The 112,930-nt window shown below is 66.9% G+C and carries 99 protein-coding genes, 1 tRNA gene and 1 pseudogene (1 of these 101 only partly in view); 47 read left to right on the forward strand and 54 right to left on the reverse strand.

Features of this window, described 5'->3' with window-relative positions; all coding sequences use genetic code 11:
* Positions 1-133: 133 nt before the first annotated feature.
* The 4 genes from ACOZHM_RS04730 to bioB form a co-directional block, all read right to left on the reverse strand.
* Positions 134-916: an SDR family oxidoreductase gene (locus tag ACOZHM_RS04730; protein ID WP_421567839.1), complete on the reverse strand. Its 783-nt coding sequence runs from the start codon at positions 914-916 to the stop codon at positions 134-136.
* A 59-nt stretch (positions 917-975) separates the two neighbouring features.
* Positions 976-1,737 carry a pimeloyl-ACP methyl ester esterase BioH gene (gene bioH / locus ACOZHM_RS04735; RefSeq protein WP_421568109.1) on the reverse strand — a complete coding sequence of 254 codons (762 nt, stop codon included), beginning with the start codon at positions 1,735-1,737 and terminating at the stop codon, positions 976-978.
* A 22-nt stretch (positions 1,738-1,759) separates the two neighbouring features.
* The gene (gene bioF / locus ACOZHM_RS04740; protein ID WP_421567840.1) at positions 1,760-2,971 is read right to left on the reverse strand and encodes an 8-amino-7-oxononanoate synthase; all 1,212 of its coding nucleotides are present in this window, start codon (positions 2,969-2,971) and stop codon (positions 1,760-1,762) included.
* A 79-nt stretch (positions 2,972-3,050) separates the two neighbouring features.
* Positions 3,051-4,100, reverse strand: coding sequence for a biotin synthase BioB (bioB, locus tag ACOZHM_RS04745; protein WP_421567842.1), 1,050 nt, complete (start codon positions 4,098-4,100; stop codon positions 3,051-3,053).
* A 257-nt stretch (positions 4,101-4,357) separates the two neighbouring features.
* Here bioB and ACOZHM_RS04750 point away from each other — a divergent pair, with 257 nt between their 5' ends.
* The 5 genes from ACOZHM_RS04750 to ACOZHM_RS04770 all read left to right on the forward strand — a co-directional run bounded on the left by ACOZHM_RS04750 (position 4,358) and on the right by ACOZHM_RS04770 (position 8,118).
* The gene (locus tag ACOZHM_RS04750) at positions 4,358-4,840 is read left to right on the forward strand and encodes a helix-turn-helix transcriptional regulator (protein ID WP_421567843.1); all 483 of its coding nucleotides are present in this window, start codon (positions 4,358-4,360) and stop codon (positions 4,838-4,840) included.
* A 2-nt stretch (positions 4,841-4,842) separates the two neighbouring features.
* Positions 4,843-6,114, forward strand: coding sequence for a type II toxin-antitoxin system HipA family toxin (locus tag ACOZHM_RS04755; protein WP_421567844.1), 1,272 nt, complete (start codon positions 4,843-4,845; stop codon positions 6,112-6,114).
* 106 nt (positions 6,115-6,220) lie between these two features.
* The gene (locus tag ACOZHM_RS04760; protein WP_421567845.1) at positions 6,221-6,919 is read left to right on the forward strand and encodes a ComF family protein; all 699 of its coding nucleotides are present in this window, start codon (positions 6,221-6,223) and stop codon (positions 6,917-6,919) included.
* 69 nt (positions 6,920-6,988) lie between these two features.
* Positions 6,989-7,552, forward strand: a complete 564-nt coding sequence (locus ACOZHM_RS04765) for an HdeD family acid-resistance protein (protein ID WP_421567846.1) — start codon at positions 6,989-6,991, stop codon at positions 7,550-7,552.
* A gap of 68 nt (positions 7,553-7,620) precedes the next feature.
* Positions 7,621-8,118, forward strand: a complete 498-nt coding sequence (locus ACOZHM_RS04770; protein WP_421567848.1) for a SecDF P1 head subdomain-containing protein — start codon at positions 7,621-7,623, stop codon at positions 8,116-8,118.
* Positions 8,119-8,165: 47 nt separating this feature from the next.
* On the opposite strand, the gene ACOZHM_RS04775 is transcribed toward ACOZHM_RS04770, so the two are convergent.
* The 6 genes from ACOZHM_RS04775 to ACOZHM_RS04800 are packed head-to-tail and all read right to left on the reverse strand — an operon-like array spanning position 8,166 to position 15,410.
* The gene (locus tag ACOZHM_RS04775) at positions 8,166-9,974 is read right to left on the reverse strand and encodes an MFS transporter (protein ID WP_421567849.1); all 1,809 of its coding nucleotides are present in this window, start codon (positions 9,972-9,974) and stop codon (positions 8,166-8,168) included.
* A gap of 49 nt (positions 9,975-10,023) precedes the next feature.
* On the reverse strand, positions 10,024-11,139 hold the full coding sequence (gene nagA, locus ACOZHM_RS04780; protein WP_421567850.1) for an N-acetylglucosamine-6-phosphate deacetylase: 1,116 nt from the start codon (positions 11,137-11,139) through the stop codon (positions 10,024-10,026).
* On the reverse strand, positions 11,136-11,912 hold the full coding sequence (locus ACOZHM_RS04785; RefSeq protein WP_421567851.1) for a DeoR family transcriptional regulator: 777 nt from the start codon (positions 11,910-11,912) through the stop codon (positions 11,136-11,138). Before ACOZHM_RS04785 ends, nagA begins: the two co-directional genes overlap by 4 nt.
* A 33-nt stretch (positions 11,913-11,945) precedes the next feature.
* Positions 11,946-13,274: a D-tagatose-bisphosphate aldolase, class II, non-catalytic subunit gene (locus ACOZHM_RS04790; RefSeq protein WP_421567852.1), complete on the reverse strand. Its 1,329-nt coding sequence runs from the start codon at positions 13,272-13,274 to the stop codon at positions 11,946-11,948.
* 38 nt (positions 13,275-13,312) lie between these two features.
* A complete protein-coding gene (locus tag ACOZHM_RS04795; RefSeq protein ID WP_421567853.1) occupies positions 13,313-14,260 on the reverse strand; it encodes an ROK family protein in 948 nt (315 codons plus the stop codon).
* On the reverse strand, positions 14,253-15,410 hold the full coding sequence (locus tag ACOZHM_RS04800; RefSeq protein ID WP_421567855.1) for an SIS domain-containing protein: 1,158 nt from the start codon (positions 15,408-15,410) through the stop codon (positions 14,253-14,255). Before ACOZHM_RS04800 ends, ACOZHM_RS04795 begins: the two co-directional genes overlap by 8 nt.
* 322 nt (positions 15,411-15,732) lie before the next feature.
* On the opposite strand from ACOZHM_RS04800, the gene ACOZHM_RS04805 reads away from it, so the two are divergent.
* The 3 genes from ACOZHM_RS04805 (at position 15,733) to ACOZHM_RS04815 (ending at position 23,620) form a co-directional block, all read left to right on the forward strand.
* Positions 15,733-19,089 carry a TIM-barrel domain-containing protein gene (locus ACOZHM_RS04805; RefSeq protein ID WP_421567856.1) on the forward strand — a complete coding sequence of 1,119 codons (3,357 nt, stop codon included), beginning with the start codon at positions 15,733-15,735 and terminating at the stop codon, positions 19,087-19,089.
* Between the two features lie 132 nt (positions 19,090-19,221).
* Positions 19,222-22,212 carry a TonB-dependent receptor domain-containing protein gene (locus ACOZHM_RS04810; RefSeq protein WP_421567857.1) on the forward strand — a complete coding sequence of 997 codons (2,991 nt, stop codon included), beginning with the start codon at positions 19,222-19,224 and terminating at the stop codon, positions 22,210-22,212.
* A 52-nt stretch (positions 22,213-22,264) separates the two neighbouring features.
* Entirely contained in the window at positions 22,265-23,620 is a 1,356-nt protein-coding gene (locus tag ACOZHM_RS04815) for a Gfo/Idh/MocA family protein (RefSeq protein ID WP_421567858.1), read from the forward strand.
* 324 nt (positions 23,621-23,944) lie between these two features.
* Here ACOZHM_RS04815 and ACOZHM_RS04820 read toward each other — a convergent pair.
* Positions 23,945-24,021, reverse strand: a tRNA-Arg gene (locus ACOZHM_RS04820).
* A 162-nt stretch (positions 24,022-24,183) separates the two neighbouring features.
* On the opposite strand from ACOZHM_RS04820, the gene ubiA reads away from it, so the two are divergent.
* Together ubiA and ACOZHM_RS04830 are read left to right on the forward strand one after the other, a co-directional pair.
* Positions 24,184-25,077: a 4-hydroxybenzoate octaprenyltransferase gene (gene ubiA, locus ACOZHM_RS04825; protein WP_421567859.1), complete on the forward strand. Its 894-nt coding sequence runs from the start codon at positions 24,184-24,186 to the stop codon at positions 25,075-25,077.
* Between the two features lie 95 nt (positions 25,078-25,172).
* Entirely contained in the window at positions 25,173-26,564 is a 1,392-nt protein-coding gene (locus ACOZHM_RS04830; protein WP_421568110.1) for a short-chain fatty acid transporter, read from the forward strand.
* Between the two features lie 21 nt (positions 26,565-26,585).
* Here the strand turns inward: ACOZHM_RS04830 and ACOZHM_RS04835 are convergent, their stop codons facing one another.
* The 3 genes from ACOZHM_RS04835 to ACOZHM_RS04845 all read right to left on the reverse strand — a co-directional run bounded on the left by ACOZHM_RS04835 (position 26,586) and on the right by ACOZHM_RS04845 (position 31,789).
* The gene (locus ACOZHM_RS04835; protein ID WP_421567860.1) at positions 26,586-29,447 is read right to left on the reverse strand and encodes a type I restriction endonuclease; all 2,862 of its coding nucleotides are present in this window, start codon (positions 29,445-29,447) and stop codon (positions 26,586-26,588) included.
* Positions 29,448-29,675: 228 nt separating this feature from the next.
* Positions 29,676-31,193 (reverse strand): HsdM family class I SAM-dependent methyltransferase, encoded by a 1,518-nt coding sequence (locus ACOZHM_RS04840; RefSeq protein WP_421567861.1) that lies wholly within the window; start codon positions 31,191-31,193, stop codon positions 29,676-29,678.
* Between the two features lie 11 nt (positions 31,194-31,204).
* A complete protein-coding gene (locus ACOZHM_RS04845) occupies positions 31,205-31,789 on the reverse strand; it encodes a restriction endonuclease subunit S (protein ID WP_421567862.1) in 585 nt (194 codons plus the stop codon).
* A gap of 146 nt (positions 31,790-31,935) precedes the next feature.
* Between ACOZHM_RS04845 and ACOZHM_RS04850 the strand changes: the two genes are divergently transcribed.
* Together ACOZHM_RS04850 and ACOZHM_RS04855 are read left to right on the forward strand one after the other, a co-directional pair.
* Complete coding sequence (locus tag ACOZHM_RS04850) at positions 31,936-32,211, forward strand: helix-turn-helix domain-containing protein (protein ID WP_421567863.1); 276 nt, start codon at positions 31,936-31,938, stop codon at positions 32,209-32,211.
* 543 nt (positions 32,212-32,754) lie between these two features.
* Positions 32,755-32,892, forward strand: coding sequence for a hypothetical protein (locus ACOZHM_RS04855; RefSeq protein ID WP_421567865.1), 138 nt, complete (start codon positions 32,755-32,757; stop codon positions 32,890-32,892).
* A 48-nt stretch (positions 32,893-32,940) separates the two neighbouring features.
* Here ACOZHM_RS04855 and ACOZHM_RS04860 read toward each other — a convergent pair whose 3' ends face one another.
* Positions 32,941-34,263 carry a flavohemoglobin expression-modulating QEGLA motif protein gene (locus ACOZHM_RS04860; protein ID WP_421567866.1) on the reverse strand — a complete coding sequence of 441 codons (1,323 nt, stop codon included), beginning with the start codon at positions 34,261-34,263 and terminating at the stop codon, positions 32,941-32,943.
* A 120-nt stretch (positions 34,264-34,383) separates the two neighbouring features.
* A complete protein-coding gene (locus ACOZHM_RS04865) occupies positions 34,384-35,061 on the reverse strand; it encodes a VOC family protein (RefSeq protein ID WP_421567868.1) in 678 nt (225 codons plus the stop codon).
* 238 nt (positions 35,062-35,299) lie between these two features.
* Between ACOZHM_RS04865 and ACOZHM_RS04870 the strand changes: the two genes are divergently transcribed.
* From ACOZHM_RS04870 to yidA, 4 genes are all read left to right on the forward strand, one after another.
* Complete coding sequence (locus ACOZHM_RS04870; RefSeq protein ID WP_421567869.1) at positions 35,300-35,824, forward strand: hypothetical protein; 525 nt, start codon at positions 35,300-35,302, stop codon at positions 35,822-35,824.
* A gap of 52 nt (positions 35,825-35,876) precedes the next feature.
* Positions 35,877-36,437, forward strand: coding sequence for a hypothetical protein (locus ACOZHM_RS04875; protein WP_421567870.1), 561 nt, complete (start codon positions 35,877-35,879; stop codon positions 36,435-36,437).
* A gap of 136 nt (positions 36,438-36,573) precedes the next feature.
* A complete protein-coding gene (locus tag ACOZHM_RS04880; RefSeq protein WP_421567871.1) occupies positions 36,574-38,322 on the forward strand; it encodes a peptidoglycan-binding protein in 1,749 nt (582 codons plus the stop codon).
* A 211-nt stretch (positions 38,323-38,533) separates the two neighbouring features.
* Entirely contained in the window at positions 38,534-39,382 is an 849-nt protein-coding gene (gene yidA / locus ACOZHM_RS04885) for a sugar-phosphatase (protein ID WP_421568111.1), read from the forward strand.
* A gap of 135 nt (positions 39,383-39,517) precedes the next feature.
* On the opposite strand, the gene ACOZHM_RS04890 is transcribed toward yidA, so the two are convergent.
* Entirely contained in the window at positions 39,518-40,228 is a 711-nt protein-coding gene (locus ACOZHM_RS04890) for a basic secretory protein-like protein (protein WP_421567872.1), read from the reverse strand.
* Positions 40,229-40,465: 237 nt separating this feature from the next.
* On the opposite strand from ACOZHM_RS04890, the gene ACOZHM_RS04895 reads away from it, so the two are divergent.
* Complete coding sequence (locus ACOZHM_RS04895; protein ID WP_421567874.1) at positions 40,466-43,213, forward strand: TonB-dependent receptor plug domain-containing protein; 2,748 nt, start codon at positions 40,466-40,468, stop codon at positions 43,211-43,213.
* A gap of 127 nt (positions 43,214-43,340) precedes the next feature.
* Here ACOZHM_RS04895 and ACOZHM_RS04900 read toward each other — a convergent pair whose 3' ends face one another.
* The 5 genes from ACOZHM_RS04900 to ubiK all read right to left on the reverse strand — a co-directional run bounded on the left by ACOZHM_RS04900 (position 43,341) and on the right by ubiK (position 46,587).
* A complete protein-coding gene (locus ACOZHM_RS04900; protein ID WP_421567876.1) occupies positions 43,341-43,892 on the reverse strand; it encodes a hypothetical protein in 552 nt (183 codons plus the stop codon).
* A gap of 119 nt (positions 43,893-44,011) precedes the next feature.
* Positions 44,012-44,455, reverse strand: coding sequence for a DUF2442 domain-containing protein (locus ACOZHM_RS04905; protein ID WP_421567877.1), 444 nt, complete (start codon positions 44,453-44,455; stop codon positions 44,012-44,014).
* Positions 44,436-44,690 (reverse strand): DUF4160 domain-containing protein, encoded by a 255-nt coding sequence (locus ACOZHM_RS04910; protein WP_421567878.1) that lies wholly within the window; start codon positions 44,688-44,690, stop codon positions 44,436-44,438. Before ACOZHM_RS04910 ends, ACOZHM_RS04905 begins: the two co-directional genes overlap by 20 nt.
* 114 nt (positions 44,691-44,804) lie before the next feature.
* Positions 44,805-46,307, reverse strand: coding sequence for a YifB family Mg chelatase-like AAA ATPase (locus ACOZHM_RS04915; RefSeq protein WP_421567880.1), 1,503 nt, complete (start codon positions 46,305-46,307; stop codon positions 44,805-44,807).
* A gap of 10 nt (positions 46,308-46,317) precedes the next feature.
* On the reverse strand, positions 46,318-46,587 hold the full coding sequence (gene ubiK, locus ACOZHM_RS04920) for a ubiquinone biosynthesis accessory factor UbiK (RefSeq protein ID WP_421567881.1): 270 nt from the start codon (positions 46,585-46,587) through the stop codon (positions 46,318-46,320).
* A gap of 171 nt (positions 46,588-46,758) precedes the next feature.
* Between ubiK and ACOZHM_RS04925 the strand changes: the two genes are divergently transcribed.
* Positions 46,759-47,097, forward strand: coding sequence for a P-II family nitrogen regulator (locus ACOZHM_RS04925; RefSeq protein WP_068854331.1), 339 nt, complete (start codon positions 46,759-46,761; stop codon positions 47,095-47,097).
* Positions 47,098-47,121: 24 nt separating this feature from the next.
* Here ACOZHM_RS04925 and ACOZHM_RS04930 read toward each other — a convergent pair whose 3' ends face one another.
* Complete coding sequence (locus ACOZHM_RS04930; protein WP_421567883.1) at positions 47,122-47,772, reverse strand: RIO1 family regulatory kinase/ATPase; 651 nt, start codon at positions 47,770-47,772, stop codon at positions 47,122-47,124.
* A gap of 458 nt (positions 47,773-48,230) precedes the next feature.
* Here ACOZHM_RS04930 and ACOZHM_RS04935 point away from each other — a divergent pair, with 458 nt between their 5' ends.
* Positions 48,231-49,136: an aspartyl/asparaginyl beta-hydroxylase domain-containing protein gene (locus tag ACOZHM_RS04935; RefSeq protein WP_421567884.1), complete on the forward strand. Its 906-nt coding sequence runs from the start codon at positions 48,231-48,233 to the stop codon at positions 49,134-49,136.
* A 52-nt stretch (positions 49,137-49,188) separates the two neighbouring features.
* Here the strand turns inward: ACOZHM_RS04935 and speE are convergent, their stop codons facing one another.
* A complete protein-coding gene (speE, locus tag ACOZHM_RS04940; protein ID WP_421567885.1) occupies positions 49,189-50,043 on the reverse strand; it encodes a polyamine aminopropyltransferase in 855 nt (284 codons plus the stop codon).
* A 149-nt stretch (positions 50,044-50,192) separates the two neighbouring features.
* Between speE and speA the strand changes: the two genes are divergently transcribed.
* On the forward strand, positions 50,193-52,082 hold the full coding sequence (speA, locus tag ACOZHM_RS04945) for an arginine decarboxylase (RefSeq protein ID WP_421567887.1): 1,890 nt from the start codon (positions 50,193-50,195) through the stop codon (positions 52,080-52,082).
* Between the two features lie 40 nt (positions 52,083-52,122).
* Complete coding sequence (locus ACOZHM_RS04950) at positions 52,123-52,446, forward strand: DUF6122 family protein (RefSeq protein ID WP_421567889.1); 324 nt, start codon at positions 52,123-52,125, stop codon at positions 52,444-52,446.
* Positions 52,447-52,602: 156 nt separating this feature from the next.
* On the opposite strand, the gene ACOZHM_RS04955 is transcribed toward ACOZHM_RS04950, so the two are convergent.
* Genes ACOZHM_RS04955 through ACOZHM_RS04965 form a run of 3 tightly spaced genes read right to left on the reverse strand, consistent with a single transcriptional unit; the run spans position 52,603 to position 54,898 of the window.
* Complete coding sequence (locus tag ACOZHM_RS04955; protein WP_421567890.1) at positions 52,603-53,940, reverse strand: ATP-binding protein; 1,338 nt, start codon at positions 53,938-53,940, stop codon at positions 52,603-52,605.
* Positions 53,937-54,599 (reverse strand): response regulator transcription factor, encoded by a 663-nt coding sequence (locus tag ACOZHM_RS04960; RefSeq protein ID WP_421567892.1) that lies wholly within the window; start codon positions 54,597-54,599, stop codon positions 53,937-53,939. The genes ACOZHM_RS04955 and ACOZHM_RS04960 overlap by 4 nt, the downstream gene beginning before the upstream one ends.
* The gene (locus tag ACOZHM_RS04965; protein WP_421567893.1) at positions 54,599-54,898 is read right to left on the reverse strand and encodes a PepSY domain-containing protein; all 300 of its coding nucleotides are present in this window, start codon (positions 54,896-54,898) and stop codon (positions 54,599-54,601) included. The genes ACOZHM_RS04960 and ACOZHM_RS04965 overlap by 1 nt, the downstream gene beginning before the upstream one ends.
* A 138-nt stretch (positions 54,899-55,036) precedes the next feature.
* Here ACOZHM_RS04965 and ACOZHM_RS04970 point away from each other — a divergent pair, with 138 nt between their 5' ends.
* Positions 55,037-55,471, forward strand: a complete 435-nt coding sequence (locus ACOZHM_RS04970) for a PepSY domain-containing protein (protein ID WP_421567894.1) — start codon at positions 55,037-55,039, stop codon at positions 55,469-55,471.
* Between the two features lie 59 nt (positions 55,472-55,530).
* Here the strand turns inward: ACOZHM_RS04970 and ACOZHM_RS04975 are convergent, their stop codons facing one another.
* The 3 genes from ACOZHM_RS04975 to ACOZHM_RS04985 form a co-directional block, all read right to left on the reverse strand.
* Positions 55,531-56,028 (reverse strand): hypothetical protein, encoded by a 498-nt coding sequence (locus tag ACOZHM_RS04975; protein ID WP_421567895.1) that lies wholly within the window; start codon positions 56,026-56,028, stop codon positions 55,531-55,533.
* 122 nt (positions 56,029-56,150) lie between these two features.
* Positions 56,151-57,362 (reverse strand): NAD(P)/FAD-dependent oxidoreductase, encoded by a 1,212-nt coding sequence (locus ACOZHM_RS04980; RefSeq protein ID WP_421567897.1) that lies wholly within the window; start codon positions 57,360-57,362, stop codon positions 56,151-56,153.
* A 4-nt stretch (positions 57,363-57,366) separates the two neighbouring features.
* The gene (locus ACOZHM_RS04985; protein ID WP_421567899.1) at positions 57,367-57,861 is read right to left on the reverse strand and encodes a lipocalin family protein; all 495 of its coding nucleotides are present in this window, start codon (positions 57,859-57,861) and stop codon (positions 57,367-57,369) included.
* Between the two features lie 177 nt (positions 57,862-58,038).
* On the opposite strand from ACOZHM_RS04985, the gene ACOZHM_RS04990 reads away from it, so the two are divergent.
* Positions 58,039-58,287, forward strand: a complete 249-nt coding sequence (locus ACOZHM_RS04990; RefSeq protein ID WP_421567900.1) for a hypothetical protein — start codon at positions 58,039-58,041, stop codon at positions 58,285-58,287.
* A gap of 147 nt (positions 58,288-58,434) precedes the next feature.
* Entirely contained in the window at positions 58,435-60,807 is a 2,373-nt protein-coding gene (locus ACOZHM_RS04995; RefSeq protein WP_421568112.1) for a DUF3772 domain-containing protein, read from the forward strand.
* A 17-nt stretch (positions 60,808-60,824) separates the two neighbouring features.
* On the opposite strand, the gene ACOZHM_RS05000 is transcribed toward ACOZHM_RS04995, so the two are convergent.
* The 3 genes from ACOZHM_RS05000 to ACOZHM_RS05010 form a co-directional block, all read right to left on the reverse strand.
* Positions 60,825-66,806 carry a hypothetical protein gene (locus ACOZHM_RS05000; protein ID WP_421567901.1) on the reverse strand — a complete coding sequence of 1,994 codons (5,982 nt, stop codon included), beginning with the start codon at positions 66,804-66,806 and terminating at the stop codon, positions 60,825-60,827.
* Between the two features lie 417 nt (positions 66,807-67,223).
* Positions 67,224-69,326, reverse strand: a complete 2,103-nt coding sequence (locus ACOZHM_RS05005; RefSeq protein ID WP_421567902.1) for a phosphoglycerol transferase I — start codon at positions 69,324-69,326, stop codon at positions 67,224-67,226.
* 241 nt (positions 69,327-69,567) lie between these two features.
* Positions 69,568-71,208 carry an ABC1 kinase family protein gene (locus ACOZHM_RS05010; protein ID WP_421568114.1) on the reverse strand — a complete coding sequence of 547 codons (1,641 nt, stop codon included), beginning with the start codon at positions 71,206-71,208 and terminating at the stop codon, positions 69,568-69,570.
* A 179-nt stretch (positions 71,209-71,387) separates the two neighbouring features.
* On the opposite strand from ACOZHM_RS05010, the gene ACOZHM_RS05015 reads away from it, so the two are divergent.
* The gene (locus tag ACOZHM_RS05015) at positions 71,388-72,326 is read left to right on the forward strand and encodes a DUF808 domain-containing protein (RefSeq protein ID WP_421567904.1); all 939 of its coding nucleotides are present in this window, start codon (positions 71,388-71,390) and stop codon (positions 72,324-72,326) included.
* A 141-nt stretch (positions 72,327-72,467) separates the two neighbouring features.
* Here ACOZHM_RS05015 and ACOZHM_RS05020 read toward each other — a convergent pair whose 3' ends face one another.
* On the reverse strand, positions 72,468-74,015 hold the full coding sequence (locus ACOZHM_RS05020; RefSeq protein ID WP_421567905.1) for a GGDEF domain-containing protein: 1,548 nt from the start codon (positions 74,013-74,015) through the stop codon (positions 72,468-72,470).
* A gap of 139 nt (positions 74,016-74,154) precedes the next feature.
* On the opposite strand from ACOZHM_RS05020, the gene ACOZHM_RS05025 reads away from it, so the two are divergent.
* Positions 74,155-74,787 (forward strand): NAD-dependent dehydratase, encoded by a 633-nt coding sequence (locus ACOZHM_RS05025; protein ID WP_421567907.1) that lies wholly within the window; start codon positions 74,155-74,157, stop codon positions 74,785-74,787.
* Positions 74,788-75,149: 362 nt separating this feature from the next.
* Positions 75,150-75,623, forward strand: coding sequence for a hypothetical protein (locus ACOZHM_RS05030; protein ID WP_421567909.1), 474 nt, complete (start codon positions 75,150-75,152; stop codon positions 75,621-75,623).
* A 99-nt stretch (positions 75,624-75,722) separates the two neighbouring features.
* Here ACOZHM_RS05030 and ACOZHM_RS05035 read toward each other — a convergent pair whose 3' ends face one another.
* The 4 genes from ACOZHM_RS05035 to pdhA are packed head-to-tail and all read right to left on the reverse strand — an operon-like array spanning position 75,723 to position 79,614.
* Entirely contained in the window at positions 75,723-77,120 is a 1,398-nt protein-coding gene (locus ACOZHM_RS05035) for a dihydrolipoamide acetyltransferase family protein (protein ID WP_421567910.1), read from the reverse strand.
* Positions 77,117-77,470: an SH3 domain-containing protein gene (locus ACOZHM_RS05040; protein WP_421567911.1), complete on the reverse strand. Its 354-nt coding sequence runs from the start codon at positions 77,468-77,470 to the stop codon at positions 77,117-77,119. Before ACOZHM_RS05040 ends, ACOZHM_RS05035 begins: the two co-directional genes overlap by 4 nt.
* Before the next feature lies 1 nt (position 77,471).
* The gene (locus tag ACOZHM_RS05045; protein ID WP_421567913.1) at positions 77,472-78,539 is read right to left on the reverse strand and encodes an alpha-ketoacid dehydrogenase subunit beta; all 1,068 of its coding nucleotides are present in this window, start codon (positions 78,537-78,539) and stop codon (positions 77,472-77,474) included.
* A complete protein-coding gene (gene pdhA, locus ACOZHM_RS05050; protein WP_421567914.1) occupies positions 78,532-79,614 on the reverse strand; it encodes a pyruvate dehydrogenase (acetyl-transferring) E1 component subunit alpha in 1,083 nt (360 codons plus the stop codon). The genes ACOZHM_RS05045 and pdhA overlap by 8 nt, the downstream gene beginning before the upstream one ends.
* Before the next feature lie 334 nt (positions 79,615-79,948).
* On the opposite strand from pdhA, the gene ACOZHM_RS05055 reads away from it, so the two are divergent.
* From ACOZHM_RS05055 to ACOZHM_RS05070, 4 genes are all read left to right on the forward strand, one after another.
* Positions 79,949-80,827, forward strand: a complete 879-nt coding sequence (locus ACOZHM_RS05055; protein WP_421567915.1) for a tryptophan 2,3-dioxygenase — start codon at positions 79,949-79,951, stop codon at positions 80,825-80,827.
* A gap of 243 nt (positions 80,828-81,070) precedes the next feature.
* On the forward strand, positions 81,071-82,573 hold the full coding sequence (locus tag ACOZHM_RS05060) for a peptide MFS transporter (RefSeq protein ID WP_421567917.1): 1,503 nt from the start codon (positions 81,071-81,073) through the stop codon (positions 82,571-82,573).
* Between the two features lie 35 nt (positions 82,574-82,608).
* Complete coding sequence (locus tag ACOZHM_RS05065; RefSeq protein WP_421568115.1) at positions 82,609-83,187, forward strand: thioredoxin family protein; 579 nt, start codon at positions 82,609-82,611, stop codon at positions 83,185-83,187.
* 167 nt (positions 83,188-83,354) lie between these two features.
* Positions 83,355-84,494 carry a hypothetical protein gene (locus tag ACOZHM_RS05070; RefSeq protein ID WP_421567919.1) on the forward strand — a complete coding sequence of 380 codons (1,140 nt, stop codon included), beginning with the start codon at positions 83,355-83,357 and terminating at the stop codon, positions 84,492-84,494.
* A 3-nt stretch (positions 84,495-84,497) separates the two neighbouring features.
* Here ACOZHM_RS05070 and ACOZHM_RS05075 read toward each other — a convergent pair whose 3' ends face one another.
* Positions 84,498-84,989, reverse strand: coding sequence for a MarR family winged helix-turn-helix transcriptional regulator (locus ACOZHM_RS05075; RefSeq protein WP_421567920.1), 492 nt, complete (start codon positions 84,987-84,989; stop codon positions 84,498-84,500).
* 128 nt (positions 84,990-85,117) lie between these two features.
* On the opposite strand from ACOZHM_RS05075, the gene hppD reads away from it, so the two are divergent.
* Positions 85,118-86,233, forward strand: coding sequence for a 4-hydroxyphenylpyruvate dioxygenase (gene hppD / locus ACOZHM_RS05080; protein WP_421567922.1), 1,116 nt, complete (start codon positions 85,118-85,120; stop codon positions 86,231-86,233).
* A gap of 23 nt (positions 86,234-86,256) precedes the next feature.
* Positions 86,257-87,558 carry a homogentisate 1,2-dioxygenase gene (hmgA, locus tag ACOZHM_RS05085; RefSeq protein WP_421567924.1) on the forward strand — a complete coding sequence of 434 codons (1,302 nt, stop codon included), beginning with the start codon at positions 86,257-86,259 and terminating at the stop codon, positions 87,556-87,558.
* 5 nt (positions 87,559-87,563) lie between these two features.
* Here hmgA and ACOZHM_RS05090 read toward each other — a convergent pair whose 3' ends face one another.
* The 3 genes from ACOZHM_RS05090 to ACOZHM_RS05100 form a co-directional block, all read right to left on the reverse strand.
* Positions 87,564-87,818: a Txe/YoeB family addiction module toxin gene (locus ACOZHM_RS05090; RefSeq protein ID WP_421567925.1), complete on the reverse strand. Its 255-nt coding sequence runs from the start codon at positions 87,816-87,818 to the stop codon at positions 87,564-87,566.
* Positions 87,815-88,066, reverse strand: coding sequence for a type II toxin-antitoxin system Phd/YefM family antitoxin (locus ACOZHM_RS05095; RefSeq protein WP_421567926.1), 252 nt, complete (start codon positions 88,064-88,066; stop codon positions 87,815-87,817). The genes ACOZHM_RS05090 and ACOZHM_RS05095 overlap by 4 nt, the downstream gene beginning before the upstream one ends.
* 99 nt (positions 88,067-88,165) lie before the next feature.
* A complete protein-coding gene (locus ACOZHM_RS05100) occupies positions 88,166-88,699 on the reverse strand; it encodes a hypothetical protein (protein WP_421568116.1) in 534 nt (177 codons plus the stop codon).
* Positions 88,700-88,830: 131 nt separating this feature from the next.
* Here ACOZHM_RS05100 and ACOZHM_RS05105 point away from each other — a divergent pair, with 131 nt between their 5' ends.
* Both ACOZHM_RS05105 and ACOZHM_RS05110 read left to right on the forward strand, forming a co-directional pair.
* Positions 88,831-89,448 (forward strand): hypothetical protein, encoded by a 618-nt coding sequence (locus tag ACOZHM_RS05105; protein ID WP_421567927.1) that lies wholly within the window; start codon positions 88,831-88,833, stop codon positions 89,446-89,448.
* Between the two features lie 99 nt (positions 89,449-89,547).
* Positions 89,548-90,498 carry a sodium:calcium antiporter gene (locus ACOZHM_RS05110; protein ID WP_421567928.1) on the forward strand — a complete coding sequence of 317 codons (951 nt, stop codon included), beginning with the start codon at positions 89,548-89,550 and terminating at the stop codon, positions 90,496-90,498.
* 92 nt (positions 90,499-90,590) lie between these two features.
* On the opposite strand, the gene ACOZHM_RS05115 is transcribed toward ACOZHM_RS05110, so the two are convergent.
* The 8 genes from ACOZHM_RS05115 to ACOZHM_RS05150 form a co-directional block, all read right to left on the reverse strand.
* Positions 90,591-91,073, reverse strand: coding sequence for a Na+/H+ antiporter subunit G (locus ACOZHM_RS05115; RefSeq protein WP_421567930.1), 483 nt, complete (start codon positions 91,071-91,073; stop codon positions 90,591-90,593).
* Positions 91,070-91,354 carry a K+/H+ antiporter subunit F gene (locus tag ACOZHM_RS05120; protein WP_068854300.1) on the reverse strand — a complete coding sequence of 95 codons (285 nt, stop codon included), beginning with the start codon at positions 91,352-91,354 and terminating at the stop codon, positions 91,070-91,072. The genes ACOZHM_RS05115 and ACOZHM_RS05120 overlap by 4 nt, the downstream gene beginning before the upstream one ends.
* Positions 91,351-91,857 (reverse strand): Na+/H+ antiporter subunit E, encoded by a 507-nt coding sequence (locus ACOZHM_RS05125; protein ID WP_421567931.1) that lies wholly within the window; start codon positions 91,855-91,857, stop codon positions 91,351-91,353. Before ACOZHM_RS05125 ends, ACOZHM_RS05120 begins: the two co-directional genes overlap by 4 nt.
* Positions 91,854-93,389, reverse strand: coding sequence for a monovalent cation/H+ antiporter subunit D (locus ACOZHM_RS05130; RefSeq protein WP_421567932.1), 1,536 nt, complete (start codon positions 93,387-93,389; stop codon positions 91,854-91,856). Before ACOZHM_RS05130 ends, ACOZHM_RS05125 begins: the two co-directional genes overlap by 4 nt.
* Complete coding sequence (locus tag ACOZHM_RS05135; protein ID WP_421567933.1) at positions 93,386-93,781, reverse strand: Na+/H+ antiporter subunit C; 396 nt, start codon at positions 93,779-93,781, stop codon at positions 93,386-93,388. The genes ACOZHM_RS05130 and ACOZHM_RS05135 overlap by 4 nt, the downstream gene beginning before the upstream one ends.
* Positions 93,781-96,609: a monovalent cation/H+ antiporter subunit A gene (locus tag ACOZHM_RS05140; protein ID WP_421567934.1), complete on the reverse strand. Its 2,829-nt coding sequence runs from the start codon at positions 96,607-96,609 to the stop codon at positions 93,781-93,783. Before ACOZHM_RS05140 ends, ACOZHM_RS05135 begins: the two co-directional genes overlap by 1 nt.
* Positions 96,610-97,021: 412 nt before the next feature.
* Entirely contained in the window at positions 97,022-97,507 is a 486-nt protein-coding gene (locus tag ACOZHM_RS05145; RefSeq protein ID WP_421567935.1) for a DUF962 domain-containing protein, read from the reverse strand.
* A gap of 79 nt (positions 97,508-97,586) precedes the next feature.
* Positions 97,587-98,513, reverse strand: coding sequence for a phosphoribosylaminoimidazolesuccinocarboxamide synthase (locus ACOZHM_RS05150; RefSeq protein ID WP_421567936.1), 927 nt, complete (start codon positions 98,511-98,513; stop codon positions 97,587-97,589).
* A 144-nt stretch (positions 98,514-98,657) separates the two neighbouring features.
* Between ACOZHM_RS05150 and ACOZHM_RS05155 the strand changes: the two genes are divergently transcribed.
* The 5 genes and pseudogenes from ACOZHM_RS05155 to yegS all read left to right on the forward strand — a co-directional run bounded on the left by ACOZHM_RS05155 (position 98,658) and on the right by yegS (position 101,748).
* Positions 98,658-98,987, forward strand: a complete 330-nt coding sequence (locus ACOZHM_RS05155) for a J domain-containing protein (RefSeq protein ID WP_392922671.1) — start codon at positions 98,658-98,660, stop codon at positions 98,985-98,987.
* 40 nt (positions 98,988-99,027) lie between these two features.
* The gene (gene rpe / locus ACOZHM_RS05160) at positions 99,028-99,705 is read left to right on the forward strand and encodes a ribulose-phosphate 3-epimerase (protein WP_311183026.1); all 678 of its coding nucleotides are present in this window, start codon (positions 99,028-99,030) and stop codon (positions 99,703-99,705) included.
* Positions 99,706-99,707: 2 nt separating this feature from the next.
* Positions 99,708-100,199 (forward strand): GNAT family N-acetyltransferase, encoded by a 492-nt coding sequence (locus ACOZHM_RS05165; RefSeq protein WP_421567937.1) that lies wholly within the window; start codon positions 99,708-99,710, stop codon positions 100,197-100,199.
* 135 nt (positions 100,200-100,334) lie between these two features.
* Positions 100,335-100,667, forward strand: a pseudogene (locus tag ACOZHM_RS05170) (NYN domain-containing protein); the annotation flags it as partial.
* Positions 100,668-100,797: 130 nt separating this feature from the next.
* Positions 100,798-101,748, forward strand: a complete 951-nt coding sequence (gene yegS, locus ACOZHM_RS05175) for a lipid kinase YegS (protein ID WP_421567938.1) — start codon at positions 100,798-100,800, stop codon at positions 101,746-101,748.
* Positions 101,749-101,798: 50 nt separating this feature from the next.
* On the opposite strand, the gene ACOZHM_RS05180 is transcribed toward yegS, so the two are convergent.
* Both ACOZHM_RS05180 and ACOZHM_RS05185 read right to left on the reverse strand, forming a co-directional pair.
* Positions 101,799-102,641: an ankyrin repeat domain-containing protein gene (locus ACOZHM_RS05180; RefSeq protein ID WP_421567939.1), complete on the reverse strand. Its 843-nt coding sequence runs from the start codon at positions 102,639-102,641 to the stop codon at positions 101,799-101,801.
* Between the two features lie 105 nt (positions 102,642-102,746).
* On the reverse strand, positions 102,747-103,616 hold the full coding sequence (locus tag ACOZHM_RS05185) for an ankyrin repeat domain-containing protein (RefSeq protein ID WP_421567940.1): 870 nt from the start codon (positions 103,614-103,616) through the stop codon (positions 102,747-102,749).
* A gap of 572 nt (positions 103,617-104,188) precedes the next feature.
* Between ACOZHM_RS05185 and ACOZHM_RS05190 the strand changes: the two genes are divergently transcribed.
* The 7 genes from ACOZHM_RS05190 to ACOZHM_RS05220 all read left to right on the forward strand — a co-directional run bounded on the left by ACOZHM_RS05190 (position 104,189) and on the right by ACOZHM_RS05220 (position 111,896).
* Positions 104,189-106,114 (forward strand): XVIPCD domain-containing protein, encoded by a 1,926-nt coding sequence (locus tag ACOZHM_RS05190; protein ID WP_421567942.1) that lies wholly within the window; start codon positions 104,189-104,191, stop codon positions 106,112-106,114.
* 221 nt (positions 106,115-106,335) lie between these two features.
* Positions 106,336-107,811: an anthranilate synthase component I gene (trpE, locus tag ACOZHM_RS05195; protein WP_421567943.1), complete on the forward strand. Its 1,476-nt coding sequence runs from the start codon at positions 106,336-106,338 to the stop codon at positions 107,809-107,811.
* A gap of 65 nt (positions 107,812-107,876) precedes the next feature.
* A complete protein-coding gene (locus ACOZHM_RS05200) occupies positions 107,877-108,668 on the forward strand; it encodes an SIMPL domain-containing protein (RefSeq protein WP_421567944.1) in 792 nt (263 codons plus the stop codon).
* Between the two features lie 2 nt (positions 108,669-108,670).
* A complete protein-coding gene (locus tag ACOZHM_RS05205) occupies positions 108,671-109,249 on the forward strand; it encodes an anthranilate synthase component II (protein ID WP_421567946.1) in 579 nt (192 codons plus the stop codon).
* 31 nt (positions 109,250-109,280) lie between these two features.
* Positions 109,281-110,318, forward strand: a complete 1,038-nt coding sequence (gene trpD, locus ACOZHM_RS05210) for an anthranilate phosphoribosyltransferase (protein WP_421567948.1) — start codon at positions 109,281-109,283, stop codon at positions 110,316-110,318.
* A 64-nt stretch (positions 110,319-110,382) separates the two neighbouring features.
* Positions 110,383-111,186, forward strand: coding sequence for an indole-3-glycerol phosphate synthase TrpC (gene trpC / locus ACOZHM_RS05215; RefSeq protein WP_421567950.1), 804 nt, complete (start codon positions 110,383-110,385; stop codon positions 111,184-111,186).
* Complete coding sequence (locus ACOZHM_RS05220) at positions 111,183-111,896, forward strand: haloacid dehalogenase-like hydrolase (RefSeq protein ID WP_421567951.1); 714 nt, start codon at positions 111,183-111,185, stop codon at positions 111,894-111,896. The genes trpC and ACOZHM_RS05220 overlap by 4 nt, the downstream gene beginning before the upstream one ends.
* Before the next feature lie 47 nt (positions 111,897-111,943).
* Here the strand turns inward: ACOZHM_RS05220 and ACOZHM_RS05225 are convergent, their stop codons facing one another.
* Complete coding sequence (locus ACOZHM_RS05225; RefSeq protein WP_421567953.1) at positions 111,944-112,705, reverse strand: sulfite exporter TauE/SafE family protein; 762 nt, start codon at positions 112,703-112,705, stop codon at positions 111,944-111,946.
* A gap of 77 nt (positions 112,706-112,782) precedes the next feature.
* Positions 112,783-112,930, reverse strand: partial view of a cAMP-activated global transcriptional regulator CRP gene (gene crp, locus ACOZHM_RS05230; protein ID WP_313345323.1) — the end only. 518 nt of this gene lie beyond the right edge of the window; 148 of the gene's 666 nt are visible here — the last part of the coding sequence; the start codon falls outside the window, past its right edge; the stop codon is at positions 112,783-112,785.

The following is a 112,930-nucleotide window of genomic DNA, read 5'->3' on the forward strand; positions in this document are numbered from 1 at the left end:
GGGCCCTCCACCGGGGGGGGGGTGTGTTTGGTTTTTCTTGGGGGTTTTATATAACCCCCTAAAACCCAAACCCCCCCACCGGCCGGGCCCCCCCCCGGCGGTAGCCCACGACCGTGGGTCGTGCGGCGGAAACTCAAAATGTGCCGGGATACGCCCCGCCATCGATCAGCAGGTTCTGGCCGGTGATGTACCCCGAATGCGCGCTGCACAGGAAGGCACAGGCGGCGCCGAATTCGTCGGCGGTACCGAAGCGCCCAGCCGGAATATGGGTGCGCTTGCGCTCGGCGATCTGCCCGGCATCGACGCCCTGCTGCTGGGCCATGTAGGCGAAATTGCCGCGCAGGCGGTCGGTGTCGAACTGGCCGGGCAGCAGGTTGTTGAGGGTCACGTTGTGGGCGACGGTGCGGCGGGCCAGCCCGGCCACGAAACCGGTCAGGCCCGAGCGTGCACCATTGGACAGGCCCAGGATGTCGATGGGTGCCTTCACCGACGAGGAAGTGATGTTGACCACGCGGCCAAAGCCACGTTCGATCATGCCGTCCACGGTGGCGCGGATCAGTGCGATCGGCGCGAGCATGTTCGCGTCCAGCGCCGCGATCCAGTCGTCGCGCTCGAACTGGCGGAAGTCGCCTGCCGGGGGACCGCCGGCGTTGGTGACCAGGATGTCGACCTGCGGGCAGGCCGCCAGCGCGGCGGCACGGCCCGCTTCGGTGGTGACGTCGGCGACCACGGTCACCACCCGGCCGGCGCCGGGCAGTGCCTGCAGTTCCAGCCCGGCGCGCTGCAGCGCTTCTTCGCCACGCGCGGCGATCACCACGTTGACGCCTTCGCGCACCAGTGCCCGCGCGCACCCCAGCCCCAAGCCTTTACTGGCGGCGCAGACGAGGGCCCAGCGGCCGGCGATTCCAAGATCCATGGGTCAGTTCCGTAAGCGAAGGCAGGAGGACATGATCGGCGATGCGCGTGCGGGATGGGTCAACCGAGCGCGGCAACGAAGTGTTGCAGGTGCGCGGCCACCTCGTCGGCATGGCCCAGGTACGGTGCATGGCCGCCGTGGGCCACCACATGGGCGGTCGCCCCAGGCGCCAGCGCGGCGGCGGCCTGCATCGCCCGCGCCGACACCAGCCGGTCGCGCTGGCCCGCCAGCCACAGGCTGGGGACCGGCAGGCCCGGCAGCGCGCCGCGCAGGTCGGTGTTCTCCAGCAGGTGCAGGCCTTCCTGCAAGGCCCGTGGCGCGGGCTCACCGCGCGCCACCAGGGTGGCGCGCAGCGTGCGCAGTTCCTGCCGGGCATGTTCGGAGCCCATGGCGTCGAGCGCCAGGAAGCGCTCGAGGGTGCCCCGGTAGTCCTGGGCCAGGTCCTGGCCGAACTGCTCGAACACCGCCGGTTCCACCGCGTGCGGCCAGTCCTCGCCACGCACGAAGCGTGGGGTGGCCGCGATCATCGCCAGCCCGCGCACCTTGGGCATCGTGGCTGCCGCGTGCAGGGCGAACAGGCCGCCCAGCGACCAGCCGCACCACACCGCCGGTGGTGTCGCGGCGGCAATGGCACTGACCACAAAGGGCAGCCGCAGCGGCGTGGCATCGTCGTGACTGTGGCCGTGGCCCGGCAGGTCCACCACGTGCAGTTCGAACTGCGCGGAAAGCCGTTCGAGCAGCGGCGCGAACACGCCGCCATGCAGGGCCCAGCCGTGGATCAGCACCACGGCCGGACCGGTGCCGACGACCTCGATGTGCATGCTCACGCCCAACCGCCCTGCATCACGCGCTCAGCGCATCCAGCGACTGCTGGCGCAGTACCTGGTCGCGTGCGTGTGCGATCGCGTCGGTGAGGGCGCGTACCTGCGGCACCGTGTGCAGCGCCGACAACGTGACGCGCAGGCGGGCCTTGCCTTCCGGCACGGTCGGCGGACGGATCGCGCTGACCAGGAAACCGGACGCTTCCAGCGCCGCCGACAAGGCCATCACCGTGGCCTCGGCGCCGCACAACAGCGGCTGGATCGGGGTGTCGGACGGCATCAGCTCCAGGCCATGCTGGCGTGCACCGGCGCGGTACACACCGATCAGTTCGGCCAGCTTCTCGCGGCGCCAGTCATCGCGCCGTGCCAGCTTCACCGCCGCCAGTGCGGCGGCGGCCTGTGCCGGCGGTACGGCCGTGGTGTAGATGTAGGGGCGTGCGGTTTCGGCCAGGTGCTGGATCAGCGCGTCATCGCCCACCACCACCGCACCACTGCCGCCCAGCGCCTTGCCCAGCGTGACCAGCTGCAGCGGCACATCGGCCACGCCCAGCCTGGCCTCGGCCACGCAGCCGCGGCCGTGCTCACCGACCACGCCAATGCCGTGGGCATCGTCCACGTACAACAACGCTTCCTGCATGCGCGCCACCAGCGACAGCGAGCGCAGCGGCGCAATGTCGCCGTCCATGCTGAAGACGCCGTCGGTCGCCAGCATTGCCGCGCCGTCCGGCGCGTGCTTGAGCTGGCGCAGCGCGCCTTCGGTATCCAGGTGCGGGTAGCGGCGCAGGCGGCAGCCGGCCAGGCGGGAGGCGTCGAGCAGGCTGGCGTGGTTGAGCCGGTCCTGCACGCACACATCGTCTTCTTCGCTGAGCAGTGCCTGCTGCACCGCCAGGTTCGCGGCAAACCCGCTGCCGAACAGCAGCGCACGCGGATAGCCCAGCCAATCGGCCACTTCCTTTTCGAGCGCCTCATGCAGTGCATGGTGGCCGCAGATCAGGTGCGAGGCGGTGGCCCCGGCGCCTTCGCGCGCAGCGGCATCCTGCAGCGCGCTGACCACGCCGAACTGCTGGGACAGGCCCAGGTAGTCGTTGCTGCAGAAGCCGGTGAGCCATTGGCCGTTGACCTCCAGGCGCACGCCATCGCGCCGGGTCACGGTGCGGCGCACACGGATGCGGCCCTGCGCGTCGCGAAGCTTGCGCTGGGACTGGATGCGGTCGTGCAGGTCGGGACGGGCCATGGTCGTCAATGTCATGGGCGGGCAGGGCAGCTAGCGTACTCGCTTGCCGGGCGTTGCGCTGCACCGCCCGGGGGAGGGCTCAGGCCGCTAATCCGCCGGTGGGCGATGACCGTTGGTCATCGCAGGTAATGTCGGCATGCACCGTATCCGGGTGGTCATGCCCGGCCGCGTCCACCTGCACCGCCATCGGGCGCAGCCCCAGCCGGCTGAACAGGGCCAGGTCGCGCTCGGTGTCGGGGTTGCCGGTGGTCAGCAGCTTCTCGCCATAGAAGATGGAGTTGGCCCCGGCCAGGAAGCACAGCGCCTGCAGTTCGTCGCTCATCGCCTCGCGCCCGGCCGACAGCCGCACCATCGCCTTGGGCATGACGATCCGGGCGACCGCGATCATGCGCACGAACTCGAACGGGTCCAGCTCGGCGCTGCCATGCAGCGGCGTGCCGGCCACCTGCACCAGCCGGTTGATCGGCACCGAATCCGGGTGCGCCGGCAGGTTGGCCAGCGCCAGCAGCAGCCCGGCGCGGTGTGCGCGGGTTTCGCCCATGCCGACAATGCCGCCGCAGCAGGTCTTCAACCCGGCCTCGCGCACGTGCTCCAGCGTGTCCAGCCGGTCCTGGTACTGGCGCGTGTGGATGATGGAGTCGTAGTAATCCGGCGCGGTGTCCAGGTTGTGGTTGTAGTAGTCCAACCCGGCCTCGCGCAGCGCCACGGCCTGTGCCCCATCGAGCATGCCCAGGGTGGCGCAGGTCTCCAGGCCCAGCGCCTTCACCTCGCGGATCATCGCCGCCACCTTGGGGATGTCGCGGTCCTTGGGCGAACGCCAGGCCGCACCCATGCAGAACCGCGACGCGCCGGCCGCCTTGGCCTGGCGGGCCTTGGCAACCACCTCTTCGGTGGCCATCAGCTTCTGCGCACTCACGCCGGTGTCGTAGCGCTGTGCCTGTGGGCAGTAGGCGCAGTCTTCCGGGCAACCGCCGGTCTTGACCGACAGCAGGGTCGAAACCTGCACCTCGGCCGGGTCGAAGTACGCCCGGTGCACCCCCGCAGCGCGGTGCAGCAGCTCGGGGAAGGGCAGGTCGAACAATGCCAGCAGTTCCTCGTGGTGCCAGTCGTGGCGGATGACAGAAGCCATGGGAGTGTCCTGACAGATTGGGCAACGAAAGGGCGGCAGTCTGGTGAACGCACCACTGAACTGTCAACTAATGTGCATATCAATTGGTTTACGGATGGCGTTTGTATCAAGAGACTATTCGATCACATGGCAAATAAAAGTGTCATACAGAACTTGAAAGGCAGTTTAATGCAACATATGGCGAGTTTGTCTGGCCAATTATGTTGATATGTGAGATAAAAGCATCATAGCCGCAACCAGTGATGGGTATATCTGACATGGCGAAGCGAACCCCACCCGTTAGACCTCAGCATGCCAAGCGGATCGAAGCGTTGGGACAACGGCTTCGCACGGCGCGAGTCGCCCGAGGGATGACCCAGTCCAACCTGGCCGAGCGCGTAGGCGTGGATCGCACCACAATTGGAAAACTGGAGGCCGGCGATCCGAGCACCAGCCTTTCCACGGTGCTGCGCGTACTGTCCACGCTGGGGCTCGATCAGGACATCGACAGGATTGCGGCCACAGATGACGTGGGGGCGCAGCTCGCCGCCAGCAGTCTGCGGCGGCCGTCGCCTCGGCGACGCAAGGCCAATCCCGCGGCGGGGAGGGGCGATGCATACCCATACAACCAGATACGTCCGCAAGACACGTACGCCGTGTCGGAGTCCGAGCCTGATCGCTACGCGCTGCGCGCGAGTCGTCGCCCCCCGCCGATCAACGTTCCGCTCGGGCAGGGGAACAAACCCCGTGGCGGTAAGTAGCCATGGCGACGTCCGAGCAGATTGACCGGGAAGTCTGGCTGGACGCGCCGGCACTGTGTCGCCCCGTGCAATTGGGCTGGCTCAGCAGAAGGCCGAGCAGGACGGGCGAGATCGTTGCCTTTGCGTACACCGAACTCTGGTTGGACGGCGTGATGGGAATTGCCCCGTTTGCGATCGATGCGAACCTGCCTCTCGTCGAAGGCTGGCAGTACGCTCGACAGGGAGCAGCAGAGGTGTCGCCCGCCTTCCACGACAGTTCTCCCGACCGATGGGGCCGCCTGTTGATGGATCGCCGCGAAGCTGCGCGTGCGCGCCGAGATGGCGGAAAGGCCAAGGGCTTACGCGCGTGGGACTACCTGATGGGTGTCGACGACGACTCCCGCATGGGTGCGCTCCGCCTGCGCGATCCCGACACGGGAGTCTGGATCGCTTCCGGTCAGCCCGCCACGCCTCCCATTACCGACCTGCGCCGGCTGGAAAGCATCGCTGGCAAGGTGGAATCCGGTGCAGCGCTGACCAACGACGAAGAAAATCGCTGGCTGATGCAGCTGGTGGCGCCCGGTGCTTCTCTTGGCGGAGCAAGGCCAAAGGCGGGCTACCGTGACACGGATGGTTCGCTTTGGCTGGCAAAGTTTCCTGGCCGCGACGATGCACATGACGTGGGACTGTGGGAGTACATCACCTGGAAGCTTGCCGTGGCAGCAGCCATCGCCATGCCGCCAGCAGCCCTGTTGGATCTGTCTCCTCGCGGGCACACCTTTGCGGTCAAGCGTTTTGATCGGACTGCCGGTGAGCGGTCCTATTTTGCTTCCGCGCACACATTGATCGACGCAGAGCACAGTGAGGACCACAGCTACCTGGATATCGCGCGCGTCATTGAAGAAGGGGGCGCACAAGGTCGGATCACAGGCGATCTGCATCAGCTCTTTCGACGGGTCCTGTTCAATGTCCTGATCGGCAACCGCGATGATCACCTGCGCAATCACGGCTTCCTGCGCAACCAAACCGGATGGGCGCTGTCCCCTGCCTATGACGTCAACCCCAACACAGCAAGTGATACGCATGTGCTCGCGTTGGACTCGGTAGACCCCACGCCGGCCACGGAACACGTTCTTGAAACCGCAGCCTACTATCAGCTCTCACCCGGGCGAGCGGCAGCTATCGAGGCCGAAGTACGGCGCGCGGTGGGGACGTGGAAAACCGTTGCACGGGCTCACGGTGCAAGACGCACCGAGATTGAAAGGATGGACGCCGTCATCGACTCCCAGCGCTGAGGCGCCACGTCCGGAAATCCGCCACGCTCCAGAGCGGGTTGCCCTGATACAGCCCGGCGTACAACGTAGCGATGCTGTACAGCCCAACTCCGTTCCGCTGCACGGCATGCTCCCGAACCCACTGGACGCGCTGTCCTGGCTCGCGCTGCAGGTATTGCCGTTGCGCTGCCTGGTCTGCTCCAACCCCGGCAACGACGGCCTGGACCTCTGTGCGGCCTGCCATGCCGAGCTGCCGTGGAACGACCACGCCTGCCCGCTGTGTGCCTTGCCGCTGCCGCCCGGTGATCCAGTGGGTGCCTGCGGGGCCTGCCTGCGCGAGCCGCCGCGCCAGGTGGGGGCGGCGGCCACCTTCCTCTATGCGCCCCCCATCGACCGGCTCGTGCTGCGCTTCAAGTTCCACCAGGACCTGGCGGCCGGACGGCTGCTCGCGCAGCTGATGCTGCAGGCGGTACCAGTCTTCGCAACGGCGCCGTTGCTGCCCATGCCCCTGCACGGGCGCCGGCTGCGTGAGCGCGGTTATGACCAGGCGCGGGAGCTGACCCGTCCACTCGCCCGCGAACTCGGCCTGCCGCTGTGGTCAGGGCTCTGCCGCAGCCGGGCGACCGTGGCGCAGTCCACGTTGGACGCCGACGCGCGGCGCCAGAACCTGCGCGGCGCCTTTGCGGTCCAGGCCACGCCGCCGCCCCGGCTGACCCTGGTCGACGACGTGATGACCACCGGGGCCACGCTGGACGCGGCGGTGCGCGCGCTGCGCCGGTCCGGGCTGCAGGAGGCCACGCTGTGGGTCTGCGCGCGGGCGCCCTGAATCCTTGTCGCGGCGTGCACAGGGCGCAGGCCTAGGATCTGGGTTGACCCTTCCGCCAGGAACACCGCCATGAGCCAGGCTCCGGAACTGCGCAGCACCTCGCTGTTGTCGTTGGTTGGCCGTAGCTGGTGGGTGGTGCTGCTCTACGGGTTGCTGGCGGTGGGCTTCGGCCTGATCGCCATCACCCGGCCGCTGTCCGCCGCCGCCGGGCTGGCGTGGGCGATCGGCATCATGGCGCTGGTGGAAGGCCTGATCAGCCTGTTCGCGGTGTTCAGCGGCAACAGCGGCGCGCCGCGCGGCTGGGCACTGGTCTACGCGCTGGCCTCCATCGGTTTCGGGGCGCTTGCCGTCATCAACCCGCTCGTGACCGCCAAGGTGCTGGTGCTGTTGCTGGCGCTCTGGCTGATCATGGCCGGCATCTACCGCATCGTGTTCGCCATCCGCGTCCGCAAGCAGATCGAAGGCGAATGGCTGCTGATCGTCAGCGGGCTGCTGGCCATCGTGCTCGGCGCGATGATGGTGTCCAACCCGCTGGGCGGCGTGGCGGTGACCACGCTGTGGATCGGTATCGGCAGCCTGATCTACGGCGTGCTGCAGATCGTGGTGGCGTTCCGGCTGCGTCGTCTGAAATAGCGCGCGTCATTGTGTGCGTTGAACGCAGGCAGCGGCGACAATGCAGCCAGGTTACCTTGGGAATGCACATGCGCAGAACCCTGCTTATCGCAATGATGCTTGCTGCAAGCGTTGTACTTGCCGGATGCGCGCAATCACCCCATGCGCCCGGCCACGCCGACCAGGGCGTCGGTGCCGCGCCGCTTCCACATGTCCGCCTCCTGATGCGTGAGGTGGATGAGCAGGCTGCCCCCGGCTCCACTCACCTCAAGGACCGGGACGGCGCAACACTGGCACTGCGGGAGCCGCCCTTCGTTTCCACTGCCGATGTCGCGTCAGTGGCAGTGGGTGAAGACTACGAAGGTCAGCCGGTGCTCAACCTGAAGATGACCAAGGCCGCGGCGCCACGCATCCTGGCCGCTACCGAGGCGCGGATTGGCCGGCGCGTTGCCTTTACCGTAGGAGACCGGGTGATGACGGTTGCCACCATTCGGGGTCCGTTCGGTGAGGCAATGCAGGTTTCGGGCCTGGAGGGTGCCGCCGACGCGCAGCGTATATACACCGAGATCACCGGCGGGACGCAGTAGTTGCGTCCAGCCTTGGGAGGCCCGGTGGCTTGGCCACCGGTACGTCTTCAGCGGAACTTCGCCTCGATCTCCTCCAGCGTCTTGCCCTTGGTTTCCGGCAGCAGGAACGCGGCGACCAGGAAGTAGAGCAACGTGCACCCTGCCCAGAAGAAGAACATGCTGGCGTAGCCGTGGTGGCCGACCGTAGGCAGGAAGATCGCGGCGATCACCGTGGACACGAACTGGTTGATCAACAGCGCGATGCTCATGCCGTTGGAGCGGATCCGCGTGGGCATCAGTTCGGACAGCGCCAGCCACACGCACACGCCGGGGCCGACGGCGAAGAACGCTACGAACAGCAGGATGCAGCCGGCGACCAGCCAGCCATGGGTGGGCGAGGGCACCGGGCCGACGACCGCGCGCTCGATCACCAGCGGCGCCTGCGCGGCGGCGGCCGGGTCCGGGAACGGATTGAGGTGGATGCGGCGGAAGAACGCCCCGATCACGCTGTCGGCCGACACCGCATCTTCGCGGCGGATCTGCAGCATGGCATCAATGGGATTGTCGCTGCGCAGCGAGCGCACGTTGCTGAAGCCGCCGTATGCGTACGACACGGTGAGCTGCTGCGGCTGCGTACCGGCATTGCCATCCAGGCGTTGCCACTGTGCGGCGTCCATCGGCAGCGACAGCGTATGTCCGGTGACCTGCTGCTGCAGCGCCGCCTGCACGTCCAGCCGGCCGTGTTCGCTGCGCACGAACAGCAAGGCCGCGCCCAGCAGGGCGACGGTGATGCCGCCGGTGCCCAGCATCAGCAGGAACTTGCGGCCCTTGCGGTCCACCAGCACCAGCGCCACCACGGTCATCAACGCGTTGAGCAGTTTGATGGAGACATCGGCCCAGTTGGCCGCCGCCCCGGGCAGGCCGGCCTGATGGAGGATGTTCACCGCGTAGGCCAGCACCGAGTTGATGCCGGTGGCCTGGGTGAAGGCCAGCACCAGGCAGGCCAGCACGAACGGCCACACGTAACGGCGGCTCAGCAGCGGGTCGCGCCTGGCCGGGTTGCCGTCGCTGGCCGGCGCGTCCGGCGCCTGCATGCGCGCCAGCGTCGCCTCCACCTCGGCGGGTGCCACGGTGCGCTGCAGCGCGCTGCGGGCCTTGGCGATGCGGCCACGCCGCACCAGCCAGCGTGGCGATTCGCTGATCAGCAGCACGCCCCCGGTGAATACCAGCCCGGGTAGCAGGCAACTCCAGAAGATGGTGCGCCACGCGTGGTCCTTCACCACATAGAGCAGGCGCTGCTGCTCCTCGCCTGGAAGATGCGCCACGGCAGCGGCGGCCACGTCCACGCTGTGGGCGTGATACAGCCCGATCACGGCCGCCAGTACCAGCCCGATGGTCAGCAGCAGCTGGAACATGGCCGCACCGCGTCCGCGCCGTTCGGGGCTGAGTACCTCGGCCAGGTACAGCGGCACCACCACGCCGATCAGGCCACCGCTGATGCCCTGCAGCAGCCGCCCCATCAGCAGGGGGCCGTAGCCTTCGGACAAGGCCATCACCGGAATGCTGGCGGTGAACAACACGCCGGCCAACGCCATCGCGCCACGCCGGCCGATCAGGTCGGCAACGGCGCCGGCAAACAGCGAGGACAGCACACTGCCCAGCAGCACGGCGGCGACCACGAAACCCAGCTGCTGGGTGGTGAGGTGCCAGCTGGCGGTGGCCGTGGCCTCCAGATAGGGCAGGGCACCGGCGATGATGCCGATGTCGATGCCGTAGAGCAGGCCGCCCATGCCGCCGATGAACAACAGATAGCGCACCGGCCAGCGCGGGGCGCGGTCGGAAGCGGGCACGGGCATGGCGGCGGAAACGTCGTTCATGGTGCGGTCCTGTCTACGATGGAACGCGCCGCCTGCGGCGCGGAATCAGTCAATCAAGCGCGATGCGTTCGCCTTCCACCACCACCTGCTGCACGCGCAGGTCACGGTCGAGCACGACCAGATCCGCCCAGGCGCCGGGCTGCACGCGGCCGCGGTCCTGCAGGCCCAGATAGTTGGCCGGGAAGCGTGAAACACGGTTGGACGCGTCATCCAGCGCCAGTCCCAGCGCAACCAGGTTGCGCAGCGCCTGGTCCATGGTCAGCGCGCTGCCGGCCAGCGAGCCGCTCTCCAGGCGCACGCAGCCCAGGCACTTGTGCACCCGCTGCACGCCCAGCGCGTATTCGCCATCGGGCATGCCGGTGGCGGCAGTGGCGTCGGTCACGCAGTACAGGCGCGGAATGGCGCGCAGTGCGGTGCGGATCGCGCCGGGGTGGACATGCTGCAGGTCGGGAATCAGTTCGGCGTACTCGGCATGGGCCAGGGCCGCCGTGGCGATGCCGGGGTGGTAGTGGTCCACGCCGGTCATGCCGTTGAACAGGTGGGTGAAGCCGGCCGCGCCCGCCTCCAGCGCGGCCACGCCATCGGCGTAGGTGCCGGCGCTATGGCCCAGCTGCACGCGGATGCCCAGCGCGCACAGCGCGGGAATCAGGGCCTGGTGCTGGCCGATCTCCGGCGCCAGCGTCAACACCTTGATCGGCGCGATGGCATGCAGGTGGCGCACCTCGTCCAGCGTGGCTTCGACCATCAACGGCGGCTGCGCACCCAGGCGTTCGGCGCTGATGAACGGCCCTTCCAGGTGCACGCCAAGCACGCGGGCCGTGCCCGGCGCGCGCTGCGCGATGGCCGACGACAGACCCTGCAGGGCGCGCACGATGTCGTCGGCATGCGCGGTCATGGTCGTGCCCAGCATCGCGGTGGTGCCGTGCCGCGCATGCGCGCGTGCCACGGTGGTGGCGGTGTCCCCGCCCTGCATGATGTCCACCCCGGCACCGCCATGCACATGCAGGTCGATGAAGCCGGGCAGGATCAGCGGCACCTCGTCCTCGCCGCGCGGGTCCGTGTGGTCGCTGCTGATCGCGGCGATATGCGTGCCGAAGTGGATATCGCCACGCACCCAGCCGTTCGCGGTCAGGATGCGGCCATGCAGGGACGAGGCTGGGGTCAAGGGGTGGACTCGGCGATGATCACTTCGATGCCCAGTTTCTGCAGCCCTTCCAGGTATTCGGGCGCGATGCTGGCATCGGTGATGATGGTGTGGACCTGCTCGAGGCGGGCGATGCGGTGCAGGCTGACGTGGCCGAACTTGGAGGCATCGGTCAGCACCACCACGCGCCGGGCGCGTTCGACCATGCGGTGGTTGAGGCTGGCCTCGGCTTCGTGGTGGGTGGTCAGGCCGAACTGCAGGTCCAGGCCGTCCACGCCCAGGAACAGGGTGTCGAAGCTGTAGGTGTTGAGGCTGGCCTCGGCCTGGCTGCCCTGCAGCGACAGCGACTGCTTGCGCAGCAGCCCGCCGGTGAGCAGCAGCTCCACGCCCGGTGCGTTGGCCAGCTCCCAGGCGATGTTCAGGCCGTTGGTCATCACCGTCACGTCGCGGTGCGCGCGCAGGTGCCGCGCCAGCGTCATGGTGGTGGAGCCGGAATCGATGATGATGTTGTCGCCCGAGCGCACCAGCCGTGCGGCGTGCGCGCCGATGCTGTCCTTCAGCGGCAGGTTGAGGGTGTCCTTCTCATGGATGTCCTGCTCCAGCGGCGGCTTGCGCACCAGCGTCGCACCGCCGTGGGTACGGGTGGCCAGGCCCTGCGACTCGATGTGGGTCAGGTCGGCGCGGATGGTCACCGCCGACACGCCGAAGCGCTCCACCAGTTCGCTGACCTGTACGTTGCCGTGTTCCACCAGCAATTGCAGGATCTGTTGACGACGCTGGCGTGTGTTGCGCATGAGGGCGATTCCATTCGGAAGGAAAGCCGAAGCTTACCGTTCCGAAAGCTCCGTGGCGCAAAAAGCTTCGTTATTGGGGTCAAACACGTTGCGAGCGCAAGCGCGGGCGTATTCGGCCAGGCGCAGGCCCACCTTGTGCTGGATCAGCGCGAGCGGCTCGGCGCGCAGCGCGCCGGTCTCCACCGCCTTGCGCTGCTCCGGCAGGAACTGGCTGAGCAGGATCAGCGGCGGCGCGTGCCGGGTGAGGTTGTCCACCAGGGTGGCCAGCGCTGCCTGCACCGGCGGTTCGCCCCAGTAATAGCGGCTGCGGTCGCTCAGCGAATACGCGCGCAGCAGGCGCAGTTCGTGCGCGTCGCCCTGGTAGTAGCCGCGCCAGCTGGCCGGCTTGTCCAGCATGCAGCGGTCGAGCACCTCGATGAGCTGCGAGCAGTCCGCCGCCGGCAGCAGCTCGCGCTCGATCATCGCGAGCGCGAAGACGGCCTCGCGGAAGGCGTACGTGGCCGCAGGGCCGACCTTGAGGATGGCGAAGTGGTCGCGCACCAGGGCATGCAGGCCGGCTTCGGTCTGGTAATCGGTGGAGTGCGCCTCGAACACGATGCGCGGCTGGGTGCCCACGAATGCCGACAGCGCCTGCGCGGCCACCGGGTCGTAGCGGTGCACGCTGCTGTGGTCGAAATCCACGCCCGGCTGCACCACCATCGCGATGACGCGCTCCCAGGCCGGCAGCAGATCCGGTGCAGAGAATGCCTCGCGGTGGATCGCCAGGGTGGTCGCTGCGGCGGCCGGCGTGGTCACGGCCAATCCGCCTTCCAGCGACGCTTCACCGCCGGGCACCGGCACTTCGGTGCCGATCACATAGACCGGCGGCGGCAGCCCGTGCTCGGCGGCCGTGCGTTCGGCAATGCGTGCCAGTTCGGCCGAGCGCGCCGCCACGGTGGCATCCGGCAGCGGGCTCGGATCGTCGGCGCAGGACATGCTGCAATCCAGGTGGATCTTGTGGAAGCCGGCAGCAACGTAGGCTTCGATCAGCGTGCGCGCGTTGGCCATCGCGGCCTCCGCCAGCCCCTTCTGCCACGCATTCGGGCCGAGGTGGTCGCCGCCCAGGATCAGGCGTTCGGCCGGGAAGTCCTGGCTGCGCGCGAGCTGCAGCACGTAGTCGCGGTACTGCGGCGGCGTCATGCCGGTGTAGCCGCCGAACTGGTCCACCTGGTTGGAGGTGGCCTCGATCAGCAGCACGGTGTCGCAGTCGCGCGCGACCTGCATGGCGGCCAGCAGCACCTGCTCGTTGCTGCAGCACACGCTGTACAGGCCAACGGGCTGGCCCTGGCGATGGGCGGCGATCAACGATTGGACGGCAGACATGGCAACGCTCCAGCGTGGCGGAAGGGGAAGAGGGGGAGTCAGCGCGCGGGATGGTGCTGGCGTGCCAGCAGCGCCGCACCCCGTGCACCGCCGGCATCGCCGAAGGCCGGCGGCAGGATCGGCGGCACGCGCGCGCCGTTGAACAGGTAGGGCGCAATCGCCGCGGGCAGGTCGCGGTACAGCTGTTCCAGCTTGGAAAGGCCGCCGCCCAGCACGATCACGTGTGGGTCCAGGGCCAGGATCAGGCTGGCGACGCTGTAACCGAGCAGGTCGCGGTGGATCGCCAGCGCCTGCAGCGCGATCGCGTCACCGTCGTGGGCCAGTGCGACCACCGAAGAGGCCTGCAGCGCGCTACCGCCCTTGCGTTCGTGAATCATCGTCAGGCCACCGCCGGACACATAGTTCTGCAGACAACCACGCAGGCCGCAGCCGCAGTCCAGCAGCGGCAGGTCATGACGCACCTGCAGTATTGCGGGCAGGCTCCAGTGGCCCCACTCGCCCGCAATGCCGTTGTTGCCGGCCAACAGCTGGCCGTTCAGGCAGTAACCGCCGCCGGCGCCGGTGCCAAGGATCACCCCGAACATGCTCGGATAGCCTGCGGCGGCGCCGCCATGGGCTTCAGACAAGGCGAAGCATTGCTGGTCGTTGCCCAAGGCCAGCGGGCGCTGGAGCCGCACCTGCAGGTCGTGCCCGACCATGCGACCGCTCAGCGCGGGGACGTTGGCGCTGAGCTGTCGGCCGCTGTCGCGGTCACGCACCCCCGGCAGGCCGAGGCCGACGGCGTGCGCACGCGTTCCCAAGGCGGCATCGGCGGCATCCACCAGCTGGCCGATCGCCTGGACGAACGCAGGGTAGTCGTCCGTGGGCGTCGCCACGCGCTGGCGATAGTGCACCTGCAATGCCGCGTCGCACGCCACCAGCTCGATCTTGGTGCCGCCGATGTCGATGCCGTACCAGGTCTGCATGAGGTGGGTGAGCTCAGCCATGGGGGTGGATGGTCACACCCTGTACCACACGGTTGACCGTGCCGTCGGGGAAGGGGTTGTCCGGAGTCAGCCCGAGCGCGGCCGACCGCTGCAGCGCGAAGCACTGCGCCATCACCAGCCACAGCGGTGCCAGCCACGCGTCCGGCAGCGCCGGCGCGTCGAGCACGAAGTCACCCTCGGCGGTGTCCGCGCCGGATGGCCCGACCGAGATGACCCGCGCGGCGATCCCGTCGCGGCGCAGTTCGTTCAGCAGGTCCTGCTCGTAGCGCCGGGCCAGTGGCTGCGCGCTGCGCAGCATCACCACCAGGGTGTCGGCATTGAGGGTGGACTTGGGGCCGTGGCGGAACCCCAGCGGCGTGTTGGCCAGCGCGAGCACGCGCCCGGCGGTGAGTTCCAGCACTTTCAGCGCGGCCTCGCGCGCCGCCGCTTCCAGCGGGCCGCTGCCGAGGTAGATCACGCGTGTGCAGCCGCTCTGTGCCAGCGCCGCCAAGGGGGCATCCCACGCGCGCAGCGCCTGCTCGCCGTGCACGGCCAGATCGCGCAGGCGTGCGATGCGCTGCGGCCACGGTGCGCTGTCGAACACGCTCAGCGCGGCCAGCAGCATGCAGCTGAGGCTGCTGGTCATCGCGAACGCGCGGTCACAGCTGGCCGCGGGCATCAGCAGCGACAGCGTGTCGCTGCGGCCCTGGCCGCGCTGGGCCAGCGCGCCGTCGGCATTGCAGGTGATGTCCAGGAAGCGCGCGTCATCCACCTGTGCGCGCACCAGTTCCACCGCCGCCACGCTCTCCGGGCTGGAGCCGCTGCGACCGAATGACACCAGCAGGGTCGGGCGGTCGCGCTGCAGGTACAGCTCGGAATGGGTAAGCAGGCTGGTGGTATGCAGTGCGCGCACCTCCGCTGGCCACTGCGCGTTGATCTGGTCGGCGACCATCTCGGCGATGAAGCCGGAGCTGCCGGCGCCGGTCAGGATCACCCGCTGCCCGGGCTGGCGCAGCGCATCGGCCAGGAAGCTGTCGATACGCGTGTGGGCCGACTCCAGTGCGTCGGCCAGGGCCAACCACAGGCGGGGTTGCTGGGCGATTTCTTCCGCAGTGTGTGCGCCGCCAAGGCGCTGCCAGGCGGTCAGGTCGGGGAGCAGGGTGACGTGCATTTGCAATTCCTGTTGGGCGACCGCAATTTCGATGTTTTCTTTCGAAATGTCAATTATCGAAAGATTAAAATAAGTTTGGTCGGTCACAGTTTTCGATCGCAATGTCGTTCCCTGCGCTATAGGACTTGCCTATCTTCACGCCGCGCAAGGAAATTTTGTCGCGTTCAGCGTGCATATAGAAAGTGGTGCTTTGCGTCATCTTTCGTTTGAGCGCAATTCCCATTCTTTTTTCTTTTCAATTTGTTGACATCTTTCGAGTAGCTGCCCCATAGTCCGCCGCAATGGTTTCGGACACCCGCCGAACGCGGGCTTTGGGGGCAACGTGGTTACCCGCTGTCGACGCACCGTACTCAGTCTCTCCCTGTTGGCCCCGCTGTTGCTGGCCGTGCCCACGCACGCCGCGCCGCTGGGCAACCTGCAGTCCATTCGCGCCGTGCCCGGGGGAACTGCAACGGCCTGGACGCTGGCCACCGACAACGGCATGACCGTCCGCGTGGACCTGCTGCGCGATGACCTGCTGCGCGTACAGGCCGGGCGCGGCGCCACGCTGCAGCCGGCCGGCGACAAGGCGGCCCCGATCGTGCTGCCGCAGGCCACCGCCGCCGTGCCCTTCCAGCTGGAAGAAGACGCCGCCGAACTGCGCATCCGCACCGGGGCGCTGGTGCTGCACATCCAGCGCCAACCATTGCGGCTGGCGTTGGACCGCCGCGATGCCGGCGGCGATGTCGCGATGTGGCGCGAACTGCAGCCGCTGGACCTGGATACCGCGCAGAGCGTGCAGGTGCTGAGCAGTGAAGCGGACGAGCAATTTGTTGGCGGAGGCCAGCAGAACGGCCGCTTTGCCTTCAAGGGGCGTGAGCTGGAGGTGTCGTATTCCGGCGGCTGGGAGGAGGGCGACCGCCCCAATCCCGCGCCGATGCTGCTCAGCTCCCGCGGCTGGGGCATGCTGCGCAACACCTGGAGCGATGGCAGCTACGACCTGCGCCAGGCCGACCAGGCCACCCTTCTGCACCGCGAAGACCGCTTCGATGCCTACTACTTCGTCGGCGCTGGCCTGCCCGCGCTGCTTGATCGCTACACCGCGCTGACCGGGCGCGCCGCGCTGCTGCCGCGTTGGGCGTTCTCGTATGGCGATGCCGACTGCTACAACGACGGCGACAACATCAAGAAGCCGGGCAGCGTGCCCGAAGGCTGGAGCGATGGCCCCACCGGCACCACGCCGGACGTGGTCGACAGCGTGGCCAGGCAGTACCGCGACCACGACATGCCTGGCGGCTGGATCCTGCCCAATGATGGGTACGGCTGCGGTTACAAGGCGTTGCCGGAAACGGTGCAGGGCCTGGCGAAGTACGGCTTCAAGACCGGCTTGTGGACCGAGAACGGTGTCGACAAGATCAAGTGGGAAGTCGGTACCGCCGGCAGCCGTGTGCAGAAACTCGACGTGGCCTGGACCGGCAAGGGCTACCAGTTCGCGATGGACGCCAACCAGTCCGCGTTCAACGGCATCCTGCACAACTCCGATTCGCGCCCGTTCCTGTGGACGGTGATGGGGTGGGCGGGCATCCAGCGCTACGCAGTGGCCTGGACCGGCGACCAGAGCAGCAGCTGGGATTACATCCGCTGGCACATTCCCACCCTGGTGGGCTCGGGCCTGTCCGGCATGGCCTACGCCAGTGGCGACGTGGACGCGATTTTTGGCGGCAGCGCCGAAACCTTCACCCGCGACCTGCAGTGGAAGAGCTTCACCCCGGTGCTGATGGGCATGTCCGGCTGGTCGGGCAGTGCGCGCAAGCACCCGTGGTGGTTCGACGAGCCCTACCGCAGCGTCAACCGCGATTACCTGAAATTGAAGATGCGCATGACCCCGTACATGTACGGTCTGGCGCATGACGCGGCGACCACCGGCGCGCCGATCCTGCGCGCGTTGATGTGGGATTACCCGCAAGACCCCAACGCCTGGAACGAAACCTACAAGTATCAGTTCCTGCTGGGCCGCGACCTGCTGGTGGCGCCGGTGTACCGCAGCCAGGCCGCCAGCCGGGGCTGGCGCCGCGACATCCACCTGCCGCAGGGCCGCTGGATCGACTATTGGGATGGCCGTGCGGTGCAGGCCGGTGCCGAAGGCCGCCAGCTGGACCGCGCGGTCGACCTGGCCACCCTTCCACTGTTCGTACGCGCCGGCGCCATCGTGCCGATGTACCCGGAGATGCTGTACGACGGCCAGAAGCCGCTGGATGAGGTCACCTTCGATCTGTATCCGCAGGGCAGCTCGCAGTACACGATGTACGAAGACGACGGCAACACGCGCCGCTACGAGAAGGGCGAATCCAGCCAGCAGCAGATCACCATGCAGGCCCCGGCCCAGGGCAGTGGGCCGGTGCAGGTCAACATCGAGGGTGTGCGCGGGCAGTACCAGGGGCAGCTGGCGCAGCGCCGCTATGCGCTGCGTGTGCTCAGCCGGCTGAAGCCGGCGGCGGTCAACCTCGATGGTCGCGTGCTACCGATGGTGGCCGATGCCGCTGCGTGGCAGGCCGCGCCGGAAGGGTGGTACTACGACGCAGGCGAACGCCGGGGCACCGTGCACGTGCGCACCGTGCCGACCGACATCCGCCAGCCGCTCGCCTTCCAGCTGGATATCGCGCAGGCACCGGCGCCCGCTGATGACGTTTTCCCCGCCGCCCCCGTGCTGGGACGCGCGCTGCCGGCCGACAGCCTGCTGGTGGTGAACCGCCCGGCGGAAGAGCGCGGCTACGAGCTGGAGAAGGCGTTCGATGACGACCCGGCCACCTGGTTCCGCACCGTGCGCAACCAGGCCGTGCGTACCGGCGCCCACGAGTGGGTGATCGGTTTCGGCGAACGTCGGCTGATCGATGGCATCGCACTGGCGCCTCGCAACGACCAGCACTGGAAGAGCGGGCAGATCCGCGACTACGAGATCTACCTGGCGGACAGCAACGGCGAATGGGGCGAGCCGATCAAGCGCGGACGCCTGGCCTTGAAGCAGGACCTGCAGCAGATCGACTTCCCCGCCCGCGCCGGCCGCCTGCTGCGCTTCCGCGTGCTCAGCGTGCAGAACCCCGACGGCGACGGGGCCGCCGGCAGCGACCCGATGGTCACCGCCGCGCAGGGCAACGTCGCGCGTGCGGTGGATGCACTGCAACCGCGCGATGTGGGCCCGATCACCCTGTCCACGTTCCAGATCCTGGAGCACCAGGTGGCGGAGCGCCCGGCGCAGCAGCGCTACCTGTCCGAACTGACCCTGCCGGCCGCCGCCAACGCGCAGGTGCGTACCGACCTGGCCTTCCGTGGCGACCAGCCCATGCGCATGAACGGTCTGCTGTTCCGCCGCGGCCTGGGCGTCGGACCGGTCAGCCGCATCGACCTGCAGTTGCAGGGCCAGTGGCGCCTGCTGCGTGCCGACCTGGGTATCGATGATGCCTGCCGTGCTGCCGGTGGTATGCAGTTCCAGGTCTGGGGCGACGACCGCCTGCTCTACGACAGCGGCCTGGTGAAAGCACCGGGCGTGGTCAAACCCGAGCTGGATATCCGTGGTCTGCAGCGGCTGAGCCTGCGCACGCTCGGCGCGCAGGGCACGCAACCCGCACAGGTATGTGGCAACTGGGCCAACGCCGCTTTGATCGGACAGGAGGGCGATACCGCCAGCATCGTGTCGCCCTGACCCACGCACTACCACGCTGAAAAAAATCCCCCCGTTTCCCGACTACGGCCCGCTGGCCGTGGTGCGGGGGACTGTTGCCCGAAAGAACCCACCCAGGCAGCCCCACGCTGCGGAATGCACAAGGAGCCAAAGATGTTGAACGAACGCCATCGCCATCGCCGCATCCCCGCTACACCCTTGTCCGTCGCGCTGGGGCTTGCCCTGGCCGTGAGCGGTCCGGCGCTTGCCCAGGACGACGACACCGCCATCGACGGCAAGGCCAAGGCCAACGCCACCGAACTGGCACGCGTGCAGGTCACCGGCTCCAATATCCGCCGCAGCGATGTGGAAACCTCCTCTCCGGTACAGGTGATCAGCAAGCAGGACATCGAGAACATGGGCGCGCGCACGCTGCTGCAGGTGCTCGACAACCTCCCCGCCGCCCGCCCCGGGCAGCAGGATTCGCGCTCGCTGTTCACCGGTTCCGATGGCGCCTCGCAGGCCAACCTGCGTGGCCTGGGGGCGCAGGGCACGCTGGTGCTGCTCAATGGCCGCCGCCTGTCGTACTACGGCGCGCCGGCCGGCTTCCAGACCCAGTTCGTCAACATCGACGCCATTCCAGCTGCCGCCATCGAACGCATGGAAGTGCTGACCGACGGCGCGTCGGCCGTGTACGGCACCGACGCGGTGGCCGGCGTGATCAATGTGATCACCAAGCGCTCCTACCAGGGCGCGGAGATCAACGTCACCGCCGACACGTCATCGCGCATCCATTCCTATGGCGAGCAGCAGGGCAGCATCACCGCCGGCTTCGGTGACCTGGATGAAGACCGCTACAACGTCTACGCCTCGGTGAACCTGTACCGCCGCAACGCGATCCCGATCAGCGACTTCTACGACAAGCGGCCCAGCCAGTTCTACGTCAACAACCCCAACTACATCACCAACTTCCGCCTCGGCGTCGGCAGCCGACCGGGTGAGTTCAACCCGGGCACCTACTTCGCGTTCGATCCGGTCACCAACGCGCGCCGCCAGGAAGCGGCGCCCGGCTGCACCACTGCCATCACCCAGGCCTCCGGCACGAGCTGCGCGTGGGAACAATGGATGAACCGCGAAGTCGACGCGGGTGCGAAGACCGAGCGCGCCACGGCGTACATCAGCTCGCACTTCCTGATCGGCGACAGCACCGAAGCCTTCGCCGAAGTCACCTATACCGACATCGACCTGACCGCCAACGGTGGCACGCCCTCCGCCTATAACACGACGACCGGCAATCCCTCCAGCTGGTACTCGCGCAACACCGGCACCGTGGTCAACCAGTTCCGCACCCCGTATCTGGGTCCGAACAACGTCTACAACCTGGCCAGCCCGGAACTGAAGGCGCTGATGGGGGGCGTGGTGGGCCTGAACTACCTGATGCAGGACGTGGGTGACGGCCACTTCGGCCAGCGCAACACCGACCAGAGCTATCGTGTGCTGGCCGGGCTGCGCGGCGCCCTGGGCGACGACTGGAACTGGGAAACCGCGTTCGCCACCGCCGGAAGCCATTCGGTCACCTACCAGACCGTCAACGTGAACCTGGAAGGCTTCGAGCGCGCGTTCGGCCCGTATACCATCGACCCGGGCACCGGCCGGGTGATCATCTCCGACAACCCCGCCTACCAGTTCGGCGTCATCAGCGACGCCAACGCCAAGCTGATCCGCGAGGCGTATCCCACCTTCGACATCCAGTCGTGGACGCGCCTGCATACGCTGGACGGCAAGATCGAAGGCCCACTCTTCAGCATGCCCGCCGGCGATGTGCGCGCCGCGTTCGGCTTTAATGCCACCCGCGAAACCTTCTACACCCCAGGCAACGAAGACGCCGCCAACGGCCTGATCACCCAGCAGGGCGGCTCCTGGTTCGATGGCAAGCGCAACACCTATGCACTGTTCGCCGAGGCCGTGGCGCCGCTCAGCGACAAGCTGGAGTTGGACGCCGCGCTGCGCGTGGACAAGTATCCCAACTTCAGCGCCAATCTGGCCCCGAAGCTCGGGCTCAAGTACCAGGTGCTGCCGCAGCTGCTGCTGCGCGGCACGTATTCCGAAGGGTTCCGCGCACCCAGCCTGGCCGAAGCCGGTACCGGCGGCGTATTCGCCCAGCTCGGCGGCTTCAAGGACGACATCCGCTGCGATGAAACCAATGCCATCGCCAACCTGCTGCGTCAGTCCAACCGGCCTGGGGATGTGGATCTGGGCAACTCGCTGCTCAACAGTGACTGCAGCCGCACCGTGGCACGCATGACCCAGCCAAACCCGGACCTGAAGCCGGAAAAAGCCAAGATCTCCACGCTGGGCTTCGTGTACGAACCGGCCAGCTGGATGTCGATCTCGGCCGACTACTGGTTCATCTACCGCCGCAACGAAATCGCCGCGCCGGACTACAGCAAGGAACAGGACATCCTGTCGATGACCCGCAACCCGATCAGCGACACCGATCGGGCAAGCGAGGCCGCGCTTGCACAGATGTGCGCAGACCCGGCCAGTGGCGTGAGCTGCCCCGGCACGCTGCCCGGCTACAGCACGGGCAACGTGGCCGCCGTGGTGGGCCAGTACAAGAACCAGGGCCGCACGCTGGTTGACGGCTTCGACATCGACGCACGCAGTCGCTTTTCGCTGGGGGATTGGGGTGCGCTGAACATCGGCGTGGCCGCCACCATTGCGCGGCGCAAGGAAGCCTACATCGACGATACCGATCGCTGGTACTACGGCAACACCATCGGCTACTACGGCAACCCGCGCCTGCGTGCCACGTTCAACGCCGACTGGTCCTACAAGCAGGTCACCACCAGCTTCTTCGTCAATTACGTGGGCGGCACCAAGTGGGCATGGGACCGCGTGGACGCCGAGGACAACAACCCGGAAAGCTGCACCGCCGGCTCGTTGCCGGTTAACCCGGCACAGTGCGATGGCGTGCCGTCGTGGTGGACCGCCAACCTGAGCGTGGGCTGGCGCCCGGACGACCACTGGAGCCTGGGCTTCACGGTCAAGAACCTGTTCAACCGTCTGCCGTTCTACGACCCGAATAGCTTCCTGGGTGACTCCAGTGACTATGCCAGCATCTTCGGCCGCAGCTACAGTCTGCAGGTCGGCTACACGTTCTGATCGTTCCAATGCGCCGGCGCACGCCGGCGCGATTCCACAGGAGTAACGTTCCATGAAGCGTAGGGAATTCATTGCCGCCAGCGCGGCTCTGGCCGCCACCAGTCTGCTGCCGGAAACGCCGGCCTGGGCGCGCGGGCGCACGCTGCGGCTGGGCCTGATCGGAACCGGCATGCGTGGCCAGGTGCTGCTGAAGGAGCTGGTCCGCCGCGACGACGTCGAGGTGGTCGCGCTGTGCGACATCGAACCGATCATGCTCAAGCGCGGCATGGATATGGTGGCCAAGGCCGGCAAGAAGGCGCCCACCGCCTATGGACAGGATGGCGACCGCAATGCGTGGAAGCGCCTGCTCGAGCAACGCGGGCTGGACGGCGTCATCATCGCCACGCCGTGGGAGTACCACGCTCCGATGGCGATCGCCGCCATGCAGGTCAAGGTCGCGGTCGGCTGTGAAGTGGTCGCAGGCATTACCCTGCAGGACCACTGGGACGTGCTCAAGACCCAGCTCAGCACCGGCACACCGTACATGCTGCTGGAAAACGTCTGCTACCGCCGCGACGTGATGGCCGCGCTGCAGATGGTGCGCAAGGGGCTGTTCGGCGAGCTGGTGCACCTGCAGGGCGGTTACCAGCACGACCTGCGCGGGGTGAAGTTCAACTCCGGTGATCCATCGCAGCCGTACGACAGCGGCGTGGAATTCGGCCCGCATGCCTGGTCCGAAGCACGCTGGCGCACCCAGCATTCGGTGGACCGCAACGGCGAGTTGTACCCCAGCCACGGCATCGGCCCGTGCGCGATGTACACCGGCATCAACCGCGGCAACCGCTTCACCCACATCAATGCGTTCGCCAGCAAGGCGCGCGGCCTGCACGAGTACACCGTGGCCAAGAGCGGTGGCACCACCCATCCCAGCACCAAGGTGAACTTCAAGCTCGGCGACATCGTCACCACCACCCTGGCCTGCGAAAACGGCGAGACCATCCTGCTGCAGCACGACACCTCGCTGCCGCGACCGTACTCGCTGGGCTTCCGCGTGCAGGGCACCCAGGGTCTGTGGATGGACGTGAACCAGTCCATCCACATCGAAGGCCGCAGCCCGCCGCACAAGTGGGAGCCGTTCCAGGCCTACCAGGACCAGTACGAGCACCCGCTGTGGAAGCAGCACGCCGACACCGCGGCCAGCGCCGGTCACGGCGGCATGGACTGGTTTGTGATCCACGCGTTCGTGGAGGCGCTCAAGGCCAGGGCCCCGATGCCGATCGACATCTACGACGCCGTCACCTGGAGCGCGATCACTCCGCTGTCCGAGCAGTCCATCGCCAACAGCTTCCAGACGCTGGAATTCCCGGACTTCACCGCCGGCCTGTGGAAGCAGCGCAAGCCGATCTTCGCGTTCGACGGCACGTACTGACGGACGGCGGCGATGCACCGATGGAATAGAGTCGAACCGACGGGGTAGAGCCGACTGGGTAGAGCCGACTGTTAGTCGGCTGCCCTGCAACGCGGCGCCCGAACGGAGAGCAGCCGACTAACAGTCGGCTCTACCCCGTCGCAACCCCCACCCCGTCGCAACCCGACCCCTTCGCAAATCTGGCGACGCGAATTCCGCGACGCCGGACGCCTGACGCCGGTAGAGCCACGCCCTGCGTGGCTGCACGCGCGCCGAAACGCACCGGCAGCGCCACGCAACGCATGACAGCCCGGCATATCCGGCGCAACAGGAATTCAAAAGAGATGGTGCGCCCGGAGGGATTCGAACCCCCGACCAATGGCTTCGGAAGCCACTACTCTATCCGGCTGAGCTACGAGCGCATATTGGAACCGCCGTGCCGCCGGCCAGGCCGGGGCGGGCATCGCAGCGCCATGAAGCGGTGCGGGACGGGCATTCTATCCGTAAACGCGGCGCAGGTCTGCCCCCTGGTGCGAAACACGTCGTACAACGCCCGACGGCGGCCTTGGCGGTATCCTTTACGCATGGCTTACGAACGTTTTGACGCCCCCGCCGGTGCCCCACCGTCGCGTTGGGGCCAGTACTGGAAACTGATGCGCGCCGATCGCCCGATCGGCACCCTGCTGCTGCTGTGGCCCACCTGGTGGGCGCTGTGGCTGGCCTCCGGCGGCCTGCCGCCGCTGTGGACCCTGTTCGTGTTCACGGCCGGCGTCTGGCTGACGCGTTCGGCCGGCTGCGTGATCAATGACTACGCCGACCGCTGGCTCGACCCGCACGTCAAGCGCACCAAGGACCGGCCGCTGGCCAGTGGCCGGGTGTCCGGGCGCGAGGCGCTGGTGCTGTTTGCCGGGTTGATGCTGGTGGCGTTCGCGCTGGTGCTGACCCTGAACGCGCTGACCATCGGCATGAGCTTCATCGGCATCTTCCTGGCCGCCAGCTACCCCTACCTGAAGCGCTACACCCACCTGCCGCAGGTGTACCTGGGCATGGCCTTCGGCTGGGGCATCCCGATGGCGTTCGCCGCCGTGCAGGGCGAAGTGCCGGTGATCGGCTGGCTGCTGTATGGCGCCAATATCCTCTGGTCCACGGCCTACGACACCTGGTACGCCATGGTGGACCGCGACGACGACCTGAAGATGGGGTCGCATTCGACCGCCATCCTGTTCGGCGATCTGGATCTGGTCATCCAGGGCATTCTGTACGCGCTGTTCCTCGGCACCATGGCCCTGGTGGGCGTGCGGGGCGGGCTGGGCGGTTACTACTGGCTGGGCGTGGCCGTTGCCGCCGGGCTGATCGCGTACGAATTCTGGCTTGCCCGCAAGCGCGAGCGTGATCCGTGCTTCAAGGCCTTCCTGCACAACAACTGGGTGGGCGCGGCGTTGTTCGCCGGTATTGCGGCGGCATTGGCCGCAGGTTGAACGCCCCCCGACCAACGGTCGGGGGCTACCGATTGATGAATGTGGGAGGGTAGGGGATGGCGAACAACGCACCGGCGGCGGCACAGGACGGGTGGATGGCACGCGCAGCGCTGCGTTCGGCGGCCTGGGCGGAGAAGTGGTTCCCCGACGCGTACGTGTTCGCGGTGCTGGGTGTGGTCATCGTCGCCGTCGCGGCCATGGGCTTCGGGGCCAGCCCACAGGCCACCGCGCGCGCGTTCGGCGACGGGTTCTGGACGCTGATCCCCTTCACCATGCAGATGGCCTTCGTGGTGATCGGCGGCTACGCGGTCGCCACCGCGCCCGTGGTGGCCCGCTTCATCGAACTGCTGGCGCGGGTGCCGCGTACCGGTCGCGGTGCGGTGGTGTACGTGGGCCTGGTCAGCATGCTGGCATCGCTGCTCAGCTGGGGCTTTTCGCTGGTGTTCGGCGGTTTGCTGGTGCGCGCGCTCGCGCGCCGCGAAGACCTCAAGATGGACTACCGCGCCGCCGGTGCGTCGGCCTATCTGGGCCTGGGCGCGGTATGGGCGATGGGCCTGAGTTCCTCGGCCGCGCAGCTGCAGGCCAACCCCGCCAGCATGCCGCCCGGCCTGGTGGAGATCACCGGCGTACTGCCCTTCACCGAGACCATCTTCCTGTGGCAGTCCATCGCACTGACGGCCGCGTTGATCGGGGTATCGCTGCTGATCGCCTGGTTGACCGCGCCGGGCCCGGCCACCGCGCGCACCGCGCGTGAGTTCGACGGCGCCGCACAGGCCGAGCCGCAACCGCTGCAGCCGCGCACGCGCGCCGGCGAATGGCTGGAGTACAGCCCGCTGCTGACCATCCTGCTGTCGCTGTTGGCGTTCGGTTGGCTGTTCGGCGAATTCGCCAGCAAGCCGGTGGTCACCGCCATCGCCAACCTCAACACCTACAACTTCCTGTTCATCTCGCTCGGCCTGCTGCTGCACTGGCGCCCGCGCAGCTTCCTCAATGCGGTGGCCAAGGCGGTGCCCAGCACCACCGGTGTGCTGATCCAGTTCCCGCTGTACGGCGGCATCGCCATGATTCTCACCCACGCGGTTGGCAGCGGCGGCGAGACGCTGGCGCACCAGCTGTCCAGCGTGTTCGTCCACATCGCCACCACCGACACGTTCGCGCTGGTGATGGGCGTCTACTCGGCGGTGCTCGGCTTCTTCGTGCCGTCCGGCGGCGGCAAGTGGATCATCGAGGCGCCGTACGTGATGCAGGCGGCGAACGAATTGCAGGCGCACCTGGGCTGGGCGGTGCAGGTCTACAACGCCGCAGAGGCGTTGCCCAACCTGATCAACCCCTTCTGGATGCTGCCGCTGCTGGGCGTGTTGGGGCTGAAGGCGCGCGATATCGTCGGCTTCACCTTCATCCAGCTGCTGGTGCACATTCCACTGGTGTTGGGCCTGCTCTGGCTGCTCGGCATGACCCTGGCCTATGTGCCCCCAGTGATGCCATAAGTCCGCCACCGTGCAGGCGGCTCAGTCGGCGGCAGGCCAGTGCGGTGCGCGGGCCAGTGCCGCGTCCACCACCGCGTGGATCCGGTCGGGCTGCAGGCAGCCCTGAAGCAGTGGCGGCAACGCCGCGCGGAGCGTGTCCCTGAACACCTGCGGCGGCAACCGTCGCGCGTCCGCCACCAGTGCGTCGATCCGAGCGCCAATCCGGCGATACAGATCCGGGTTTGCCGCCACGTCGACAAACCCGCCCAGCAGTAAAAGGCCGCGCGAGCACGGCGCGGCATCGCCGGCACCCAGCGGTGGGCGCTGTGCGGCTTGCAACGCCGTCAACGCCTGCAGGCGGGCATTCGGGTCAACGCCCTCTGCCAGCACCTGCAACAGCGCGTGCCGGGCCTGGTCCGCGAAGCGCGGCTCCTCGGCGGGGTGGTCCAGGCGCAGCCGCAGCTGGGTGTAAAGCAGGTTCGCGCGTTGCGTGGCGGAAGCGTCCGGGCGTTCGGTGGCGCGCAGCATCAGATAGTCGGCCTCCAGCTCGCGCACCTCCGGTGCCTGTTCGCGTGCCCAGTGCCGCACACGCACATCCTCGGCCCCATAACGCCCCAGCTCCAGCGCCTCGTGGCTGGCCGCATCACGCAGCAGCGAGTACCGGTGCAGCTCCTGGCGGTATTGGGCGCCCTGCTGTGCGGACGGCACCCCTCCCCCGGTGGTTTCGGTCGCGGCCACGATCTGCAGGCGCCGGCCGAAGGCGGTGACGCGGCTGTGCAGCAGGTCGCGACGGCGGCGGTGCAGGTCCACGTCGCCGCCCTGCCGGGTCAACGCCCAGTGCGGGGCGAGGTGGTCACGGCAGGCATGGAAGTCCTCGTCGGCACCAACGGGCATCAGCACGTGCAGCCGCCTGCGTTGGGAAGACAGCAGCTGTGGGTCCGCCGTCAGCGGCGCGGGCAGCCAGTCCGAAATGCGTCCTTCGGGGTTCTGCACCGCGTGCTCTACCGGTGTGTCGTGGAGGTCCACCAACAGCCCTGCGTGCTTTTCCGGGTGGGGTGATGTGGTCAGCCCGACCGCACGTAGCCGCTCGACATCTGCCAAGGCACGGTCGATGTACAGCAGCGCCAGCCGTGGGTCCCGCGCCGTGGGCAGCGCGCCATAGGCGATGATCAGTTCGACCTCTGGCGGCACGGCGCGGCAGGAGCGGTCCCGTGGCACGCCGTGGTCGTCGTAGCCGATCGCCTGGACATGCAGGTTCCCGTCTACTGCGAAGGCTTGATGGTAGTCCTGCGCACGTTGCGCGGACCCCACCAGCAGCAGTGCCCGCAGGTCACGCTTGGCCAGGCGGGCGAAGCGATGGAAGTGCTGTGCGATGGCCGGCGCCATGCGCAGGGTGCGCAGTGCCGTGGCCGTGTCGGTATCACGCGGGGGCGAAACGCGACGCGCAGCATCTGCGAGGAGCGGGCCGTCGGTCCAGACGGGCACGACGACGCCATCTTCCACCGCCTGCTGCGGCGGGTAGGAGAACAGTCCCGGGCCAGGGTCGAGGTCGGGAGCGAGCGCGGGAATGGGGTGAGCGGCCAGGGTGAGCCATGCAGCACCGGGCAGGGTGTTGCGCAAGCCGCGCAGCAGCGCCGGGCCGCTCTCCCAGAAGTCGGCGTCCGCCAGCAGCACCAGGTCGTGGCTGTGGAGCGGGTCAACAACCCCACGTGCCCAGCCAGAAAGCACGCGTAGCGGCACTTCCAGCGACGCCGGCGCACGCCGGGCAAGCAGCTCGGCCACCGGGCAAGGGGGAAGCGGGCCGCACGGCCTTCGTCGCGGTTCCCGTACAGGCGCGGTGCTGTGCGTCACCGGCACCAGCACGCGCAGCGCGGCCAGGCTCGGGTCGTCGGCCAGCGCCTTCAGCAGCCAGTGCCGGGTCTGCCGAAGGCCCGATCCGGCCGCCAGGCAAAGCTGCCCGCCACTGCGCCGGCCATCGGCGTCCACCGTTCGCAGTGCCTGCAGCGCGTGCTGCACGGCGAAGAATTGCGCGGACCGCGCGATGCAACGGCCGCCGTCGGGGGTAACGCGCACGAACAGACGCAACACCTCCAACAGCCGGGCGGGTGCCAGCAGGCCGTGGAGCAGCTCGGCGTGCGCGGCCCGGGGCGATTCCAGGGGACTGTCCATGAACGGGATCGCCGCGTCGCGCCGTTGTGCCTGCACCGCCAGGCTCCACCCGTGTTCACGCCAGCGGACCCACGCATGCCGCGGCGTTCCCACGGTGGCGTACCGGCCCCCCCGACGCTCCACGCTCAGCAACAGTTGCGCCTGCAATGGCGGCGGATCGATGCTGCTGGCGACCATCCCGCGCCACAGGTGCTCAATACCGGCCACCGCCGTTCCCCAGCGTCCCTGCCGGTCGCGCTCGACACACGCCACCACCACCAGCGGCAGGCCATTGACGTAGCCCACCAGTTCACGGATCTCGGGTGCGCCGCTGGGTGGCAGGCCATACGTGGACTCGGCAACATCCCAGTGATTGCGCCGCACATTCGTCCAGTCGATCAGGGGCACCTGCATCAGGACCCGGCTGCCATCAGGCAGTACCTGTTCGGAGGGCACGCCCTCCAACAGCAGGTGATGAAGGGCATTGCTGGCACTGGGCCAATCGCGCAGGTGGCAGCAGGCCGCCACCTGTTCGATGATCGCCGGGAGTGAGTCCGGTGCGAGTCGCACCTGTTGACCCCGCCAATCGAACCGGTACCGCCGCAGCCAGGGCAGCAGACGTTTCTCCAGTACCGCGCCGCCATGCGCGTCGCGCAGGGGTGCAAGTGCCTCTTCTGTCAGGTGGTTCCACTCCAGCCGCCGCAGCCAGCCCAACACCGAGCGCCGCACACCGTCGTTTGGCACGGGGCCGCTCATGCCGGGGAGCCTTCGAAAAGCGAAAGATGAAGCGCACTGCGCGTGCGGAAATGCGGGCCGGTGATATGCATGGCCCAGTGTGTGCGATCCGATGCACGGTCGGCTGTGTGCATCATTCCGGTTCCTGCGTTGGCCAAGCCGCAACGCAGCTACTCTGTTTGATCCATTTGCCAAACTACATAGTCACAGCCAATCATCGATGCGTGCGCGCAGGTAGCGCGTGGCCGATCACTCAGCCTCGGAGAGCTCCAGCGCCAGGGCCTCCAGCTCTGCATTCAGTGCCTGCTGAATCTCGTCGAGCTGCGCGGTCAGGGCAATCCGATGCTGCCTGTGCGCGGCAAGGTCGGCGGCAGTGCAGGACATGGGTGCCGGTTGTACGTAGCGCGCGACGCTCAGACTGCCGCCGCCCGCCGCTACCTCGTCGGTGCGAACCAGATGCGCGATGCCGGGCACGCTGGCGCGATCAGCGCAGATGCGACGAAGTTCTTCGGCGGCGGTCGTGTCCAGACGCGGCCGGCGGGTGCCGGGCTTGCACAGGGCAGACCCATCAACAAACAGCACGGCGGCATCGTGGCGCGCGGCGCGCATCACCAGCAGCGCAGTGGCCACGGGAGTGCCGGCAAACAGCCGGTCGGGCAGACCGATGACGGTTTCCACCAGATTCGCCTCCAGCCAGGCCTGGCGCAGGCAGGCCTCCGCGCCATCGCGGAACAGTACCCCATGCGGCACCACCACGGCCATGCGACCGTGCTGCGGATCCAACGTGGCGAGCATGTGCTGGACCAGGGCGGCGTGCGCCCACTGACGTGGCGCAACGGCGTGCATGAAGCGAAGATGCGGGTCGTTGTAGGCGCGTGCCGGCGACCAGCGCAGGGTCAACGGTGGGCATGCCAGGCAGACCCGGAAGCGCCGGAGCTGCCCGCCGTCGACCAGCGGCTCTTCCAGCGGATCGCCGGCAAGGATGTGCAGATTCGACAAGCCGTGCAGCAGAAGGCGCAGCCGTGCGACCGCGCAGCGCCCGGCGTCGCGATCCTGGCCAAAGAGCAGCCATTGATGCGTACCCAGCCGGCTATGCCCGCCGTGCGCATCGCTGACCCAGCGGGCAGCCGCGAGCAGCAGGCTGCCCTCGTCGCAGGTGGGGTCGTACACGCTCTCATCCGTGCCGGGGTCGGTGAGCGCGGTCATCAACCAGGCAAGCGGTTCGGGGACCTGCGGTGAGGCTGTACTGCCGCGCCGGCCGGCCGAGCGTTCCAACATCCGATCCACGGCATCGCCGACGTCGGGCCGGTGCGCAAGCGGTCGTCCACGGAAGTCCAGCGCCGGGATGCAGAAGCGGTCGAACAACCGCCGGAGCGCCGTGTCGCGTCGTTCGGCATCGGCCGGCAGGGCCTCTTCAAGGCGCAGGTTCGGAAAGAGGTTGCACAGCTGGCTGGGGTTGGCCTGGGCCAGCCCGCGCAGCGCCGCCATGAACCGCGGCGCGCTGCCGGGCGTATAACGCTGCTGGAACAGGTACTCGAAGTGGGCCTGGGTGGGCGCCTCGAGCAGCGGCAGGGAGCGCACCGCGCCCAATGCTGCGATATCGGCAGAGGGTTCACGGGGCGTCGTATCGCTGGCGATCTTCAGCAGCAGCAAAGCGAGCAGCAAGTGGGTAGCCGAACCGGCGTTCTCTGTACCGTCCAGCACTTCGCGCGCCGAGGTCAGGGCAGCAAGCGTGGCGTGCGCGCCACGCAGGGGTATGCGGCTCATGCAGGTCTCCTTCAGAGCAGTCGCGCGGTGACGGCGGCGATTTCCTGGCGTCGCGCGGCGATGAGTGCTTCGAACCGGCAGCACTCCAGCTGCGCGGCGCGTGCGATGGCGACGATGCGCCGCTGCTGCGTCAAGGGCGGCAACCGCAGCACCAGCTGCTCCACCGCGATCTTGCGCACGCTCTTCTGGCGCGATCCGGCCGACTGGCGGCGCAGCTGTTCCTGCGCCGGCGGCTGGTTGAGCTGCCAGGCAAGGAAAGCGGGCAGCACCGTGTCGGTGGATGTCACCCGGATCACGTACAGGTGCGGGGTACACACCGTGCCCGGGGCAGGCGAGCACAGCAGTGCACCCACCGGGCGATTGCCACGCGCCGTCAGCAGCACGTCCTCGTGCCGTACCCACTCCGGCTCCTTGCGCGGGCGCAGCCGCGTACGCAGCAGCGCGTGCGGGTCGTGCAGTCCCGAGGCGGTCACGTTCTTCAGCTGGATCACCCGCACCGGCCCATCGGCAACCTCGGCGATCGCACCCCGGAACGGGTGGCCCTGGCGCACGCTGGCGATATCGGCCAGGCGCAGAATCGGATGCAGGATGCTCATGGGCTCCACACGAAGCAATCGTCGGCTGATCTGGACCATATGGACATGGAGAGCTCACCACGTTGGGAGTACGACATCATATCGATTTTTCAGGTATTGGGAAATTAGATATAACTTTCGAAGCCGCCCTATCAATATGCGCGGTCATGCCAAAAACCATCCATCGACCCGAGTACGCGCTGCTTGTTGATCTGGTACGCGCGATGCGTCTGAAGGCAGGCCTCACACAGTGCGACGTCGCAGAGAGGCTGGGAGTCACGCAATCGAAAGTCAGTGACGTAGAGCGCGGCAGCCGCCGATTGGATGTGATCGAGCTGAGAGACTTGGCGCGCATCTGCGGAACATCACTTCCGGACGTTGTGGCTGAGCTGGAGTCCAGCTTGAGGAAGAAACGCGTTCCTCAAGGAACAAAGGGACAGTAATCCTCTGATCCTGACGAGTTCGTCCATGTCAGCGGTCACGCACGGGAAGGAGGGCGCTCGGCGTGCGTTCGCGATCTTGGCCAGTCGCAGAATCGGGTGCAGGGTGTTCATGGGTTCCAACCTTGCGTGGCGCGGAAATGAGCGTCAATGTGGCGCCTCGCATCATTCGGAATGGTGCACAACGCCCCCGGGAACTGGAATGGATCGCTGGGTTCCTGAGAGGCTGCGTATCTCGCGATTGATTACTGCAGAGTGTTGATCAATCGCGTTTCAACGCGTGCGCAGAATGCAGTCGTTCCGGCCTGCGCCGGGATCCGTGTTCAGGGTGATGACTACGCTAGCTGCCGGAGAACGTCATCAGGGAATGACATCACGGCATAAGCGAAGGGAAGTTCAGGAAGGCCATTGATAACACAGCATTTGACGATGCCGTACTGCGCGGACTTGACGAATTTGTATGGAAATTGCCACGCGGCCTTAACCCTGCGCTGCACACGATTGCTCCGACCGCGGCATTCCGCACGCGGCATCCGGAGACCCGACATGTCCCAGCAGCGCAAGCAGAGTTCGCAGAGCCAGCGTGGTGAGCAGCAGGAGCGCGGACGCGAGCAGCAGCAACAGCAGCAGGAACAGCAGCGCAACCAGAATCAGCAGCAGGGTTGGAAGGACGAGGAAGAGTGACGGCGGGCGGCATCGATCACCATTGAAGGCCCCGCTTCGGCGGGGCCTTCATCGTTCAGCGGTCGCCATCAACTCGTCTTCATACGCCGAGAAGCGCTGCAGGTCGAAGGTATCCAACCGCATCGCCTGCGCTGCCGTGGAGAACGCCAGTGTCGCCAGCACACGCTCGGGGTGCCGCGCCCACGGCGGCACGTAACGGGGGGCGGCGATCAGCCCGGTGTCCCGGTACGGAGCGAGCGTCACCAGGTCGCCGAGATCGACCCGCCCGCAGAACATCAGGCGCAACGTATCGCCGCGATTCTCATGCAGGGCGCGCTTGATGAAGGCGGTGACCAGCAGTAGCCCCTCCAGGTACGCCCCGTCCTTGGTGAAGCACACGCGGCCGCGCACGTCGCCACCGCGGAAGATGCGGGCCGCGCTGCGGTAGCTGTCCACCTCTGATTGCCCGGCCGCGAGAAACGCGCGGAACACCTCGATGAAGTCCGCGCCTTCCAGCGCCTCCTGCAGCCGTACCACCCGCAGTGCCAACCGCCGCAGCCGGTTGATGTCCATGGCCCCGGTAATGATCTCCGAGAATGTCGCCAGCCCCTCCTGCGTGCGGGTGGTGCGCGGCGCGCCAGCACCGAGGCAGCGCAGCCAGGGCTGGTGCTTGCCATTGAGCAGCGTGGCCGAGTGGATGAAGGCCTCGTGCTCGACCAGCTGGTCCAGGTCCAGGGTCGAGAACAGGGCGTCCGCGCGCAGGCGGATGACCTTGCTGCCGGCGGCGGCCTTGGAGGCCAGCTCCGTATCCAGCACCACCTTGACCGGGTCATCGGTGAAGAACGGCTCGATCCGTTGGCGCAGCAGCACGGAGAAGTCCGGGGCAGGGATGTCGTACTGGATGCGGGGCACGTACTGCGAGCCGATCAGCCGATCGGTAATGGTCAGCATTTGCGCCGCCGACTGCGCGGTGGTCGTTGCCTGCGAGCGGTACTGCGTGCCGGGCTGGCCGTACAGCAGCGTGGAGCACTCGGTGAAACGTGGCGTGCCGATGTTGGCCAGCATGATGGCCGCGATGCGGTAGCTCCAGGCGGTGCGGTACAGCCAGTCGCCCACCGGATGGCCCCGGTCCAGGTGCTGCAGGATGTTGTCCAGCGCGCCGATGGTGTCGGCATGGTCGACCGGCTGGGTCGGTGGGGCCGGCATCTGCGGTTTGCCGGCGCGCCACGCGTCCAGGAAGCGGGTCTCCAGCTCGATGGGCCACGCCAGCCCGGACAGCACGCGAATCCTGTTGCCCAGCTTGGCCAGCCGGGCATCCACCTCCAGCAGCGGCGCAAGCGCAGGGTCCGCCTGGGTGGGATCAGGGGTGGGCGGGGAGGTGACGTTTTCCACGGCATTACCCGGTGTTGAGGCACCTTCCCACTGTGTTGGCCGCCCGTTGCCCCGGCAACCGCGCTTCTACCTGCCCGGGATCAGCAAATGTACTGGGCGCAGGTGAATGCGGGTGCCAGTTCAGCCCGCCGCCGGCGCGGCCACGCGCCAGCCCTGCTCGGGGTCATCCAGCTCGCCGGTACGCACATCGCCCAGCGTCACCGCGATGCCGCGCGCGTTGGGCAGCACCTTCTGCTCGGGGAACCAACGGCGGGTGGCGTCCACCACGATCAACAACCCCTCGTCGTCGCCCACGGCGGCGAAATGCGGAACGGGCGGGCTGAGGTAGCCCAGCCCGAAGGCCGCTTCGGCGCGTGCGCCCAGTGCGGCTACATCGGCGGTGGGCAGCCCCACCTCGCTTACGCAGGTCAGCTCGCTGCCGTGGAACGCGCCAACGCGGCCGGATGCGGGCAGCCGGCGTCGCCCGATCAGCTCCAGGATCAGCCCGTCGGGCCCGTCGAAGTAGATGGATTCCGAATCCCAGCGCCCGCCGAAGGTGAAATGCGCTTCGCCGGCCGCATTGCGCTGCAGCGGCGTGCGCGCCAGCAGCCACTCGGTGGCGGCGTTGAAGCGATCCGCCGGTACGTTGAAGGCCAGGTGCACCCCGCCTACCGGATCATTACCCGCCGCGTGCAGTTGCAGCGCCGTCCAGCCGATCCGTACCACGTCCTCCTGCACGGGCAGCTGCAGCACCTCTGCAAAGTAACCGCCTACCTGGGCAACATCGGATACGGGAAGCTGGATCGTGTGGATTCGCATGGAACAAGGCACCGGAAGCAGCAGGAGATGTCAAAAGGCTGACATCGCGTCTTGGGATAATGGACTGTCAGCCCACTATTGTGTGATGTGCATCACGTTAAATACGTGCTTTGCATCACGCATGTCGTTATCGCCCCGGGTCGTGGGCGGGATGTGAACGCCATCGCATTGGCGCGCCGCTATGCTACGCGCCCCGGCGTAGTGTGATGTGCGCCACGACACGAATCAGGAGGATCCGTTGTCCCACTCCCGCCCCATGACGTTGCTCGCCCTGTCGCTGAGCATCCTGCTGGCCGCGTGCAAGCCCGACGCCGCCGCCCCGGCAGCGCCCGCCGCACCTGCCGCCGCCGCGCCCGTCGCCACAGCACCTGCTGCTCCTGTTGCCGCGCCGGCCACCGCCGCCGATGCGTCGGCGACCTGCGCCTATGCAGACTTCGATACCTTCCTTCCGCATTTCGGCCGGGAGATCGCCCTGCAGGAGAAGTCGGTCGCCGATCCCCTGCTGAGCGAGCGCTACGACAGCGAAGGACATGATGAGCCGACGCTGGTCAGCGAGAAGGTCCCGCTCAGCGAGGTGACCTGGCCGGTCATGCCCAATCCGTCCGGTTTAAAGGACATGGGCCGCGAGATGCAGGTCAGCCGCCAGGACGACGGCAGCATGAAGGTGCTCATCCGCACGCCCGATACCAGCAACCAGCAGTCGTACTACTTCGCCCAGCGCCCGTGCTGGCAGCTGGTGCGCATGACGGACGAGTCGATCTGATCCAGGCGGCCGGCGCGCGTGCGCGCATGGCCGCCCCACAACGGAGTGTGTGATGTCGACCTTGCGTTTCGTTCCCCCGCTCGCGCTGGCCCTGCTGCTGGCCGCGTGCAATGCACCCTCCGGGCCGGCTGGCAGCGCCGCCGCCCCGGATGCCGCCAACGCGCCTGCGAGCGCAGCGGCCGCTACCCCTTCACCCACACAGCAGGAAGAGAAAGGCATGCACAAGGAATGCCCAGGTGCAACGTTGCACCTGACCGCGTTGCCGGCCAAGGACGGTGAAACCACCCGCACCCGACTGGAGATCGATAAGGACGGCCAGCGCCGTGCCATCGACGCCCCGGCGGAGATGAGTGACTACACCGCCGTGGGCCTGGCCTGCGCGGAAGACAGCAAGGGCGCATCGTATTTCGTGGTGCAGTACGGCGAACTGCCGTTCGGCTGCGCGTTCTGCGAATGGTTCTATCTGTACGACGCCGACGGCAAGCAGCTGACCCACAGCACCCCGCCACTGCGCGGCGACGCCGATGCGCAGTCGCCCAACAACGACGAGTATTCGCAGTTGATCGCCAAGCTCGGCATCACCCATCCGGAGGTGGACTACATCGAAGAGTGAGCTGGACATCGACATGACGTCGATGCGCGTTGACCGGAACATGGTGTCCGGTAGGTATTGACCGTTGGTCAATACTCTTCAAAGGAGCGGTACCCCTTAAGGAAAGCCTCTTTCTCATAGAATGGATAGCACAGACATGCCTAACGACATCTACACCAACATGGTGCAGCCGCCCGGCGCGGCGTACCGCAGCAGCCAGATCGAATCGTGGAGCCACTATCGCGAGCCGATCGACGAAAGCCGTCCCCTGCATGGCCAATCGCGCCGCTGGGGCGACGCATCCCCGGAAGTACAGTCGCGCGTCATCGACTCGCTGATCGAGTCCTCGCGTGATGCCGGCCTCACCCCGCGCGAAACCGCGCACGTGCTGGCCATCGCCCGCGTCGAATCGGGTTTCAATCCCGATGCCGCCGCCGGCACCACCTCGGCCTCCGGCCTGGGTCAGTTCATCGACAGGACCGGCAAGCACTACGGTCTGAACAACGCCAACCGCTTCGACGTCGACGCACAGTCCGACGCACTGGTGGCGCACTTTGTCGACAACCGCAACCTGGCCCGCGACCGTGGGCAGGGCGAAGATTACATCTACAAGTATCACCATGACGGCCCGACCAAGGATTACGGCGGCCTGGGCCTGTCGCACCGCAAGGTCGCCCCGCATCTGGATGAGTACGAACAGTTCGTCAACCAGCGCCTGAGCCAGACCCAGGGCCAGACCCATGCGCCGACGCATGCCCCGGCCCAGCCGCACCCGGCAGCGCCCGCTGCCGCGGCTGTCGCCGGTGCTGGCGCGGCCAGCCATGCGGCCGGCCAGGCACGCTCGTACGACCACACCATGCAGGTGATGCTGCCGCCGCAGAATGGCGTCAAGCCGCACATCACCGGGCACTTCGGTGAACACCGTGGCGAGAAGAGCCACGGCGGCAGCGACTTCAACTACGTGGGCGGCCAGGCCGGGCGCAACCTGCAGCACCCGACCATCCATGCGCCGATCGCCGGCACCGTGACCTCGGTGGGCGGCAAGTACGGCACGGTGATGATCCAGGACGCACAGGGCAACTCGCACCAGATCCTGCACATGCAGGACACCAAGGTGAAGGTCGGCCAGCACGTGCAGCCGGGCGATCCCATCGGCACCATGGGTGGCCGTGGCCCGCAGGGCGCGAACCAGTACGCCCAGCACGTGCACTACCAGATGAAAGATCCGTCCGGGAAGCTGATCAACCCGGAAACCTACTGGAACAAGGGCGTCCAGCAGGAAGCGGGCAAGCATGGCCATGCGCACGATCATGACCACGCACCGGCCGGCACCCTGCGCAAGGGCGACCGCAGCGACGAGGTGGGCAAGCTGCAGGAAGAGCTGAACCGCCTGGGCGTGCGCGATGCCAACGGCAACCGCCTGTCGGAGGACGGCAAGTTCGGCGACAACACCCGTGACGCGGTACTGGCCTTCCAGAAGCAGCAGGGCCTGAAGGAAGACGGCGTGGTTGGCCGCGATACGCTCGGCAACCTGACCGTCGCGCAGTCGCAGGGCGCCGATACCCGCACCGCCGCCGGTCCGCTACTGGGCGACAAGGGCCATCCGGACACGGCGCTGCACAATGCGATCCGTGGCCAGCTGCCCGCTGCCATCTCCAATGAAGCGGCCGCCAATGTGACGCTGCAGGCCAAGCAGGCCGGCATCGATTCGGCCGAGAAGCTGCAGAGCGTGACCGTGCAGGATGGCAAGGCCTTCGTGATGGGCACCACGCCGGGCTATCGTGCCGCGGTGGACCTGAGCCACGCGCCGTCGGTCGAACAGACCAGTGCGCAGTTGCTGGGCAACAACAGCCAGCAGCAGAACCAGGTGCAGGAAGAGCAGCAGAAGGTCGCCATGGGCCGCTGAGCCCGAGGTCTGACCGACGCGTAACGTGTGTGTAGTGATGAGGCCAGCCAGGGAGACCTGGCTGGCTTTTTTGCTGCCTCCACGAAGGCCGCCATCGAGGCAGAGTGAACGCAGGCTGCAGGTGAGTGGGCGGCGCTGAACCACGCCACTGGTAAACTGGGCCGGATTGCTGGAATGCCAGTGCAAGCCGCCGTGCGAAGGGTTGAGTGTGATGGATAGGAGCAGCCGACCACCGGCTATTGAGCTGGTTGCCATCGACATGGATGGCACGCTGCTGGACCCGGCACACCGGCTCACGCCACGCGTGAAGCAAGCCATTGCCCGTGCCCGCGAGCAAGGGGTGCGGATCGTGCTGACCAGTGGCCGGCCCGTGTCGGGCCTTGCCCCATTCCTGGACGAGCTGGGGATCAACGGGAGCGGGGACTACTGCATCGCCTGCAATGGCGGGCTGGTCACGCGCGTTGCCACCGGTGAGGCGGTGGTGGAATACCCGCTCAGTTTCGACGACTTCCTGTTCTGCGAGCAGCTCGCGCGCGAGCTGGGCGTGCACTTCCAGGCGCTGGATGGCGAACGGCTGTATACGCCAAACCAGGACATCAGCCTCTACACCGTCGCGGACTCGCACTTGTCACGCGTGCCGCTGTCGTATCGCAGCGTACGTGACATGGACCCGGAGATGTCCTTCATCAAACTGATGATGGTCGATGAGCCACATATTCTGGACGCCATCATCCCGCAGTTGCCCGCCGCGTTGACCGAACGCTTCGCCGTGCTCAAGAGTGCCGCGTTCTTCCTCGAAGTCTTCGACCAGCGCGCAGGCAAGGGGCCGAGCCTGCAGAAGCTGGCCGAACACCTCGGTATCGACCGTACCCAGGTGATGGCCATCGGCGACCAGGAAAACGACCTGAGCATGCTCCAGTACGCAGGCACCAGCGTGGCGATGGGCAACGCGGTCGATGCCGTCAAGGCGACGGCGCTACATCAGACCGCAACGAATTCGGAAGACGGCGTGGCCCTGGCCATCGAGCGTTTCTTGCTAAGCGACGCAACAGATCGATAACGCTTCGTGCTGCACGACGCAGCACATCACCACCGTTTCGCGGTGCACATCGGTAGGGTCGGTTATTAAACGACCGCCCTCGGCAGTACACGATGCATTGACGCATGGACCCAAAACGGAGCGACGCTTCTGCTATCAAGCGCCGCGCACCGCACCCTCCTGCTGTGCGACATAAGCATCCCAAAGCGCCGGCAGATCCTCGCCGGTATGCTGCTTCCACAACGCAGGCGTGTAGGCGCCCTTCCGCAGTGCCGCATCCAGCGCCTTCACCAATCCCGGATGCGCAGCCTCGCCCCACTTCAGGAACGCACCGGTGACGCGGTAACCCGTATCCACCTTGTGTTCCGCCTTGACCTGCGCGGGCAACGCCCAGCCGCCGGCGCCGTTGTCGACACCGTAATGATCACGCGCGTAGTCGGCGATCCCCTCCACCAGCCACGAAGGCGCCTGCTCGCTGGCGTAACCCGGGTAGCCCTGCACGATGTGCATGGCCTCATGGGTGACCAGGTCGGTGTCGTTGGGGTGCTTCTCCAGCCAGCGCGGGTTGATGGTGATGGTGGCCGATTTCTCCTTCTCCCCCACGTACGCAACACCGTCGTAGGACGGGTCCATGACGATGCGCACGCTGGACGGTGCCGAAGGATGGAAGTCGCGTCGCTCGCGCGGATAGGTAGCGAAGAACGTCGCGATGATGCGGTCACGCACCGCTGCCACCGTTGAGCCGCTCTCGTCCTGATAGGTGAGGGTGACCCCGTCGCGGGTCTGTTGAATCTCCGCAGCGTGCGCGGTGGGGAAGGCGAGGGTTGCAGCGACGACAGGGGCGATCAGGCAACGGCGCAAACGCATACGTGGCACTCCAGGACGGGACGGGCAACCGCGACGATCCTGCAACAGCGCCATGGTCCATGGCAAGTGCCATTTCGTTCGATCTAAGCGCTTGAAAATGGTTTCATTTCAAATTATTGACAATCTATTTAGATCGATCTAGAAAAGTGCACCCCCACGCCCCACGGAACCCCTCTACACACCCAACCCTCCTGCACCGATGCGGCGCCGGGAGACCTTGTACTGGAGATCTGCAAGATGAAGCGCACGTTGCTGTCGTTGCTGGTGTCGTCCGTACTGCTCCATCCCCTGGCCGCACAGGCACAGGCATCCCCGCCCGCTGAAGATGACGCCACGCCGGCTACCCGCCAGCTCGATGCAGTGAACGTCACCGGCTCCCTGATCCCCCGCGCGCAGATCGAAGGCCCTTCGCCGGTGACGACCATCACCGCCGAGGACATCGAGGCGCAGGGCTTCACCACGGTGTTCGACGCGCTGCGCTCGTTGCCCATGGCCAACGGCTCGGTACAGGATTCCCAGGGCACCGGCTCCTACACGCCCGGCGCCAAGGCGGTGAGCCTGTTCGGGTTGGACCCGAGCTACACGCTCACGCTGCTCAATGGACGCCCCCTCAACAGCTATCCGCTTGCGTACAACGGCAATACCAGCATCGTGGATATCGCCAACATCCCATTGGGCATGGTTGAACGCATCGACGTACTGACCGGTGGGCAGTCGTCGGTGTATGGGTCCTCAGCCGTGGCGGGCGTGATCAACATCGTCCTGAAGGACAAGGTAGAGGGCACGCACTTCCGCTACCGCGCCGGCGGTTACAGCGACGGTGGCGGGTCGAGCCAGCGCTTCATCTTCAGCAGCGGCCATACCTTCGGCAACCTGGATCTCAGCTACGGGCTGGAGTACACCAGGCAGAAGCCCATCTTCGCCTCCGACCGCAGCTACATCGACAGCGTCAACGACAGCCCGACCGGCCCACAGGACCCCTCGCGCACCTTCCTGCGCATGCAGATGTCCCCCAACGGCTATATCGACCCCGGGCAGGCCACCTGCGCGCCGCTGTCCTACCTGTTCGGTGGCAGCACAAGCTACGCGCATCGCAACGCAGCGGGGACCGGCTACTACTGTGGCAGCCCAAACAATGTCGGCACCGCCACGCTCTACAACAAGAGCGAAGACGTCAACGCCACCACGTTCCTGCGCTATCACCTCAGTGAAAACACCGAGCTGTACTCGGACATCCTTTTCAGCTTCGGCCGACCCACCTATTCCGGTGGCAGCCCCTTCTGGAACAAGACCTTCTACAACCAGACCACCGGCAACTACGAGCAGTGGCAGCGCATCTACGCACCCGAAGAAGTGGGCATGGATGCGAAGGACCAGCGGGTCTACACCCGCTCGCTCAACATCACCGCCGGCGCACGTGGCGGCCTGGGTGATACCGGCTTCGACTACGACGTGTACGTGAACCGCTCGAGCACGGACGTCACCCGCAAGTCCACCGACTTCCTGGCGACGGCCGGCATCGACGACTACTACCTCGGCCCACAACTGGGCAAGGTCAACGGTTACGACGCCTACGCTCCGAACCTTGATGTGCTGTACCGGCCCCTGACGCGGCAGCAGTACGACCAGTTCAGCGGCACCAACCGTGCCGCCTCGTCGGCGTCGCGTACCGGGGTCACCGCGCTGGTGACCAACACGTCGCTGTTCGGGTTGCCGGCCGGTGACGTCGGTTTTGCGATGATCCTGCAGGGAACCCGCGAGAAGTTCTTCAACCAATCGGCCGACCCCAATGCTTCGGTCCTGTTCCGTGGCCAGACGGCAGGCACGTCGGCAGAGGGTCAGCGTGACCTGTACGCGGTGGGTGCCGAGCTGCAGGTGCCGATTTTCGACACGCTCAACGCCAACCTGTCGGGGCGCTACGACAAGTATTCCCTGCAGGGCGGCGGCGGCAATGGCAAGGCGACCTGGAAGCTCGGCCTGGAGTACCGCCCGATCGAATCACTGCTGCTGCGCGGCAGCTACGCAACCGCGTTCCGCTCGCCGGACATGTTCTACCTGTACTCCCGCGAGAGCAGCGGCTACACCACCAACGTGGACACCTTCCTGTGCCGGCAGGCCGGGTTCACCTCCGAGAACTTCGATGAGTGCCCGCAGTCATCGCTGCAGGTGCTGTCCTCCAGTACCGGCAACCGCGACCTGAAGGACATCACCGCGGAGACCTTCACGTATGGTTTCGTCTGGTCGGCGCTGGACAACGCCCTGAACCTGTCGGTCGACTACAACTCGGTGAAGATCGAGAACGAAGTCTCCATCCTCGGCACCGACAGCATCCTCGCCACCGAGGCCAACTGCCGTCTGGGAACCTCGGAGAATGGCGATGTGGCGTTCGACATCAACTCGCCGACCTGCCGCCAGATCCTCGCCCAAGTACAGCGCCTGCCGGCCACCGACCCGCTCAACCCCAACGGCGTCTCCAAGGTCTTCTCCTATCCGATCAACCTGGCCAAGCAGCGCCAGACCGGTATCCAGGCCTCCGGCGATTACCGCTGGAAGGCGGGGCGCGCGGGCGATTTCGGCGTGAGCGCCGGCTACTACCGCCCACTGAAGCATGAACTGCAGCAGCAGGAAGGCGACCCGGTATACGACATGCTCTGCTGCGGTTACTCCAATGAGCTTCAGTACCGGGCCACGCTGGGAGTGAACTGGAATATCGGTGCGTTCAACACAAACGTGTATGGCGTCCGCAACGCCCGGACCTGGAATGCGACGGGAGAGGAACGCAACATCGGTCCGTGGACGACCTGGAACGCCACGGTCAACTACCGCATCAACAAGCTCGCCAGCGTCCTGTTGACCGCCAACAACCTGACCAATGAGCGCCCGCCGGTGGATGGCACCAACGGCAATTGGCCGTACTACGACCAGGGCGTGTACAACGCCTTTGGCCGTTCGATGTTCGTGGAGTTGTCGTTGGACTTCCAGTAACCGAACGTGGAGGCATAGGCGGTGGTGCTCCGTCGCATCAGGGGGAGCACCACACGTCTCGCTGTTCACGAGAACGCTTGAGCAGGCGGCAGCGAGCTGGCGGTGGTATGTGCGGCGCCAAGGCTGACTATCCGTCGAACAGCGTCGCCGAATTGCGCTCCCAGCCTTCAAGGACTGCCTGTGCGGCTGAAAGCCCGCCATCACCCAGCGAAGCGTTCAGCATGCCAAGCTTTCGCTGGGTTTCCTTGTGCATCGGCATCGAAGAAAGTATCCGTAGCGCTGCCTCCGCCGATGGGAGATCGCCCGCGCGAACATGCGAGATGATTCGTACCCACATCCCGTTGTCCCCCTGGATGCTCTCTGCATCGAGATAGGCCACCAGATCCTTGGCAGACGCTACGCCAAGCATCTTCCTGGAATACACCTCGTAGGCCTCGGAAAAGCAACGCCCGGAACCCGCGCATGTGGCGACTCTATGGCCAAATGACATATGGAGAAATGAGAGGTCATCGTACGTGGGCAGCACAAACGTCCATAGGTAGATGGATGAAGGTGGCGCGTCGACTGCAATGCCGGACACCACATCCGCGGTGTGGAGAGCGATGAGAAAGTTGCCCTTGACGCGCAGCCCCATCCTCCTGGCTTCCCGCTGTATCTCACTCTTTCCGGACTTCATCATTCTCTGGCCTCATGCCTTGAAGAACGCAGCAAAATTCTGTTGTGCGCGGTGCGGTGTCTTTGTAGCTTCTGATACCCGCCGCAGAGAGGCTGTATCGCGGAAGTTCCGACCCAGAAAAGTTACTTTGCCGACGCACTCTTGCGTAGGTTCGTGACCTTGGATTCATTTGAAGGTCTTCCTCCCAGGCGTCCGTTTGCACGTGCAGCAGCACGCTTGGCGTCACTCGTGGACGCGCCGCCCGACTTGCCGAGCAACGCAGCCATCCATTTCTTGCTGCCTAGCACGCCCTGCAAGAGCGACGGCACGTGAAGGTCGACGTCCAGCTGAGGCCAGCTCAAGCCCAGGCCGCTGGGGCTGATCTCGATGTTCTCCAGTTGGCGCGCGCTGGCTTCGGCAAGTCCTTCGACCCGATCAGCGGGAATCGAGAGCTGTACACCGGTGACGAGCTCGACCACGACACGCCGTGTGGACCGCTGATACTTCGCGGAGACCACGGCGCCGCTCTTTTGCAGGCGACGCATGCGTGCGTTCGCCTGTTCGTATTCAAGCTCGGATATCGTCATGAATCCTTCTCCAGTGAGCGCACAGGCGGGGCACCATTTCGGCCAGCCGGGGACGAAGGCCGCGGAGGGTGCCTAGAGTGAACCCGGTGTTGCTCCTAAGTTCGGGCGGCCCGGAGGGACATCTCAAAAGAAAGACGGCTTCGGAGCCGCCTCCAATGATATGCACATGTGCGGGACCATGGTCATTCGGATAGATGACCACTCTCAATCCATTGATTCGGGCGACGTTCGGCATGGAGCGAGCCTAGAATAACCCAAGCGTATAGGTTTCAACGTGACGCACAGTTGGAAGCTTTTCGCCCCAATGACTCCCGGAATTGCGAGGTCAGTCGCGCTTCCAGACACAGAATCAGCCCGCGCCACCCCGATCCACCTGCCGGTAGCCGATGGCCTCGGCCAGATGCGCGGTCGCGATCTGGTCGCAACCGGCCAAGTCGGCCACCGTCCGGGCCACGCGCAGGATGCGGTGCATCGAACGTGCTGACAGCTGCAGTTGTTCCACGGCGGTCTCCAGCAACTGCTGGTCGTCATCCGCCAGCCGGCAGTGCTGGTCCAGCTCGCTGGGCAGAAGTTGCGCATTGGGTCCACCACTGCGCGCGAGCTGCACCTCCCGCGCAGCTACTACCCGTGCACGCACGCAGGCGCTTGCTTCACCCGGTGGGGCGTCACTGCGCAGTTCGGACGGCTCCAGCCGGGGTACCTGCACATGCAGGTCGATGCGATCCAGCAACGGGCCCGAGATGCGGCCGCGATAGCGTGCGATGCTGTCCTGGCTGCAGCGGCAGCGCCCGCTGCGGTCGCCGGCCCAGCCGCAGGGGCAGGGGTTCATGGCGGCCACCAGCTGGAATCGCGCCGGAAAGGCATCGGTGCGCGCGGCGCGGGCGACCATGACCGCGCCGGATTCCAGCGGCTCGCGCAGCACTTCCAGCGTGTGGCGGCTCCACTCCGGTAGTTCGTCCAGGAACAGCACGCCGTTGTGGGCGAGCGAGATCTCACCCGGACGAGGATGCGCGCCGCCCCCGACCAGCGACACTGCGCTGGCGGTATGGTGCGGTGCGCGATACGGGCGATGGCGCCAGCGGGCGGTGTCGATGCCGGCGCCACTGCAGGAAGCGATGGTGGCCGTTTCCAGCGCCTCGGCTTCGGTGGCGTCGGGCAGGATGCCGGGCAGGCGCGAGGCGAGCAGGGTCTTGCCGCAGCCGGGCGTGCCCATCAGCAGCAGGTGGTGCCCGCCGGCGGCAGCCACTTCCAGCGCGCGCCGTGCCTGCTGCTGGCCGCGAACGTCGCGCAGGTCCGGCACCGCCAGCGGCGTGACCGGCGCCGGTACCGCATGCGGCAGCGAACGGTCTGCCAGTGCGCCGCAGACTTCAAGCAGGGTGCGGGCGACGCGCACGTCGGCATGTTGGGCCAGTGCGGCCTCGGCGCCGTTGCTGGCCGCGACCACCAATGTTCGGCCCAGACCTGCGGCGGCAATGGCGGCGGGCAGCGCGCCGTCCACCCCGCGCAGCTCACCGGTGAGGGCCAGTTCGCCCAGGAACTCATAGTCGGCCAGCAGATGGCGGTCGATCTGGTCGCTGGCGGCGAGGATGCCCAGCGCGATGGCCAGGTCGAAGCGACCTCCTTCCTTGGGCAGGTCGGCCGGGGCCAGGTTGATCAGGATCCGCCGCTGCGGGTACTCGAATTGGGCGCAGACCAGGGCCGCGCGGACCCGGTCGCGCGATTCGCGCACCGCCGCCTCGGGCAGACCGACGATCTGCACGTGGGGCAGCCCACCGGAGAGAAGGACTTCGATCCGGACCGCGGGCGCATGGACGCCGGCGCGGGCACGGCTGTGCACCAGCGCCAGGCTCATGGGGTTTCCTTTACGGGGCCGGGCGCTCGGCCGGCGGTTGGGCGGCCGCTTCCAGCGCGGCGACGGTCTGCTCCAGCGCGTCCAGCTTCTCGCGGGTGCGCAGCAGCACGGCACGCTGTACGTCGAATTCTTCCCGGGTCACCAGATCCAGCCTGGCCAGCCCGGCCTGCAGCGCGCTCTTGAACGTGGCCTGCAGTTCTTCGCGCTGCTCGCGCAGCCCCGGGGGGACCATGTCGCTCAGGCGGCGGGCAAGGTCATCAATTTGGTTGAGGTCAATCATGGTGTCTCCGCTGGTGGGGGCATTCTCGGCCTTGCCGGCCGTGACCACCATCAGGCTGGTCAGGCTTCACGGGTAAGGATAATCCGCAGCGCACAGGGTGGTGGAGCCCGGCTGCATCGCGTTCATCGGCGGACAGGCGTTATCCTCTGCCGCGAAGACAGGAGCCAACAGATGAAGATGGTCATGGCGGTGCTCAAGCCGTTCAAGCTCGACGACGTGCGCGAGGCGCTGGCCGAGCGCGGCGTCACCGGTATCACGGTCACCGAGGTCAAGGGCTTCGGGCGGCAGAAGGGTCACACCGAGCTGTACCGCGGTGCGGAGTACGTGGTGGACTTCCTGCCCAAGGTGAAGATCGAGGTGGCGGTCACCGACGGCCAGGTCGACGAGGTGGTGGAAGCGATCGTCAAGGCGGCCGGCACCGGCAAGATCGGCGACGGCAAGGTGTTCGTCTACGACCTGGGCAGCGTGGTGCGCATCCGCACCGGCGAACTGGACGCGGACGCGCTGTAGTGCCGGGCTCTGCCCGGCAGGCATTCAGGCCTTGAACCACCGGTAGAAGCGCTTCCACGCCACGCGCACGCCGGCCACCCAGCGCGGATCGGCCACCTGGGCCGCCTCCGAGGCGCTGGGGCGGGTACCGGTGAGGCGCTGGCGCATCTTCAGCAGGTTTTTCATGTCGCTGCGGCGCAGCTGGCGCGAGACCGGGTGCACCGGCAGCCAGCGCGTGGTGCGCCAGGCCGAGGTGAAGTCCACCAGCACCGGCACGCCACCGCTGACCATCACGTTGGTGCCGTGCAGGTCATTGTGGGTGATGCCGGCGGCATGCAGCCGGCCCAGCGCGTGCTGCAGCTGCTCGAACACCTCGATGCCGACCGAGTGGGCCGTGCTCAGCGTCTGGCCCGGGATGAACTCCATGCCCAGCGCCAGGCCACCCACCATGGTGCCCAGCAGGGCCGGCGCGTGCTTCCAGCCGCTCAGGCGCTGCAGGATGCGCGCTTCGCGGCGGACCAGCAGACGCGCGACCGGCGACAGCGGGGTGCCCCGGTAGCGGGTGTAGTCCTTCACCACGGCCGGCTGGCCGTTGAGGCAGGTCCGGTAGACATCGGGTTCAAGCAGGCGTTCGCCGCGCTTGAGCAGCTCGGCGGGGGCGGTGTCGTCGACACACGAAGCAGCAGTTGTATTCATGACGTTCTGGGGCGACCCGGCGGTCGGCGCAAAGCGTCAGGCGTACCGGTGTTGCTGAATGGGGGAGAGCTAAGATTTCGTTAATTTTAGTACTCGGCAGTACACCAAACCAGTATTTGTCGGAAAAATGTCGTAATCGGAGGTGGAACAGTTTGTCGCGGCAACGTGTCGCGAAGTGAATGAAAAGAGCCTCTATTCCTTTATTAATCAGTGTGTTGAAAGCACCTTACGGGGCCAGGTCCGGGCTCGGAAGTTGGCTCGCGGGCTGCCCCGCATCTGTCGGATGGACATGAATGTCCCGCGCGGTTGGCTTGACCGGGGGCAGATCGGTGCCGACCATAGCGGTGTTGAATACGGCCTGCGCGGCAGTACCCGCACCCGACGGCACGTCTCCGTCGCGCCTGGCACCTCCCCTCTTCACACCCGATGGGTTTCCGGCAGTGGCCGGTGGATGCTCGATGATCAAGATTATTGTGGTGGCGCTTTTCGTGGCGTGCGTGCTGTACGTGCACTACCGCGGCAAGGTGCGCGCGCGCTGGTCCCGCCAGTTGCTCGACCATTCCAGCTTCATGGCGCCGATCAACGTGATCATGTACCTGTTCTCGAAGGTGCCGACCACGCCGTTCCTGGACCCGGGCCAGTCGTTTCCGCAGCTGCAGCCGCTGCGCGACAATTGGCAGATGATCCGCGACGAGGCGCTGGCGCTGCGCGACGCGGACAAGATCGCCGCGTCCAGCAGCTACAACGACGCCGGCTTCAATTCGTTCTTCCGTCGCGGCTGGAAGCGCTTCTACCTGAAGTGGTACGGCCCCTCGCACCCGTCGGCCAAGGTGCTGTGCCCGCAGACCACTGCGCTGCTGGAGTCCATTCCGGACGTGCGCGCGGCGATGTTCGCGCAGTTGCCGCCGGGCAGCGAGCTGCGCCCGCACCGCGACCCGTTCGCCGGTTCGCTGCGGCTGCACCTGGGGCTGGCCACGCCGAATGACGACCGCTGCTACATCGAGGTGGACGGCATCCGCAAAAGCTGGCGCGATGGCGAGTGGATGATGTTCGACGAGACCTATGTGCACCATGCGCACAATGAGACCGACGCGGACCGGGTGATCCTGTTCTGCGACATCGCCCGCCCGCTGCGGTTCGGCCTGCCGGGCCTGTTCAACCGCGCCGTGGCTGCCACGCTGCTGGCCGGTGGCGCCTCGCCGAACTTCCCCGGCGACCCCACCGGCGGCGTCAACAAGGCGTTCGGTGGCCTGTACAAGGTGCGCCTGAAGGCCAAGGCGCTGCGCGCACGCAGCGCGTTCGCCTACCACGCGATCAAGTGGGGTCTGGTGCTGCTGGTCATTGCGGGGATCTGGGCCCTCTAACGAAAAAACCCGCGCTGTCGCCAGCGCGGGTTTTTTTCTTCCTGCGTTCCAATCAGCCCTTCAGGGCTGCCGCCACGAACGGCGGGGTCACCAGCACGCCGGTGTGCAGCGCGGCGGTGTAGTACAGGGTGTCGAAGGTCTTCGAGGCCGAATCGGCCTGGCGGAAGTCGAAGCTGCTCTGGCCCTTGCGCGCCAGGGTCACGCTCCACCAGCCGGTGGGGTAGCAGGGCTGCGGGAACGGCAGGGTCTTGAACGCCTGGAAGCCGGCCTTGCCCATTTCCGTGCGCATTTCGTTGATCAGGTCCAGCTGCATCAACGGCGATTCGGACTGCTGCACCAGAATGCCGTCGTCCTTCAGTGCCTTGAAGCAGCTCTCGTAGAAGGCCTTGTTGAACAGGCCTTCGCCCGGGCCGACCGGATCGGTGGAATCGACGATCACCACGTCCACGCTGCCGGCCGGGCAGTTGGCCATGTAGGCCACGCCGTCATCGAACATCAGCTCGGCGCGCGGGTCGCCGTTGGAATCGCACAGTTCCGGGAAGTGCTTCTCGGCCATGCGGGTGACCTGCTCGTCGATGTCGCACTGGGTCACGCTCTCCACGCCCGGGTGCTTGAGCACCTCGCGCAGGGTACCGCAGTCGCCGCCGCCGATGATCACCACGCGCTTGGGGGCGGCATGGGTGAACAGCACCGGGTGGCTGATCATCTCGTGATAGAAGAAGTTGTCCTTGCTGGTCAACATGATGGCGCCATCGATGGTCATCAGGTTGCCCCAGTCGGTGGTCGCGAAGATCTCGATCTTCTGGAACGGCGACTGCACCTCGTCCAGCTTGCCCGTCAGGCGGTAGCCGATGGCCGAGCCGGTGCGCTCGAAGTGCTCGATGTACCAGTTGTTGTTGTCAGTCATGGGGTAACGGTCCTGTTCGGAGGGGGGATGGAGGCGGCAGCCCTGTTCAGGTTCCAACCTGGGCACGGGCGCGGGCGCGCATGATAACGGAGCTGTCGCCATATAGGCGTTATCATGCACCCCCTTTTTTACCAACCAGGCCCACTGAAATGACCGATTGGTCCCTCGACCAAGCCCGCAAGACCTACTCGATTCCGCATTGGGCGGATGGTTACTTCGACGTGGATCAGGCAGGACACATGGTGGTGAGACCGACTGGCCAGGACGGCCCGGTGGTGTCCTTGCCCAATATCGTGGACGCCGCGCGCGCGGGCGGGGCCAAGCTGCCGCTGCTGGTGCGCTTCCCGGACATCCTCGGCCAGCGCCTGGGCAAGCTGCAGGCCGCCTTCGGCCAGGCCCAGGCCGACTGGGACTACGCCGGTGGCTATACGGCGGTCTACCCGATCAAGGTCAACCAGCACCGTGGCGTGGCCGGCACCCTGGCCAGCCACCACGGCGAGGGCTTCGGCCTGGAAGCCGGCAGCAAGCCGGAGCTGATGGCCGTGCTGGCGCTGTCGCGCCCGGGCGGGCTGATCGTCTGCAACGGTTACAAGGACCGCGAGTACATCCGGCTGGCCCTGATCGGCCGCAAGCTGGGCCTGCAGACCTTCATCGTGATCGAGAAGCCCTCCGAGCTGAAGCTGGTGCTGGAGGAGTCCAAGGCCCTGGACGTGAAGCCGGGCCTGGGCGTGCGCATGCGCCTGGCCTCGCTCGGTGCCGGCAAGTGGCAGAACAGCGGCGGCGACAAGGCCAAGTTCGGCCTGTCCCCGCGCCAGCTGCTGGACCTGTGGAAGTCGCTGCGCGACACCGAATACGCCGACTGCCTGAGCCTGCTGCATTTCCACATGGGCTCGCAGATCTCCAACGTGCGCGACATCGCCAACGGCATGCGCGAAGCCACCCGCTACTTCGTGGAGCTCTCGCGCCTGGGCGCGAAGATCACCCACGTGGACGTCGGCGGCGGCTTGGGCGTGGATTACGAAGGCACCCGTTCGCGCAGCTTCTGCTCGATCAATTACGGGCTGGATTCGTACGCCAGCAACATCGTGCAGCCGCTGGCCAACGCCTGCGAGGAGCATGGCCTGACCCCGCCGCGCATTGTCACCGAGTGTGGCCGGGCGATGACCGCGCACCACGCGGTGCTGATCGCCAACGTGTCCGAGGTCGAAGAGGCGCAGGAAGGCCGCGTGCCGGACCAGCACGACGACGAGCCGGCCGCGATCCGCCACCTGCGCGAGATCCACGACGACCTGGACCAGCGCCCGGCCGTGGAGCTGTTCCAGGAAGCCCAGCATTTCCATGCCGAAGGCCTGTCCAGCTATGCGCTGGGCCAGATCGACCTGCCGCAGCGGGCGCGCATCGACGACTTGTTCTACGCCATCGCCCACGCCGTGCGCGCGCGCCTGAGCTATGACGAGAAGAGCCATCGCCCGGCGCTGGACGAGTTGAACGAGCGCCTGGTGGACAAGTATTTCGTCAACTTCAGCGTGTTCGAGTCGATCCCGGACGCCTGGGCGATCGACCAGGTGTTCCCGATCGTGCCGATCGAGCGCCTGGACGAGCAGCCGCAGCGCCGCGGCATCATCGCCGACATGACCTGCGATTCGGACGGCATGGTCAAGACCTATGTCGAGAACGAAAGCCTGGATACCTCGCTGCCGCTGCATGCGGTGAAGCCGGGCGAAAGCTACCGCATCGGTTTCTTCATGGTCGGTGCGTACCAGGAGATCCTGGGCGACATCCACAACCTGTTCGGCGACACCGACGCGGTGGAAGTGCGGGCCGATGCCGGTGGTTACGCGATCACCCAGCAGCGCCGTGGCGATACCACCGATGTGATGCTGGATTACGTGGGCTACAGCCTGGCGGACCTGCGGGCGAGCTACGCCGAGCGGGTCGCGGCGGCGAAGCTTTCGCCGGCGCGTGCGCAGGAGCTGTCCGACGCGCTGGAAGCGGGCCTGACCGGCTACACCTACCTGTCCGACGAGCCGCTGATCTGATCGGCGCGGTCGACATCAACGCGCACGGCGCGGCCGCTCGATGAGCAGCCGCGCCATTTTGCATCTGTTCCTGCATGCGGCGGTGCCGGCATTGCTGGCGTGGATGTTCTGGCGCAAGCGGTTCCTGTCGGCCTGGGCGCTGTTGCTGCTGGGCTGGATCATCGACCTGGACCACCTGCTGGCCGACCCGATCTACGCCCCGAACCGCTGCAGCATCGGGTTCCACCCGCTGCATACCGCACCGGCCATCGCGGTGTACGCCGGGCTGTGCGTGCCGAAGAAGACGCGCCTGTTCGGGATCGGGTTGATGGTGCATATCGCGTTGGATGCGATTGACTGCTGGTGGATGCATTCGACCCGGTAGGGACGGGCACCGCTGTAAGGACGACGGGGTAGAGCCGACTGGGTAGAGCCGACTGTTAGTCGGCTGCCGTTCGCGACCAAAAACCAACGTCAAGAACCCGCGCTCCGCGCGGCAGCCGACTAACAGTCGGCTCTACCCGGTCGGTCCTTCCCTCGGTCAGGCCGTCGCCTGGCCCGCCGGCAACGTCACCGTCGCCTGCAGGCCCGGCGCGCCGTTCCGCAACACCAGCCCACCGCCGTAGCTCTCGGCTATGTCGGCCACGATCGCCAGCCCCAGCCCGCTTCCGGACGCGCGCTCGTCCAGCCTTACGCCACGGCCCAACACGCGTTGAAGATCCTCTTCCGGCAACCCACGGCCATCGTCGCTGACCTGAATCTGGATGCGGTCCCCGACCTGTGCGACCTCCACCTGCACCCGCCGCGCAGCCCACTTGCCCGCGTTGTCGAGCAGGTTGCCCAGCATCTCCTCCAGATCTTCGCGTGCACCGGCGAACACGCCGGCCGTCCGCGCATCGCAGTCGAACACCACGTCCCGCTCGCCATGCACGCGCTGCATCAATCTACACAGCGCCACCATCACCGGTGCCACCGGCGTGCGCTGCTGGTGGTCGGCCGCCACGCCCACCGCCAGGTAGCGGTCGATGCTGGCCTGCATGCGCGCGGTTTCGCTGCGCAGCGTATGGCGCCAGTCCGTGCCGTCGCCCGCCGCTTCGGTGGTCAACACGGTCAATGGCGTCTTCAATGCATGTGCCAGATCCTCGGCACTGCGCCGTGCACGCAGCACCATGCGGCGGTGGTGGTCCAACAGCGCATTGAGTTCGCCTGCCAACGGCGCCACTTCCTTCACCAGGCCCTGCTGCGGAAAACGCACGTCCTCGCCATTGCGCACCTGCTCGGCGATGCGACCCAGTCGGGCCAGCGGGCGCAGCCCGTAATGCACCTGGGTCACCAGCACGGCGAACCACAGCGCAATCAGCACGATCAACGCCAGCGCGGTGCGCTGGCGGAACGCGCTCACCTGCGCATCCAGCTGGCTGCGGTCGGTAGCGACCACCACCCGCAGCGGGATGGCCGCGCGCGGCAGGGTGACCTGCTGGACCCGCGCACGCAGCGGCTGCTGCAGCGGGCCGGTGGTGTCGAAGGCCTGGGCCGGTCCGGTGCGCAGCGTCGCTGGCACCGCGAGCGTTTCGTCCCATAGCGAACGCGATTGCCCCAGCGCCTGGCCCTGGGCGTCCTGCAGCTGCCAGTAGGCGCCGGAGAAGACGCGCCGATAGCGTTCGTCGCCCAGCTCGCCGCGTACCTGCACGCCGCCCTGCGCATCGGCCTCCACCAGCGCCAGCACCGCGATCAGGTCATTGCCCAACTGCTGGTCCAGTGCGGTACGCGCCGAGCGCTCGTACATCGCGCCCAGCCACCACGTGGCCAATGCCGAGACCAGCACCATGCCCAGGCCACCGGCCAGCAGCAGGCGGCTGCGCAGCGAGCGGGTCTTCATGGCTGCGCCGACAGGCGGAAGCCCTGGCCGCGATGGGTGTGGATGAGCATGCTGCCCAGCTTGCGGCGGATCCGCCCGATCAGCACATCCAGCGTGTTCGACTCTGGATCGAAGCCCGCCTCATACACATGCTCGCCCAGCCGCGAACGGCTGATCACCACGTCGGGGTGGTGCATGAAGTAGCTCAGGATGCGGTGCTCCTGTGGGCTCAGCGGCAGCGGCACACCGTCCAGCTCAAAGCGGCCGGCATTGACGTCCAGCCGCAGCGGGCCGCATTGCAGGCGCGGGCTGGCATGGCCGGCACTGCGGCGGATCAACGCGCGCAGCCGCAGTAGCAGCTCTTCAGGCTGGAAGGGCTTGGTCAGGAAGTCATCGGCACCGGCATCGAAACCGGCCAGCTTGTCGTGCCAGCGCGTGCGTGCGGTGAGCACCAGGACCGGAAAATCGCGCCCGGCCTCTCGCCAGCGTTCGATCACGCTCAACCCATCGAGCCCCGGCAGGCCCAGATCGACAATCGCCGCAGCGATGTCTTCCACCTGCCCCTGGTACTCGGCGTCGCGGCCCTCGCTGCTGTAGATGACCACGTAGCCGGCGTCCTCGAGCAGCCGCTGCAGCTGGCTGGCGAGCAGGGCATCGTCCTCGGCAAGCAGGAGTCGCATCAGTCCTCCTCCATCTTGAGCAGGCGGCCGCTGGTCGCATCATAGTCCAGTTCCATCACCACGCCGTTGGCGCCGAGGATCTCGATCTCGTACCTGCCATCGTCCAGTTCCACCTCCAGCAACTGGCCGGGATACCGGCGCAGGGCATCGCGCACCACCGTCTCCAGTGGTACGTAACGGCCCTGCTGCACGGCTTGGCGCACGGCCTGCTGCTGGCGCGCGCCGCCATCGAGGACCCGCATGGGGTCCTGCGCGGCGGCGGTCAACAGCAGGGGCAGGAGCAGCGACAGGGAAGACATGGCGGAGGGGCAGGAAGGGCTGCATACGGTATACGCCACGCGCCTAAACGATTCCTGACAGCCGGGCTCATGGTCCGCTTAAGGGCGCTTGCCAGACTGACGGCGCCGGGATGGTCCGGCCCTTTCAGGAACAACTCCATGACCAAGCTGATCTTCGTCGCCGCCCTGGCGGCCGCCTTCACCACCGCCCCGGCGTTTGCCGCCGACCTCTCCGCTGCCGACGTGCAGGCCAAGCTGCGCGTCGCCGGCTACACCCAGGTGCACGAGCTGGAGCGCGACGACGGCGTCTGGGAAGCGGATGTGACCCGTGCCGATGGCAGCGTTGACGACGTGATCATCGACCCGGCCACTGGCGAGATCTTCGATCCACGCGATGGACGCGCCGTGCTCGATGCCGGGCAGATCCTCACCCTGGCTGGCAAGGCCGGGCTGACGAAGATCGAATCGGTCGAGCGTGACGGCGCCACCTGGACCCTGGAAGCGCGCAATGGCCGCAACCAGCGCGTGGATGTACGCATGAGCGGGCACGATGGCCGCGTGTTGAGCAGCCGCCGCGATGGCTGGTGGGACTGAGCCCGGACATGCAAACGGCCGGGTTTCCCCGGCCGTGCTGGTGATGCGTGTGGGGCCGGTTACCAGCCCACCGGGGGTGGACCGTCCCAGCCACGGCCGTACCCGCCGTACCCGCCCCCATACGGTCCATAGAAGCCCGGGCCCTTGCCCTCGCTGATCTGGATGTTGAGGTTCATGTTGCGGGTCTTGCCGTCGTCGTTGGTGTAATTCTTGTTGAGGTTCAACTCGGCGGCGTTGTAGTGCGTATTGCCGAAGTTCTTGGCGTAGCCGATGCCGGTGGTGATGCTGCCATTGACCCGCAGCTTGTCGTCGGCGATGTCGGCGATGCCGTTGGACGCGCCGTTGCGCGGGGTGGCGCGGCGGCCGGTCTTGTCGCCGTAGAAGGTGCCCGGCGGGTCGCCCCGCAGGGTCGGGTCGTTCAGGTACTGCAGCGGCTGCTGCGGGAGCGACAGGTCCAGATCGGTCGCCGACTGTGGCCCGGTGGCACCGGCAGCGGACTGCGCCAGCACTACACCGGGGGCCAGCAGGCACAACAGCAGGGAAAGCGGGCGGATCATGGTGGGGCTCCGGGGCAGGCAATGCGGCCGACAGCGCTGACGCTAACAGGCGCTGGTTGAATGATGCCTGTCATGGGCTGGCTTGCAAGGGGAACCTGCGCCGTGATCTGCGGTCGGCAGGGTCAGGTCACCCGCTCGAAGCCGAACAGGCCGTCCAGGGGATGGCGGCGGCGCTCGATGCGCGCGCGCAGCAGGCTGGCGCCAATCATCGAATAGGTAATGCCGTTGCCGCCGTAGGCCATGGCGAACAGGACCCGCGGGCCCCATTGCGGGTGCGGGCCGAAGTAGGGCAGCCCGTCGTGGGTCTCGGCGAAGGTGCCACCCCAGGAGAACGCCGGCTGCAATGGCAGGTGCGGGAACAGCTTGGCCACCTGCTTGAGCAGCGTGCCGGTCTTGGAGGACACCCGGCCGTCGCGGCGCGCCGGAATGTCCACCGTATCGTCCTCGCCGCCGACCAGCAGGCGGTGGTCGCCGGTGCTGCGCATGTACAAGTACGGTCGTGCCGACTCCCAGACCATCGTATCGGCCAGCGGCCCCAGCTGGGCCGGGTCGATGGGGTCGGTGATGAAGGCGTAGCTGCTGCGGTTGCGCGCCACCCGCTGCTTCAGCCACTGCTGGCCGGCGTAGCCGGTGGCCAGCACCACGTGCCGGCTGCGGATGCGAACGCCTTCCGGGGTGGTCGCGGTGACGCCGCGCGTGGTGGGTTCCAAGGTATGCAGCACAGTGCGGTCATGCACCGGGCAGCCGCGCTTCTGCAGGCGCATCAGCAGGCGGTAGGTCAGCTGGTAGGGATCCACGCGGGCGGCCAAGGCGCTCAGGATCGCGCCCGGTGCCTCGATGCCGTAACCCTCGCGCACCGCGTCGGCGTCCAGCCAACGCACGTCGAAGCCGTGCTTCAGGCGCAGGGCGTACTCCTCGTGCAGCACCGCGCGATGGCGGCGCTTGCTGGCGTAATACAGGCTCTGCATCGGCTGGCAGTCCACGCCGCGGAAGTCACCCGCCACGGCGCGCAGGTCGCCAATCGCCTCGGCGCAGGCGCGGTAGGCCAGCACCGCGGCCGGTTCACCGTACTGCTGGGCCAGATCGATCAGGTGGGTATCGATTTCGTACTGCAGCAGCGCGGTGCTGGCCGCCGTGCTGCCCCAGCCGATGTCGCGCTGCTCGATGAGCGCTACGTCATGGCCGTGCGCGGACAATTCGTTGGCGATCAACGCGCCGCTGATGCCGCCGCCCACCACCAGCACGTCGCAGCGCAGGTCCTGCTGCAGGGGCGGGAAGGCATGCATCAGCCCGTTGCTGACCGCCCAGAAGGGATAACCGCTCTTGAGGTCCATGCGATCAGGCGGTCGGACGGCCGGTGTGCGGGGTCGTGATCAACGTGGTGAGGTCGAAACCCTGCTGGCGCGCCTGCGCGAGGTAGTGTTCCCGGGTGGTGGCATCCAGTTGCGGTTCACGCGCCAGCAACCACAGGAACTTGCGGTCGGGGCTGCCGACCAGCGCCACGCTGTAGTCCGGCGCGACCTGCATGACCCAGTAGTCGCCCTTGGTAAAGGGAATCCAGCGCAGGCCCTTGGGCAGGAAGCTGACCTCCAGCCGCGCGCTGTCGTTGTCCACCGCACAGGCCTCGCCTTCGGCTTCTTCGATGTCATTGCCCAGCCGGCAGCGGTTGAGCACGGCGACGTGACCGTTCTCCTTCAGGCTGTAGTGGGCGCTGACGTCGGTGCACTCGGCCGGCTCATGCTTCATGGGCAGCCGTGCGATTTCGTACCAGGTGCCAAGGTAGCGCGGCAACTTGAGGTCGGGGACGGTTTTCAGGTCTGCGTGGGTATTCATGGCATGCACGGTGGCGGAATTGATCGCCACGATGCAGTTGCCGACGCCACGGCAGAGTGAAGCCGATATTGACGCGGAAACGATGTGTTGCCATGGCGTGATGCCGCGCGGATCGGACCGACGCTATGCTGGCCTGCGGGCGTCAGGCGCCCACTCGACCCCTTCAGCGAGGTGTGTATGTATCAGGTGATTCTGCTCAGGAGCGACGGCGGCTTCGCCCGTGCACGCTGGGAAACGGCGGACGAGGTGGTGGAGCACGAAGGGGTGACGTATTCGTTGCGGGCCGGCCCGCGCCAGCCGCTGCCGACCGACCACGCGTGGGATGAGGTGGCGGTGTACGCACCTGAGGAAATCAGCGAAGAGGAGTTCCAGGACTGGTACGCGGCCCTGCGCCCGCAGGTCGAGGAGCTGCGGCTCAAGTACTAGCGGCGCATACCCGGCGTGAACGGGGCTCGGTTTATAGTTCACGCAGGCGCGGCGTGCGCGTGAACCGTAGGTGCTGGTTTGTCCTTCCGTCATCGTTTCCCCCTGCTGCGGCCGCTGGCCGCCGTGTTGCTGTTCACCTGGCTGTGCATGGCCCCCGGGGCCTGGGCGCAGACCCCGGACGATCCTGCAGACCAGGCCAAGGCCCAGCTGGCCCAGGCCGACAAGGAGCTGAAGGCGATCCGGGCCGCGCTGCCCGATGCGGACACGCGCGAAACGCTTACGCCGCTGTTTGAACGCGCGATGGCGGTGCAACGCGATGCGGACGATGCGCAGGCCACCCTGCAGCCGGAGCTGGACCAGCTCGACACCCGCCTGACCCAGCTGGGCACGGTGCCTGAAGGCAGCGTGGAGGCACGCGACGTTGCCCAGCAGCGCAAGGCGCTGAACCAGCAGCGCGCCGACATCGCGGCGGCCATCGCCCGGGCCAAGCTGCTCGCCGTGGATGCCAAGCAACTCGGTGCCGACGTCGAGAAGATGCGCGTCACCCAGCTAAGCGAGGACCTGGCCCGCAAGGTCAATTCACCGCTGTCGCCGTCGCTGTGGCGCCAGTTCGCCCACGATGTGCCCACCGACCTGAAGGAACTCGGGTCGCTGTACCGGCAGGCCGAGAACACCGCGCGCAAGGCGATTGCCCAGCACGGCTGGACCGCGCCGATTGCCGGACTAGTGGTGGCGTTGCTGCTGTTCTTCCCGCTGCGCCTGTGGCTGCGCGCGGCCGGACGCAGGTATGCGGCGTCCGAACGGGCGCCGGATGGGCGCCTGCGCCGCTCCGGCCTGGCGGTGTGGCTGCTGGTGGTGGGCACGATGCTGCCGGGCCTGGCCTGCGTGGTGCTGGTGGGCGCGCTGGATGCGATCGGCGCAATTCCGCCGCCGCTGAAGAAAGTGGTATTCAGCATCGAGGTGGCGACCTATATTGCCGCCTTCATCGCTGCGCTGAGTGCCGCCCTGCTGGTGCCCAAGCGCCCGTCGTGGCGCCTGCTCAACCTGGATGACACCGCCGCCTGGCACCTGCGCAAATATGCGTGGGGTGCGGCGGCGTTGACCTGGATCAGCATCGTGCTGATGGCGCTCAACCGCGCCGCGCGCACCAGTGCGATCACCACGGTGGCCGTCGACGGCCTGATCGCGCTCACCTACATGGCACTGATCATCGCCATCCTGGTCTCGCTGGGTCGCATGCACCGCCGCCAGACCGACGAGGCGGCGGCGAAGCTGGAGGCGCAGGCGCATTCCGACGACAAGGGCAAGGGCCCGCCGCGGCGCAGCGGCTGGATCGTGGTGGCGCGGCTGGCCGGGCACATCGTGGTCGCAGCAGCGGTGATCGCCACCTTGCTGGGCTACCTCAATCTCGCGCTGTTCGTGGCCCAGCAGCTGGTCTGGGGGGCGGTGGTGCTGATGGCCGCCTCGCTGCTGCTGAAATTCGCCGACGATCTGGCCACCTGGCTGCTGTGCCCGACCAGCAGCGTGGGCCGCACCGTGCTGTTGACCACCGGGCTGAGCGAGTCGCGGCTGGTCCAGGCCGGTGTGCTGCTCTCGGCCGGGCTGCGCATCGGCGTGATCCTGCTCGCCGTCATGGCGCTGACCGCGCCGCTGGGCAACCTGAGCGCGCTGTACGGTGGCCTGGACACGCTGTCCAAGGGCATCAGTTTCGGCGACAACCTGACCCTCAAGCCGAGCAGCGTGTTGTACGCGGTACTGGCCTTCCTGCTGGTCTGGGCGGTCATGCAGGCCTTCCAGCGCTGGCTGACCGATACCTACCTGCCCAAGACCGAGCTCGACGCGGGCGCGCGCAATTCGATCAGCACCGTTACCCGCTACCTGGGCATCATCGCCGCGGTGCTGTGGGGCCTGACCGCGTTGGGGATTGGCTTCGAGCGCTTGGCGCTGGTCGTCAGCGCGCTGTCGGTGGGTATCGGCTTCGGCCTGCAGGCGATCACCCAGAACTTCGTGTCCGGCCTGATCCTGCTGGCCGAACGGCCGGTCAAGATCGGCGACTGGGTGAAGCTCGGCGACCAGGAGGGCGACATCAAGCGCATCAACGTGCGCTCCACGGAGATCCAGGTGGGCGACAAGTCCACCCTGATCGTGCCCAACTCCGAGCTGATCACCAAGACCATCCGCAACATGACGATGGGCAACGCCCAGGGCCGGATCCAGATCCAGTTCACGGTGCCCCTCAACACCGATGTGGCGGCGGTGCGGCAGATCCTGCTGGACACCTACACCGAGCATGTGGGTGTGCTGGCCGATCCGGCACCGTCGGTGTTCATCGACTCGATCGCCAACGGGCAGGTGGCCATCAACAGCTTCGCCTACACCTCCGGGCCGCGCGCGGTGTACGGGGTGCGCAGCGACCTGTACTTCACCATGCTGCAGAAGTTCGCTGCCGCACACATCGCGTTGTCCTCGCCGACCGACATCCATCTGGTGCAGGACGGGCCGCCCGCGCACGATCCCTGAGCGCGCGGGCGGTGGCGTCATCGACGAACAGCCGGCGGGGTGCGGCCCTCGCGCGTGGCCAATGACAGGTCGGGGGGCTGCAGCGGAATGTGCGCGTCATCGGCGTCTTCCTCCGATGCCTTGGGCCCCTGCTTGATCGGCTTGACCGCCTTGCCGGGCGACACATGCGGCGCGCGTACGTTGCTGCCCGCCTTGAACAGCATGCCGGCCGCGCCGCCGCTGCTGCCGATGCGCTCCTCCAGCGGGGCGCCGTACAGCGACAGCGTTGCCGGGTCGATCAGGTGCAGGGCGCGGGAGTCGTCGCCGCCGGGCAGCGGGGCGACCAGGGTATTGGGAATGCCATCGACCGTGCGCAGTCGGACGTCGTACAGCGACGAGGCCAGCGTGTGGCCCTTCTTGGCGATGGCCATCCCCTCACGCATCACCCAGCGGGCACCGATGGCGCTTGCCGTGGTTGGATCAGGGCCGGTTATCGGCCACAGGAAGCGCAGATTGCCGCGGGCGCCACGCTGCACGACGCACACGCCCAGGCGCAGGAGCGTCAGGCTGCCGGCCGCCGGGTTTATCGCGTCCACCGTGCCGCGTGCCAACACCCGGGACAGCTCGGCGGCGCGCGGCATCGTCATCCTCAGGCCCGGTCGCGCCAGCACCTTGACCACGCCGCCGATGATCGGGCCCACCACGATGATCGATTCCAGGTACAGCCCGAACGCGGCCATGCCGAACTCGTTGCGGTTCTTCGAGGAGAGGCTGCGCAGGTTTTCCACGAACGGCACGATGAAATCCACGGTCTTGAGCCACAGCGGCTTCTCCTCCAGGTAGGACTCGTAGCTGGTGGGTGCCCACCCTTCGCGACGGAATGCCGCGGCGTCCAGCCAGAAGAATTCGCGCTGCACAGGCTCCACCAGCGCGTGGAATGGCGAGCGCACACGCGTGCCGTCGTCGGTGGGGGTAGGTGGTGCCGGCAGTCGCTCCACGATCACCAGCGACGAGATGCCCTCGGCCGGTGCCTGGTCCGAGACGTAGGCATTCCAGTCCACCGGCAGTGAGGTGCCGCGGCGCACCTGGATGGTGGCGACGTTGCCGCTGCGCAGGCGCACGCTGCGCTTCTGCAGGACGCCGCCCAGCGGCAGCGGGCCTTCCAGGGCCAGCGGAATGATTCTGCTCTGCAGCGGAAACAGCTGGAAATGCCGGTATTGGCCGTCAATCTTCAGCGTATACACGATGCCGAAGCGGCCGCGGTAAGGGTCGGTGTCGTTGCGGGTTTCCTGTTGCGCTTCCAGTTCCGGCTCATGCGTGCGCAGGGTGAATACCTCCACATCACCGCGCAGCAGCGCCGCGCGTTCGGCCTCTGGGCGCTGATACAGCGCTTCCTCGATGATCAGGCCGTAGCCGCGCTGCGCCGCGCGGAAGTAGGCGTCGAAGCGCTGCTGGTACTGCAGGGTGATGTTGGGCAGTCTGTCCAGCTGGGGTTTGATCTGCGCATAGGCCCGATGCACTGCGACGTCGTACGCCGGATCGCCCTGCGCCTGCCGAATCGGTGTGCGGGGAACGAAGCTGCGGCACGGACGCCATGGGGCCGACGCGTCGCGCAGCACACCCGCGGCCACCAGTTCGTGGAACGGAAAGCAGCGTCCGAGTGAGGCGTCGTCCTCGAACAGGCGGAAGCGGGTCGAGTTCCACGGGTGGTTCGCGAGAATGCCTGGAAACGTGGGAAACACGCGTCGGATCTCGGCTTCCACGAGCTGCATGCGGTACGGCAGCGGGGCCAGTACGTCGTCGATGGCCTGTTCGATGTCGGCCACGCGTTGGTCGAACGCGTTCAGCGCCACCTCGATGCGCTGGGCGGCGGCGGGCCGTGCGGGCAGGCCCGGTTGATGCTCCAGCTGCCGGAACACGTACCAGTCGAGTGTTGGCAGGCGCCGTGCATCCAGCGCCAGCTGCTTGACGGTGTCGGGTGTATCGGCGTCCTGGGTCAGGTCGGCCGACAGGGTGAGCAGTTCGGCAAATCGCATCTGCTGTGACAACCCGCGCTGGATGCGTTCGGCCAGGTGCACGCCGCTGATGAAAGTAATCGAGGCGATGGTGTTGGCGTAGACAAGGTTGTCCGGCACATCCACGACCAACAGCTCGGGCGCGAGGTCCTGCAGGGCCAGGGTGGTTGCCATGCCGAGCAGCGCGTCGGGCAGGTGGCCCATGCTGCGCAGGTAGTCCTGGAAGTCCGTCCGGATCTGGGCGTGCGTCCGGCCCCAGTTGGAGGGCTTGTGCAGGCGATAGCCGAGCAGGACCCGGGCGTCGCGGTTGGAGCGGGGCCCCAGATCCAGCACGATGGCATGCCGGGTGAGGCTGGCGAGCAGCGTGGGCGAGGTGGGCGCGGTGCGGCTGCCCCGGTACCAGCCCAGTGCCTGCAGCAGCGCGGTCTGCAATGCGAGCGCCCGTGGCGTGCGCGCGATGCACGCCAGCAGATGCGTGCTGCGCTGCAGTTCGTCCCACGAGGGCCCGCCGCCTTCGACCAGCGGTGTGCCGAGGTATTCCAGCAGGGATTGATCGCCCGGCACGTGCTGTGTTTTGAAGTCGGTGGTGGCCTGGTGCAGTCGCTCGAGGTCCGCCGTGTCGAGCAGGTCGGCAGCGTGCAGAAGATCGGCCCGCATCCCCAACCGCACCTCGCCGAGCAGCCGTTCCACACAGCGTGCCGTGCCATTCACGGCAGCTGTATCCTGCGGTGCGCAACCGCCGTGCGCAGCCAACTGTTGGAAGAGCGCGATCCTGCCGTCGGAACGCACCTGCCCCCCGAGCTGTCGGGCGATGTTGCGCAGTACACCCAGGGAGGGGGCCGCCGACGTGCCATTCAACACTGCCGGCGGCACAACGAGTGGGCGCGGCGAGCCGGTCGCACCCTGCAGCAGGACAACCCCCGTCGCATTTACGCTCATCGTGTGGGGCATGACCCCTTCGCGGGCCAGCGCGGCCTGCACGCGGGCGTCCGCCAACAGCCTGGCGAATGCGCGCAGTGCGGGCGGAACAATGGCCATGCTGGTGGTGCCCAGTGCCGGGCGGTGCAGGCGCGTGGCGGCGTCAGGGTACTGCATCAAGACACCGGCCAAGTCCTGCAGCTCGTTGCTGGCCTGCCGCCAGCTGGGCGGGTTGGGGGCATGACGCTGCCAGCGCTCGGATACGTGCGCAATGGCCTGCAGCAGCGCTCCCCGCGTGCATGCGGCCGGTACCTCGCACGCTGCCGGCGCGGGCCGCAGGTAGGCACCGTGGAACTGCAGGGCATTGGTGAGCGGCACGGCGTCGCCGGGCGAGAACCTGCCCAGCCGGTCGATCGTCCGATGGAGTGCTTCCAGCAACGCGGACAGGGGTGCGGGCTGGGCGGAAAACGCGTCGACCACAGCGACGCTTTGCCCCGTGGACCGTAACCGTGCCGTCAGGCCGTCCGTGCCGACGCGGAGTGCATGGAACGATGCGTTGGTGCGCCGCATCTCCAGCCACACGGCGGGCTGTTCGAATACCTGCCGCAGCAGATCCTGGGCGTCGCGCCATGCCTCATGCAGTGGAGATGACGACACCGGCACAACGTGTTGATGCGCCAGCGCCTGGTCCAGTGTCACCGGCAACGCATCGATGCGATTCCAGAGCACATCCAGCAGCTGTTGATGGTCCTGCTGTGCGGTCGAATTGCTGCGTTCGTCCCACTCCACCCAGATGCCGCCGCGTTCGCCGGCCGGCCGCCGATGGCGCGCCATCTGCAGCTCAAGTCCATCGAGGCAGGCATCGAACTGCGCGTCATCCATGGGAATCGGCGGCAGCGGCGATTCGTAGTACGCCAGCATTTCCGGAACCCCAAGGCGGCCATCGGAGCGGGCGGGCGCATGCAGCACGGCGGCGAGGCCGCGCAGCATCGTACCGATGGCGCGTAGCGCGGCAGGTGGCTGCGCGGCGTCGAACAACGTCACGCTCCCGGAGCCATCGAGCGCGCGCGCGCGAACGGGACCGACTGCGGGGTAGCTGAGCTGCGCCGGATCGGCGTGCCGATGCCAGCACAGCGACAGCAGCTCCGGGTGTTGCGAGAGCTGCAGCAGCAGGTCGCGTGCCAGTGCCATGTTGTGGCCCAGGTGCGAGCGCGGGTCGGGCCTCCAGTTGCCCCAGTCCGGCGGCAGACCACGGATGGGCACCGACTTCAGGTACTGCACGCGCGCATGCAGCCGCACCAGCGTGGCGGTATCGTTGGCGGCTGCGGTGCCCCCCTGCGCATGCTGCAACGCGCGCTCAAGACGGTGGATGACGACGTCCAGCATGGCGGATGACTGCGCCGACGCCGGGGCCGCCTGTTCAATATAGAACCCCAGTGCGCAATCCAGTCGCGCGGGCAGCGCGTTGTCGAAGCAGGTGCCCGCGTCCAGCACCGCGCGCTGCAGCCCGCCGAGCAGCGCACCCGTCCGCGCCGACCATGCCGCGTTGTCGGGCGTATCCGGTTGTGGATGGAGCACCACCACGGTGCCCGAGGTGGCACGCTTTCCGGTCAAGGTGCCATTGGCCACGGCGAGCGAAGACGGTGGCGTGCGTTCGGCATACAGGCGGTCGAGGAACTCGTCGTTGCGGTACAGCGCGATCAGCTGCTGGCGTACGGCCTGCAGCGCCCGCGCGAACGGCGACCCGTCGGTCGGCTGGAAGGTGTGCTGTCCGGGCAGCGCGGGTGTCCCTGCAGAGGCCGCATCGCGCAGCATCCACGCCGCTTCGATGAGGTTGGCGAGGTCCTGCGCGGCGGCCACGTCGGGCTCGGCGGACGGGGGCATGGACATATCGGGGTCCAGCCGCGGCACCGAACGCGGCACCCGCTGCAGCGCCCAGCCGGTTGCAGCGTCAAGCAGTGCGTCGTCGACCCCATCGTCCAGCCGGCACACCGCGCGCAGTGCCTGTCGATAGGTGAGCGCGTGCTGCTCGACGGCTAGGGCGAGCACCACGTGGGCCTGCGATGCCAGTCCGGCGGTATCGGCCGGTGTCTCGCGCGCGTCGCGGGTGCTCCAAGGCGCAAGCGCCGCCATCCGTACCCACAGCGCTTCGCCCAGTTCCCGTGCTTCGCGCGTGGCCGGCGCACCGTACAGGGCGTCTTCGATCCGTTCCCCCATTTGCTGCACCGCCGCTGCGTAGGCGGCGTAAGCCACGTGCAGTCGCCACCCGATGAGGCCTGCGCCTGCGACCGCCGCCGCCACGCCCGCCACGAGTGGGGTGGCGCGCCGTTGCCAATCCCGCGGCGCCAGGGGCGCCATCGTGGCAGCGGTTGCCAGCGCGGCGGGTAGTACCGGTGACAACAGGCGCGTGGTGTCGGTTGCGGACGTTGTGGTGGGCATGCCGGCGCGCGGTGTGTCCGGCGGCAGCATGGCAGTGGCCCGGTGCGGCGCCGAGAACAGGCGACGCGCGGCGGAGCCTGTCAGGTCCAGCGTGTCGAGGACGTAGGGAAGCTGCGCGGCCCGCTGTCCCGACACGGTGGTGGGGCGCACGATGGGCTGCTGGCCCTGCCGGTGGAACCATAGCAACGCTGCGGCGCCCAGCAGCACCATGCGCAGCGGATCGGAGGGCAGCTGCAGGTGCCGATGCAGGACGTCGTGCACGTCGGCTGCCCCCTCCCATACCGGATCCAGCCACTCGGGAAGGGCATCCACCAGCAGGTCGACCCAGTGGCACTCGCGCAGCGCCGGCAGTGGAAGCTGGCACAACCACTGCAGCCACGGGAGCACGCGCGCTTCCCGCAGCAGGCCAGGAACCGCCCGTGCCTGCTGTGCCCAGAACAGCGCGCGGTTGCCCTGGCTGCCCAGAACCCAGTTGGCCACGGTATGCAACACCAACGCCACCGCGCGTTGGCGATGAAGCCGACCCAGGCCGGTGACCAGCGCCGCGGCCACCCGCCCGCATTCGTCGCGCCAGTCCTCCGATGTGGGCGGGCAGACGCGCCGCCACTGCTGCAGCGCCTGCTGAAGGGCGTCGTTCCGGGCACCCACGGGCGTGCTTCTCAGGGTATCGGCAAGATGGGTGCCGAGTTCATCGGGCGACGCGTTCGCCAACAACGTGTGCAACGCCGATTCGAACCGCGTCAGCTCGGTGGGAAGTAATGGGCAATGACGCAGCAGTCGGGCCAGCCTGGGGGGCAGTGGCGTTCGCGGCGCGCCCGCCAAGGATGACGCGCGGCCCGGTGGCGCGTTACGCACTGCCCCGAGCGTGATCCGCCGGGTGGAGGGTGTGGCATCGGAATCAGCGGTGCACCGTGTCGCTGCCCAGTGCCGTTTGCACGGGGAGATCGGACGGATGAGGCCCTCCTGAGCGGAGTCGATGAGGGCCTGATTGTGACCGCCGCTGTGACCTCACGTTGTGCGTGGAATCGCAGATCCGCCGCACGCTGCTGTCGGTGAGGCCTTCACTCAGCCGCGCGTGCCGCGCCGCGACGGCACCAGTGCGAAGGTGTCCACCGCCAGCTTCTCGGCGTGGTTCAACCACGCGCGGATCTCCAGATCATCCACCTCGTGGTCCAGCCCGAACGGCACATTGATGCGCCCTTGGGCATCGGGCTGCACCCACTGCTGGGCCACCACGACCTTGCGCTTGGACGATACCGCTTCGATCCAGAAGCCACGGTCGGGCGACTGCTTCGCCACCAGCTGCAGCATGTACTGACCGGCGCGGGTGCGACGCCCCTTCTGGGTGATCATGTGCGCCTGGCGAAGACTGGGGCGCGGGCCATTGAACGGATCCAGCGGTGCGTCCACCGCGAAGCCGGTGCGCAGCGCGTCGTCGCGATAGAGCTTGATGCCCTTGTCGCGGTTGACCAGCATGGCGCACCAGTCGCCGTCGGCCGAGCCGTCTTCGAAGGCGGTGCAACGGTCCACGTAGGCCAACGTATTGGCGGGGTCCGCCTGTTCGAACTGTTTCGTGGTGTTCTCCAGATAGACCGACTTCAGGTCCCACTGTTTGTCGTATTCAAGCAATACCGGTGGCTGCACGTGCTGCAGGCCGATCACCACCTGGTTGTCGTCGTCGATGCGCAGCTGGCGGGTCTTGTCGCCCAGCCACAGCGAGCGCGAGAACGCGAGGTAACGCGGGAAGTCCTTGCCGTTGTCGCGGAACACCGACGCGCTGGCGCTGTCCGAACGCTCCGGGTGCAGCAGCGAGCGGCCGAAGCCGATGGCGTCGATGCCCGGGTCGAGCAGGCTCAGCAGCGTGGCGCCCGAGTCCAGCGTGGAGCCGGTCTTGGCCGCGATCTGGCGCGGCGCGATGTCCTTGCCCAGGAACAGCAGCAGGTTCTCGCGCTTCTGCTTGGCCAGCACGCTGCTGAGGTCGTTGGGCATGGCCAGGTGATCGGAGGCGATGACGATCAACGTGTCTTCACCGTACGGGCTGGCCTGGATGCGGTCGACCAGCTTGGCGATCAGCCCATCGCTGCACTTCAGCGCGTTGAGCAGGCCGATGTTGCCGTAGTCGCTCGTATAGCGGGTGCGCTTGCACGCCACCGGCAGGTGGCCCGCCGGGTGGTGGGTGTCCATGGTGAGCGTGGTCAGCATGAACGGCTGGCCGGCCTTGGACAGCTGCATGAAGCGGTCGTAGGCCTTGTCCAGCAGCACGTCGTCGTGCACGCCCCAGGTGGAGAAATGCGAGCGCGCGATCTTCTGCTGCTTGAACCAGGCAAGGTCGTCGACCGCATCGAAGCCATGCGTGGCCAGGAACTGCCCCTTGCCGGCGAACAACCCGTTGGCGCCGCCCATGTAGTGGTTGGTATAGCCCTGCTGCTTGAGGTAATCGCCCAGGCACACGGCCTCGGGCAGGAAGCTGCCCATGCGGTCCATGCTGTTCTCATCGCCCTGCGCAGTGGTCAGGGGTACGCCGCACATCGACGACACCAGCCCGGCGATGGTCCAGCCACCGCCCTCGGCGGACACCAGGCCGCGCACGTCGAGCGACTGACCCGCCAGGCGGTTGAGGTTGGGCATCAGGCCCGGGAAGGTGGCTTCGTCCAGATACGTGCGTTCCAGGCTCTCGCCGTAGATCCACACGATGTTGCGCGGCTTGCGCAGCGGCTGCTGCGGCACGCGGTATTCCGGCGCGACCATGCTGTAGTCCACCGGACGCATCTGCTGATACAGGCGCTCGCCATCGCGATACAGCGGGCTCACACCGATCGCCACCACCCACAGTGCAAGGAAGCCGGCAAAGACGCCGCGGCCATGCGCGGTACGGTGCCAGCGTTTGATGCGAGGGGTCAGCAGCGGCAGCAGCGAAAGCAATGCCAGCCCGATGAAGCCGGCGATGTAGCCCTTGAAGTCCGCGACACCGGCGCCTTCCATGTCGGCGCCCAGGTGGTAGAGCGTGGCCGCATTCAGGCCGTCACCGGAGAGCTTGTTGATCAACCACCACGCGCTGAGCGTCAACAGCAGCAGCGACATCAGGCTGGCCTTCCACCACACCCAACGGGCGGATGCGAGCAGCAGAACGGTGAGCAACAACAGCGACAGCAGCAGGGTCCAGGGCATAGGCGGTATCGGCAGCGGAGACAGGTGGTGATGGACGCATGAATGCGTATTCCCATCCGACCGGCTGCCCAACCACACCTGCATGACAGACCGATGACTGGATCATGCCTGCGCGAACCTGACTGAAATGTTTGTTGAAAACATGCGGTATTCCCCTACACCGCATCGCGCTTCAAGAGGTAAAGCGTGCGTGAAAACGCTGCGCCGATTCATCGGCGCAGCGTCGGTGGGTACGCGTTCGCTAGCGGTGCCCGCGTTCTTCCTTCGAACGTGCGCGTCGATCGAAGATCAGCGCACTGAGGATGATGCCCAGCCCCAGCGCTACGCCAATCAGCATCAACGTAAACGCAATGGCGGGATAGCCGAAGAAGTGCCAACCGGTGTCGACCTTCATCATCATCGCCGCAGCCAGGATCAACGCAGCGGTGACGATGCCGGCGGAGACGCGGTTGGCGATCTTCTGCAGGTTCTCCATCAACCGCGATTCCTCCAGCCCGGTCACCTTCATCTGCAGGCGGTTCTCGGCCAGCAGCGCGAGGATGTCGGACATCTTGCGTGGCCCTTCGCGCAGCAGTTGCTGCACCTCCATCGCTTCGCTGGCCAGGTTGGCGGCCGACAGCGACTTCTTCAGGCGCGCGCGCATCACGTGTTGCAGCTGGCGCTCGACGATGCGGCGCGTGTCCAGATCGGGCGACAGCAGCCGGCACACGGCTTCCAGGTTGAGCAGTGCCTTGCCCAGCAGGCTCAGTTCCGGCGGCGTGCGCAGGCCGCTGGCGGTGGCGATGCGGACCAGGTCCAGCACCACGCGGCCTTCGGAGAAGGTGCCGCTCGCGGCGTAGCGCGCGATCACCTGGCCCGTCTCGCGCAGGTAGCGCTCCTCGTCGAACGATTCCAGCCGGGTGCTGATGCCGATGATCTCGTCGGCCACTTCCTCGCCACGCCCGTCCACGGCCGCGAACAGCAGTTTCAGCAGTCGCTCGCGCAGGCGCGGCGGCATGTGCGCCACCATGCCCAGATCGAAGATCGCCAGTCGGCCTTCCGGGGTGACGCGCAGGTTGCCGGGATGCGGGTCGGCATGGATCTCGCCATGCACGAAGATCTGGTCGATGTAGCCGCGGATCAGCGCGGCCGCCAGTGGCGCCATCGGTTCCTCGGTGCGGCGTACATCGGGAATCATGTCCACCCGCACGCCTTCGGCCAGCTCCATGGTCAGCACGCGGTGGCTGCAGTAATCCCAGATCGGCTGCGGCACCCACAGCGGTTTGAACGGCTTGAGGTGCTGGCCGAAACGCTGCAGGTTCTCGGCCTCGGCCTGGTAGTCCAGCTCCTGCATCAAGGTCTTGGCGAATTCATTGAGCCAGTCGCGCAGGCGCACGCGACGACCCACCTGGGTGAGGTGGTCGGCGGCCAGGGCGAAGCTGCGCAGCACGTCCAGGTCCGAACGCAGCTGTGCGGCCACTTCCGGTTTCTGCACCTTGACCGCGACCTGGCGGCCGTCGTGCAGCTGCGCGCGGTGCACCTGGGCGATGGAAGCGCAGCCCAGTGGCACCGGGTCGAAGCTGGAGAACAGCTTGGACACCGGCGCACCCAGCTCCTGCTCGATGATGCTGCAGATGCGCTCGACCGGGATCGGCGCCACCTTCTCCTGCATGCGTTCCAGCGCCGTGGCGAACTCCACCGGCACCATGTCCGGGCGGGTGGACAGCATCTGGCCGAGCTTGACGAAGGTCGGCCCCAGAGATTCCAGGTCGGTGACGAACTGCTCCGGGTTGCCTTCCGGCGGCAGGTCATGGACTGCACGCGAATCCAGGTTCATCCCCGAGAACACCCCGGAATGGCGGTAGCGCAGCAGCAGGCGCAGGATCTGGCTGCGGCGGTTCATGCCCTTGACCAGCGAGGGAGAAGCAGGGGCGATGGGCGTGGTATTCAAGCAGGGCTCCGGGGCGACACGTACCCGCAGTGTCGCCGCAGCGCGGTCGTGGAGCGGTGAACCCGCGCGATCTTCCACGAACGTGCCCGAATCGGTCAGAATCGGCGCCTCCCCTTGATCTCTGGAATGCCATGGCCGGTGCCAGCCTGTTTGCGTTGCTCGACGATATCGCCGCCCTGCTGGATGACGTCTCGGTATTGACCAAGGTGGCGGCCAAGAAGACCGCCGGCGTGCTCGGCGACGACCTGGCGCTGAATGCGCAGCAGGTGACCGGGGTCAACGCCAACCGCGAGCTGCCGGTGGTGTGGGCGGTGGCCAAGGGCTCGCTGGTCAACAAGGCGATCCTGGTGCCGGCGGCGCTGGCGATCAGCGCGCTGGAGGCCTGGCTCAAGAGCAAGGGCTATCCGATTCCGATCGTGGTGCCGCTGATGATGATCGGCGGCGCGTTCCTCTGCTACGAAGGCGTGGAGAAGCTGGCGCATCGCTTCCTGCATTCGAAGGAAGAGGATGAGCAGAACAAGGCCGCGCGCGTGAAGGCACTGGCCGACGAGAAGGTCGACATGGTCGCCTGGGAAAAGGACAAGGTGAAGGGCGCGGTGCGCACCGACTTCATCCTCTCGGCCGAGATCATCGTGCTGTCGCTCGGCGTGGTGTCGGCCGCGCCGTTCCTCAACCAGGTCACCGCGCTGGTGATCATCGCCCTGGCGATGACGGTGTTTGTTTACGGGCTGGTGGCGGGCATCGTGAAGCTGGACGACGTGGGCCTGTACCTGTCGCGCAAGGGTGCGGGGCTGGCCGCCATCGGCCGCGGCATGCTGGTATCCGCGCCGTGGCTGATGAAGTTCCTGTCGGTCGCCGGTACGGCGGCGATGTTCCTGGTCGGCGGCGGCATCCTGGTGCACAACGTGCCGGCGCTGCACCACTTCGTCCTTGAACTCAGCGGCGACAGCCAGTGGGGCTGGTTGACCAACGCGTTTGGCAACATGGTGGTCGGCGTGATCGCCGGGGCGGTCGTGCTGGCGGCGGTGATGGGCTTCCAGAAGATGCGCGGAAAGAAAACCGCACATTGATCGCCAGGCCGCGCTGGATATCCCGGACATCGCGGCGGATGCAGGGGTGCTCAACGAACGGTAGAGCCACCCCATGGGTGGCTTCGCGGTCCTGGCCGAAGCGCAGCCACCCATGGGGTGGCTCTACCGGCCGTAGGGCAATCAGCCGGCTTGTACGCGGTTCTTGCCCACGCGTTTGGCTGCATACAGCGCCGTGTCGGCGCGCTTGAGCAGCGCGTCGGCGTCTTCGCCCGGCTGCCACTGGCTCAACCCTGCGCTGAAGTGCACCAGCACCCGGTGCCCGTCCAGCTCCAACGGTCGCTGCGCCAGCGAGCGCTGCAGGCGCAGCACGGTCGACATGCTGTCCGCGCCAGGGGTCTCTGGCATGAGCAGCACGAACTCGTCGCCGCCGATGCGGGCGATGGTGTCGGTACTGCGCAGCAGCAGCTGGCAGACCGTCACCAGATGGCGCAGAACGGCGTCACCACCGGGGTGGCCGTAGCTGCTGTTGGTCTGGTGGAAGTCGTCCAGGTCCAGCAGCGCCACCGCCAGCGGATGCGCGTGGCGGGCGGCGCGGGCCAGCTCGCGTTCCAGCAGCTCATCGAAACCGCGGCGGTTCAGGGCGCCGGTCAACGGGTCGGTCCGCACCAGGCCGGACACATCGCGCAGCTCCTGTTCCAGTTCGGCAATGCGCGCCTCGGCCTGTTCGACTTCGCGGCGTGCGTTGCCCAGGTGGTCGCGCGCCTGCAGTGCCTGCTCCTGCACGCGTCCGGTGTCCTGCAGCACGTCCTGCAGCAGCTGGTTGAGGTCGGCGATGCTGCGCGCCTCCTTCAATGCCAGCGCATAGCTGCTGATCCGGTCGTGGTATTCGCCGGTGCTGACCGCCATGCCGTCCAGGCGCTCGATGAAGCCGCCCATCAGGCTCTTCATGGCAATCTTGGATTCGGAAATGCCCTGCTTGAGCAGGCCCTGCTTGTAGATCACCTCGCGCAGGTTGGCGCGCGCCTGTTCCACCGAGTCGCGGTCCAGTGGGCCGCTGATCAGCGACCGCACCGCATGCACCTGGCCGTGCAGCCAGCTGCTGTCGTCCAGCAGTTCGCCGATGTTGTCCAACAGCAGGTCGAACAGGCTCAGCAGCAGTTCCTGCTGCTCCTGCCAGCCATCGCTGCGCACGCCGATCTGGTGGGTCAGCTCGCGCAGGCGCAGTTCCAGCGGCTGCAGCGGCTGCCCCGGATGCCACTGGCGCAGCTCGGCCGCGATCTGCACCGGCTCGTCCTTCAGCTCGGGCATGTTCTGCAGCAGGCTGGCCACGGTGACCCCCAGGGTGTGCCGCAGCAGTTCGCGCAGGCGCAGGCTGTCGGGCTGGCCGTCGGGGCTGTCCTGCTCGATGGTGCGGATGTACTTGTCGATCAGCTGGCGCATGGCCCGGCCATAGCTGACCCAGTCGGCACTGCGCTGTGCCGACTGCAGGCGCAGGCCCATGTCGCCCAGCTCGCCGGGCAGGGTGGACATGCCGTGGGCGAAGGCCGCCAGCAGGGGCTCGGGCTGTTCGGCCCCAGCAAACAGCCGCTGCAGCATGGCGCTGCTGCCGCCCTTGGGACCGGGCGCCTCTACGGTCACGTCCACCACGGCACTGGCCGCCTGTCGGCGCGACAGGAGCCGGCCCACGGCAGTGCCAGGGCTGGGAGGTGCGTCGTGTGAGTCCTTCATGCGGCGGGTCCTGGGCGGGGGCACCGGCCGCAGGCGGCCGGACGGGGGAGAACGTTGGAACAGTATCGGCGGCGCGGTCGCCGGCTTGAACCCGGTGGCTGTGCCACGATGGCAGGCAATCCGACGGCAGGAGTATGCGATGAAGGTGATGCTGGTGGGGGCGACCGGGCTGGTCGGCGGGCAGGTGCTGCAGCAGTTGCTGGACGACGCCCGCTGCGATGCGGTGGTGGCGCCGACGCGGCGGCCGTTGGACCTCGCCAATCCCGCCCTGCTCAATCCGGTAGTGGACTTCGACCGGCTGCCGATGAATGCCGATTGGTGGGCGGTGGACGCGGTGATCTGCGCGCTGGGCAGCACTATCAAGCAGGCCGGCAGCCGTGAGACCTTCGCCCGGATCGACCACGATTACCCGCTGCGCGTGGCCGAGCAGGCCCGGGCGCGCGGCGCGCATGCGTTCGTGCTGAATTCGGCGAAGGGGGCCGATGCGGGGTCGCGGATCTTCTACAACCAGGTGAAGGGGCGGCTGGAGCAGGACCTGCGCACGCTGGGGTATCCGTCGCTGACGCTGGTGCGACCCGGCCTGATCGGCGGCGAGCGCAAGGAACGCCGCACCGGCGAACACCTGGCCAGCCTGGTGCTGGGGACCCTGGGTCCGATATTGCCGCGCGCGTGGCGGATCAACCCGGCCGAGCGCATCGCCGCGGCGATGGTGGAGGCGGCACTGGCGCCGCGTCCGGGCGTACATGTGATCACATCAGCCGAGCTGGTCTGACGCCGGACCATTTCGCGACCTGACCAAAACCGGTGTTGTAGAGCCACGCCCTGCGTGGCTGAGCAGGAGCCGGATCCAACGGTAGAGCCACCCCATGGGTGGCTGAGCAGGGTGCCGGATCCAACGGTAGAGCCACCCCATGGGTGGCTGAGCAGGGTGCCGGATCCAACGGTAGAGCCACCCCATGGGTGGCTGAGCTAGATGCCGGATGGACAACAGCCACCCATGGGGTGGCTCTACGGTAGGTGGCGCCGCGCCGGTCAAACGAGACAATGCTGAGCACATTCGGAGGATTCGCAGAGACGAGCACGGTTGTGAATGTCTAGCCTCGTTGCTTGTCATAAGCCATCGAGGAATCACAGATGCTCGGAACTTGCGTGCGAATGATGGCGGGCGCCGCCTTCCTGTTCGCGGTGGGCGTAATCAACTCGGCCCAGGCGGAATCAAGCCCCGGCCCAGGTGTTCATCACCTGTCGCTGCGTGTCATGGATGAGGGCCGGGAGGTGATGGCACCGTCGGTGCAGATGACCGCCGACGGACCAGTCCAGCTCTCGATTGGTAATGAGAAAAAAACATACACGCTTGAACTGGATATTCTGGAGCGCTCAGACTCCAGGACGTCCGATGCGGCGGCAATGCAGGTTGTTCTGTGGCGGGGGGCCGTGGGTTCGGGATCGCGCTTGCTGGATCGGGTGATCCTGCTGACCCCCAATGGCGACGTCACGCCCGCCGCTACCGTTTCTGACAAGCAGCGATCAACGGGAGCCTCCGTAGAGCTGATCTCACATGCCCTGCAGTGGCCTTCGGCCGATGACCTCGGGTCTGCGCGATCCTGACCAATCCGTAGCAGTACACGTGAATGCACAACGAACAACGGCCACCGTGAGGTGGCCGTTGTCGTTACATCAATCGGTGTGCCGACCAACGGTCGACACCTACACGGCCAGCGCCAGATCATCCAGCATCGCGCGCAGGAAGCGTGCGGCTTCGCCGCCGGTGGCGGCGCGGTGGTCGAACGTGACCGACAGCGGAATCACCTTGTGCGCTTCCACGCCGCCCATCACCGGGGTCATCTGGTGGCGGGCGCGGCCCGCACCGACGATGGCCACGCACGGCGGCACCACCACCGGGGTCGCGTAGCGGCCGGCGAACATGCCAAAGTTGGACAGCGAGATGGTGTAACCGCTGAGTTCGGAGGCCGCGATCGCACGCGATTCCACCTGCTCACGCAGGCGGTTGACGCCTTCGCGGATGCCCCGTGCATCCAGCACATCGGCGTTGCGTAGGGCCGGCACGAACAGGCCGTCATCGGTATCCACCGCAATGCCCACGTCCACGTGCGCGTGCAGCGTACGGGTCAGCGCCTCGCCATCGAACCACGCATTCAAGGCGGGCACCTTCTGGCAGCCCACCACGATCGCACGCACCAGGCGGGCGGTGACGTCATTGCCCGGCACCCACGCGTGGATGTCGGCATCGTCGTTCAGCGTGGTCGGTACGACCTTGCTGTGCGCGTCGGCCATCACCCGCGCCATGTTGCGGCGAACGCCTTTGAGCTGTTCCGGCTGGCCCTTGGCCACCACGCCCGGCGGCTGGGTGCGCATCGGCTTGCCCGCGGCGGACAGCGGCGCGCGGGCCTCGGCCGGGCGTGCCGCCGGAGCGGGCGCGGCAACCGCTGCCGTAGCAACCGGTGCCGGTGCGGCGCCGATCTTCGCGCTGCCATCGGCTGCTGCCTGCTTGACGTCGGCCATGGTGACCGCGCCATCGGTGCCGGTGGCACGCACGCGGCTGAGGTCCACACCCAGCTTTCGCGCGGTGGCGCGCACGGCAGGAACGGCCTTCACCCCGCCTACCGCCACGGCCTGTTCGGCGTGCACGGCATTGGAGCTCTGCATCGCGCCGACCACGGTACCGGCGTCATCGCGCTCGGCGCCCGGCTTGGCGATCTCGCCGCCGTCATCGGAGGCGACGACCTTGTCCGGCTGGGCCGCAGCGGTCTGCCCGGTGATGGGCGTCGGCGCGGCGGCCGGGGCGGCGTGCCCGTGGCTGTGGCCGGTGTCCTGGCCATCGGCACGCTGCGGCAGGTTGGGGTCCAGTTCGAACTGGGCCAGCACGCTGCCGGTGGGAATGATGTCGCCGGCGCCGCCGGCCAGCTTCAGTACCTTGCCGGAAAACGGCGACGGCACTTCGACCACGGCCTTGGCGGTCTCCATGGAGACCAGCGGCTCATCCAGCTTGATGACGTCGCCTTCCTTGACGAACCACTCGACGATGGTCGCGTCGGGCAGGCCTTCGCCGAGGTCGGGCAGGTGGAAATTCTTGTTCTCACTCATGTGCAGTTCTCTTCCAGCAGTTCGAGATCGCGGGCCGGCAGCCAACCCGTCGCGCCGTTCGCGCGTTCGGACCACCACCAGCCGCCGTGTTCATGATGCAGTTTGACCAGTTCGCCGCTGTCCACATCCAGTTCGCGGGCGTCGTAGTCGCGCATTGCTTCCGCGCGACCCTCGTCCAACCGCTGCAACCACGCCACCGGTGCCCAGCCGGCACGCCCGTCATCGGTGCGTACCCAGGCAAACGCCGGCCATTCCTCGTCACGAACACCCAGTTCGACGATCTGGCCGGTGCGGAACCGGAGCGGGTTGGGGTACTGGCTGCGGTACGGGCCTAGGAGACGGGCCCGCATGTCAGCCCGCCGCCACCGCGCGTTTGGCCGCGCTGACGATCCGGTCCACGCTGGGCAGGTACTTCATTTCCAGGCGGAACAGCGGAATGTGGGTGTCATAGCCGGTGACGCGCTCGACCGGTGCCAGCAGGTCGTACAGCGATTCCTCGGCCAGGCGCGCGGCGATTTCCGCGCCGAAGCCCGCCGTCTTCGGGGCCTCCTGCACGATCACGCAGCGGCCGGTCTTGGCGACCGATTCGGCGATGGTGGCGAAGTCGAGCGGGCGCAGCGTCGCCACGTCGATCACTTCGGCACTGATGCCTTCGCCGGCCAGCTTGTCGGCTGCTTCCAGTGCTTCCTTCACCTGCGCGCCCCAGGTCACCAGGGTCACGTCGGTACCGTCGCGCAGCACGAAGCAGACGTCCAGCGGCAACGCTTCACCGTCATTGACCACCACTTCCTTGTACTGGCGGTAGATGCGCTTGGGCTCCATGTAGATCACCGGATCCGGCTCGCGGATCGCGGCCAGCAGCAGGCCATAGGCACGCTGCGGCGACGACGGCAGCACCACGCGCAGGCCCGGCACGTTGGTGAAGATGGATTCGTTGGCTTCGCTGTGGTGTTCCGGCGCGCGGATGCCGCCGCCCCACGGCACGCGCAGCACCATCGGGCAGTGCAGGCGGCCGCGGGTGCGGTAACGCAGGCGCGCGGCGTGGCAGATGATGTGGTCCACCATGGGGTACATGAACCCGTCGAACTGGGCTTCGGCCACCGGCTTCATGCCCTGCGCGGCCAGGCCGATGGTCAGGCCGGCGATGGTGGTTTCATCCAGCGGGGTGTCCAGGATGCGGTCGGCGCCGAAGCGCTGCTGCAGGCCGGCGGTGGCGCGGAACACGCCGCCGTTGACGCCCACGTCTTCGCCCAGCACCAGCACCGACTTGTCGTGCTCCAGCTCCCAGGCCAGCGCCTGGGTGATGGCTTCGATGAGGGTGATCGGGGTGGTGGTCATGGTCTGTTCTCCGCGCGCGATGGCGGCGCTGTCGGCGGCATTGGTCTGCGCGCTGGAGGCGCCGTTCTTGATCTCATCCATGGCGCTGCTCCAGGGCGATGGCCTGTGCACGCTGGGCCAGCAGGTCCTGCGGCGGATCGGCGTAGAGGAAGTCGAACATCGCCTCGACCGGCTGCACCGGGGTGTTGAGGTAGAGGTTGACCTCTTCATCGACGCGCTTGCCGCACTCTGCGGTCCACGCGGCTTCTTCTTCCTCGCTCCACACGCCGGCATGGGTCAGGTACTTGCGCAGGCGCAGCATCGGCTCGCGCTGCCAGGCATCCTTCACTTCGGCGTCGTCGCGGTAGCGGCGCGCGTCATCGGCGGTGGTGTGGTCGGAAAGGCGGTAGGTCATCAGTTCCAGCACCGTGCCGCCGTCACCGGCCAGCGCACGTTCGCGCGCCTGCAGCATGGCGGCCATCACGGCGATCAGGTCGTTGCCGTCCACCTGCAGGCAGAACAGGCCACCGGCCAGGCCCTTCTGCGCCAGCGTTTCGGCACCAGTCTGGGCCGAGCGCGGCACCGAGATGGCCCAGCCGTTGTTGACGATGCACAGGATCAGCGGCAGCTTGTAGGCGCCGGCCGAGTTGAGCGCCGCATAGAAGTCGGTCTTGGAACTGCCACCGTCGCCACACACGGCCACGGCGATCTGCTTCTCGTTGTTGAGCTTGAACTTCAGCGCCGCGCCGGCCGCGTGCAGGCACTGGGTGGAGATCGGCACGCAGAACGGGAAGTCCTTGGCGGCATTGCCGCCGTAGTCGTTGCCGCGCTCGTCGCCGCCCCAGTACATCAGCACATCGTGCGGGCGCACGCCGCGCATGAACATGGCGCCGTACTCGCGGTAGGACGGTGCGAACACGTCGTCCTTCTGCATCGAGGCGCCAATGCCCACGTGCGCGGCTTCATGGCCCAGGCACGCGGCATAGGTGCCCAGCTTGCCGGTGCGCTGCAGCGCGATCGACTTGCCGTCGAACACGCGCACGAACAGCATCTGCTTGAACATCGGCAGCAGGGCGCGCGGATCGCGCAGGGCTTCAGGCAGGTCATCGCGGACGAGCGTGCCGTCCGTGTCCAGGTACTGGAGGTATTCGATCTTGAACTCAGCGGCAACCGTCATTGCGTACTGCACCTTCGACAGGAAGTTACAAATGATATGAATTGCCATGTTAAGGAAGGCGTACGAAAAAGCCGTCCTGCGGCGCAGCAAGATGTCCCGAGGGACAGCCTGCCGGTATACGCCTCCGGGGCCGGAAATGCCAATGCCTGCAACGTATTCAGTTGCCCTAACCGGGCATGAGCGGCCGCAGCAGGGCGCCGCAGGCCCCACCGCGCGGCAGGCCGGGGCGCGCAGAAACCCCGCCCGCTCGGCCACCAAACGCCGGCGGATGGTGATTGCCGCCCGGGAGCGCATGCTCTGCGCTACCCTTTGACCCCCTCACGCGGCCCCTGCCATGTCCGTCGAAAAGAACCAACGCGATCTCGAAGCCGGTATCCACACCGACCTGGAAGGGCGCCTGACCTATGGCGGCTACCTGCGACTGGACCAGCTGCTCTCGGCCCAGCAGCCGCTGTCGAACCCGCCGCACCACGATGAAATGCTCTTCATCATCCAGCACCAGACCTCGGAGCTGTGGCTGAAGCTGCTGGCCCACGAGCTGCGCGCGGCGATCGGGTTCCTGCAGCGTGACCAGGTCTGGCAGTGCCAGAAGGTGCTGGCGCGCAGCAAGCAGGTGCTGCGCCAGCTCACCGAGCAATGGTCGGTACTGGAGACCCTGACCCCCTCCGAGTACATGGGCTTCCGCGACGTGCTGGGGCCGTCGTCGGGCTTCCAGTCGCTGCAGTACCGCTACATCGAGTTCCTGCTGGGTAACAAGAACGCGCAGATGCTGCAGGTGTTCTCGCATGACCCGGACGGCCAGGCGCAGCTGCAGCAGGTGCTGGACGCGCCCAGCCTGTACGAGGAGTTCCTGCGCTACCTGGCCCGGTTCGGCCATGCCATCCCGGCCGACTACGTGGCCCGCGACTGGCGGCAGCCGCACGTGGCCGACGACGCCCTGCACCCCGTGTTCGAGCGGATCTACCAGAACACCGACCGCTACTGGCGCGAATACGCGCTGTGCGAGGACCTGGTGGACCTGGAGACCGCCTTCCAGCTGTGGCGCTTCCGGCACATGCGCACCGTGATGCGGGTGATCGGCTTCAAGCGCGGCACCGGCGGCTCCAGTGGAGTGGGGTTCCTGCGCCAGGCGCTGGAGCTGACCTTCTTCCCGGAGCTGTTCCAGGTGCGCACCACGATCCGCAACGACGACCCGATGCCGCCGGACGCCTGACCGCGCCGGGGTCTCCGCCAAGCCTATTCATATTTTCCCGGTGCATCCGCCGTACGGTGCGGCAGGCCCCGCCGTTGCTGCGCTGGCGGCTGCGGGGCGGTAGTTGCAGATGCAAGTTCAGCGACCATGCGGCCAGCTGCACACATCGGTGTGTATTTGACGTGAACGCCGTTGTTCTGGGATTCTCCCGCGTTGTCTCGCACATCGGACGTGCATGTCATCCACCGAACCCAGGAATCCCGCATGAGCGTAGACGCCGCCGCGAAATCCGTTCCCGATCCGGCGCTGCCGGAGTTCAAGACCACGCTCGGCCACCCGCGCCCGCTGTGGATGCTGTTCATGACCGAGTTCTGGGAGCGCTTCGCGTTCTACGGGATCCGCTGGGCGCTGGTGCTGTACATCGTGGCCCAGTTCTTCGACGGCGATTCCGCCGGGCAGGCGGCAGCCAGCCGCACTTACGGTGCCTACCTGGCGCTGGTCTACGCCGCAGCCATCTTCGGTGGCTACGTGGCCGACCGGGTGCTGGGGTACCAGCGTTCGATCCTGACCGGTGCGGTGATCATGGCAGCCGGTCTGTTCATGGTCGCCATGCCGAACAAGGAAGTGTTCGAATTCGGCCTGGCCACGATCATCATCGGCAACGGCCTGTTCAAGCCGAACATCTCCACCATGGTCGGCAAGCTGTACGGCCTGAAGGATGAGCGCCGCGATTCGGGCTTCACCATCTTCTACATGGGCATCAACATCGGCGCGATGATCGCGCCCGTGTTCACCCAGTACCTGGCCGAAAAGGTCTTCGGTACCGAAGCCATGCCGGCCTACAAGATGGTGTTCATTGCCTCGGGTATCGGCATGCTGCTGAGCCTGGTGTGGTTCTACATCGGCCGTGCCGGCCTGAAGGGCATCGGTGCACCGCCTGCAGGCGGCGAGGGCATGGGCCGCGTGGTGATGGTGTTCGTCGGCTCGCTGGTCGCCGTTCCGGTGGCCTACTTCCTGTTGTCCACCGGCGCGACCGCGCTGGCCTGGATCCTGGGCATCATGTTCGTGGCACTGGGCGTGCTGCTGCTGGTGGAAGGCATCCGCGAAGGCAAGGTCCAGCGTGACCGCGTGATCGCGATGCTGATCATCTTCACCTTCAACGTGATGTTCTGGATGTTCTTCGAACAGGCAGGCAGTTCCTTCACCTTCCTTGCCGACGAAATCGTCAACCGCAAGATGGGCAACTGGACCTTCCCGACCGCGTGGTTCCAGTCGGTGAACTCGGTGGCCATCATCGCGCTGGCGCCGATCATTGCCTGGATCTGGATCAAGCTGGGCCGCGCCAACCCGTCCATCCCGCGCAAGTTCGGCCTGGGCCTGCTGTTCAATGGTGCGGCCTTCGCGCTGCTGATGCTGGCACTGTCGAGCATGGTGGTGGACGGCAAGATCCCGTTCTGGACGCTGTTCATGGTCTACGTCATCCAGTCGGTGGGTGAGCTCTGCCTGTCGCCGATCGGCCTGTCGATGGTGACCAAGCTGGCTCCGGTACGCCTGGTCGGCTTCGGCATGGGTGGCTGGTTCCTGTCCACCGGCATCGGCAACAACCTGTCGGGCATCTTCGCCGGCATCGTCAGCGGCGAAAGCGGCATGACCGTCGAATCGGCGTTGAAGGGTTACACCTTCGGCTTCTGGGCGTTGATGGGTTCGGGCGTGCTGCTGTTCCTGATCGCCCCGCTGATCAACAAGCTGATGCACGGCGTCAAGTGAGGTCTGCGATGCGCATGACAACGCGGTTGTCCCCGATGATCCTGGCCGGCCTGCTGGCCGCCTGTTCGCCGTCGGCGCCCACCGCCACGCCTGCGCAGCCGCTGGACACCACCGAGCAGAAGCCACCGGTGGCCGACCCCGGCCAACCGGTGGTCTCGGGCAACACCCCGGCCGCAGCAGATGTCGCTGCGGTGGCGGGGCTCAACGCGCAGTTCGACCCGGCCCGCGATCCGGTCGCGGACCTGGCCACGGCCAAGGTCGAGGCCCAACGCGGCGGAAAGCGCATCGTGCTGGACGTGGGCGGCGAGTGGTGCTCCTGGTGCCACCTGCTGGACGCGTTCATCGAGGGCGATGCGGAGATCCGCAGCTTCCGCGATGCCAACTACGTGTGGATGAAGGTGAACTACAGCGAGGACAACGAGAACGCCGCGTTCCTCGCGCAGTTCCCGCAGATCAAGGGGTACCCGCACCTGTTTGTGCTCGATGCGCAGGGCAAGCTGCTGCACTCGCAGTTCACCGGCGAGCTGGAGGCCGACAAGGGCCAGCCGAAGGGCTACAACCGCGAACGGTTCTTTGCCTTCATGAAGGAATGGGCGCCGCCGAAGGCGCCTTGACCGAACGAAGCATGCCGCGAACTTCGCGGCATTTTTTTTGTGCGCGATCACATTCCAGCCATTAAGGCAGCGGACTAACAGTCCGCTCTACCAGTCCGCTCTACCAGTCCGCTGTAAAGATGTCGCGCCCACTGCCGCTAAGTCCAAGGACCTCAAGGATTGAACGCATGCAGCCCGGCGCCAGCGACAGCACTTCCGAGACCCTCATCGACGCACCGGCCGGCGTGACCCTGCCGCCGACGGACGTGCTGCTGGACGATCATTCGGCGCACGACGCGGCCAGCGAGGCCGACACCCCGGCGCCCGGCGCCACGCTCTACCGCCTGCCGCTGGTGTCCGTACCCGACAACCTGCCACTCCGGGCGGCCGTGCAGAAACTGGTTGAACAGAAGGCCCAGCTCGACCAGCTTGCACGCACGCCGGCGCTGGCCGGCCTGCTGCCCGCCGAATGGCAGGGCAATGGCACGCGCGGGGTGGACCTGCAGAGCTTCGTGCTCTCGGTGCTGCCCTACCTGCACAACGCCACCAAGGCCGAGACCGCGCCTGCGCGGCTGCCGCTCAAGCACGTGCTGGGCGACAGCGGGCGCTGGGACCAGAACGACGTGGCCGAGCCGAAATCATTGGCGTTCTTCCTGGCAAGTGACGACCGCGCCACTGCGGGCGTGAAGGATCCGGCGGAGGCCTATCTGGTCGCGCCACTGGGGCTGGCGTGGGCGCACGAGGGCAGGACCCGCCCTGGCTTCCTGCGCCAGATGGGGTATCCCAGCATGGCCGCGCGCGTGCACGTGCTGCCCTATCCGGAGCCGGGCCAGCTGGCGCTCTACCACGTGGTGGCCAACGGCATCGCGCAGGTCTGGTGCGTGCTGGACCGGCGCAAGCTGCGCCCGTTGCTGGCGCCGTGGCTGAGCGTGCCGTTGCTGACCGCCTACGGCGTTCCTGCGCCCACCCCGTGGCCGGCGTCCTATCCGTCGATCGACGAGGTCGCGCGGGTACTGGCCACCGTGCGCACGGGCAAGGGGCCGGTGGAAGTGGATCTGCCCAAGGTCGTTGCCAAGATCGCCGAGGACGCATCGGGCGAAACCTGGATGCCGGTCAGCCTGCTCCAGGTCGGCACCTGGGCACCGCGCTGGCGCTATTTCCTGGCCACCTTCATCGCGCTGCCCGCGGCCCTGCTGGTGATCGCCGCGCTGGCCCTGCCAGGTGCGCTCGAAGCGGCTGCAGTGGCCGCCTCGCTCGGCCTGGCCGCCGGCGCCATTGGGGCCTTGGCCGCACCGTGGGTGCATGCGCAGCGAAAGCACCTCAGCTGAGGATCAGCCCTCGTCCATCTTCTGCAGGCCCTCGCCAGCCAGGCGCAGGATCAGTGTCTCCAGCAGCTGCTCCTCCTCCTCGCTGAGCACCGACATCAGCTTGCGGGTGATCTCGATCACCAGCGGGGCGATGGTCTCGTAGACCTCGAAGCCGGCCGCCGACAGCGCCAGCACCGAACGGCGGCGGTCGTCGCCATGGGTTTCACGCTTGATGAAGCCGCGCTCGAGCAGTCTGGCCACGGCCCGGCTCACCGCGACCTTGTCCATCGCCGTGCGGTCGGAGACCTCGCTGGCCGAGGAGCCCGGGTACAGAGCCAGGATGGTGATCACCCGCCATTCGGGAATCGCCAGGCCGTAGCGGTCCCCATACAGCTTGGCGATGTTGCCGCTGACCCGGTTGGACAACACGCTGAGCCGGTACGGCAGGAACTGCTCAAGATCGAGCAGGGCGTGCGTGGCGCGGATGGTCTGGCTGCTGGGATCGGGTGGGCTCATGCTGCGGTGCACCTTGATGGTGGTTTCATGTGAAACTATAACCTTCTTTCCGGACTCCGCATTCTCGCGGGTCTGCCTTCCGCCCGCACCTGGTTTTTTCCGGGGGTGGGCCGCTTCGGAGCCACGTCATGAGCAGCCAGCCCGCAACCGCGTCGCACGCCCCCAACCTGGGCATGCAGGTCACCACCTTCGAGAACCCGATGGGCATCGATGGGTTCGAATTCGTTGAATTCGCCGCGCCGGCCGGACGTGGCGCCGAACTGCACGACTATTTCCGCAAGATGGGCTTCACCGCCGTGCTGCGCCACAAGCAGCGCGCCATCACCGTGTACCGCCAGGGCGGCGTGAACTTCCTGGTCAACGAAGAGCCGGATTCCTTCGCGTCGGACTTCGCCGACAAGCACGGCCCCTGCGCGTGTGGCTTCGCGATCCGCTTCCAGAAGCCGGGCGACGAAGTGCTGAAGATGGCGCTCGGCAACGGTGCCGAAGCGATCGACTTCAAGCCGGACACCAGGGCCGTGCCGGCGCCGATCATCAAGGGCATCGGCGACTGCATGCTGTACCTGGTGGACCGTTATGGCGCCGCCGGCAGCATGTTCGACACCGACTACGCGCCGATTGAAGGCGTCGACCAGAACCCTGTCGGTTTTGGCCTCACCTTCATCGACCACCTGACCCACAACCTGTACTTCGGCAACATGCAGAAGTGGTCGGACTATTACGAGCGCCTGTTCAACTTCCGCGAGATCCGCTACTTCGACATCAAGGGCCTCAAGACCGGGCTGGTGTCCAAGGCGATGACCGCGCCGGACGGCATTGTGCGCATTCCGCTCAACGAGTCGTCCGACCCGAAGAGCCAGATCAACGAATACCTGGACGCCTACAAGGGTGAAGGCATCCAGCATATCGCCTGCTTCACCGACAACATCTACGAGACCGTCGAGGCGATGCGCGCGCAGGGCGTGGACTTCCTGGATACGCCGGAGACCTACTTCGATGTGATCGACATGCGCGTGCCGGGCCATGGCGAAGACGTGGCGCGCCTGGCGAAGAACAAGATCCTGATCGACGCCGACCCGGAGACCAAACAGCGCAAGCTGCTGCAGATCTTCACCACCAACTGCATCGGCCCGATCTTCTTCGAGATCATCCAGCGCAAGGGCAACGAAGGCTTCGGCGAAGGCAACTTCACCGCGCTGTTCGAAAGCATCGAGCGCGACCAGATGAAGCGCGGCGTGCTGTAATCGACCAAAACGGATCCCCGACCATGTCCACCCCCCTCGAATCACGCGGCTACCAGACCGGTTTCGGCAACGAGTTCGCCAGCGAAGCGGTGCCCGGCGCGTTGCCGGTGGGGCGCAACTCGCCACAGCGGGTGGCGCATGGGCTGTACGCCGAGCAGCTGTCGGGCACGGCGTTCACCGCGCCGCGCGGCCGCAACCGCCGCAGCTGGCTGTACCGGATCCGTCCGGCGGTGACGCATGGGGAATTCCAGCCCTACGCACAGCCACACCTGCACGGCGATTTCGCCCACGGCGCGGTATCGCCCAACCAGCTGCGCTGGGACCCGCTGCGGCTGCCCACCGTGCCCACGGACTTTGTCGACGGCCTGTACACGATGGGCGGCAACGGCTCGCCCGACGCGCATGGCGGCGTGGGCATTCACCTGTACGCGGCCACGGCGGACATGCAGGGCCGCTACTTTTACGATGCCGACGGCGAGCTGCTGATCGTGCCGCAGCTGGGCCGGTTGCGCCTGCTCACCGAGCTCGGCGTGATCGATATCGAGCCGCAGCAGATCGCCGTGATTCCACGTGGCATGCGCTTCCGGGTCGAACTGCCGGATGGCCAGGCGCGCGGCTATATCTGCGAAAACTTTGGTGCGCTGCTGCAGCTGCCCGACCTGGGCCCGATCGGCTCCAATGGTCTGGCCAATCCGCGTGATTTCGAAACGCCGCATGCGGCCTACGAAGACGTCGATGGCGCGTTCGAGCTGATCGCCAAGTTCCAGGGCCAGCTATGGCGGGCCGATATCGACCACTCGCCGCTGGACGTGGTGGCCTGGCACGGCAATTACGCGCCCTACCGCTACGACCTGCGCCGCTTCAACACCATCGGCTCGATCAGCCATGACCACCCGGATCCGTCGATCTTCCTGGTGCTGCATTCGCCCAGCGATACCGCCGGCACCAGCAATATGGATTTTGCGATCTTCCCGCCGCGCTGGCTGGTGGCGCAGGATACCTTCCGACCGCCGTGGTTCCACCGCAACATCGCCAGCGAGTTCATGGGGCTGATCCACGGCGCCTACGACGCCAAGGCCGAAGGCTTCGTGCCCGGCGGCGCATCACTGCACAACAGCATGAGTGGCCATGGCCCGGACGCAGCCACGTTCGATAAAGCGTCCGCTGCCGACCTGAGCAGGCCGGACGTCATCAAGGACACCATGGCCTTCATGTTCGAAACCCGTGGCGTGATCCGTCCGACCGCGCAGGCGATGGACGCGGAACACCGCCAACGCGGTTATCAGCACTGCTGGCAAGGCCTGAAGAAGAATTTCCCGGCCTAGTATTTTCAGTAGTGATGGCGAAGGGCGGCGATCTGTACGATTCCGCCCGCTACGCGGTAGACCATCCGATGCTCAAGATCGATCCGCCGCGACCACCAGCCGGATCTGTCGAAGCGAAGCAGCTCCGGCTTTCCAATGCCCTCGAAGGGCGTGCGCATGATTGCCTTGATCAGGCAATTGATCCTCTCCGCTTTGCGCCGATCGATCTTCTGCCACTGCAGGTAGTCCTCCCACGCCTCGTCGGAGAACTGCAGGATCATTCGATCAGCTCACGCACCGTGCCACCACCGGCCTCAAGCTGTGCAATGGCCGACGCAAGGCGCGCGGCATTGGCCGGGGAGCGCAGCAGGTAGGCCGTTTCCTCGATCGAGCGATAGTCCTCGAGGGACATCATCACGACGGCTTTCGAGCCACTGCGGGTGATCACGACGGGTGCGTGATCGTTGATGACGCGATCCATGGTTTCCGCCAATGCGGCGCGTGCCGCGCTGTATGTCAGGGTCTGCATGATTGATCGCTCCGCCACAGGTGTACAGAAAATTGTACATATCGATTCGCAGCGGTCAATTGATGCATGCACTGGGCGCCGCCAGTGTCTGCAGAAGCCTCAGCCCGCCACCACGCCCGCCTGCTCCAGCTGGGCCAGATGCGTCTCCGGCAACACCTCGAACAGGCGCTGGCGAACCCGTTCGCAATAACCGGCGGAGGTGAGTCCGGGCAGTGCCTCCAGCGACGCATGCAACGCCGACACGACCTGTTCATCGCTACGGGCCTGCTGCAGGTTGTACAGCAGCGCGGCGGCCTGCGGGTGGCGCTGCAGCTCGAGAATGCCCAGCAGGTAGATGCGCGCGGACACCAGCGAGCGCCGGCGCTCCGTCACCGGTGCGCCAGCGCCCGCTGGGGGCAGGGTCGCGGGCGGCGTGGGGGCGGGCCCGGGCTCGGGCGGAGCGGTGGAGACCAGATAACCGCTCTGGATCAGTTGGATCACCATGGCCGACGCCTCCGGCCCGATCATGGCGGAGAGCTGGGCCAGGTCACGTTGGCCGTCGCACAGGATCAGCAGGCGTCGCTGGCGCATATCCAGTGGCGCACGGTGGGCCTGCAGGGCGTCGCGGGCGAGTTCGGTCTTGCGCGGTTGCATGGGCGTGGGGTCGAAGCGGTGCAGGCCGAGCCTGAACGCCACAGGTGTAACTGTGATGACAGACACGATTGCATGCACGGGCTGCACGCGCGCCACGCTAGCCTGCGCCCCACTCACAGGAGAACGTGCACATGAAGCAGCTGGGAAGCGTTTTGGCGTTGGGCATCGCACTGGGACTGGCGGGCTGTGAGCGCGCCCCGGAAACCCCCTCGGCAGACACGCAGGCAGCCGTTCCGGCATCTGCACCGGCAACCCCCGCTGCGACGGAAGCCGCGGCTTCCGCGCCGGCAGCCGACACCGGCGCACAGGGGCCGGCGCGCCTGGACGGGTACGGACCGTTGACCCTGGGCAGCACATTGGACGAGGTGCGCGCTGCCTGGAAGGAACCGTTGCAGGGCGAGGTACCCGACGACTACTGCCACGCGCTGCGTCCGCAGGGCGCGCAGGCTGACGATGTGATCCTGATGATCGAAGGCAAGCGTCTGGTCCGCTATGACGTGCGCAACGATCGCACCGTGGCGCCGGGCGGCGGCAAGGTCGGCATGTCGCTGGGGCAGTTGCAGACGCTGTATCCGGATCGCGGCGACCTCACCCCCCACAAGTACGACGAGCGCGGCCACAACCTGCGCGTGCGCCCGGCAGCCGAGGGCGGGGCACTGATCAACTTCGAGATCAATGGCGACGGCAATGTCACCGCCTGGCGGGTCGGCCAGACCCCGCAGGTGGACTACGTGGAAGGCTGCTCCTGAGCCGGCGCGGGGGGCGGCCCGCCGGCCCCCGCTTCCAAGCTTGCCCGTTGAGCCCACCGTGGCCCTAGAATCGGGCCACGTCACCCTGGGGAACGCCTGATGATTGCCGCCACTGTCTGGTTCCTGCTTGGCCTGCTGCTGCTTGCATTGGGTGGCGACTCGATCGTCAAGGCGGCCTCCGGGCTGGCGCAGCGGTTCGGGGCATCGCCGTTCGTGGCCGGACTGCTGCTGGTTGCCTTCGGTACCTCGCTGCCCGAACTGGTGGTCAATGGCCGTGCCTTCGTTGTCGGCGCGGAGGAACTGGCGCTGGGCAACGCGATAGGCAGCAACATCGTCAACGTGGGCCTGACCCTGGGCATGGCGGCGCTGGCCGCCCCCTTGCTGGTGCGGGCGCGCCTGCTGTCGCCGTTGCTGGTTCTGCTGGCGGTCGCCAGCTTGGCGCTGATCGTGTTCGGCCTGGACGGCGTGGTGACGCGGTGGGAAGGCGGCCTGCTGTTGCTGGGCTTCGTGGCCACCGTGGTGTTCCTGTTGCGCCGCGCGCCGCGGGAAGCCGAGCCGGTACGCGAGGCCATCGCTGCCTATGCGATGACGCGTACCGGCCTGTTCCTCAATGTACTGCGCGTGGTGTTCGCGGGTGTCTGCCTGTATTACGGCGCGCGCTGGATCGTGGCTGCCGCGCCGGTGATGGGCGCGGGGCTGGGCTGGTCGCCGGTGCTGGTGGGCCTGTTACCGGTAGCGATCGGCACGGCACTGCCGGAAGTAGCCGCGGCGATCATCGCTGCGCGCCGCGGCCAGGGCGACATGGTGTTGGGCCACGTGATCGGCTCGAGCCTGTTCAACCTGCTGGTGGTGGTGGGCGGCATGGCCGCGCTGCGCCCGCTGACGCTGCCCGAGTCGTTCGTGAAACTGGAACTGCCGGCGGCCATCGCCTTCGTGCTGGTGCTGTACCCGATGCTGCGCGGCGACCTGACCATCAGCCGACGGGAGGGTGGCATTTTGCTGTTGGCGTTCGTGGGCTGGGTGGTGCTGGAGCTGGCGTTGATTGGGTAGAGCCACGCCATGCGTGGCTTCGCGGTGCAGGAACGAAGAGCAGCCACGCATGGCGTGGCTCTACCGGCTTGTTCCGCGACGTATTAGAGCTTTTATTCCTTGGGGGCGGCTGGATCCGGGCGCGTGGCGACGCGTTCGTCGGATGGGCGCTCGTCGACTATGGTGGCGCGGCGCGTGGCGACGCGTTCGTCGGAAGGGCGCCCCTCGGTCTCAAGGCGCGGGCACGGCGGCGGCAACTGCTCTTCCTTCGCCGTCTCATGCCCCGGCAGCGTCGGGCGCTTTTCCATCATCAACGACAACGCGGCCTTGGCCATCATGTGCGCGCTGATCGGCGCGGTGATGAACAGGAACACGGTGATCAGCAGCTCGCGCGGCTGCGGATCCTCGCCAAGGAAGATGTGGTACAGCACCGAACCGGCCAGCACGCAGCCCACGCCCAGCGTGCTGGCCTTGGTCGGCGCGTGCAGGCGCTTGAAGAACGTGGACAGCTTCACCAGCCCCAGCGCACCCACCAGGATGAAGAAGCAGCCAAACAGCAGCAGCAGCGACAGGGCGACCTGGATGAAGGTGATCATTCCACGATGTCCCGGCGCAGCACGAACTTGCTCAGCACCACGGTGCTGCCGAAGCCGAGCATGGCGATCACCAGCGCTGCCTCGAAGTACACCGCCGAATTGAGGTACATGCCGAACAGCATCAGTTCGGCGATCGCGGTCACCGACAGCGTGTCCAGCGCCAGGATGCGGTCCGGCACGGTCGGGCCGCGTAGCAGGCGCCAGGTGGCCAGCAGCATGGCCAGGCCGACCACATGCATGCACACCGCCATCGTGGTCTGGATGAAGGTGAAACCGGTCATGGGAAAATCTCCATCAGCGGGGCTTCGTAGCGGGATTTGATCTGCCGGATCAGTTCGTCCGGATCGTCCAGATGCAGCACGTGCACCAGCAGGTAGCGGCGGTCGTCGGACAACGCGGCCGAGACCGTGCCGGGGGTCAGCGTGATCATGCTGGTCAGCGCGGCAATGCCGTGGATGTTGGCGATGTCCAGCGGCAACCAGATGAAGCCGGGATGGATGCGGCGCTCCGGGCCCAGCACCTGGATCGCCACCCGGATGTTGGACACCAGGATGTCCCACAGGGTCACGCAGATCAGCTTCGGCACGGGGCGCAGCGAGCCGATACGGGCGAACTCACGGTCCAGCCGCGCGGCAAACAGCGGCACGCCGACGCCCAGCACCATGCCAAGCAGAATCTGGCCGAGGGTGAAGCTGTCGGACATCAGCACCCAGAACCCCATGACCATCACGCTCAGCGACGGGGAGGGGAACACGCGGCGGTAGAGGGAACGTCGGCGCGTCATGGCTGGCGGATCTCCGGCGTGGTCGCGCGCAGCTCGCCGACATAGTCCTGCGGCTGCAGCAGCTGGGTGGCCATGGCGTCGGTGTACTGCATCAGCGGGTTGGCGAACACGCTCATGCCGATGCCGTAGCAGAGCAGCAGCGCGGCGGCGAACAGTTCAACGGTCCGCGTGGGCGCCTTGCGGGGCGGCGGCACGCCTTCTTCCACCGCCGGCACGCGCCAGAACAGGCGGATGCCGCCGCGGGTGATGCCCACGATCACCATCAGGCTGCTGCCCAGCACCGCCGCCCAGACCACGCCGGTATACGGCGCGGGCATGCCGGCCAGCAGCGCCGCCTTGGCCAGGAAGCCGGACAACGGCGGCAGCCCGGCCACCGACACCGCGGCGATCAGGAACAGCACGGCCGGCGTTTCCTTGCCCGGCATCGGCGCGATGATTTCCTTGCGGTCGCTGGCGCCGCCGCGACGGCGGCGGATCAGGTCGGCGACCAGGAACAACGCGGCAGCCACGAACGTACTGTGTGGCAGGTAGTACAGCCCGGCCGACAGTACCTGCGGGGTGCGGATCGAGAAGGCGATGAACAGCGTTGCCGCCGACACCACCACCAGATAGGAGATCAGCACGCGCAGGCGTGCGGCGGCCAGCACGCCCAGGGCGCCCAGCACCAGCGTGGCGATGCCGGCCCAGAGCAGCCATGTGCTGCCATACCCGGCCATCGGGCCGGCATCGGCGCCGAACCACAGCGTGCTGACCCGCAGCACCGCGTACAGGCCCACCTTGGTCATGATCGCGAACAGCGCGGCCACCGCCGCCGGTGCGCGCGCATAGGCTTCGGGCAGCCACAGATAAAGCGGCATCAACGCGGCCTTGCTGCAGAACACCAGCAGCAGCAGGCCCAGCGTGGCCTTGACCAGAGTCAGGTGGCTGGCCGGCACCTCGGCGATGCGCTGGGACAGCTCGGCCATGTTCAACGAGCCCAGCGAGGCATACAGCAGGCCCAGTGCGATCAGGAACAGGGTCGAAGCGGTGACGTTGAACACCACGTAATGCAGGCCGATGCGCATGCGCAGGCCGCGCCCGCCGCTGAGCAGCAGGCCGTACGAGGCGATCAGCATCACCTCGAAGAACACGAACAGGTTGAAGATGTCGCCGGTGAGGAAGGCGCCGTTGAGGCCGACCAGCTGGAACTGGAACAGGGCATGGAAGTGCGGCGCGCGGCGGTCCCAGCCCGAGCAGGCATGCAGCAGGCAGGGAATGGCCAGCAGCAGGGTGGTGAGCAGCATCCAGCTGGACAGGCGGTCGCCGACCAGGGCGATGCCCAGGCGCGAGGGCCAGTCACCCAGCAGGTACACCGCGATGCTGCCATCGGCGGTCTGCGCGAACAGCAACCCTACCGCCGCGGCCAGCGCCGCCAGCGTGGTCCACGCCACGCTGCGTTGCACGGTGGGCCCGTAGCGGCGGTGTTCGACGAACAGGGAACACGCGGCACCAAACAGCGGAATCAGGATGGGCAGGATCACCGCATGGTTCATGCGCCGCCCTCCCGGCCGGGGGCGGTGTCGCGGTTGGGGTCGGACTCGTCCTCTTCTTCCTCGTGCGCATCGACGTGGTCGCTGTGGTTGTCGCTGCGGCTGCGCATGGCCAGCACGATGCTCACCGCGGTCATGGCGAACGCGATCACGATCGCGGTCAGCACCAGTGCCTGCGGCAGGGGGTCGGTGTAGTTGCCCAGATGGTAGTCCAGGCCTTCCTTCAGCACCGGGGCCTTGCCGGTGACCAGCCGGCCACCCGCGAAGATCAGCAGGTTGGTGGCATAGGACAGGAAGGTCATGCCCAGAATGACGTCGAAGCTGCGCGCGCGCAGCAGCAGGTAGATGCCGATCGCGCTCAGTACGCCGATCGCGCTTGCCAGGGCCAGTTCCATCAGTGCATCTCCCCGGTACGTGCCGAACGACGGTTGGGATCGATCTCGCCCTTGCGGGCGTTGCGGGTGCGCGAGGGCTTGATCGTGCCCATCATCGACAGCACCAGCATCGCGCCACCGAACACCACCAGGTACACGCCGGTATCGAAGCCGATCGCGCTGGCCAGCGGCACCGTGCCGATCAGCGGCAGCTCAAGATCCACGTGGCCGCTGGTGAGGAAGGGCACGCCGAACAGCATCGATGCACAGCCGCTGACGATGGCGATCAACAGGCCCGCGCCGATGCAGCGGATGTAGTCGAAGCCGAAGCGTGACTCCACCGACGTGGTGCCTTGGATGACGTACTGGATCAGCAGCGGCACGGCCAGCACCAGCCCGGCGATGAAGCCGCCGCCGGGCGCGTTGTGGCCGCGCAGGAACAGGAAAATCGACACGGTGAGTGTGAGCGGGAACATGATCTGGGCGAGATCGGCCGGCACCGGCAGCTTGATCGGCGGGCCCGGCATGATCTGCTCCGGTGCCATGCGCGAGCGCCGCAGCATGGCGTGCACCACCAGGGCGGCGATGCCGAACACGGTGATCTCGCCGAAGGTATCGAAGCCGCGGAAGTCCACCAGGATCACGTTGACCACGTTCTCGCCGTAGGCCTCGGGCAACGCCCGGGCGAGCATTTCGCCGGCCATGGTATTGGGCGGCAGGGTCATGGCGCTGTACGCCATCGCCGCCAGACCGCCGCCACCGATCACCGCGATCAGCGCGTCGCGGCGCTTGCGCCAGCGCGACTTCTCCGGCGGCGACTCCACCGGCAGGTAGTTCATGCCGAGCAGCATCAAGACCAGTGTGACCATTTCCACCAGCAGCTGGGTCAGCGCCAGGTCCGGCGCGGACAGGAACACGAAGGTGAGCGACACCATGAGCCCCACGCCACCCACCACCAGCACCGCCAGCAGGCGCTGCCGGTAGACGAACAGCGCACCCAGCGCGCAGCACATCATCACCAGCCACAGCGCCCAGCCCAGCAGCGGAATCGGCTGCGGCGAGGGCCAGTTGGGCGAGACCGGGTTGGCGACGAACGGGGCGGCCGCGACCACGATCGCCACCACCACCAGCGCCATCAGCATGCGCTGCAGGCTGCCGTTGGCCAGGCCCTGGGTCAGCCGATGGGCGAAACCGAACACCAGGTCCAGCTGCTTGTGGAACAGGTTGCGGCCGGTGGTGCGGATGATCACCGCATGCAGGTCGATCAGTTTGCGCAAACCGAAGTACAGCGCGATGCCACCGAGCACGCCGGCCAGGCTCATCATCAATGGCAGGTTGAAGCCGTGCCAGATCGACAGGCTGTAGGCGGGCATGGCCGGGCCCAGGATCGACGATGCGGCGGCATGCAGCACCGGTGCAACGGTGATCGCCGGCGCCACGCCGACTGCCACGCACACCACCACCAGGATCTCCACCGGTACCTTCATGAAGCGCGGCGGCTCATGCGGTACGCGGTCCAGGTCATGCGGGCCCTTGCCGAAGAAGGTGTCGTGCACGAAGCGCAGGCTGTAGGCCACGCCGAACACGCCGGCCAGCAGCGCGGCGATGGAGACCGCGATGCGCATCGGCTCGGGGCCCTGCGCGGTGATCGCCTCGGCGAACAGCATCTCCTTGGACAGGAAGCCGTTGAGCAGCGGAATGCCGGCCATGGCCAGCGAGGCGATGATCGCCAGCGCGCTGGTGAAGGGCATCAACCGGCGCAGGCCGCCCAGTTTGCGCATGTCGCGGGTGCCGGTTTCGTGGTCGATGATGCCCGCGGCCATGAACAGCGAGGCCTTGAAGGTGGCGTGGTTGAGGATGTGGAACACGCCGGCCACCACCGCCATCGGCGTGGACAGTCCGAACAGCAGGGTGATCAGGCCCAGTTGCGAGATCGTGGAGTAGGCGAGCAGGCCCTTCAGGTCATGCTGGAAAATCGCGTTCCAGGCGCCGATCAGCAGGGTTAGCGCGCCGATCCCGCTCACGGTGTAGAAGAACAGCTCGCTGCCGGCCAGCGCCGGGTGCAGGCGCGCCAGCAGGAACACGCCAGCCTTCACCATGGTGGCCGAGTGCAGGTAGGCCGACACCGGGGTGGGCGCGGCCATCGCATGCGGCAGCCAGAAGTGGAACGGGAACTGCGCGCTCTTGGTGAAGATGCCGGCCAGGATCAGGAACAGCGCCCACGGATACAGGGCATGGGCACGGATCACCTCGCCGGCAGCCAGCACCACGTCCAGTTCGAAGCTGCCCACGATGCGCCCGATCAGCAGCACGCCGCCGAGCAGGGCCAGGCCGCCGCCACCGGTGACCACCAGCGCCATCCGCGCGCCCTCGCGCGCGTCCTGGCGGTGCGACCAGAAGCCGATCAGCAGGAACGAACTGATGCTGGTCATTTCCCAGAACACCATCAGCAGCAGCAGGTTGCCCGAGAGCACCATGCCCAGCATGGCGCCCATGAACAGCAGCAGGTAGCAGTAGAAGCGGTGGGCGCTGTCGCGGGGGCTCAGGTAGTAATGCGCGTACATCACCACCAGCGCGCCGATCGCCAGCACCAGCCCGGCGAACATCCAGGCCAGCCCGTCCAGGCGCAGCGAGAAGGCCAGTCCGATCTGGGGCAGCCATTCGCCGAAACTGCGCACGACGCCGCCGCCGAGGATGTCGGGGGTCATCGTGGCCAGCAGCACCAGCCCGCCCACGGGAGCGGCCGCGGCAAGCCAGGCGGCGGTGGCGCGCGATGTGCGGCGGAAAATGGCGACCGCCGCTGCCAGCAGGAAAGGCAGGGCGAGCAGCAGGAGCAGGCTAGGATTCATGCAGGGAATACGCGATTCACGAGCAGGCCGTTTAGTCTAACAGGCAGGCATTTGTCGCCGATACACCCGATTACGCCACCAATTGCATGCAACGTGCGTGATTCATTTTTTCAGGGCAAAAAACCACCCCATTCGGGACCCGTTCGGCCCGTATGGAAATGTCGTCGTGACTTTGCCGGTTCTGGCCCATCGAACGGCCTCGGCCCAGTAACGACGGGGCCTGAAAGTCGATGAGAGCTGGCTGCAGCATGAATGGGGCGCGGCGGGAGATGAGCATCCACAGCGATGCTGGAGGCGCGGGTGTGCAGCCCCAGTGAGCATCCATTTCGTTCAGGTTCGCATCGCAACACAACACCGGGGGGATGCCCGGCACCGCCAACGCATAACGCCGGGCTCTGCCCGGCAGGCCTGATCAATACCGCCAACCCATCCTGCGATACAGCTTGGCCAGCACCCAGGCCGGCCCGATCAGCAGGTAGGTCAGATCGGTCAGGAAGCTGGGCTTGCGGCCCTCGTACTTGTGCCCGACGAACTGCGCGATCCAGGCCACGACGAACACGCCGATGCCCAGCCACAGCAGATTCTGCAGGCCGATCTCGGCCTCCAGCAGGCGGCACAGGCAGCCGAACACGAAGAACATGACCAGCATGCCGATGCCCAGCGGCCGCGACAGCCGGTTGTAGAAGCACCACGCGCCAAACATCGCGAAGGCGGCCCAGATACCGTTCTGGAACCAGGTGATCAGCGGTGGCAGGCACCACAGCAGGGCCACCACCGACCACAGGATCGCCGGTACCGCCACCACATGGATGCGCTGGTTCAGCGTATTGCGGTGGTCGTCAGAGTAGCTGGCGAAGTAGCGGTCGATGGGCCGCACAAGCTGGGTGGTCGTGGACATTGAGCCTCCGGAGTCCGCACAGGATACCCCGCCACCGGCGCGGGTAGAGCCGGGCGCTGCCCGGCTCCACCCACCGATCTCAATCTACCGAGATACCCGCCAGACGCTGCAGCGCCTCGGCGTACTTGGCGCGGGTGCGCTCGATGATCTCTGCCGGAATGCTCGGGCCCGGGGCGGTCTTGCCCCAGTCCAGGGTTTCCAGGTAATCGCGGACGAACTGCTTGTCGTAGCTCGGCGGGCTGGTGCCCACTTCGTACTCGTCGGCCGGCCAGTAACGCGAGGAATCCGGCGTCAGCATCTCGTCCATGATGTACAGGCGGCCGTCGGCATCGGTGCCGAACTCGAACTTGGTGTCGGCCAGGATGATGCCGCGCTCGCGGGCGTAATCGGCGGCGAACTTGTAGATGCGCAGGGTGGCGTCGCGCACGCGCTCGGCCAGGTCCGCACCGACTGCCTTCACCATCGCATCGAAGTCGATGTTCTCGTCATGGTCGCCCACGGCGGCCTTGGTCGAGGGGGTGAAGATCGGTTCGGGCAGCTGCTCGGCCTGGCGCAGGCCGTCGGGCAGCTCGATGCCGCTCACCTTGCCGGTTCGCTGGTAGTCCTTCCAGCCGCTGCCGATCAGGTAGCCGCGGGCGATGGCTTCCACCGGTACCGGCTTGAGCTTGCGGGTGACCACGGCGCGCTTGGCATACAGCGCCGGGTCCACGCCCTCGGGCAGCACGCTGGCCACGTCGATGCCGGTGAGGTGGTTGGGCATCAGGTGCGCGGTCTTGGCGAACCAGAAGTTCGACACCTGGCAGAGCATTTCGCCTTTGCCCGGGATCGGATCGGGAAGCACCACGTCGAAGGCCGACAGACGGTCGGTAGCGACCATCAGCAGGTAGTCCCCCGGCGGAGTGCCGGCGGGCAGCCGTTCGCGCGGAATGTCGAAAACATCACGCACCTTGCCGCGATGGCGCAAGGGCAGGCCGGGGAGATCGGATTGCAACAACGTGGTCGGCACGGGCACTCCTGAGGCTTCGTCGAGACAGCTGTCCAGGGCACCCGGAGGGCCCGCAGAGACAGCGGGCGGCCTAGTGTAAAGCGGGTTGGGCCCGCTGTGACGTAAAATGAGGTTCCTTTGTTGACACGGCCGCCCAGACCCTCCATGCGCTGGTACGGAAAACTGCTCGGATTCATCGCTGGAGCGCTGCTTTTCAGGCCCAATCCGCTGTTCGGGGCCGTGATCGGCCTGCTGATCGGCCATGCCTTCGATGCCGACTGGTTCCGCCTGAACAGGGAGAACCCCTACCGCGAGCTGGGGCTGACCTCCGAGGCCACCGACGCCGAGGTCGACCTGGCCTACCGCCGGCTGATGTCCCAGTACCACCCCGACAAGGTTGTCGGCGCCGCCCCGGAGCTGCGCCAGCAGGCCGAGCGCAGATCGCGCCAGCTCAACGCTGCCTACGACCGCATCAAGACCCTGCGCAAGCGCTGAGCGCGCGCGGCCCCCTCTCTACGTCCTCAAGGCACCGGCCATGTCCAACTGCATCATCGCCCCCTCCATCCTGTCCGCGAACTTCGCCCGTCTCGGCGAGGAAGTGGACAACGTGCTTGCCGCCGGTGCCGACTGGGTGCACTTCGACGTGATGGACAACCATTACGTGCCGAACCTGACCATCGGTCCGATGGTCTGCCAGGCCCTGCGCAAGCACGGCGTGACCGCGCCGATCGACGTGCACCTGATGGTGGAGCCGGTGGACCGCATCATTCCGGACTTCGCCGAGGCCGGCGCGACGTACATCAGCTTCCACCCCGAAGCCAGCCGCCACGTCCATCGCACCATCCAGCTGATCCGCTCGCTGGGCTGCAAGCCGGGCCTGGTCCTCAATCCCGGCACCCCGGTGGACATCCTGGACTGGGTGCTGGATGACCTGGACCTGGTGCTGCTGATGTCGGTCAACCCGGGCTTCGGCGGCCAGGCCTTCATTCCCTCGGCGCTGGACAAGCTGCGCGTGGTACGCCAGAAGATCGATGCCAGCGGCCGCGACGTGCGCCTGGAGATCGACGGTGGGGTCAAGGCCGACAACATCGGCGCGATTGCCGCCGCCGGTGCCGATGCCTTCGTGGCCGGCTCGGCCATCTTCAACGCGCCGGTCAGCTACAAGGACGTGATCGACCAGATGCGCCACAACGTCGCCAAGGCGCGGGGCTGAGCATGGGCGCGGCTGGGCTGCAGATCCGCGACGCCACCGCCGACGATGCCGCGCTGATCCTGCGCTTCATCCGCGAACTGGCCATCTATGAGAAAGCCGAATCGTCGGTGCAGACCGACGAGGCCGGCATTCGCGACAGCCTGTTCGGGCAGGGCGCCAAGGCGCGCGCGCTGGTCTGCGAAGTCGATGGCCAGGCCATCGGATACGCGGTGTACTTCTACAACTACTCCACCTGGCTGGGCCGCAACGGCATCTACCTGGAAGACCTGTACGTGAGCCCCGCGCAGCGCGGCAGCGGCGCCGGCAAGGCACTGCTGCAGTACATCGCGCGGATCGCCGTGGCCGAAGGCTGCGGCCGCTTCGAGTGGTCGGTACTGGACTGGAACGAGCCGGCCATCAAGTTCTATGAAGCTGCCGGCGCCAAGCCGCAGAGCGAGTGGACGGTGTACCGGTTGGAAGGCGAGGCGCTCAAGAACTTCGCGGGATACGGCTGAAATCGGCCGATGCTTCGCCGATAGAGAGAATCAACTTGCTACCGACCAGGCAAGTCCTCAGAATCCAATGCATCCAGCCCTCCAAGTACGCCTCTCACCTCATCAAGGGACGGCCGAACCGAGGGCTTTTTAAATGTCAGGCAGAAGGGCGTGGACATGCGGATCGGAATCGACATTTCCTCGTTGGCGTTGAAGAAACAGGTGCGGCAAATCGTTCTGATGGCTGGCGATGCCGACTTCGTGCCGGCCGCCAAGCTGGCCCGGCGGGAAGGGGTCGATGTTGTCCTTGACCCGATGTGGTCTGCGATCCCCAAGGGGTTGATCGAACACATCGACGGCATGCGCTCGGTCTCCCCTCGGCTTCCGAGGCGTGGAGCGACTGATTCGACCCCGGCTGCGGTCCCTGAACAACCGCAAAAAAAAGACCGCACTCTTGCGAATGCGGCCTCGGGAACAGCCGGAGGCTGATCCTGCCTCCATCCATCGTCCTTGCTATGGACTTCCATTCTCCGGGCGGTCGGTGACCGTTTGATGACGTTCACCGCGCCTGACATGCCGCGCTGCTAGCCTGCGCCTCCCCCTATTGTGGAAGTGCTGTATGCGTGGTCCCCGCTGGCGTCTGATCCTCAACGGCAAGTCCACCGGCAACGACGATCTGCGCGCGGCCGTCCATGTACTTCGCGACCAGGGGGTAATGCTGGAGGCCCGCGTCACCTGGGAAGACGGCGACGCCGAGCGCTATGTGGCCGAGGCGATCGAACACGGCGTGGACACCATCATCGCTGCGGGTGGCGACGGCACCCTCAGCGAGGTGGCCGAGACTCTGGCCCATCGTGATGAGCCGGCCGGGGCGCTGCCCACGCTCGGGCTGGTGCCGCTGGGCACCGCCAATGATTTCGCTGCGGCCGCAGGGATCCCTGATGATCCGCTGCAGGCGCTGCTGATGATCCAGGCCCAGCCGGCGTGTCCGCTCGACCTGCTGCGCATCGAGGCCGATGGCGAGGTGTGGTGGTGCGCCAACGTGGCCAGCGGTGGCTTCGGCACCGAGGTGACGGTGGAGACCGACGAAGGCCTGAAGAAGGTGCTGGGCGGCCTGGCCTATCTGCTCACCGGCATCTCGCGGCTGGGGCGCATCGAGCCGATCCAGGCGCGGCTGCGCACGCCGGACTTCGAATGGGAAGGCGGCTTCATCGCGCTGGGCATCGGCAACGGGCGCCAGGCCGGTGGCGGTCAGGTCCTGTGCCCGGAAGCGCTGGTGAACGATGGCCTGCTCGACATCACCGTCATCCCCGAGCTCAGCGGCGAAGTCGCCTCCACGTTGGCCGCGCTGGTGAAGGGCGGCAAGGCGGGTGCGCTGGAACAGGTGGCCGAGCGCACGCGGGCACCGTGGGTGGAGATCGACGCCGACGAACCCCTGACCTTGAACCTGGACGGCGAGCCGGTACGCGCGCGCCGCTTCCGCATCGACTGCGTGGCGGCGCGGGTGAACATGCACCTGCCGCTGGGCAGCGCGCTGCTGACGCAAAGCGACGCGGCACCGGCACCGTAGCGCCGGGCTCTGCCCGGCCGTGCGGTAATGCCGGGCTCTGCCCGGCAGCCTCACAACAAGGGAATATCTTCTTCCTTCGTGGGGAAGCCGAAGGCTTCACGCTTCTTGCGGATGTGCTCCGGCATCGGCGGCCGCGGAATGTTGCGCGCGATCAGCCATTGCTGGCATTTCTTCTGCCACGGCAGAAGGTCGGGCGTGGTGATTTCCCAATAGATGTCGTCCACCATCATCTGACGTGCGGGACCGGTTGATCTCACAGCAGCAGGTGCGGAAAGGGTCGGGTCCGCGTCGTGTTCCAGCAGCCAGTATGCCGAGTCAAAACCACCGCGGGCGGTATACCAGCTCAACACCGTATCAGCCTTCCCCAGGTTGTTCTCGTTCACCTTTGCGCCTGCTTCAACAAGCTGCTGGACGTTCTTCCACTGATTTCCGTTGATGAACGCCTGGAACAGCAGCGACTCGCCGCCACTGCTTCGCGTATTGGGGTCACCGCCGTGCTTGAGAAGCAGCTGCAGGAAGACCGGATCGTCCAGGCGCACGGCATACACCATGGCGTTGTTGAACTTGAAGGGCTTTCCGTCGATCTCCCGCACTTGCCGCGAATTTGGATCGGCGCCGTTGTCGAGCATCGCGCGCAGTCCTTCGAGATTCTGCGTGCGAAGCGGCCATGCGATTAGAGGGATGCCGTCGCGGCGAGCAAAGCTTTGGTCGGGATCGACGCCTTCATTTCTGATCAAGTGACGGATGGCCTTCGCGTCCCCGTTCTCGGTTGCGATAGCCAGCTCCAACGCCTTCCCATCGAAGTAGTCACCCGCGCCATGTGAAGAAGATGCGGTACAGCCAATCACGAGGATAAGTATGAGGCATACCATGACTAATATTGAAAACTTCATGGCAGGAATCGGACCTATGTCTTGGCATATGTTCAAGGCTGAAGTTCGTAAGAAACACAGAAGTTGAGAATGCGCTTCGCCATGACGGTGCGATGCGCGACCGTGTCAGAGAAGGGGGATATCCTCTTCCTTCGTGGGGAACCCGAACGCCTCACGCTTCTTTCGGATGTGCTCAGGCATCGGTGGGCGCGGGATGTTTCGCGCGACCAGCCATTGCTGGCTCTTCTTCTGCCATGGAAGAAGATCGGGCGTGGTGATACCCCAATAGATGTCCTCAACCATCATCTGTCGCGATGGAAGGTTTGATCCAGCGGGGGGGCGCGACGGAATGGTCGGGTCTGCGCCGTGCTCGATCAGCCAATAGGCAGAATCAAACCCACCTCGGCTGGTGTACCAGCTGAGGACGGTGTCATCTCCTTTGCTGAGGCTGGACTCGTTGATACTCGCGCCATGCTCCACCAGGGTCTGGATGTTCTTCCATTGATTGCCACTGAGGAAGGCCTGCAGCATCAGAGTTTCATTAGCTGAATTGCGCGTGTTCGGATCCCCGCCATGCTTCAGGAGCAACTCCAGAAATCGTGGATCGTCCATCTTCGCTGCGTAGACCATGGCGTTGTTGAAGTGAATCTCCCTTCCGTTCATCTCCTTTACTTCGCGAGCATTCGGGTCAGCCCCGCTGTCCAGAAGTGCGCGCAGTCCTTCAAGATTGCCCGCACGGAGCGGCCACGCCACAATGGGAATTCCATCGCGACGCGCAAAGGTAGAGTCGGGATCGACCCCTTCATCCTTGATCAAGTGGCGAATGGCCTCCGCTTCACCCGTTTCGGTTGCGATAGCCAACTCCAACGCCTTTCCGTCGAAGTAGTCGCCAGCGCCATGTGAAGACGACGCCGCACAGCCATTGACGAGGAAAAGTGTGAACCATGCCGCACTTAGTAGGGATTTCGTCATCATTTTGTGAAGACTGCTGCGCATGATCATCCTGATGTTGAGCCCCTGAAGGGGTGACATTAGCAAAGTGTTCTGTTATTCGATAAGTAGCGCGGCTCGGGGGGATCGCGCACCTTCACTGTGCAATGGAGCTTGCCATGAGTGGTCCCGATATCGAGGCGCGTGCCCGCGCCATCCAGGAACAGAACCTTCTTGTTCAAAAGTTGCGCGAGAGCGGCAACGACAACGAAGCGAGTCGTCTCCAGGAAACCTATCACGCGCGCGAGATGTCTGGTCTCGCCGCCGACGTCTATCTGTCGGCCAAGGCCGAAGGGGAGCCCCCTGCTGGTTGGGCGCGTGCAACCGAGAATCCAGCTGCGTTGCGAGATGCAGGAATAGATCTGTCAGACGACGAACTTCGCGATATGTTGCAGCCGCCTCAGTCAGGATTCCGTGCGGAAATCTATATCCCTGACAAAGCCGTTTTCGGGGATGACGCGAAGCCGGTTGTTGTCTACAAGGGCTCGACTGGCAAGATCATTGACCCGTCCGCGCCGGAGGGGCGACGGGAGTCTGGTGGGGAAGATTTTCTCAACAACGGGCAGCAGGGTATTGGCATGCGTAGTGACTACTACGACCGCGCCATGCGACTTGCCACGGTCATTGAAAGGGAAGTGCCGGGCGGCTTCGAAATCGCCGGCCATTCCCTCGGCGGCGGCATGGCCTCCGCCGCCTCCGCCGTCACCGGTGCCCGTGCCACTACCTTCAACGCGGCCGGCCTGCACCCCGACACGCCCGCGCGTTTCGCCAAAGATAACGGTCTACCCACCTTCAATCCGCAGCAGACCGTGCATACCTACCAGACCAGCGGTGAGGTGCTCAACGATGTGCAGAACGGCATGCGGCGCCTCAACGACCAGCAGCGGCATGCCTATGGGCTGCTGGCCAACGAGGCCAGCATGTTGATGCGTGAGCCGCTCATGCAGGCCAAGGTAGCCGAGAAGATGCGCGAGATGCTGCCGCCGGGCGCGCAGACCGCGGCCGCGCAGTTCGTCGAGCAGCTGGCCACCAAGCCGGGCTATGAGGCATTGCGCGACATCCCGGTCGCTGCGGGGCGCATGGAGCTGGTGCTCGATCCCAAGACCCGTGATGCGCAGGACAACCTGGTGGACCGCGTCCGTACCGACGCACCCAGTCAGGTTGCCGAGCTGGCCGGGCCGCTGTCCCAGGTGCTGCACTCTGCCGCGCACGGCATGCACAACGGGCGGGTAGTGGGCGAAGTGGTCGAAAAGGGCGGGGCGGCCGCCGCCCATGTACTGGACCGCACTGGCGACGCAGTGGAACAGGTGGCTAGGGTGCAGGGCATGGTGGTGGGCAAGGTCGTCGACATGGGCTCGACCACGCTGCAGGTGAGCGCCAAGGCGACCACCACGGTGTACGCCCAGGGCCGCGAGCTGACCGGCATGATCGAAGCCACGGCGCACCGGGTGGAGTCGCGCGCCCAGTCCGGCATCCTGTCGGTGGCGTCGTGGGGTGCCGGCAAGCTGGGCTTCGACAACGTGGCCAAGGATCTCGACAGCCGGGCCGATGCCGTGCACGCATCCGGCCAGGCGCGTGCCACCGCCGCCAGCCGCGACGCGCATGAGGATGCCAACGCCGCGCGTGCTGCGGGCCAGCGGGTTGCCAGCAACATCGACCATGGCGGCCAGTGGGTGGCCGGCAAACTGCAGAATGGCTACGCGACAGCGGGCGCCTATGTCGACAAGGGCTATGACTTCGCTGCGCACCAGGTCAAGAACACCACGGCGCAGGCACCGGCGGTGTTTGCGTCGGTGGGCGGTGCGGTCGCGGGCCTGCGCGGCGCCGCCGCCACTTATGTGCCCACTGTGCTGACGCCGCAGAACGTCGGCAACATTGTGGAAACCAAGCGATTGGTCGATACCATCGGCCCGGCATTTGCCGAGGCCGTACAGCGCCACGGGATGAAAGAGACGGTCATCCCCAGCCTGGACGCCGAACTGATCAAGCAGGAAGCCCAGGCTCGCAAGCTGGTGGAGCAGCACGAGCGCATCCAGCAGCCGGCGGAGAAGCACGCCGCCATCGCCACCGAACCGTCCACCCTGGTGGTGGGCATCAACGATCCCAGCCACAAGCAGTACCACATGTTCCAGGGCGCCCAGTCCGGGGTGCACGGCATCGACGTGGCCCACAACCGCGTGCCCGACCTGCAGAGCGACCAGCTGGCCGGAGCGCTGGCGGCCAAGGCCTCGCAGGAAGGCCTGGAGCGCATCGAGCGGGTGGTCCTCAGCGAGGACCGCACCCGCGTGTTCGCGGTCGATACCCAGGACCTCAGCTCGGTGCACCGCCACCTGGCGCAGGTTGATGTGGTGGCCGGCCGCCAGCAGCCGCTCAGCGTGAGCACCGAGCAGGTGGCCGAGGTCAACCGCCAGCAGGAACGTGGCGCGGCGGCCCCGTCGTTGGTGGCTGATCTGGGCGCCGAGCAGCACGAACAGCAGCATCAGGCCGCCCGCAGGATCGGCTGAGGCCGGGGATCCGGCGGGTGGGAAATAACCCCGCCGGGTCCGTCCGGGTACTGACCGGATGCCTTTCGGCGGGTTCCATCCAGTGCCGCCAATGCGGTACAGTCCCCGGGTGTCCATTCTGACGACCCCGCATACCCTTTCTTCCGCTCGCCGTTGGTGGCGATGGTGGCCTGTTGCCGTCGTCCGTCCCGCCACCGCCGTTTCCCGGAAGGAAAGTCGTCTTGATCACGTTCGAGCAGTTCCAGCAGCAGGCCGCTGAAGGCCACACCCGCATCCCCGTCGTCCGCGAAGTGCTGTCCGACCTGGACACGCCGCTTTCGGTCTATCTGAAGCTCGCCGACGGCCCGCATACCTACCTCTTTGAATCGGTCGAAGGCGGCGAGCGCTTCGGGCGCTATTCCATCATCGGCCTGCCGGCGCGCCGGGTGTATGCCTTCCACGGGCACACCCTGACCATCAGCGAGTCCGGCCAGACGGTGGAAACCCGCGAGGTGACCGACCCCTTCACCGAGGTTGAAGCGCTGCGCAGCGCCCATTCGGTGCCCAAGCTGGCCGGCCTGCCGGGCTTCACCGGCGGCCTGGTGGGTTGGTTCGGGTTCGAGTGCATCGGCTACATCGAGCCGCGCCTGGCGCCGCCGCGTGGCCGCGATGAGCTGGGCACGCCGGACATCCTGCTGCTGCATTCCGAAGAACTGGCGGTGTTCGACAACCTCAAGGGTCGGCTGTACCTGATCGTGCACGCCGACCCGGGCCAGCCCGGCGCGTGGGACGAGGCGCAGGGGCGGCTGGACGCATTGGTCGCCAAGCTGCGCGCGCCCGGCGCGGGCTACCCGGTGCCGATCACCCGCGACGTGCTGGACGAGAACGACTTCGTGTCGGGCTTCACCCGCGAGGGCTTCATCGCCGCCGTGGACAAGTCCAAGGAATACATTCGCGCCGGCGACATCTTCCAGGTGGTGCTGAGCCAGCGCCTGAGCGTGCCGTTCAAGGCACGGCCGGTGGATGTGTACCGTGCGCTGCGTGCGCTCAATCCCTCGCCGTACATGTACTTCCTCGATACCGGCGACGTGCAGGTGGTGGGCTCCTCGCCGGAAATCCTGGTCCGTCTGCAGGACGGTGAAGTCACCGTGCGCCCGATCGCCGGCACCCGCCCGCGTGGCGCGACGGTGGAAGAGGACAACGCGCTGGAAGCCGAACTGCTGGCCGATCCGAAGGAGCGCGCCGAGCACCTGATGCTGATCGACCTGGGCCGCAACGACGCCGGCCGCGTGTCCAAGGCCGGCACCGTGGAAGTGGGCGAACAGTTCGTGATCGAGCGCTACAGCCACGTCATGCATATCGTCAGCGAAGTGACCGGCCAGCTGCAGCCCGGCCTGAGTTACGCCGATGTGCTGCGCGCCACCTTCCCGGCGGGCACGGTCAGCGGCGCACCGAAGATCCGCGCGCTGGAAGTCATCCGCGAACTGGAGCCGATCAAGCGCAATGTCTACGCCGGCAGCATCGGCTACATCGGCTGGCACGGCGATGCGGACACGGCCATCGCGATCCGCACCGCAGTGATCAAGGACGGCCGCCTGCACGTGCAGGCCGGCGCCGGCATCGTCTATGACTCGGACCCGGGCAAGGAGTGGGACGAGACCATGAACAAGGGTCGCGCCCTGTTCCGTGCCGTCGCCCAGGCCGCCAAGGGCCTGTAACGTTTCCGTGCCGCGGCCTGGGCCACGGCGTTCGCTGCATCCATCACCCGACAAGGATCAACCGCATGAAGCTGCTGCACGCACTGCTGCTGTCGTCGACGCTGGCCATGGTGGCCCCGAACGTGTGGGCGCAGGCCAACACCGTTCCGTCCGAACCGCACCTGTTGGTCAAAGGCAGCGCGACCCGCACGGTGATGCCCGACCGGTTCAGCGTGGAGGTCGGGCTGGAGTCGATCGACATGCAGACCGACGTTGCGCGTGGCCGGGTGCAGGGCAATGTCGAACGCGTGCTGAAACTGTTCGCCGAGCACGGCGCCATCGAGAGCAGCGTGCGCGCCGACAACCTCAGCATCAAGCCGTCCACGCGCTACCGCAACGACGAAGAAGTGTTCAACGGCACATCGGCCAGCCGAGAGCTCAAGGCCGAGTTCGCCGACGCTGCCGCGCTTCAGGCGTTCCTGCGCGACCTCAAGGCAAGTCGCGAAGTGCAGGTGACCACCGCAGAGCCAACCTACTCGGGCGAAGGCAAGCTGCGCGCGGAGCTGAAGGCCGAAGCAGCGGCGCAGACCCGCGCCTCGGCCACGGGCCTGGCGGGCGCCTACGGCGCCAAGATCACCGGGCTGTACAGCATCTCCGACGTGGCGCCGAGCTTCGCGTATGGCGTGCAGGCGGGGACGTGGCCCAAGCATCCCGACGACGGCGACCGCTTCGCCAGTGGGGATGCGTCGGCGCTCGACAGGATAGGCGTCACGGGTTCGCGCTATCGGGCCACGGCGCCGGGCGAACTTCTGACAGCGGCCCCCATCACGTACACCGAAAACGTGTACGCCATTTTCCTCATCAAAGACGGATCCTGATCATGTTGTTGATGCTCGACAACTACGACAGCTTCACCTACAACCTCGTGCAGTACCTGCAGACGCTGGGTGCCGAGGTCAAGGTGGTGCGCAATGACGCCCTGAGCGTCGATGAGATCGCCGCGCTCGCCCCCGAGCGCATCGTGATCTCGCCCGGCCCGTGCACGCCCAACGAAGCGGGCGTGTCGCTGGAGCTGATCCGCCGGCTCGGCCCAACCACGCCGATTCTCGGCGTGTGCCTGGGCCACCAGGGCATCGGCCAGGTGTACGGCGGCGATGTGATCCGCGCCGGCACCATCATGCACGGCAAGACCTCGTCCATCCGCCACCAGGGCAAGGGCGTGTTCGCCGGCCTGCCGGACCGCTACCAGGCCACGCGCTACCACTCGCTGGTGGTGGACAAGACCACGCTGCCGGACTGCCTGGAAGTGACCGCCTGGACCGAGAACGAAGACGGCACGGTCGAGGAGATCATGGGACTGCGCCACCGCGAGTACCCAGTGGAAGGCGTGCAGTTCCACCCGGAATCGATCCTTACCGAGCATGGCCACGCCCTGCTGAAGAACTTCCTGCAGCGCTGAGGCGCCGCACCCGCATCGCAAAGGAACCCACATGACCTTCTCCCCCCAGGAAGCCCTGCAGCGCACCATCGAACACCGCGAAATCTTCTTCGACGAGATGGTCGATCTGATGCGCCAGGTGATGCGTGGCGAGGTCTCGCCGGTGATGACCGCCGCGATCCTCACCGGCCTGCGGGTCAAGAAGGAAACCGTGGGTGAGATCGCCGGTGCGGCCACGGTGATGCGCGAGCTGGCGCTGGCGGTGCCGGTCGAGGACCGCACCCACCTGATCGATATCGTCGGTACCGGCGGCGACGGCTCGCACACCTTCAACATCTCCACCTGCGCGATGTTCGTGGTGGCTGCGGCCGGCGCGAAGGTGGCCAAGCATGGCAACCGCAGCGTGTCGTCCAAGTCCGGCAGCGCCGATGCGGTCGAGGCGCTGGGCGCGATCATCGAACTGCGGCCAGAAGAGGTGGCCCGTGCGATCAGTGAAACCGGAATCGGCTTCATGTTCGCGCCCATGCACCACCCGGCAATGAAGGTCGTGGCGCCGGTCCGCCGCGAGATGGGCGTGCGCACCATCTTCAACATCCTCGGGCCGCTGACCAATCCGGTCGGGGCCACCAACGTGCTGATGGGCGTGTTCCACTCCGACCTGGTCGGCATCCAGGCGCGCGTGCTGCGCGAGCTCGGCGCCGAGCGCGCGCTGGTGGTGTGGGGCCGCGACAACATGGATGAAATCTCGCTCGGCGCCGGCACCCTGGTGGGTGAGCTGCGCGACGGCAAAGTGCGCGAATACGAGATCCACCCGGAGGACTTCGGCATCGCCATGTCGGCCAGCCGCAACCTCAAGGTGAGCGGGCCGGAGGAGTCGATCGCGATGCTGCGCGGGGTGCTGGACAACCAGCCGGGCCCGGCACTGGACATCGTGGCGCTCAATGCGGGCGCAGCGCTGTACGTGGCGGGCGTGGCCAGCAGCATCGCCGACGGCCTGGCCCGCGCCCGCGCCGCCATTGCCGACGGCAGCGCGCGCCAGCGCATGCTGGAATACGTCGACGCCACCCGCCGCATCCGCGCCGCGGGCTGAGCCCCGCCTTCACGCCGTGCCCGTGGCTGGCCGATAATGGCCGCCCTGAAGGACCCCGAACGACATGAGCGACAAGAGCGACATCCTCGAGACCATCCTGGCCCGCAAGGCCGTCGAAGTGGCCGAGCGCCGTGCCCGGGTACCCCTGGAAACGCTGCAGGCGCGCCTGGCCGATGCCTCGCCCGTGCGCGGTTTCACCGACGCGCTGCGCGCCTCGATCGCGGCCGGCAACCCGGCGGTCATCGCCGAGGTGAAGAAGGCCAGCCCGTCCAAGGGCGTGATCCGCCCGGACTTCCACCCGGCCGACATCGCGGTCAGCTACGAATTCGGCGGCGCCAGCTGCCTGTCGGTGCTGACCGACGTGGATTTCTTCCAGGGTTCCGATGCCTACCTGCAGCAGGCGCGCGAGGCGTGCACCCTGCCGGTGCTGCGCAAGGACTTCGTGATCGATGCCTACCAGGTCTACGAAGCCCGCGTGCTCGGCGCGGACTGCATCCTGCTGATCGTGGCCGCGCTGGAAGACCGCCAGCTGGCCGAGCTTTCCGACCTGGCCATGCAGCTGGGCATGGACGTGCTGGTGGAGGTGCATGACATCGACGAGCTTGAGCGCGCCATCCAGGTGCCGGTGCCGTTGATTGGCATCAACAACCGCAACCTGCGCACCTTCGAGGTGTCGCTGCAGACCACGCTGGACATGCGCCAGGCGGTACCGCGCGACCGCCTGCTGGTGACCGAGAGCGGCATCCTCGGCCCGGACGATGTAAGCCTGATGCGCAACGCCGGGGTGCATGCCTTCCTGGTGGGCGAGGCCTTCATGCGGGTCGAAGAGCCCGGCGAAGGCCTGCGTCAGCTATTCTTCAGCGCATGACTGCGATCTACCCGACTCCGCGTGATGACGCGCCGCTGGTGGTCTTCGACTTCGACCACACCCTGTACGACGGCGATTCCGGCAGCCACCTGTTCGCCTCGCTGATCAAGCGCAATCCGTTGCGGTTGCTGGCGGCGTTGCTGGTCACGCCGATCGCCGGGCCGCTGGTGGCGATGCTGCCCACCCGCCGCCGCGGCATCTCGGCCTATGTCTGGATCGCCACGTTCGGGCTGCACCGCGCGCGTGATTTCAATCGGGTCATCGACGCGTACGTGCTCAAGCACGAGGCGCAGCTGCGCGCCAAGCTGCTGCCGCAGGCGTTGGAGGTCTTCGCCGCGCATCGGGCGCAGGGCGACCGCGTGGTGGTTGCCACCGGCGCGCCGCCGGAGCTGGCGCGGGCCATCCTGGCCTTCGTCGCCCACCAGGGCGTGCCGGTGATCGGCAGCGAGGTGGGGCCGCGCTTCGGTGCGGTGGGCGCCACCCGCCACTGCCACAACGAAGAGAAGATGCGCATGCTGCGCGAGCGCGGCTATGGCGATATCGACGTGGCCTACTCGGACAGCACCGCCGACCTGCCGCTGCTGCTGGCGGCCAGGGAGCCGGTGGTGGTGAACCCGAAGATGTCGCGCGTGGACTACTTCCGCAAGGTGCTCAAGCCCGGTACCCGCATCCTCAACTGGGGCTGCCTGGACCGCGGCGGCGACCGGTAAAATCCCGATTCCGCCTTGGCCGGCCCGCGCGATGCCGGCGAAGGGCATTACGCCCCAAGCCACCCGTGCATCGCCCGGCCAATCTGGAACAGGCTGATCGACAGCACCAGCACGCCCACGGCCACCAGCACCCAGCGCTCCTTGACCCGCTTCACCAGCACGGCCGCCAGCGGTGCGGCCATCATGCCGCCGATCAGCAGGCCGGCCACGATGTTGAGGTACTGCAGCCCCATCGACAGCAGGAAGGTGATGGAGACCGCCAGGGTGACCACGAACTCGGCCGCATTGACCGTGCCGATCGTCGTCCGGGCCTGACCGCCGCGCGCCAACAGCGTGGAGGTCGCCACCGGGCCCCAGCCGCCACCACCGCTGGCGTCCAGCAGCCCCGCGAAGAAGCCCAGCACCGGCACGCGCTTCACTTCCTGCCGGGGAACCAGCCGCCCGGCCGCGCGCAGCAGGATGAAGATCGCCAGGACCAGCAGGTAGGCGTAGATGAAGGGTCGTATGGCGTCACCGGGCAGCTGGGTCAGCACATAGGCGCCGACGATTCCACCCACGGCGCCGGGCAGGGCCAGGCGCAGGAACAGCCGCCGGTCCACGTTGCCGGCGACCAGGTGCGAGACCCCCGAGGCCCCGGTCGTGAAGACTTCGGCGGTGTGCACGCTGGCGCTGACCGCCGCTGGCGGCAGGCCCATGCTCAGCATCACCGAGGACGAGACCAGGCCGAACGCCATGCCCAGCGCGCCATCGACCAGCTGCGCGCCAAGCCCGATCAGGATGAACCAATAGAATTCGCTGCCAGGTGTCATGCCTTCAGCCTAGCGACAGCGCGTGAACGGCGCTGTCATCCCCAGCGGTGGCGCCGGCCGTGGGCCGGCAACCGAGCTCAGCGGGTGCCGTACAGCACGACGGTCTTGCCCCGCGCATGCAGCAGCCCATCGCTTTGCAGCTTCTTCAGCACGCGGCCGGCCATTTCACGCGAGCAGCCGACCAGGCGGGCCAGCTCCTGGCGCGAGACGCGCAGCTGGGTGCCC

The sequence above is a fragment of the Stenotrophomonas sp. PD6 genome, assembly GCF_049199305.1.
Classification (GTDB): Bacteria; Pseudomonadota; Gammaproteobacteria; order Xanthomonadales; family Xanthomonadaceae; genus Stenotrophomonas.

What these genes read in the sequence shown, in the direction of transcription:
- ACOZHM_RS04980 (WP_421567897.1), bottom strand. Translation starts at nt 57,362, where the DNA reads ATGGACCTCAAGAGCGGTTATCCCTTCTGGGCGGTCAGCAACGGGCTG.
- ACOZHM_RS04800 (WP_421567855.1), bottom strand. Translation starts at nt 15,410, where the DNA reads ATGCACGTCACCCTGCTCCCCGACCTGACCGCCTGGCAGCGCCTTGGC.
- speA (WP_421567887.1), top strand. Translation starts at nt 50,193, where the DNA reads ATGACCGATTGGTCCCTCGACCAAGCCCGCAAGACCTACTCGATTCCG.
- ACOZHM_RS05005 (WP_421567902.1), bottom strand. Translation starts at nt 69,326, where the DNA reads ATGCCCTGGACCCTGCTGCTGTCGCTGTTGTTGCTCACCGTTCTGCTG.
- ACOZHM_RS05045 (WP_421567913.1), bottom strand. Translation starts at nt 78,539, where the DNA reads ATGGATGAGATCAAGAACGGCGCCTCCAGCGCGCAGACCAATGCCGCC.
- ACOZHM_RS05100 (WP_421568116.1), bottom strand. Translation starts at nt 88,699, where the DNA reads ATGCAACCGCGCAAGACCGAACTCGCCCGCGACGCCCTGCAGGCCCAC.
- ACOZHM_RS04845 (WP_421567862.1), bottom strand. Translation starts at nt 31,789, where the DNA reads ATGAGCATCCTGCATCCGATTCTGCGCCTGGCCGATATCGCCAGCGTG.
- ACOZHM_RS04955 (WP_421567890.1), bottom strand. Translation starts at nt 53,940, where the DNA reads ATGAAGACCCGCTCGCTGCGCAGCCGCCTGCTGCTGGCCGGTGGCCTG.
- yegS (WP_421567938.1), top strand. Translation starts at nt 100,798, where the DNA reads ATGCGTGGTCCCCGCTGGCGTCTGATCCTCAACGGCAAGTCCACCGGC.
- ACOZHM_RS05220 (WP_421567951.1), top strand. Translation starts at nt 111,183, where the DNA reads ATGACTGCGATCTACCCGACTCCGCGTGATGACGCGCCGCTGGTGGTC.
- ACOZHM_RS04905 (WP_421567877.1), bottom strand. Translation starts at nt 44,455, where the DNA reads ATGACGATATCCGAGCTTGAATACGAACAGGCGAACGCACGCATGCGT.
- ACOZHM_RS04795 (WP_421567853.1), bottom strand. Translation starts at nt 14,260, where the DNA reads ATGGCTGAGCTCACCCACCTCATGCAGACCTGGTACGGCATCGACATC.
- ACOZHM_RS04925 (WP_068854331.1), top strand. Translation starts at nt 46,759, where the DNA reads ATGAAGATGGTCATGGCGGTGCTCAAGCCGTTCAAGCTCGACGACGTG.
- ACOZHM_RS05090 (WP_421567925.1), bottom strand. Translation starts at nt 87,818, where the DNA reads ATGATCCTGCAGTTCTCCGACGAGGCGTGGGAGGACTACCTGCAGTGG.
- ACOZHM_RS04875 (WP_421567870.1), top strand. Translation starts at nt 35,877, where the DNA reads ATGTCGACCTTGCGTTTCGTTCCCCCGCTCGCGCTGGCCCTGCTGCTG.
- ACOZHM_RS05105 (WP_421567927.1), top strand. Translation starts at nt 88,831, where the DNA reads ATGAAGCAGCTGGGAAGCGTTTTGGCGTTGGGCATCGCACTGGGACTG.
- ubiK (WP_421567881.1), bottom strand. Translation starts at nt 46,587, where the DNA reads ATGATTGACCTCAACCAAATTGATGACCTTGCCCGCCGCCTGAGCGAC.
- bioB (WP_421567842.1), bottom strand. Translation starts at nt 4,100, where the DNA reads ATGGCTTCTGTCATCCGCCACGACTGGCACCACGAGGAACTGCTGGCA.
- ACOZHM_RS05010 (WP_421568114.1), bottom strand. Translation starts at nt 71,208, where the DNA reads ATGAACCGCCGCAGCCAGATCCTGCGCCTGCTGCTGCGCTACCGCCAT.
- ACOZHM_RS05015 (WP_421567904.1), top strand. Translation starts at nt 71,388, where the DNA reads ATGGCCGGTGCCAGCCTGTTTGCGTTGCTCGACGATATCGCCGCCCTG.
- ACOZHM_RS04930 (WP_421567883.1), bottom strand. Translation starts at nt 47,772, where the DNA reads ATGAATACAACTGCTGCTTCGTGTGTCGACGACACCGCCCCCGCCGAG.
- ACOZHM_RS05025 (WP_421567907.1), top strand. Translation starts at nt 74,155, where the DNA reads ATGAAGGTGATGCTGGTGGGGGCGACCGGGCTGGTCGGCGGGCAGGTG.
- ACOZHM_RS04785 (WP_421567851.1), bottom strand. Translation starts at nt 11,912, where the DNA reads ATGCGCAACACACGCCAGCGTCGTCAACAGATCCTGCAATTGCTGGTG.
- ACOZHM_RS04865 (WP_421567868.1), bottom strand. Translation starts at nt 35,061, where the DNA reads ATGCGAATCCACACGATCCAGCTTCCCGTATCCGATGTTGCCCAGGTA.
- ACOZHM_RS05205 (WP_421567946.1), top strand. Translation starts at nt 108,671, where the DNA reads ATGTTGTTGATGCTCGACAACTACGACAGCTTCACCTACAACCTCGTG.
- ACOZHM_RS05225 (WP_421567953.1), bottom strand. Translation starts at nt 112,705, where the DNA reads ATGACACCTGGCAGCGAATTCTATTGGTTCATCCTGATCGGGCTTGGC.
- ACOZHM_RS05185 (WP_421567940.1), bottom strand. Translation starts at nt 103,616, where the DNA reads ATGCGCAGCAGTCTTCACAAAATGATGACGAAATCCCTACTAAGTGCG.
- ACOZHM_RS04895 (WP_421567874.1), top strand. Translation starts at nt 40,466, where the DNA reads ATGAAGCGCACGTTGCTGTCGTTGCTGGTGTCGTCCGTACTGCTCCAT.
- hmgA (WP_421567924.1), top strand. Translation starts at nt 86,257, where the DNA reads ATGTCCACCCCCCTCGAATCACGCGGCTACCAGACCGGTTTCGGCAAC.
- ACOZHM_RS05065 (WP_421568115.1), top strand. Translation starts at nt 82,609, where the DNA reads ATGATCCTGGCCGGCCTGCTGGCCGCCTGTTCGCCGTCGGCGCCCACC.
- hppD (WP_421567922.1), top strand. Translation starts at nt 85,118, where the DNA reads ATGAGCAGCCAGCCCGCAACCGCGTCGCACGCCCCCAACCTGGGCATG.
- ACOZHM_RS04830 (WP_421568110.1), top strand. Translation starts at nt 25,173, where the DNA reads ATGGCACGCGCAGCGCTGCGTTCGGCGGCCTGGGCGGAGAAGTGGTTC.
- ACOZHM_RS04770 (WP_421567848.1), top strand. Translation starts at nt 7,621, where the DNA reads ATGCGCAGAACCCTGCTTATCGCAATGATGCTTGCTGCAAGCGTTGTA.
- ACOZHM_RS05155 (WP_392922671.1), top strand. Translation starts at nt 98,658, where the DNA reads ATGCGCTGGTACGGAAAACTGCTCGGATTCATCGCTGGAGCGCTGCTT.
- ACOZHM_RS04965 (WP_421567893.1), bottom strand. Translation starts at nt 54,898, where the DNA reads ATGTCTTCCCTGTCGCTGCTCCTGCCCCTGCTGTTGACCGCCGCCGCG.
- ACOZHM_RS05095 (WP_421567926.1), bottom strand. Translation starts at nt 88,066, where the DNA reads ATGCAGACCCTGACATACAGCGCGGCACGCGCCGCATTGGCGGAAACC.
- ACOZHM_RS04985 (WP_421567899.1), bottom strand. Translation starts at nt 57,861, where the DNA reads ATGAATACCCACGCAGACCTGAAAACCGTCCCCGACCTCAAGTTGCCG.
- ACOZHM_RS04990 (WP_421567900.1), top strand. Translation starts at nt 58,039, where the DNA reads ATGTATCAGGTGATTCTGCTCAGGAGCGACGGCGGCTTCGCCCGTGCA.
- ACOZHM_RS04755 (WP_421567844.1), top strand. Translation starts at nt 4,843, where the DNA reads ATGGCGACGTCCGAGCAGATTGACCGGGAAGTCTGGCTGGACGCGCCG.
- ACOZHM_RS05110 (WP_421567928.1), top strand. Translation starts at nt 89,548, where the DNA reads ATGATTGCCGCCACTGTCTGGTTCCTGCTTGGCCTGCTGCTGCTTGCA.
- ACOZHM_RS04880 (WP_421567871.1), top strand. Translation starts at nt 36,574, where the DNA reads ATGCCTAACGACATCTACACCAACATGGTGCAGCCGCCCGGCGCGGCG.
- ACOZHM_RS05035 (WP_421567910.1), bottom strand. Translation starts at nt 77,120, where the DNA reads ATGAGTGAGAACAAGAATTTCCACCTGCCCGACCTCGGCGAAGGCCTG.
- ACOZHM_RS04960 (WP_421567892.1), bottom strand. Translation starts at nt 54,599, where the DNA reads ATGCGACTCCTGCTTGCCGAGGACGATGCCCTGCTCGCCAGCCAGCTG.
- ACOZHM_RS04890 (WP_421567872.1), bottom strand. Translation starts at nt 40,228, where the DNA reads ATGCGTTTGCGCCGTTGCCTGATCGCCCCTGTCGTCGCTGCAACCCTC.
- ACOZHM_RS05125 (WP_421567931.1), bottom strand. Translation starts at nt 91,857, where the DNA reads ATGACGCGCCGACGTTCCCTCTACCGCCGCGTGTTCCCCTCCCCGTCG.
- ACOZHM_RS05180 (WP_421567939.1), bottom strand. Translation starts at nt 102,641, where the DNA reads ATGAAGTTTTCAATATTAGTCATGGTATGCCTCATACTTATCCTCGTG.
- speE (WP_421567885.1), bottom strand. Translation starts at nt 50,043, where the DNA reads ATGACTGACAACAACAACTGGTACATCGAGCACTTCGAGCGCACCGGC.
- ACOZHM_RS04850 (WP_421567863.1), top strand. Translation starts at nt 31,936, where the DNA reads ATGCCAAAAACCATCCATCGACCCGAGTACGCGCTGCTTGTTGATCTG.
- rpe (WP_311183026.1), top strand. Translation starts at nt 99,028, where the DNA reads ATGTCCAACTGCATCATCGCCCCCTCCATCCTGTCCGCGAACTTCGCC.
- ubiA (WP_421567859.1), top strand. Translation starts at nt 24,184, where the DNA reads ATGGCTTACGAACGTTTTGACGCCCCCGCCGGTGCCCCACCGTCGCGT.
- bioH (WP_421568109.1), bottom strand. Translation starts at nt 1,737, where the DNA reads ATGCACATCGAGGTCGTCGGCACCGGTCCGGCCGTGGTGCTGATCCAC.
- ACOZHM_RS04790 (WP_421567852.1), bottom strand. Translation starts at nt 13,274, where the DNA reads ATGTCTGCCGTCCAATCGTTGATCGCCGCCCATCGCCAGGGCCAGCCC.
- ACOZHM_RS05140 (WP_421567934.1), bottom strand. Translation starts at nt 96,609, where the DNA reads ATGAATCCTAGCCTGCTCCTGCTGCTCGCCCTGCCTTTCCTGCTGGCA.
- ACOZHM_RS04950 (WP_421567889.1), top strand. Translation starts at nt 52,123, where the DNA reads ATGAGCAGCCGCGCCATTTTGCATCTGTTCCTGCATGCGGCGGTGCCG.
- ACOZHM_RS05200 (WP_421567944.1), top strand. Translation starts at nt 107,877, where the DNA reads ATGAAGCTGCTGCACGCACTGCTGCTGTCGTCGACGCTGGCCATGGTG.
- ACOZHM_RS04730 (WP_421567839.1), bottom strand. Translation starts at nt 916, where the DNA reads ATGGATCTTGGAATCGCCGGCCGCTGGGCCCTCGTCTGCGCCGCCAGT.
- ACOZHM_RS05075 (WP_421567920.1), bottom strand. Translation starts at nt 84,989, where the DNA reads ATGAGCCCACCCGATCCCAGCAGCCAGACCATCCGCGCCACGCACGCC.
- ACOZHM_RS04975 (WP_421567895.1), bottom strand. Translation starts at nt 56,028, where the DNA reads ATGATCCGCCCGCTTTCCCTGCTGTTGTGCCTGCTGGCCCCCGGTGTA.
- yidA (WP_421568111.1), top strand. Translation starts at nt 38,534, where the DNA reads ATGGATAGGAGCAGCCGACCACCGGCTATTGAGCTGGTTGCCATCGAC.
- ACOZHM_RS04855 (WP_421567865.1), top strand. Translation starts at nt 32,755, where the DNA reads ATGTCCCAGCAGCGCAAGCAGAGTTCGCAGAGCCAGCGTGGTGAGCAG.
- trpD (WP_421567948.1), top strand. Translation starts at nt 109,281, where the DNA reads ATGACCTTCTCCCCCCAGGAAGCCCTGCAGCGCACCATCGAACACCGC.
- ACOZHM_RS04750 (WP_421567843.1), top strand. Translation starts at nt 4,358, where the DNA reads ATGGCGAAGCGAACCCCACCCGTTAGACCTCAGCATGCCAAGCGGATC.
- ACOZHM_RS05020 (WP_421567905.1), bottom strand. Translation starts at nt 74,015, where the DNA reads ATGAAGGACTCACACGACGCACCTCCCAGCCCTGGCACTGCCGTGGGC.
- ACOZHM_RS04835 (WP_421567860.1), bottom strand. Translation starts at nt 29,447, where the DNA reads ATGAGCGGCCCCGTGCCAAACGACGGTGTGCGGCGCTCGGTGTTGGGC.
- ACOZHM_RS04935 (WP_421567884.1), top strand. Translation starts at nt 48,231, where the DNA reads ATGATCAAGATTATTGTGGTGGCGCTTTTCGTGGCGTGCGTGCTGTAC.
- ACOZHM_RS04900 (WP_421567876.1), bottom strand. Translation starts at nt 43,892, where the DNA reads ATGATGAAGTCCGGAAAGAGTGAGATACAGCGGGAAGCCAGGAGGATG.
- ACOZHM_RS05030 (WP_421567909.1), top strand. Translation starts at nt 75,150, where the DNA reads ATGCTCGGAACTTGCGTGCGAATGATGGCGGGCGCCGCCTTCCTGTTC.
- ACOZHM_RS05135 (WP_421567933.1), bottom strand. Translation starts at nt 93,781, where the DNA reads ATGGAACTGGCCCTGGCAAGCGCGATCGGCGTACTGAGCGCGATCGGC.
- trpC (WP_421567950.1), top strand. Translation starts at nt 110,383, where the DNA reads ATGAGCGACAAGAGCGACATCCTCGAGACCATCCTGGCCCGCAAGGCC.
- ACOZHM_RS05130 (WP_421567932.1), bottom strand. Translation starts at nt 93,389, where the DNA reads ATGAACCATGCGGTGATCCTGCCCATCCTGATTCCGCTGTTTGGTGCC.
- ACOZHM_RS04775 (WP_421567849.1), bottom strand. Translation starts at nt 9,974, where the DNA reads ATGAACGACGTTTCCGCCGCCATGCCCGTGCCCGCTTCCGACCGCGCC.
- ACOZHM_RS04840 (WP_421567861.1), bottom strand. Translation starts at nt 31,193, where the DNA reads ATGAGCCGCATACCCCTGCGTGGCGCGCACGCCACGCTTGCTGCCCTG.
- ACOZHM_RS04995 (WP_421568112.1), top strand. Translation starts at nt 58,435, where the DNA reads ATGGCCCCCGGGGCCTGGGCGCAGACCCCGGACGATCCTGCAGACCAG.
- ACOZHM_RS05055 (WP_421567915.1), top strand. Translation starts at nt 79,949, where the DNA reads ATGTCCGTCGAAAAGAACCAACGCGATCTCGAAGCCGGTATCCACACC.
- ACOZHM_RS04910 (WP_421567878.1), bottom strand. Translation starts at nt 44,690, where the DNA reads ATGCCGAACGTCGCCCGAATCAATGGATTGAGAGTGGTCATCTATCCG.
- pdhA (WP_421567914.1), bottom strand. Translation starts at nt 79,614, where the DNA reads ATGACGGTTGCCGCTGAGTTCAAGATCGAATACCTCCAGTACCTGGAC.
- ACOZHM_RS05120 (WP_068854300.1), bottom strand. Translation starts at nt 91,354, where the DNA reads ATGACCGGTTTCACCTTCATCCAGACCACGATGGCGGTGTGCATGCAT.
- ACOZHM_RS05060 (WP_421567917.1), top strand. Translation starts at nt 81,071, where the DNA reads ATGAGCGTAGACGCCGCCGCGAAATCCGTTCCCGATCCGGCGCTGCCG.
- ACOZHM_RS05165 (WP_421567937.1), top strand. Translation starts at nt 99,708, where the DNA reads ATGGGCGCGGCTGGGCTGCAGATCCGCGACGCCACCGCCGACGATGCC.
- bioF (WP_421567840.1), bottom strand. Translation starts at nt 2,971, where the DNA reads ATGGCCCGTCCCGACCTGCACGACCGCATCCAGTCCCAGCGCAAGCTT.
- ACOZHM_RS05190 (WP_421567942.1), top strand. Translation starts at nt 104,189, where the DNA reads ATGCGTAGTGACTACTACGACCGCGCCATGCGACTTGCCACGGTCATT.
- ACOZHM_RS04970 (WP_421567894.1), top strand. Translation starts at nt 55,037, where the DNA reads ATGACCAAGCTGATCTTCGTCGCCGCCCTGGCGGCCGCCTTCACCACC.
- ACOZHM_RS04915 (WP_421567880.1), bottom strand. Translation starts at nt 46,307, where the DNA reads ATGAGCCTGGCGCTGGTGCACAGCCGTGCCCGCGCCGGCGTCCATGCG.
- ACOZHM_RS04765 (WP_421567846.1), top strand. Translation starts at nt 6,989, where the DNA reads ATGAGCCAGGCTCCGGAACTGCGCAGCACCTCGCTGTTGTCGTTGGTT.
- ACOZHM_RS05070 (WP_421567919.1), top strand. Translation starts at nt 83,355, where the DNA reads ATGCAGCCCGGCGCCAGCGACAGCACTTCCGAGACCCTCATCGACGCA.
- ACOZHM_RS04760 (WP_421567845.1), top strand. Translation starts at nt 6,221, where the DNA reads ATGCTCCCGAACCCACTGGACGCGCTGTCCTGGCTCGCGCTGCAGGTA.
- ACOZHM_RS05115 (WP_421567930.1), bottom strand. Translation starts at nt 91,073, where the DNA reads ATGATCACCTTCATCCAGGTCGCCCTGTCGCTGCTGCTGCTGTTTGGC.
- ACOZHM_RS05040 (WP_421567911.1), bottom strand. Translation starts at nt 77,470, where the DNA reads ATGCGGGCCCGTCTCCTAGGCCCGTACCGCAGCCAGTACCCCAACCCG.
- ACOZHM_RS05145 (WP_421567935.1), bottom strand. Translation starts at nt 97,507, where the DNA reads ATGTCCACGACCACCCAGCTTGTGCGGCCCATCGACCGCTACTTCGCC.
- ACOZHM_RS04810 (WP_421567857.1), top strand. Translation starts at nt 19,222, where the DNA reads ATGTTGAACGAACGCCATCGCCATCGCCGCATCCCCGCTACACCCTTG.
- ACOZHM_RS04815 (WP_421567858.1), top strand. Translation starts at nt 22,265, where the DNA reads ATGAAGCGTAGGGAATTCATTGCCGCCAGCGCGGCTCTGGCCGCCACC.